This window comes from Pseudomonas sp. Marseille-Q5299, assembly GCF_943737035.1.
GTDB lineage: Bacteria > Pseudomonadota > Gammaproteobacteria > Pseudomonadales > Pseudomonadaceae > Aquipseudomonas > Aquipseudomonas putida_E.
In genome coordinates this window covers 509,679-621,871 of the sequence record NZ_CALSFR010000002.1, presented here as the reverse complement: position 1 = coordinate 621,871, position 112,193 = coordinate 509,679, and the positions used below count along the sequence as shown (strand labels likewise).

Annotated in this window: 102 protein-coding genes and 1 tRNA gene (2 of these 103 cut by a window edge); 39 read left to right on the top strand and 64 right to left on the bottom strand. The window is 62.5% G+C overall.

The genetic code is table 11. From position 1 onward, the window contains the following. Positions 1–397, top strand: the 3' portion of a protein-coding gene (locus NGJ21_RS07285; RefSeq protein WP_115273678.1) for an NAD(P)-dependent oxidoreductase. 218 nt of this gene lie to the left of the window's left edge; 397 of the gene's 615 nt are visible here — the last part of the coding sequence; its start codon lies beyond the left edge, outside the window; its stop codon occupies positions 395–397. Here the strand turns inward: NGJ21_RS07285 and NGJ21_RS07280 are convergent. Continuing rightward, complete coding sequence (locus NGJ21_RS07280; protein WP_119688340.1) at positions 391–1,269, bottom strand: LysR substrate-binding domain-containing protein; 879 nt, start codon at positions 1,267–1,269, stop codon at positions 391–393. The two genes, NGJ21_RS07285 and NGJ21_RS07280, sit on opposite strands and share 7 nt — an antisense overlap. A gap of 113 nt (positions 1,270–1,382) precedes the next feature. Here NGJ21_RS07280 and NGJ21_RS07275 point away from each other — a divergent pair, with 113 nt between their 5' ends. Then, positions 1,383–3,020: a 5-guanidino-2-oxopentanoate decarboxylase gene (locus NGJ21_RS07275; RefSeq protein WP_125924253.1), complete on the top strand. Its 1,638-nt coding sequence runs from the start codon at positions 1,383–1,385 to the stop codon at positions 3,018–3,020. Positions 3,021–3,032: 12 nt separating this feature from the next. On the opposite strand, the gene NGJ21_RS07270 is transcribed toward NGJ21_RS07275, so the two are convergent. Then, positions 3,033–3,953, bottom strand: coding sequence for an AraC family transcriptional regulator (locus NGJ21_RS07270; RefSeq protein WP_039604874.1), 921 nt, complete (start codon positions 3,951–3,953; stop codon positions 3,033–3,035). A 202-nt stretch (positions 3,954–4,155) separates the two neighbouring features. On the opposite strand from NGJ21_RS07270, the gene NGJ21_RS07265 reads away from it, so the two are divergent. Together NGJ21_RS07265 and NGJ21_RS07260 are read left to right on the top strand one after the other, a co-directional pair. After that, entirely contained in the window at positions 4,156–4,449 is a 294-nt protein-coding gene (locus NGJ21_RS07265; RefSeq protein ID WP_012312958.1) for a putative quinol monooxygenase, read from the top strand. A gap of 56 nt (positions 4,450–4,505) precedes the next feature. Further along, complete coding sequence (locus tag NGJ21_RS07260; protein WP_115275480.1) at positions 4,506–4,739, top strand: hypothetical protein; 234 nt, start codon at positions 4,506–4,508, stop codon at positions 4,737–4,739. On the opposite strand, the gene NGJ21_RS07255 is transcribed toward NGJ21_RS07260, so the two are convergent. From NGJ21_RS07255 to bglX, 6 genes are all read right to left on the bottom strand, one after another. Then, entirely contained in the window at positions 4,740–5,345 is a 606-nt protein-coding gene (locus NGJ21_RS07255; protein WP_125924252.1) for a flavin reductase family protein, read from the bottom strand. A 116-nt stretch (positions 5,346–5,461) separates the two neighbouring features. After that, positions 5,462–5,749 carry a hypothetical protein gene (locus tag NGJ21_RS07250; RefSeq protein WP_115273681.1) on the bottom strand — a complete coding sequence of 96 codons (288 nt, stop codon included), beginning with the start codon at positions 5,747–5,749 and terminating at the stop codon, positions 5,462–5,464. A gap of 388 nt (positions 5,750–6,137) precedes the next feature. Then, entirely contained in the window at positions 6,138–7,457 is a 1,320-nt protein-coding gene (locus tag NGJ21_RS07245) for an MFS transporter (protein WP_046784965.1), read from the bottom strand. Between the two features lie 277 nt (positions 7,458–7,734). Then, a complete protein-coding gene (gene mifR / locus NGJ21_RS07240; RefSeq protein ID WP_046784929.1) occupies positions 7,735–9,069 on the bottom strand; it encodes a two-component system response regulator MifR in 1,335 nt (444 codons plus the stop codon). After that, positions 9,063–10,820 (bottom strand): ATP-binding protein, encoded by a 1,758-nt coding sequence (locus NGJ21_RS07235; protein ID WP_251961974.1) that lies wholly within the window; start codon positions 10,818–10,820, stop codon positions 9,063–9,065. The genes mifR and NGJ21_RS07235 overlap by 7 nt, the downstream gene beginning before the upstream one ends. An 82-nt stretch (positions 10,821–10,902) precedes the next feature. Then, positions 10,903–13,194: a beta-glucosidase BglX gene (bglX, locus tag NGJ21_RS07230; protein WP_125924249.1), complete on the bottom strand. Its 2,292-nt coding sequence runs from the start codon at positions 13,192–13,194 to the stop codon at positions 10,903–10,905. 186 nt (positions 13,195–13,380) lie between these two features. On the opposite strand from bglX, the gene NGJ21_RS07225 reads away from it, so the two are divergent. Further along, positions 13,381–13,998: a TPM domain-containing protein gene (locus tag NGJ21_RS07225; RefSeq protein ID WP_046784931.1), complete on the top strand. Its 618-nt coding sequence runs from the start codon at positions 13,381–13,383 to the stop codon at positions 13,996–13,998. Positions 13,999–14,097: 99 nt separating this feature from the next. After that, positions 14,098–15,327 (top strand): class I SAM-dependent methyltransferase, encoded by a 1,230-nt coding sequence (locus NGJ21_RS07220; RefSeq protein ID WP_119689123.1) that lies wholly within the window; start codon positions 14,098–14,100, stop codon positions 15,325–15,327. 31 nt (positions 15,328–15,358) lie between these two features. Here the strand turns inward: NGJ21_RS07220 and NGJ21_RS07215 are convergent, their stop codons facing one another. Beyond that, positions 15,359–16,372, bottom strand: coding sequence for a DUF4917 family protein (locus NGJ21_RS07215; RefSeq protein WP_046784932.1), 1,014 nt, complete (start codon positions 16,370–16,372; stop codon positions 15,359–15,361). Positions 16,373–16,485: 113 nt separating this feature from the next. On the opposite strand from NGJ21_RS07215, the gene NGJ21_RS07210 reads away from it, so the two are divergent. Next, on the top strand, positions 16,486–17,553 hold the full coding sequence (locus NGJ21_RS07210; RefSeq protein ID WP_502943493.1) for a glycerophosphodiester phosphodiesterase: 1,068 nt from the start codon (positions 16,486–16,488) through the stop codon (positions 17,551–17,553). A 92-nt stretch (positions 17,554–17,645) separates the two neighbouring features. On the opposite strand, the gene NGJ21_RS07205 is transcribed toward NGJ21_RS07210, so the two are convergent. From NGJ21_RS07205 to NGJ21_RS07190, 4 genes are all read right to left on the bottom strand, one after another. After that, positions 17,646–17,719: transfer RNA gene (locus NGJ21_RS07205), tRNA-Gly, on the bottom strand. A 119-nt stretch (positions 17,720–17,838) separates the two neighbouring features. Then, positions 17,839–18,729 (bottom strand): alpha/beta fold hydrolase, encoded by an 891-nt coding sequence (locus NGJ21_RS07200; protein ID WP_046784933.1) that lies wholly within the window; start codon positions 18,727–18,729, stop codon positions 17,839–17,841. A 344-nt stretch (positions 18,730–19,073) separates the two neighbouring features. Beyond that, positions 19,074–19,766, bottom strand: coding sequence for a pseudouridine synthase (locus NGJ21_RS07195; protein ID WP_115273685.1), 693 nt, complete (start codon positions 19,764–19,766; stop codon positions 19,074–19,076). A gap of 34 nt (positions 19,767–19,800) precedes the next feature. After that, positions 19,801–20,031, bottom strand: a complete 231-nt coding sequence (locus NGJ21_RS07190) for a cysteine-rich CWC family protein (protein ID WP_046784935.1) — start codon at positions 20,029–20,031, stop codon at positions 19,801–19,803. A gap of 246 nt (positions 20,032–20,277) precedes the next feature. Between NGJ21_RS07190 and NGJ21_RS07185 the strand changes: the two genes are divergently transcribed. Further along, positions 20,278–20,718, top strand: coding sequence for a hypothetical protein (locus tag NGJ21_RS07185; RefSeq protein ID WP_115275482.1), 441 nt, complete (start codon positions 20,278–20,280; stop codon positions 20,716–20,718). 31 nt (positions 20,719–20,749) lie between these two features. On the opposite strand, the gene dspII is transcribed toward NGJ21_RS07185, so the two are convergent. Continuing rightward, on the bottom strand, positions 20,750–21,856 hold the full coding sequence (gene dspII, locus NGJ21_RS07180; RefSeq protein ID WP_115273686.1) for an enoyl-CoA hydratase/isomerase DspII: 1,107 nt from the start codon (positions 21,854–21,856) through the stop codon (positions 20,750–20,752). 126 nt (positions 21,857–21,982) lie between these two features. Here dspII and ung point away from each other — a divergent pair, with 126 nt between their 5' ends. Beyond that, a complete protein-coding gene (gene ung / locus NGJ21_RS07175; protein WP_046784937.1) occupies positions 21,983–22,675 on the top strand; it encodes a uracil-DNA glycosylase in 693 nt (230 codons plus the stop codon). A 52-nt stretch (positions 22,676–22,727) separates the two neighbouring features. On the opposite strand, the gene NGJ21_RS07170 is transcribed toward ung, so the two are convergent. The 5 genes from NGJ21_RS07170 to NGJ21_RS07150 all read right to left on the bottom strand — a co-directional run bounded on the left by NGJ21_RS07170 (position 22,728) and on the right by NGJ21_RS07150 (position 28,160). Then, entirely contained in the window at positions 22,728–23,759 is a 1,032-nt protein-coding gene (locus NGJ21_RS07170; protein WP_115273688.1) for an AbrB family transcriptional regulator, read from the bottom strand. Next, the gene (locus tag NGJ21_RS07165) at positions 23,752–25,266 is read right to left on the bottom strand and encodes a tripartite tricarboxylate transporter permease (RefSeq protein WP_115273689.1); all 1,515 of its coding nucleotides are present in this window, start codon (positions 25,264–25,266) and stop codon (positions 23,752–23,754) included. Before NGJ21_RS07165 ends, NGJ21_RS07170 begins: the two co-directional genes overlap by 8 nt. Before the next feature lie 3 nt (positions 25,267–25,269). Further along, positions 25,270–25,728, bottom strand: coding sequence for a tripartite tricarboxylate transporter TctB family protein (locus tag NGJ21_RS07160; protein ID WP_251961973.1), 459 nt, complete (start codon positions 25,726–25,728; stop codon positions 25,270–25,272). Positions 25,729–25,858: 130 nt separating this feature from the next. After that, the gene (locus NGJ21_RS07155) at positions 25,859–26,839 is read right to left on the bottom strand and encodes a Bug family tripartite tricarboxylate transporter substrate binding protein (RefSeq protein WP_012312979.1); all 981 of its coding nucleotides are present in this window, start codon (positions 26,837–26,839) and stop codon (positions 25,859–25,861) included. 31 nt (positions 26,840–26,870) lie between these two features. Next, positions 26,871–28,160, bottom strand: coding sequence for an OprD family porin (locus NGJ21_RS07150; protein ID WP_161872334.1), 1,290 nt, complete (start codon positions 28,158–28,160; stop codon positions 26,871–26,873). 200 nt (positions 28,161–28,360) lie between these two features. On the opposite strand from NGJ21_RS07150, the gene tctD reads away from it, so the two are divergent. Both tctD and tctE read left to right on the top strand, forming a co-directional pair. Beyond that, complete coding sequence (gene tctD / locus NGJ21_RS07145) at positions 28,361–29,032, top strand: two-component system response regulator TctD (RefSeq protein WP_012312981.1); 672 nt, start codon at positions 28,361–28,363, stop codon at positions 29,030–29,032. Beyond that, the gene (gene tctE, locus NGJ21_RS07140) at positions 29,025–30,404 is read left to right on the top strand and encodes a two-component system sensor histidine kinase TctE (protein ID WP_046784942.1); all 1,380 of its coding nucleotides are present in this window, start codon (positions 29,025–29,027) and stop codon (positions 30,402–30,404) included. Before tctD ends, tctE begins: the two co-directional genes overlap by 8 nt. Positions 30,405–30,444: 40 nt before the next feature. Here the strand turns inward: tctE and NGJ21_RS07135 are convergent, their stop codons facing one another. Beyond that, positions 30,445–31,251 carry an HDOD domain-containing protein gene (locus NGJ21_RS07135; RefSeq protein WP_046784943.1) on the bottom strand — a complete coding sequence of 269 codons (807 nt, stop codon included), beginning with the start codon at positions 31,249–31,251 and terminating at the stop codon, positions 30,445–30,447. Between the two features lie 31 nt (positions 31,252–31,282). Then, complete coding sequence (gene ygfZ, locus NGJ21_RS07130) at positions 31,283–32,224, bottom strand: CAF17-like 4Fe-4S cluster assembly/insertion protein YgfZ (protein WP_046784944.1); 942 nt, start codon at positions 32,222–32,224, stop codon at positions 31,283–31,285. A gap of 133 nt (positions 32,225–32,357) precedes the next feature. Between ygfZ and NGJ21_RS07125 the strand changes: the two genes are divergently transcribed. Both NGJ21_RS07125 and NGJ21_RS07120 read left to right on the top strand, forming a co-directional pair. Then, positions 32,358–32,612 carry an FAD assembly factor SdhE gene (locus NGJ21_RS07125; RefSeq protein WP_008094993.1) on the top strand — a complete coding sequence of 85 codons (255 nt, stop codon included), beginning with the start codon at positions 32,358–32,360 and terminating at the stop codon, positions 32,610–32,612. Continuing rightward, complete coding sequence (locus NGJ21_RS07120; RefSeq protein ID WP_046784945.1) at positions 32,596–33,054, top strand: protein YgfX; 459 nt, start codon at positions 32,596–32,598, stop codon at positions 33,052–33,054. The genes NGJ21_RS07125 and NGJ21_RS07120 overlap by 17 nt, the downstream gene beginning before the upstream one ends. Positions 33,055–33,106: 52 nt before the next feature. Here the strand turns inward: NGJ21_RS07120 and nadB are convergent, their stop codons facing one another. Beyond that, positions 33,107–34,711, bottom strand: a complete 1,605-nt coding sequence (gene nadB, locus NGJ21_RS07115; RefSeq protein WP_125924242.1) for an L-aspartate oxidase — start codon at positions 34,709–34,711, stop codon at positions 33,107–33,109. Between the two features lie 435 nt (positions 34,712–35,146). Here nadB and rpoE point away from each other — a divergent pair, with 435 nt between their 5' ends. From rpoE to pdxJ, 10 genes are all read left to right on the top strand, one after another. Then, entirely contained in the window at positions 35,147–35,728 is a 582-nt protein-coding gene (gene rpoE, locus NGJ21_RS07110; protein WP_003252049.1) for an RNA polymerase sigma factor RpoE/AlgU, read from the top strand. Between the two features lie 31 nt (positions 35,729–35,759). Continuing rightward, positions 35,760–36,350, top strand: coding sequence for a sigma-E factor negative regulatory protein (locus NGJ21_RS07105; RefSeq protein WP_115273695.1), 591 nt, complete (start codon positions 35,760–35,762; stop codon positions 36,348–36,350). A 12-nt stretch (positions 36,351–36,362) separates the two neighbouring features. Beyond that, on the top strand, positions 36,363–37,328 hold the full coding sequence (locus NGJ21_RS07100; RefSeq protein ID WP_115273696.1) for a MucB/RseB C-terminal domain-containing protein: 966 nt from the start codon (positions 36,363–36,365) through the stop codon (positions 37,326–37,328). Between the two features lie 209 nt (positions 37,329–37,537). Then, positions 37,538–38,944, top strand: coding sequence for a DegQ family serine endoprotease (locus NGJ21_RS07095; RefSeq protein WP_196998204.1), 1,407 nt, complete (start codon positions 37,538–37,540; stop codon positions 38,942–38,944). Between the two features lie 182 nt (positions 38,945–39,126). Further along, complete coding sequence (gene lepA / locus NGJ21_RS07090) at positions 39,127–40,926, top strand: translation elongation factor 4 (RefSeq protein ID WP_046787795.1); 1,800 nt, start codon at positions 39,127–39,129, stop codon at positions 40,924–40,926. A gap of 5 nt (positions 40,927–40,931) precedes the next feature. After that, the gene (gene lepB, locus NGJ21_RS07085; protein WP_115273697.1) at positions 40,932–41,786 is read left to right on the top strand and encodes a signal peptidase I; all 855 of its coding nucleotides are present in this window, start codon (positions 40,932–40,934) and stop codon (positions 41,784–41,786) included. A gap of 161 nt (positions 41,787–41,947) precedes the next feature. Continuing rightward, positions 41,948–42,637 (top strand): ribonuclease III, encoded by a 690-nt coding sequence (rnc, locus tag NGJ21_RS07080; RefSeq protein WP_012312992.1) that lies wholly within the window; start codon positions 41,948–41,950, stop codon positions 42,635–42,637. Then, entirely contained in the window at positions 42,630–43,532 is a 903-nt protein-coding gene (gene era / locus NGJ21_RS07075; RefSeq protein WP_046787792.1) for a GTPase Era, read from the top strand. The genes rnc and era overlap by 8 nt, the downstream gene beginning before the upstream one ends. 53 nt (positions 43,533–43,585) lie before the next feature. Next, on the top strand, positions 43,586–44,269 hold the full coding sequence (gene recO, locus NGJ21_RS07070) for a DNA repair protein RecO (RefSeq protein WP_012312994.1): 684 nt from the start codon (positions 43,586–43,588) through the stop codon (positions 44,267–44,269). A gap of 61 nt (positions 44,270–44,330) precedes the next feature. Continuing rightward, a complete protein-coding gene (gene pdxJ / locus NGJ21_RS07065; protein ID WP_218176392.1) occupies positions 44,331–45,053 on the top strand; it encodes a pyridoxine 5'-phosphate synthase in 723 nt (240 codons plus the stop codon). 99 nt (positions 45,054–45,152) lie between these two features. Here pdxJ and cmoB read toward each other — a convergent pair whose 3' ends face one another. The 7 genes from cmoB to NGJ21_RS07030 all read right to left on the bottom strand — a co-directional run bounded on the left by cmoB (position 45,153) and on the right by NGJ21_RS07030 (position 56,048). Beyond that, positions 45,153–46,109, bottom strand: coding sequence for a tRNA 5-methoxyuridine(34)/uridine 5-oxyacetic acid(34) synthase CmoB (gene cmoB / locus NGJ21_RS07060; RefSeq protein WP_237860593.1), 957 nt, complete (start codon positions 46,107–46,109; stop codon positions 45,153–45,155). Next, entirely contained in the window at positions 46,106–46,849 is a 744-nt protein-coding gene (cmoA, locus tag NGJ21_RS07055; protein ID WP_046787789.1) for a carboxy-S-adenosyl-L-methionine synthase CmoA, read from the bottom strand. The genes cmoB and cmoA overlap by 4 nt, the downstream gene beginning before the upstream one ends. A gap of 89 nt (positions 46,850–46,938) precedes the next feature. Beyond that, the gene (locus NGJ21_RS07050; protein WP_046787788.1) at positions 46,939–47,331 is read right to left on the bottom strand and encodes a protease inhibitor I42 family protein; all 393 of its coding nucleotides are present in this window, start codon (positions 47,329–47,331) and stop codon (positions 46,939–46,941) included. 108 nt (positions 47,332–47,439) lie between these two features. Then, a complete protein-coding gene (lon, locus tag NGJ21_RS07045) occupies positions 47,440–49,860 on the bottom strand; it encodes an endopeptidase La (protein ID WP_046787787.1) in 2,421 nt (806 codons plus the stop codon). A 134-nt stretch (positions 49,861–49,994) separates the two neighbouring features. Beyond that, complete coding sequence (locus NGJ21_RS07040) at positions 49,995–52,406, bottom strand: glucose/quinate/shikimate family membrane-bound PQQ-dependent dehydrogenase (protein WP_174142060.1); 2,412 nt, start codon at positions 52,404–52,406, stop codon at positions 49,995–49,997. 28 nt (positions 52,407–52,434) lie between these two features. Then, the gene (locus NGJ21_RS07035) at positions 52,435–53,781 is read right to left on the bottom strand and encodes a carbohydrate porin (RefSeq protein WP_119688354.1); all 1,347 of its coding nucleotides are present in this window, start codon (positions 53,779–53,781) and stop codon (positions 52,435–52,437) included. Between the two features lie 215 nt (positions 53,782–53,996). After that, positions 53,997–56,048, bottom strand: coding sequence for a TonB-dependent receptor (locus tag NGJ21_RS07030; protein WP_251961972.1), 2,052 nt, complete (start codon positions 56,046–56,048; stop codon positions 53,997–53,999). A 169-nt stretch (positions 56,049–56,217) separates the two neighbouring features. Here NGJ21_RS07030 and NGJ21_RS07025 point away from each other — a divergent pair, with 169 nt between their 5' ends. Both NGJ21_RS07025 and NGJ21_RS07020 read left to right on the top strand, forming a co-directional pair. Continuing rightward, positions 56,218–56,439 carry a VF530 family protein gene (locus NGJ21_RS07025; protein WP_237860586.1) on the top strand — a complete coding sequence of 74 codons (222 nt, stop codon included), beginning with the start codon at positions 56,218–56,220 and terminating at the stop codon, positions 56,437–56,439. Position 56,440: 1 nt separating this feature from the next. Next, positions 56,441–57,121 (top strand): Pr6Pr family membrane protein, encoded by a 681-nt coding sequence (locus NGJ21_RS07020; protein ID WP_115273704.1) that lies wholly within the window; start codon positions 56,441–56,443, stop codon positions 57,119–57,121. A gap of 9 nt (positions 57,122–57,130) precedes the next feature. On the opposite strand, the gene NGJ21_RS07015 is transcribed toward NGJ21_RS07020, so the two are convergent. The 3 genes from NGJ21_RS07015 to NGJ21_RS07005 all read right to left on the bottom strand — a co-directional run bounded on the left by NGJ21_RS07015 (position 57,131) and on the right by NGJ21_RS07005 (position 61,654). Beyond that, positions 57,131–57,889: a siderophore-interacting protein gene (locus tag NGJ21_RS07015; protein ID WP_115273705.1), complete on the bottom strand. Its 759-nt coding sequence runs from the start codon at positions 57,887–57,889 to the stop codon at positions 57,131–57,133. Next, positions 57,882–58,427, bottom strand: a complete 546-nt coding sequence (locus NGJ21_RS07010; RefSeq protein ID WP_039603315.1) for a PadR family transcriptional regulator — start codon at positions 58,425–58,427, stop codon at positions 57,882–57,884. Before NGJ21_RS07010 ends, NGJ21_RS07015 begins: the two co-directional genes overlap by 8 nt. Before the next feature lie 89 nt (positions 58,428–58,516). Next, a complete protein-coding gene (locus NGJ21_RS07005) occupies positions 58,517–61,654 on the bottom strand; it encodes a transglycosylase domain-containing protein (protein WP_251961971.1) in 3,138 nt (1,045 codons plus the stop codon). A gap of 393 nt (positions 61,655–62,047) precedes the next feature. Between NGJ21_RS07005 and NGJ21_RS07000 the strand changes: the two genes are divergently transcribed. After that, the gene (locus tag NGJ21_RS07000; protein WP_115273707.1) at positions 62,048–63,466 is read left to right on the top strand and encodes an amino acid permease; all 1,419 of its coding nucleotides are present in this window, start codon (positions 62,048–62,050) and stop codon (positions 63,464–63,466) included. 114 nt (positions 63,467–63,580) lie between these two features. Here the strand turns inward: NGJ21_RS07000 and NGJ21_RS06995 are convergent, their stop codons facing one another. Together NGJ21_RS06995 and NGJ21_RS06990 are read right to left on the bottom strand one after the other, a co-directional pair. Further along, the gene (locus NGJ21_RS06995) at positions 63,581–65,200 is read right to left on the bottom strand and encodes an FMN-binding glutamate synthase family protein (protein WP_046787779.1); all 1,620 of its coding nucleotides are present in this window, start codon (positions 65,198–65,200) and stop codon (positions 63,581–63,583) included. 101 nt (positions 65,201–65,301) lie between these two features. Next, positions 65,302–69,576, bottom strand: coding sequence for a DEAD/DEAH box helicase (locus NGJ21_RS06990; protein ID WP_251961970.1), 4,275 nt, complete (start codon positions 69,574–69,576; stop codon positions 65,302–65,304). A 116-nt stretch (positions 69,577–69,692) separates the two neighbouring features. On the opposite strand from NGJ21_RS06990, the gene NGJ21_RS06985 reads away from it, so the two are divergent. Further along, on the top strand, positions 69,693–70,106 hold the full coding sequence (locus tag NGJ21_RS06985) for an NUDIX hydrolase (RefSeq protein ID WP_115273710.1): 414 nt from the start codon (positions 69,693–69,695) through the stop codon (positions 70,104–70,106). Here the strand turns inward: NGJ21_RS06985 and metR are convergent. After that, positions 70,090–71,007 carry a transcriptional regulator MetR gene (gene metR, locus NGJ21_RS06980; RefSeq protein ID WP_251961969.1) on the bottom strand — a complete coding sequence of 306 codons (918 nt, stop codon included), beginning with the start codon at positions 71,005–71,007 and terminating at the stop codon, positions 70,090–70,092. The genes NGJ21_RS06985 and metR overlap by 17 nt on opposite strands. Positions 71,008–71,203: 196 nt before the next feature. Here metR and NGJ21_RS06975 point away from each other — a divergent pair, with 196 nt between their 5' ends. Next, entirely contained in the window at positions 71,204–72,199 is a 996-nt protein-coding gene (locus tag NGJ21_RS06975; RefSeq protein WP_119688358.1) for an alpha/beta fold hydrolase, read from the top strand. A gap of 30 nt (positions 72,200–72,229) precedes the next feature. Here the strand turns inward: NGJ21_RS06975 and aauR are convergent, their stop codons facing one another. The 6 genes from aauR to NGJ21_RS06945 all read right to left on the bottom strand — a co-directional run bounded on the left by aauR (position 72,230) and on the right by NGJ21_RS06945 (position 78,738). Then, complete coding sequence (gene aauR, locus NGJ21_RS06970) at positions 72,230–73,558, bottom strand: two-component response regulator AauR (protein WP_046787775.1); 1,329 nt, start codon at positions 73,556–73,558, stop codon at positions 72,230–72,232. Continuing rightward, on the bottom strand, positions 73,555–75,459 hold the full coding sequence (gene aauS, locus NGJ21_RS06965) for a two-component sensor histidine kinase AauS (RefSeq protein WP_046787774.1): 1,905 nt from the start codon (positions 75,457–75,459) through the stop codon (positions 73,555–73,557). Before aauS ends, aauR begins: the two co-directional genes overlap by 4 nt. Before the next feature lie 69 nt (positions 75,460–75,528). After that, on the bottom strand, positions 75,529–76,263 hold the full coding sequence (locus NGJ21_RS06960) for an amino acid ABC transporter ATP-binding protein (RefSeq protein ID WP_046787773.1): 735 nt from the start codon (positions 76,261–76,263) through the stop codon (positions 75,529–75,531). Then, complete coding sequence (locus NGJ21_RS06955; protein WP_012313017.1) at positions 76,260–76,931, bottom strand: amino acid ABC transporter permease; 672 nt, start codon at positions 76,929–76,931, stop codon at positions 76,260–76,262. The genes NGJ21_RS06960 and NGJ21_RS06955 overlap by 4 nt, the downstream gene beginning before the upstream one ends. Continuing rightward, positions 76,932–77,678, bottom strand: coding sequence for an amino acid ABC transporter permease (locus tag NGJ21_RS06950; RefSeq protein ID WP_046787772.1), 747 nt, complete (start codon positions 77,676–77,678; stop codon positions 76,932–76,934). It lies immediately after the preceding gene. Between the two features lie 142 nt (positions 77,679–77,820). Beyond that, positions 77,821–78,738: a glutamate/aspartate ABC transporter substrate-binding protein gene (locus NGJ21_RS06945; RefSeq protein ID WP_115273713.1), complete on the bottom strand. Its 918-nt coding sequence runs from the start codon at positions 78,736–78,738 to the stop codon at positions 77,821–77,823. A 303-nt stretch (positions 78,739–79,041) separates the two neighbouring features. Between NGJ21_RS06945 and NGJ21_RS06940 the strand changes: the two genes are divergently transcribed. Continuing rightward, positions 79,042–79,377, top strand: a complete 336-nt coding sequence (locus NGJ21_RS06940) for a hypothetical protein (RefSeq protein ID WP_251961968.1) — start codon at positions 79,042–79,044, stop codon at positions 79,375–79,377. A 36-nt stretch (positions 79,378–79,413) separates the two neighbouring features. Here NGJ21_RS06940 and glpD read toward each other — a convergent pair whose 3' ends face one another. From glpD to NGJ21_RS06920, 4 genes are all read right to left on the bottom strand, one after another. Then, positions 79,414–80,943 carry a glycerol-3-phosphate dehydrogenase gene (gene glpD, locus NGJ21_RS06935; RefSeq protein ID WP_115273714.1) on the bottom strand — a complete coding sequence of 510 codons (1,530 nt, stop codon included), beginning with the start codon at positions 80,941–80,943 and terminating at the stop codon, positions 79,414–79,416. Between the two features lie 173 nt (positions 80,944–81,116). Next, entirely contained in the window at positions 81,117–81,872 is a 756-nt protein-coding gene (gene glpR, locus NGJ21_RS06930; RefSeq protein WP_115273715.1) for a DNA-binding transcriptional repressor GlpR, read from the bottom strand. Positions 81,873–81,985: 113 nt separating this feature from the next. Beyond that, positions 81,986–83,485, bottom strand: coding sequence for a glycerol kinase GlpK (gene glpK, locus NGJ21_RS06925; RefSeq protein WP_046787768.1), 1,500 nt, complete (start codon positions 83,483–83,485; stop codon positions 81,986–81,988). A 41-nt stretch (positions 83,486–83,526) separates the two neighbouring features. After that, entirely contained in the window at positions 83,527–84,378 is an 852-nt protein-coding gene (locus NGJ21_RS06920) for an MIP/aquaporin family protein (protein WP_046787767.1), read from the bottom strand. Positions 84,379–84,678: 300 nt separating this feature from the next. Here NGJ21_RS06920 and ybaK point away from each other — a divergent pair, with 300 nt between their 5' ends. Next, a complete protein-coding gene (gene ybaK / locus NGJ21_RS06915; RefSeq protein ID WP_046787766.1) occupies positions 84,679–85,149 on the top strand; it encodes a Cys-tRNA(Pro) deacylase in 471 nt (156 codons plus the stop codon). Positions 85,150–85,187: 38 nt separating this feature from the next. Here the strand turns inward: ybaK and NGJ21_RS06910 are convergent, their stop codons facing one another. Further along, positions 85,188–86,297 carry an ABC transporter ATP-binding protein gene (locus NGJ21_RS06910; protein ID WP_237860580.1) on the bottom strand — a complete coding sequence of 370 codons (1,110 nt, stop codon included), beginning with the start codon at positions 86,295–86,297 and terminating at the stop codon, positions 85,188–85,190. Beyond that, complete coding sequence (gene argF / locus NGJ21_RS06905; RefSeq protein ID WP_046787764.1) at positions 86,294–87,214, bottom strand: ornithine carbamoyltransferase; 921 nt, start codon at positions 87,212–87,214, stop codon at positions 86,294–86,296. The genes NGJ21_RS06910 and argF overlap by 4 nt, the downstream gene beginning before the upstream one ends. A gap of 362 nt (positions 87,215–87,576) precedes the next feature. Here argF and NGJ21_RS06900 point away from each other — a divergent pair, with 362 nt between their 5' ends. Together NGJ21_RS06900 and grxD are read left to right on the top strand one after the other, a co-directional pair. After that, positions 87,577–89,685, top strand: a complete 2,109-nt coding sequence (locus NGJ21_RS06900) for a molybdopterin oxidoreductase family protein (RefSeq protein ID WP_204919889.1) — start codon at positions 87,577–87,579, stop codon at positions 89,683–89,685. A gap of 91 nt (positions 89,686–89,776) precedes the next feature. Continuing rightward, entirely contained in the window at positions 89,777–90,112 is a 336-nt protein-coding gene (gene grxD, locus NGJ21_RS06895) for a Grx4 family monothiol glutaredoxin (protein ID WP_012313029.1), read from the top strand. Positions 90,113–90,169: 57 nt separating this feature from the next. On the opposite strand, the gene bfr is transcribed toward grxD, so the two are convergent. After that, positions 90,170–90,643 carry a bacterioferritin gene (bfr, locus tag NGJ21_RS06890; RefSeq protein ID WP_046787762.1) on the bottom strand — a complete coding sequence of 158 codons (474 nt, stop codon included), beginning with the start codon at positions 90,641–90,643 and terminating at the stop codon, positions 90,170–90,172. Between the two features lie 200 nt (positions 90,644–90,843). Further along, entirely contained in the window at positions 90,844–91,065 is a 222-nt protein-coding gene (locus NGJ21_RS06885; protein WP_039601808.1) for a bacterioferritin-associated ferredoxin, read from the bottom strand. Between the two features lie 213 nt (positions 91,066–91,278). Here NGJ21_RS06885 and NGJ21_RS06880 point away from each other — a divergent pair, with 213 nt between their 5' ends. Continuing rightward, on the top strand, positions 91,279–91,881 hold the full coding sequence (locus NGJ21_RS06880; RefSeq protein WP_012273884.1) for a peroxiredoxin: 603 nt from the start codon (positions 91,279–91,281) through the stop codon (positions 91,879–91,881). Positions 91,882–91,952: 71 nt separating this feature from the next. Here NGJ21_RS06880 and rnt read toward each other — a convergent pair whose 3' ends face one another. Next, positions 91,953–92,627 carry a ribonuclease T gene (rnt, locus tag NGJ21_RS06875; RefSeq protein ID WP_046787761.1) on the bottom strand — a complete coding sequence of 225 codons (675 nt, stop codon included), beginning with the start codon at positions 92,625–92,627 and terminating at the stop codon, positions 91,953–91,955. Continuing rightward, complete coding sequence (gene pyrC / locus NGJ21_RS06870; RefSeq protein ID WP_046787760.1) at positions 92,624–93,670, bottom strand: dihydroorotase; 1,047 nt, start codon at positions 93,668–93,670, stop codon at positions 92,624–92,626. The genes rnt and pyrC overlap by 4 nt, the downstream gene beginning before the upstream one ends. A 130-nt stretch (positions 93,671–93,800) precedes the next feature. On the opposite strand from pyrC, the gene NGJ21_RS06865 reads away from it, so the two are divergent. Both NGJ21_RS06865 and NGJ21_RS06860 read left to right on the top strand, forming a co-directional pair. Continuing rightward, entirely contained in the window at positions 93,801–94,775 is a 975-nt protein-coding gene (locus tag NGJ21_RS06865; RefSeq protein WP_196997581.1) for a flagellar protein MotY, read from the top strand. A gap of 127 nt (positions 94,776–94,902) precedes the next feature. Beyond that, a complete protein-coding gene (locus NGJ21_RS06860; RefSeq protein WP_046787758.1) occupies positions 94,903–96,120 on the top strand; it encodes an argininosuccinate synthase in 1,218 nt (405 codons plus the stop codon). Positions 96,121–96,415: 295 nt separating this feature from the next. Here NGJ21_RS06860 and NGJ21_RS06855 read toward each other — a convergent pair whose 3' ends face one another. Then, a complete protein-coding gene (locus tag NGJ21_RS06855) occupies positions 96,416–96,874 on the bottom strand; it encodes a hypothetical protein (RefSeq protein ID WP_115273718.1) in 459 nt (152 codons plus the stop codon). A 362-nt stretch (positions 96,875–97,236) separates the two neighbouring features. Between NGJ21_RS06855 and NGJ21_RS06850 the strand changes: the two genes are divergently transcribed. Continuing rightward, positions 97,237–97,863: a response regulator transcription factor gene (locus NGJ21_RS06850; RefSeq protein ID WP_046787756.1), complete on the top strand. Its 627-nt coding sequence runs from the start codon at positions 97,237–97,239 to the stop codon at positions 97,861–97,863. A 45-nt stretch (positions 97,864–97,908) separates the two neighbouring features. On the opposite strand, the gene NGJ21_RS06845 is transcribed toward NGJ21_RS06850, so the two are convergent. From NGJ21_RS06845 to metG, 7 genes are all read right to left on the bottom strand, one after another. Continuing rightward, the gene (locus NGJ21_RS06845; RefSeq protein ID WP_046787755.1) at positions 97,909–98,085 is read right to left on the bottom strand and encodes a PA3496 family putative envelope integrity protein; all 177 of its coding nucleotides are present in this window, start codon (positions 98,083–98,085) and stop codon (positions 97,909–97,911) included. A 104-nt stretch (positions 98,086–98,189) separates the two neighbouring features. Next, the gene (nth, locus tag NGJ21_RS06840) at positions 98,190–98,828 is read right to left on the bottom strand and encodes an endonuclease III (RefSeq protein WP_046787754.1); all 639 of its coding nucleotides are present in this window, start codon (positions 98,826–98,828) and stop codon (positions 98,190–98,192) included. A gap of 4 nt (positions 98,829–98,832) precedes the next feature. Further along, the gene (locus NGJ21_RS06835) at positions 98,833–99,357 is read right to left on the bottom strand and encodes an Rnf-Nqr domain containing protein (RefSeq protein ID WP_046787753.1); all 525 of its coding nucleotides are present in this window, start codon (positions 99,355–99,357) and stop codon (positions 98,833–98,835) included. Continuing rightward, positions 99,350–99,952 carry an RnfABCDGE type electron transport complex subunit G gene (locus NGJ21_RS06830; RefSeq protein ID WP_046787752.1) on the bottom strand — a complete coding sequence of 201 codons (603 nt, stop codon included), beginning with the start codon at positions 99,950–99,952 and terminating at the stop codon, positions 99,350–99,352. The genes NGJ21_RS06835 and NGJ21_RS06830 overlap by 8 nt, the downstream gene beginning before the upstream one ends. Next, the gene (locus tag NGJ21_RS06825; RefSeq protein WP_115273720.1) at positions 99,949–100,920 is read right to left on the bottom strand and encodes an RnfABCDGE type electron transport complex subunit D; all 972 of its coding nucleotides are present in this window, start codon (positions 100,918–100,920) and stop codon (positions 99,949–99,951) included. Before NGJ21_RS06825 ends, NGJ21_RS06830 begins: the two co-directional genes overlap by 4 nt. A gap of 8 nt (positions 100,921–100,928) precedes the next feature. Continuing rightward, complete coding sequence (locus tag NGJ21_RS06820; RefSeq protein WP_115273721.1) at positions 100,929–101,477, bottom strand: Rnf-Nqr domain containing protein; 549 nt, start codon at positions 101,475–101,477, stop codon at positions 100,929–100,931. Between the two features lie 92 nt (positions 101,478–101,569). Further along, positions 101,570–103,615, bottom strand: a complete 2,046-nt coding sequence (metG, locus tag NGJ21_RS06815) for a methionine--tRNA ligase (protein WP_115273722.1) — start codon at positions 103,613–103,615, stop codon at positions 101,570–101,572. A gap of 156 nt (positions 103,616–103,771) precedes the next feature. On the opposite strand from metG, the gene apbC reads away from it, so the two are divergent. Continuing rightward, positions 103,772–104,866, top strand: coding sequence for an iron-sulfur cluster carrier protein ApbC (apbC, locus tag NGJ21_RS06810; protein ID WP_115273723.1), 1,095 nt, complete (start codon positions 103,772–103,774; stop codon positions 104,864–104,866). A gap of 200 nt (positions 104,867–105,066) precedes the next feature. On the opposite strand, the gene NGJ21_RS06805 is transcribed toward apbC, so the two are convergent. Continuing rightward, a complete protein-coding gene (locus tag NGJ21_RS06805) occupies positions 105,067–105,276 on the bottom strand; it encodes a cold-shock protein (protein ID WP_012273869.1) in 210 nt (69 codons plus the stop codon). A 330-nt stretch (positions 105,277–105,606) separates the two neighbouring features. On the opposite strand from NGJ21_RS06805, the gene dcd reads away from it, so the two are divergent. Together dcd and NGJ21_RS06795 are read left to right on the top strand one after the other, a co-directional pair. Continuing rightward, complete coding sequence (dcd, locus tag NGJ21_RS06800; RefSeq protein ID WP_012313046.1) at positions 105,607–106,173, top strand: dCTP deaminase; 567 nt, start codon at positions 105,607–105,609, stop codon at positions 106,171–106,173. Positions 106,174–106,271: 98 nt separating this feature from the next. Next, positions 106,272–106,499 carry a hypothetical protein gene (locus NGJ21_RS06795; protein ID WP_046787747.1) on the top strand — a complete coding sequence of 76 codons (228 nt, stop codon included), beginning with the start codon at positions 106,272–106,274 and terminating at the stop codon, positions 106,497–106,499. Positions 106,500–106,512: 13 nt separating this feature from the next. Here the strand turns inward: NGJ21_RS06795 and pdeM are convergent, their stop codons facing one another. The 4 genes from pdeM to NGJ21_RS06775 form a co-directional block, all read right to left on the bottom strand. Further along, entirely contained in the window at positions 106,513–107,172 is a 660-nt protein-coding gene (gene pdeM / locus NGJ21_RS06790; protein ID WP_115273724.1) for a ligase-associated DNA damage response endonuclease PdeM, read from the bottom strand. Next, on the bottom strand, positions 107,169–109,622 hold the full coding sequence (locus NGJ21_RS06785) for a ligase-associated DNA damage response DEXH box helicase (protein WP_174142049.1): 2,454 nt from the start codon (positions 109,620–109,622) through the stop codon (positions 107,169–107,171). The genes pdeM and NGJ21_RS06785 overlap by 4 nt, the downstream gene beginning before the upstream one ends. A 68-nt stretch (positions 109,623–109,690) precedes the next feature. Continuing rightward, positions 109,691–110,806 carry a succinylglutamate desuccinylase/aspartoacylase family protein gene (locus NGJ21_RS06780; RefSeq protein ID WP_046787744.1) on the bottom strand — a complete coding sequence of 372 codons (1,116 nt, stop codon included), beginning with the start codon at positions 110,804–110,806 and terminating at the stop codon, positions 109,691–109,693. Between the two features lie 97 nt (positions 110,807–110,903). Next, positions 110,904–112,193, bottom strand: partial view of an ATP-dependent DNA ligase gene (locus NGJ21_RS06775; RefSeq protein ID WP_174142048.1) — the 3' portion only. It continues 372 nt past the right edge of the window; the window shows 1,290 of its 1,662 coding nt (coding positions 373–1,662); its start codon lies beyond the right edge, outside the window — the gene reads right to left on this strand; the stop codon is at positions 110,904–110,906.

The following is a 112,193-nucleotide window of genomic DNA, read 5'->3' as shown; positions in this document are numbered from 1 at the left end:
TTCGACCATCGAGCCGCATGCGATCATCGAGCCGGTCAAGCGTGCGGGCGTCAAACGCCTGTTGGTGGTCGGGGGCGCCGGCAGCCTGCTGTTGCCTTCCGGGCATCGGGTCATCGACAGCCCGGACTTTCCCGAGGCTTACAAGGCCGAGGCCAGCGCCGGTGTACGCTTTCTTGAGGTGCTGCGCCAGGAACAGAACCTGGACTGGACCTTCCTGTCGCCGTCGGCTGAGTTCGTCGAAGGGGAGCGGACAGGGCATTACACCTTGGGCAAGGACCACCTGCTGATCGGCGCCGATGGCAAGAGCTGGATTACCTTTGCCGACTACGCCATTGCCATGCTCGATGAACTGGAGAAACCGGCGCATTCGCGGCAGCGTTTTACCGTCGGTTACTGAGCCTCGGCACGGCCCTCCAGCCAGTCCATCAGCTCGGCCAACCCTGCTGGCAAGCTTTTGGACTGGCAGGCCAGGTAATAGGCTTTGCCGGTGGTCACCTTCAACCCGAAGGGCATGCACAAACGCCCGCCGCGCAGGTCATCGCCAATCAATGCCCAATCGCCAATGGCAACCCCAGTGCCCTGGGATGCCATGGCCATGGCCATGTCCAGCGTCTCGAAGTGCTGCTTCGGCCCGTGCAGGTCGAGTGACGCACCGGCCGCTTGCAGCCACAGGCGCCAGTCATGCTCATCCCGCGATGGGTGCAGCAGCATATGGCGCGCCAGGTCCTCGACCTGCTTCAGTGGCAAAGGCCCAGCCAGTAACGATGGCGCGCAGACGGGCGTGAGTTGCTCATCGAACAGCTTGCGCACCCGCAGCCCATGATTGGGCAAGCTGCCATAGACCACCGCCGCATCGAACCCTTCGCGCCGAAAATCCACGCCATGTTGCACCGTGGTGGTCAGCTCTACCGGCACATCCGGGCGCAGTGCCTGCCATTCCATCAGGCGCGGCAACAGCCAGCGCATCACGCAGGTCGGCGCCTTGAGCTGCAAGGTCGTGCTGCGCCCGCCCACCTCGCGCACACCCTGTTCGATCAAGGCGAACACCTGTTGCACGCGCGGCAGCCAGTCCTGGCCTTCACGCGTCAGGCTCAGGCCGCGGGCCTGGCGTTGGAACAGGGCATACCCCAGGTGCTCTTCGAGCCCGGCGATCTGCCGGCTGACGGCGCCCTGGGTGATATGCAACTGCTGTGCGGCACGGGTGAAGTTGCAGTGCTGAGCGGTGATCAGGAAGGTGTGCAGAGCGGAAAGCGGTGGAAGGCGTTTCATCGCGCAAGCCATGATTACAGGACATGGCTAGTATGTGTTTTTTTGCCTTGTGGCGATAGCTGTGCGTTGGGTCCAATGAGCGCAGATTCCAACAAGATCCAAGGTGAAACGCGATGGCTACCTGCGGCGAAGTACTGGTCAAACTCCTCGAAGGCTATGGCGTAGACCATGTCTTCGGCATCCCCGGCGTACATACAGTGGAGCTCTACCGAGGGTTGGCGGGCTCGTCCATCCGCCATATCACACCGCGTCATGAGCAAGGCGCCGGGTTCATGGCTGACGGCTATGCGCGTACGCGTGGCAAGCCGGGTGTATGTTTCATCATCACCGGCCCTGGGATGACCAACATCACCACCGCGATGGGCCAGGCCTACGCCGATTCGATCCCGATGCTGGTGATTTCCAGCGTGCAATCGCGCAGCCAGCTGGGTGGTGGCCGTGGCAAGCTGCACGAGCTGCCCAACCAAAGCGCCCTGGTGGCTGGGGTGGCCGCCTTCTCGCAAACCTTGATGAGCGCTGATGACTTGCCACAGGTACTGGCGCGCGCGTTTGCCGTGTTCGATGGCGCCCGGCCGCGTCCGGTGCATATCGAGATTCCGCTGGACGTGCTGGTCGAGCCTGCTGACCATCTGCTACCGGGCCGCCCTGTACGCAGTAGCCGCGCGGGCGCCGCGCCGCAGGCTGTGGCACTGATGGCCGAACGCCTGGCCAAGGCGCGCAAGCCTTTGATCCTGGCAGGCGGCGGTGCTTTGGCTGCTGGCCCTGCGCTTGCGCGCATGGCCGAGTACCTGCAGGCCCCTGTGGCTCTGACCATCAATGCAAAGGGCCTGCTGCCCTCTGACCATCCGTTGCAGATCGGGTCGACCCAGTCGCTGGTCGCCACCCGCGCGCTGGTGGCTGAGGCTGATGTAGTGCTGGCGATTGGTACCGAACTGGCTGAAACCGACTACGACGTGACGTTCAAGGGCGGCTTTGAAATCCCCGGCGCACTGCTGCGCATCGACATCGATCCGGACCAGACCGTGCGCAATTACCTGCCGGAGCTGGCGCTGGTCGCCGATGCCGAGCTGGCAGCACAGGCATTGCTCGATGCCTTGCACGACCTGCCCCAGCCTGCCCGCGATGGCACGTGGGGGGCGGCACGCGCGCAGCGCCTGCGCACGTCACTGAACGCTACCTGGGACCAGCCAACCCTGAGCCAGACCCGCCTGCTGACCAGCATTCTGGAACGCTTGCCCAACGCCATCCTGGTGGGCGATTCGACTCAACCTGTGTACACCGGCAACCTGACCCTGGATATGGATCAGCCACGCCGCTGGTTCAATGCCTCGACCGGTTACGGCACCTTGGGTTATGCACTGCCGGCGGCGATGGGGGCGTGGCTGGGCAGCGCCGAGCAACCGGCCACGCGTGCCCCGGCAGTGTGCCTGATCGGGGACGGTGGGCTGCAGTTCACCCTGCCGGAGCTGGCCAGTGCGGTGGAGGCGCAGGTGCCGTTGATCGTGCTGCTGTGGAATAACCAGGGCTATGAAGAGATCAAGAAATACATGGTCAATCGTGCCATCGAGCCGGTAGGGGTCGATATCCATACCCCGGATTTCATCGGCGTGGCACGTGCGTTGGGGGCTGAAGCGGAACAGGTTGGCGATGTGCAGCAGTTGCAGGCGGCCCTGGGGCGGGCGGTGGAGCGTAAGGGGCCGACGTTGATCCAGGTCGATCAGAACCAGTGGCAGGCGGTGGTAGAAGGCTGATTGTGCACTCTATTACCCGGCACTGGCCCGCAAGCGCGCCACATCCCGGATCGGCGGCGCGCCATACAGCCGGCTGTACTCGCGGCTGAACTGTGATGGGCTTTCATAACCCACCCGATAACCCGCCACCGCTGCCTCGAGGCCATCGTTGAGCATTAGCCGGCGGGCCTCCTGCAGGCGCAACTGCTTCTGGTACTGCAAGGGGCTCATGGAGGTCACGGCTTTGAACCTGTGGTGCAAGGTTGACGTGCTGAGGTTGACCTCCCGAGCCAGGTCCTCGATGCGCAGCGGTTGCTGGTAATTCTGATTGAGCCAGGTGATGGCTTGGCACACCCGGTGCGTCTGGCTGTTGGCCAGGGCAATTTCATACAGGCGGTAACCCTGAGGGCCGCGCAACAGGCGATAGAGGATTTCCCGCCGGATCAGCGGCGCCAGCATGGCAATGTCCCGCGGGGCGTCCAGCAGGCGAATCAGGCGCAGCAGTGCGTCGAGCAGTTGCGGATCTGTCCTTTCCACATAGAGGCCGCGACCTGAGGGCAGATTGGGCACCAGCATCGGCCCGCTTTCGGCAATCAACTGGCTGATCTCGGCCGGGTCAAGGTCCAGACGCAGGCCCAGGCTGGGGTTTTCCGGGCTGGCATCGAGCTTGGCACCGCTGAGCGGCAGGGTCACCGACACCACCATGTAATGCAGCGGGTCGTAGGCATACTGCTCGTCGCCCAGAAACAGGCTTTTGCTGCCTTGGGCGAGGACGCACAGGGCAGGCTGGGCCAGGGTTGGCACCGAGCGCACGTTCTCGGTGTAGCGCACCAGGTACAGATCATCGATGGCCGACGCGGGGCCGTGGGCTTCGCCGGCATGGCGCCCGATCAGCTCGGCCAGTTCCTGGCGCTGCACTTCCAGGGTCGGATCAATGGACGGGGCGGTGGTCATGATGGCTTTCCTCTGCTGACCGACGCAGCATAGGTTTGGGCAATGGCGGGCGCTAGTCCAAAGCTGCACGTCGATTGCCTGATCCTGCCGTGCGGCAGGATCAGGCAATCGACGTGCAGTAATGGCCTAACGCGCCGCGCGAGCGCGCCACTAACCTTGGCAGCCTGGTTTTCCCGTCCGTCTGCTCCAAGGAGATCGTGCAATGGCCCTTCTACAACCGGTCACCCATTTGGCTTTCATCCGTGCCAGCAGCGGTCGTTCGGCGGAGCTCGGCGCGCGCCTGCGGGACCTGCTTGAGCCTTCGCTGAGCGCGCCTGGCTGCCTGAGCTTTACCGTACAGCGTTCGCAGGCCGATGCCGATCTTTGGCTGCTCAGTGGGAGCTGGCGTGACCAACAGGCGATGACAGGTTATTTCGAGTCGCCGACCTTGCAGGTGTTTGGCGAACTGGTGCAGGCCCAGGTGGTCAGCAGCCTGGATCTGCATACCTTCGGTTGAATGCCATGCCGCGCAGGGTAAAATGCCGCCCCTCGATCAACGACGCGGATTGCAACATGGCACGTAAAGAATTCCCGCATTTCGAAGCGGTTTCGGCGATGGTCCCGGTGGAAGGCGGCGGCTACAACGCCGCTATCGCGGTCAAGGCGCTGGGCATGGGCGGTGCGCCGCGCTTTCACAAGGTGCTCGATGGCCAGGTGTTCAAGAGCGCCATGGCGGCCGATGAGGCCGCCTGCGCCGAACTCGAACGCCTCAAGGGCGTTGGTGAAGAAGGCGAGTTGGTCTGGTGATCAGGCCTGCGGCCTTCTCATCTTGAACAGGTTGCCCAGCTCGAAGTAGTCCGCCGGGCCACCGCCTCGCAAGATCGGCTCGGCGGCCGCGGTATCGTAGATACCGTCCTTGAGCAGGTGCTCAGCGATATGCACCGCCACCACCTCGCCGAGGATCAGCCAGCTCGGCACATGTTCCTGGTCGGCCCGCTTGAGCTGGACGATCTGGCTCACCTTGCATTCGAAAGCCACCGGGGTTTCGCCCACGCGGGGCACCTTCACCAGGCTCGACGGGGTTGCCGTCAACCCGCTCAAGTCGAACTCGTTCACCTCTGCCGGTACGGCTGCGCAGCTCTGGTTCATGGCTTCGGCCAGCGGGCGGGTGGCCAGGTTCCAGACGAACTCACCGGTCTGCTCGATATTGTTCAGGCTGTCTTTGCGCCCGACGCTGCAGAAACCGATGATCGGTGGGATGTAGTTGAAGGCGTTGAAGAAACTGTAGGGGGCGAGGTTCAAACGGCCTTCGCGGTCCTGGGATGAGATCCAGCCGATCGGGCGTGGGCCTACGATGGCATTGAACGGGTCGTGGGGCAGGCCGTGGCCTTTGGCGGGTTCGTAGTAGTACATCTGTCGGGCCTGTGGCCCTACCTCCAGAGGGGACGAGGCGCCTAGTGTGCCAAGCTTGTGCCCGCCTGGAAATGATCAAGCCCGACCGAGGCCGGGCTGGTTGCACGCATCAGGGATCAGCTGATGCGGTGGGCGTTGGTGCGGTCGAAGCCGTCTTCGGCGAAGCGTTGTGCGCCAGTGCGGTCGAAACCGTCTTCGGCGAAGCGTTGTGCGCCAGTGCGGTCGAAGCCGTCTTCGGCGAAGCGTTGTGCACCAGTGCGGTCGAAACCGTCTTCAGCGTAAGTGGCCGCTTGGCTCTGGGCCGCTGCGAAGCTGTGGGCGTTGGTGCGCTCGAAGCCATCTTCGGCGAAGGCGCCAGTGGCGAAAACCGAGAGGGCCAGGGTGAGGATCAGTTTGTTTTTCATGGTCGTTGCTCCGTTGGGTTCAAGAGGTTGTTTGTTTCTATGGGTCCAATGCTACGCCGATTAATTTGATTAAAAAGCGCAAAAATTGGCGTTAAATAATCGAATTATCAGATCATTTTGGGCGCACCGATTGTCACTTCGCACTGGGTACGGCCCGGCAACGCCAGGGATGCGTTGCGCAGTGCAATTGGGCTCTCCAGCCTACGCAGGATGCAGCAGCGGTATTAATTCGGGGTTAAGGCGGGGATTTGGTGGGCTGTCGGGTGAGTGTCAAGGGCGCCAGAACCCTCAAACCATGCAACCAGCGACATCACAAAGGCTTTGCGAGCAACCAAAAAAAGGGGCGCCCAGTTACTGGGGCGCCCCTTTTCAAACCGCAGGGTCACTGTCAGTCAGTCGTAATCCGCGAATGCTGCTTGGTGTCCTTCATGGTCGCGTACACCAACAGCGAACAAGCGATGCACGCCGTGACGTACCAGTAGAAACCGCTCTCCATCCCGGCGCTCTTGAACCACAGGGCTACGTATTCTGCGGTGCCGCCGAAGATCGAGACGGTCAGGGCGTAAGGCAGGCCAACACCCAGGGCGCGGATCTCGGTCGGGAACAGTTCGGCTTTGACCACGGCATTGATCGAGGTGTAACCGCTGACGATGATCAACGCAGCCATGATCAGGAAGAACGCGCCCCACCAGGACTCAATGGTGTGCAGAGTGCTGAGGATCGGTACGGTGAACAGGGTGCCCAGTACGCCGAAGGCGATCAGGATCGGGCGACGGCCGATCTTGTCCGAGAGGCCGCCGATGATCGGCTGCAGGCACATGAACAGGAACAGTGTGGCCGCCGAAATGGTGGTCGAGTCACTGATGCTCATGCCAACGGTGTTGACCAGGTATTTCTGCATGTAGGTGGTGTAGGTGTAGAAGGCCAAAGTACCGCCCATGGTCAGGCCGACCACGGTCATCAGTTCCTTGGGGTGGCGCATCAGGGTGCGCATCAGGCTTTCCTTGGCCTTTTCCTTCTTGGTGAATGAGGCGGTTTCTTCCATGCCGCGGCGCAGGTACAGCGCGACCACCGCGCAGAGCGCGCCAATCACGAACGGTACGCGCCAGCCCCAGGCATACAGTTGCTCGGTGGTCAGCGTCTGCTGCAGAACGATCAGCACCGCCAGGGCGATGAGCTGACCGGAGATCAGGGTCACGTACTGGAAGCTGGAGAAGAAACCACGGCGCTCCTTGCTGGCCATTTCGCTGAGGTAGGTGGCCGAGGTGCCGTATTCACCCCCTACCGACAGGCCTTGCAGCAGGCGGGCGATGACCAGCAGGACCGGGGCGGCGACGCCGATGGTTTCGTAACCCGGGGTCAGGGCGATGACCAGAGAGCCGGCGCACATGAGCAGAACCGAGGCCATCAGCGCGGCCTTGCGCCCCTTGCGGTCGGCGTACAGGCCCATCAGCCAGCCACCGATCGGGCGCATGAGGAAGCCCACGGCGAAAATCGCGGCGGTGTTGAGCAGTTGTGCGGTGGAATCGCCGGCCGGGAAGAAGGCCTTGGCGAAATACAGCGAGAATGCGGCGTAGACGTACCAGTCGTACCATTCGACCATGTTGCCGATGGAACCGCTGAAAATCGACTTGAGGCGGCTGGCGGTGGTTCTTTCTGCGGCGGGCGCGACGGCTGCCCCGGTTGGCAGGGAGGTGGCGTTATCCATCAGGGATACCTTCTCGTTGTTTTTGTGGAGCGCGCCGAAGCGCAGCTTGCCAGCGAGATTGCAGAAGGTGTGCCAAACGGGTGCGTGGTGATTCATTTGAGGGCGCGTGGCGCCGTTCACGGAGCTGCAGCTTGCATGGAAGCCGCGCTGCCGCTGGCCGGCCGCGGTTTGCATCGGCCTGCGCCTGCACGTGATGAACTGCAGGGCAGGCTTAGGAAAAAGAGTAAAAGTAAGCGGATTTTTGCTTATTGAGATTAACCAATAGGCGGATTTCCGCTCATTCCCGCACGACGAAATCCTCGCGTACCAGCCCATGGCGCTGCATTTTTTCGTTGAGGGTGCGCCTGGGCAGTTGCAAGTCTTGCATCACGCCCTTGATCTCACCCTTGTGCAAGCGCAACGCCACACGCAGACATTGCGCCTCGAACGCCTCCATCTGCTCTACCAGGGATTGGCCTGCAGGCAAGCTGTCAAGGCTCGGCGAACCCAAGCCCAGCGCGTGGCGTTCGGCGGCATTGGCCAGTTCCCGCACGTTGCCCGGCCAGTCATGTGACAGCAGCTGCGCCAGTTGCGTACCCGACAACGGCGGGGCTGAGCGGCCGAGCTTCTGGGCTGCAGCGTGGGCGAAGTGTTCGAACAGCAGCGGGATGTCCTCGCGCCGCTCGCGCAACGGTGCCAGGCGCAGTTCGGCGACATTCAGGCGATAGGCCAGGTCTTCGCGAAAACGCCCGGCGCGTGCCTCTTCGAGCAGGTCGGGCTTGGTTGCGGCGATAATTCGCAGGTCGACGCTGATGCTCTGATTGGCCCCCAGCCTTTCCAGCTTCTGCTCCTGGATCACCCGCAGCAGCTTGGCCTGCTGGGCCAATGGCATGCTCTCGATTTCATCGAGAAACACCGTGCCGCCGTTGGCATATTCGAGCTTGCCGATGCGCTTGCCTTGGGCGCCGGTAAAGGCACCGCTTTCGTGGCCGAACAGTTCGGCTTCGAACAGCGACTCAGGGATGGCTGCACAGTTGAGCGCCACGAAGGGCTTGCCTGCACGCGGGCCGAAGTCGTGCAGGCAGCGCGCCACGCGCTCCTTGCCACTCCCGGTTTCGCCGCGAATCAGCACATTGACCGGCAGGCTGGCCAGGTCCAGCACCTGCCGACGCAATTGCTGCAGGCCTTGGGACATACCCAGAAGCGTGGATTCCAGGCGCGACTTGAGGTCTGCCTGCTCATGCAGGCGGCGGTTCTCCAGCACCAGCTGGCGCTTCTCCAGCGCGCGGCGCAGGCTCCCGAGCAGGTGCTGTGGCGTGAAGGGTTTTTCCAGGAAATCGTAGGCGCCGTTGCGCATGGCCTCGACCGCCATCGGCACATCGCCATGCCCGGTCAGAAGAATGACCGGCAGGTCCGGATCATCGGCCTGCAGGCGCTCGAGCAGCTGCAAGCCGCCCATGCCCGGCATGCGCACGTCACTGATGACAACCCCTGGAAAATGACAGGGCAACTGAGCCAGGCAGTCCTCGGCGCGGGCGAACAACTGCACGTTGAAACCGGACAGGTTCAACCATTGCTCGACGGCGCTGCGAATACTGGCTTCATCATCGACAACGATCACTGAATTCAACATGCAGGCTCCAGGTCGCGGGGCAGGGTAAGGCTCAGGCGCGCACCGCCTGGCAGGTTTTCGGCCTGCAACTGGCCGCCGGCTTCATGGATGATGCCATAGGAAATCGCCAGGCCCAGGCCAAGCCCTTCACCCACCGGTTTGGTGGTGAAGAAGGGGTCAAACACCCTGGCCAGGTCGGTCTCGGCAATCCCGCCGCCAGAGTCGAGCACGCTCAATCGCCATTGATCGTGCTCGGGTTCGATGCGGATTTCCAGGCGTTTGTAACGTTTGTCGGCCATGGCGTCGAGGGCGTTGCGCAGCAGGTTGATCAACACTTGCTCCAGGCGGATCGCATCACCGCGCACCCATGCCGGGCGCGCCAGGTAGAGGGCCACTTCGACCTCGTCGCTGCGGATGCGTGTGTCCAGCAGGTGCAGGGCCTGATCGACAACGGTCGCCAGGTCCAGCCGCTCGCGCAGGCCGACCGGGCTGTTACGGGCGAAGGTTTTCAGGTGGCTGGTGAGCGCGGCCATGCGCGTGAGCATCTGCTCCAGCGGCTCCAGGGCCTGGCGTGCCTCGTCGTAGCGGCCGTGATCGAGCAGCAGGCGCAGGGTTTCCAGTTGCATGCGCTGGGTCGTCAGCGGCTGGTTGATCTCGTGGGCCATGGCGGCTGACATCTGCCCCAGTGCGGCCAGTTTGGCCGACTGCACCAGGCCCTCCTGGGCGGTACGCAGCTCGCGGGTGCGCTCTTCGACCTGGCGCTTGAGCTCTTCACGGCTGCGCCGGCGCAAGCGGGCCAGGCGCAGGCGCTGGCTGACGAACAGTGCAGCGAACACCAGGCTCAGCCACGCGGCAGCTGCGCCCAGGGCTGCATTACGGCCATCAGCGGCCAGTTGTGGTTTGCGCAACAGGTGCAAGGTCCAGTCTTCACTTTCCAGCGGCAAGCTTTCCCACAGGTACTCGGCAGGCCCATCAGGCCCCTGCACGCGGCTGAGGGTGCTGTTGCTGGCGAAGCGGGTCAGCACCTGATGCTGCAGCGGTACCAGCGGTTGCTTGTCGTACTGGCGGGTCTCGGCCAGCTCTGCCCGATCGGGCCCGCTGAGCGGTTGCAGCTCGCGGTAACGCCAGCCGTCCTGGTTGGCGATGAAGGTGATGCCGCGTGCATCGCTGACCAGCAGGATGTCGCTGCCCTGGCGCCACTCGCGTTCAAGTTCGGGAAACTCCAGTTTCACCACCATGGCCCCGAGAAAGCGCCCTTGTTCGTCGGTGACTGCACTGGACAGGAAATACCCCGGCACGCCGCTGGTCACGCCCACGGCATAGAAGCGGCCGCTGCCCTGGCTGCGGGTTTGCTTGAAATACGGACGAAAGCCGTAGTTGGAACCTACGTAGGTGGTGGGCAAGCGCCAGTTGCTGGCCGCCACGGCCAGCCCGGTGTGGTCGAGCAGCTCCAGGGTGGAGGAATTGGCTGCACCATTTATTCGTTCGAGCTTGCGGTTGAGTGCGTCCTGTACCTGCTCGCTGATCGGGCCGCGCAGTGCCTGGATCAGTTCCGGGTCCAGCGCCAGGACGGCGGGCAGGGCGCGATAGCGTTCGATCAGGGTATGCAGCGACGTGGCGTACAGCCCCAACTGTTGGCTGGCGCGGCGGGCGTCATCCTCCATGGCTTGACGCTTGGCCTGCTGCATGGCCCAGCCCGCACTGAGCGCGGTGCCGGCCAGGATCAGCAGGGTGATCAGCCCCAAACGCAGGGCGCGAAAGGAAAATGGCATGGGGCGGGTCCGGATGAAGGAGTTGTCAGTACCGTCCTATCGCCGTCAAACCGGCGACAGGACGGTAATGCTTGCAGACCGGTTACAGCAGTTCGAAGCTCTTCTGCTGCACGGCCTCTGAGTCCAGCCCGACCTGGACATTGAAAGCGCCAGGTTCAGCCACCCGCTGCAGCTGCCCATTGAAGAACTTCAGGTCTTCTTCGCTTATGCGGAAGGCCAAGGTCCGCGACTCACCGGCCTTGAGCATCACTTTCTGGAAGTTTTTAAGCTCCTTCACCGGGCGGCTCATGGATGCTGCTACGTCCTGCAGGTACAACTGGACCACGGTCTCGCCATCCACCTTGCCGGTGTTCTTCACCGTCACCTTGGCCTCCAGCGTGTCGCCACGCTTGAGGTCCTTGTGCGACAGGTTCAGCCCCGACAGCTCGAAGGTGCTGTAGCTCAAGCCGTAACCGAACGGGTACAGCGGGCCGTTTGGCTCTTCGAAGTACTGTGAGGTGTAGTTGCCCGGCTTGCCTGGGGTGAACGGGCGGCCAATGCGCGTGTGGTTGTAGTACATCGGGATCTGCCCGACCGAACGCGGGAAGGTGATGGCCAGCTTGCCCGAAGGGTTGTAGTCACCGAACAGCACGTCGGCGATGGCATTGCCGCCCTCGGTGCCAGCGAACCAGGTTTCCAGGATGGCATCGGCCTGTTCGCGTTCCCAGGCGATCGACAGCGGCCGGCCGTTCATCAGCACCAGTACCAGCGGCTTGCCAGTGGCTTTCAGGGCCTTGATCAGCTCGCGCTGGCTGGCCGGGATCTCCAGGGTGGTGCGGCTGGACGACTCGTGGGACATGCCGCGGGACTCGCCCACCACCGCCACCACCACATCGGATTGCTTCGCTGCTTTGACCGCTTCATCGATCAGCACAGCGGCCGGGCGCGGATCGTCAACGATTTCCGGGGCATCGAAGTTGAGAAAGTTCAAGTAATCGACGATCGCCTTGTCGCCGGTAACGTTGGAACCTTTGGCATAGACCAGCTTGGCCTTGCCCTCGACGGCGCGGCGCAGGCCTTCGCGCACGGTGACCGAGTGCATCGGTTTGCCGTCGGCAGCCCAGCTGCCCATCATGTCGATCGGCGCATCGGCCAGCGGGCCGACCAAGGCAATGGTGCCGGCTTTTTTCAGCGGCAGGGTCTGCTTGCGGTTTTCCAGCAGCACCAGGCTGCGGCGCGCCACGTCGCGCGCGGCGTCACGGTGCAGGCGGTCTTCGCCGTAGTAATCCTTCAGGTCGGTTTCGGCCTTGCCGATCCGCACGTATGGGTCTTTGAACAGGCCCATTTCATACTTGGCGCCCAGTACTTCGCGCACGGCCTGGTCCAGTTCGGCCTGGGTCACCTCGCCTGACTTGAGCAGCCCTGGCAGCTCTTCGCCATACAGGGTGTCGTTCATGCTCATGTCGATGCCAGCCTTGATCGCCAGCTTGGCCGCTTCGCGACCATCGTGGGCGACGCCGTGGCGGATCAGTTCCTGGATGGCACCGTGGTCACTGATGGTCACGCCCTTGAAGCCCCACTCCTTGCGCAGCAGGTCGTTCATCAGCCAGGTATTGGAGGTGGCCGGCACGCCGTTGATCGAGTTCAGCGCCACCATTACCCCGCCGGCACCGGCGTCGAGCGCGGCGCGGTAGGGCGGCAGGTAGTCGTTGTACATCTTCGGCAGGCTCATATCGACCGTGTTGTAGTCGCGCCCGCCTTCCACCGCGCCATACAGGGCGAAGTGCTTGACGATGGCCATGATGCTGTCCGGGTTGGCCGGGCTGCTGCCCTGGAACGAGCGGACCATCGCCTGGCCGATCCTCGAGGTCAGGTAGGTGTCCTCACCGAAACCCTCGCTGGTGCGGCCCCAGCGAGGGTCGCGGGCGATGTCGACCATGGGTGCAAAGGTCATGTCCAGGGCGTCGGCGGCGGCTTCGATGGCCGAGGTGCGGCCGACCTTGGCGATGGCGTCCATGTCCCAGGTGGCAGCCAGCCCCAGGCCGATCGGGAAAATGGTGCGCTCGCCGTGGATGGTGTCGTAGGCGAAGAACATCGGAATCTTCAGGCGGCTGCGCATGGCGGCGTCCTGCATGGGCCGGTTCTCGGGGGCAGTGCGCGAGTTGAAGGTACCGCCGATACGGCCTGCGGCGATTTCTTCGCGGATCTTGTCGCGTGGCATCTCCGGGCCGATGCTGATCAGGCGCAGCTGGCCGATCTTTTCAGCCTCGGTCATCTGGCTGATCAGATGCTCGATGAATGCCTGCTTGTCCTGCAGGGGCGGGGCGGTGGGGGCGGCAAGGGCCGCCTGGCTGGCAAGGCCCAAGGCCAGGCCCAGCAAAGACAGTTTCATCATGAATTCCGTTGTCGAGGCCTGTGCCGTATCCACGGTGATACGCGCGCGGCCGAAGTTTTCAGGCGGCTATTGTTGTACGATTCACCGGCATTAATTCCAGCGGCGGATTATGCCTGATTATGGCGCTCGCTGAGGATCACCCGAGTGCCGGGACAACAACTATAAAAACGATCAGAGACCGAAGGCATGACTTCCCTCGACGAATACGAGCAGCGCCAGATCGCTGAGGCCATCGCGCGCGTGGAACGGCGCACCGATGCCGAGCTGGTGACCGTGCTGGCCCGGCGTGCCGATGATTACGCCTACCTTCCACTGTTTTGGGCCGCCGTGCTGGCGCTGGTGGTGCCTGGCCTTTTGCAGCTGCTGCTGGGCTGGCCCGTTGGGCACGGGCTGCTGGTGGCCAACCTGCTGCTGTTCATCGGCCTTTGTGCGCTGCTACGTACCCCACGCCTGAACGCCTGGTTGGTCCCCCCTGCGCTGCGCCGCTGGCAGGCATCGCGCCTGGCCCGGCAACAGTTTCGCGAGCAGAAACTGCATTGCACGGCCAAGGGGGCCGGGGTGCTGATCTTCGTGGCCGAGGCGGAGCTGCATGTGGAGATCCTGGTCGATCAAGGTATCGATTGCCACCTCGATGCACACTCGCGTGCGGTGATCGGTGCCCGCTTCGCCGAACAGGTGCGCCAGGGCCGTACCTTGCAGGGGTTTGTCGAGTGCATCGAGGCCTGCGGTGAACGGCTGTGCGAGCACGTGCCACGCACCCACGCACGCAACGAGCTGCCGAACCGTCTGGTGATTCTAGAGTGAACCACGCCCATCGCGAAAACCTTCGCCTGAGCCAGGCATCAACGTAGAATGCGCGGCATTGCGCAACGCGCTCACCGCTATCCGAGGCACCTGTTTTCCATGTCTGCCAGTACTTCCGCTTCTATCGCGCCGGACGCGCGCGCCCAGTTTCTCGACCTGCTGAGCGCTGCCTTGCACGGCAATACCCTGGTCAAACTGGTGCTGGCGCGCCATGTCGGCGCCGACCAGACCCTACAGCGGATCATCGCCAAGCCGGTGCAGGTAAAAGGGCAGTCCAACCTTTCGTTGGTCTACCGCCACCAGACCCGCGACATCACCCGCAACGTGCCGCTGGACCAGGCCCAGGCACTGATCGCCGACCTGCTGGGGCAGAGCTTTCGCAACGCCCACCTGTTCGACGCCGACGGCGAAGTGCAACTGACCTTCAGCAAAAAGGGCAAGCCGATGCTCCAGCGCCACGGTGCCCAGGCGCCGCGCGAGGCTGCTGCCAGCACGGGCCACGACCGCGAGAAGAAGCGTTACCTGGAACTGTCGCGGCCCTTCCTGCGCGATCTGGGCGTGACCGACGCACAGGGTGCGCTGATCCCGTCCATGTCGCGCAAGTGGAAGCAGATCAACAAGTTCGTTGAAGTGTTCGATCACGCACTGGCCAATGCGCCGGTGCCGGCTGACCAGGTGCTGCGGGTGGCCGACTTTGGCTCAGGCAAGGGCTACCTGACCTTCGCCATGCACGACTACCTGAGCAACAGCCTGGGCCGCGCAGCCCAGGTGACTGGGGTGGAGCTGCGTCAGGACATGGTCGATTTGTGCAATGCAGCGGCTTCGCGTCTGGAGCATCCGGGCCTGGAGTTTCAATGCGGTGACGTGCGCAGCGTAGTACCCGAGGCCATCGAGGTGATGATCGCCCTGCATGCCTGCGACATTGCCACCGATTACGCGATCCACACCGGAATCCGTTGCAACGCCGCGATCATCATGTGCTCGCCGTGCTGTCACAAGCAGATTCGCCCGCAACTGCACAGCCCGGGCTTGCTGCAGCCGATGCTGCAATACGGCCTGCATCTGGGGCAGCAGGCCGAGATGCTCACCGACAGCTTGCGCGCGCTGTATCTGGAAGCCTGTGGTTACGAGACCAAGGTGTTCGAGTTCATCTCGCTTGAGCACACCAACAAGAACAAGATGATTCTTGCGGTGAAGCGCAAGCAGCCCGTAGCGGCGCAAGCGCTGCTGGAAAAGATTGCGCAACTGAAAGCGTTTTATGGGGTGCAGGAGCATTGCCTGGAGACGTTGTTGCGCAACGACGGGTTGATTCCCCCCATCTCAGCGTAAGTCGGCTGTGGCGCTCGTCCCCGAGCGCCTGTCAGTGTTCTGCATGCACTGGCATCTTTATCGCGTACTCCGCCAACCCCAACGGATGCGTACCCGCATCAAAGAAATGCAGCGCTGTCCCCGCCAGATCACCAAAGCGGTCCACAAAGTGCTGCTTCTGATTGACCACCGAAGCCTCGCTCAATGGCCGTATGGCAATCGAAAGATGGCGCGGCCGCGCCTGGCGAATCGCTTCGAGCAAGTGCTGGTCACTGCTGTCCAGGTGCTGCCCGAACAGGCATAGCCCCTGGTTTTCCTGGGCCAACTGGCCCAGGCACCAGGCCAGGTAATCCGAGTTGCGGATGGCGCGCAGTTTTTCGTCACTGCGGTCTTCGTTGACGAACAGCGGTACTTCACCCGGAATGTTCACGGCAAAGCCGTCCAGCAGCTCGGCGCTTTCGGCGCTGCGCTGACGGGTGGTACCGTCGGGCAGCTTGAGCAGGTGCAGGCCGCCGTGCAAATGCAGCACGCGCGTCCCTTCGCTGCGGGTGCGGCGTACGTCGAAGAAGCCTTGCTCATCGAACAGCGTGGCGAAGCCCTGGGGTGCGTGCTGCACTGCCCAAGGCAGGATCAGGTCGTAGTTGCTGGTATAGACACTGCGGTAGCCGCGCAAGGCTTGGTTGATCGATGCCAGGGTTGTCGCTGGCATCTTTGGCCATGGCAGGTGCACGGTACGCACGGCGTGGATCAGCGCTTCCTTGATCGAGTAGTAGCGGTTCAGCGGCGCGGTGGAGTTGATCGCCAGGGCGGCGTTGGCGCGCACAGTCTGGTTCAGCGTGCTCAGCACCGGCTCGAACAATTCAGTGCCCAGGGACTTGAACAAGGCCTGGTCGCTGATTGCCAGGCCTTTCTTGCGGCCGGCGCGCTGGGCCTCCTCGAACAGTGAGAAATAGCCGAATGATTTCCACAGCACGCGGCTGGCGCCGTTGCCCAGTAGCAGGGCATCGCAGGGGTGGCGTTGGGCGAGTTCCTGCCAAGTGGCGAGGTGGGCGTCTAGTGCGGGCATGATGGGTCCATTCGCTGGAGCGGGAAACGGGGGCGACTTTAGCATGTCATGCAATGTGTGCGAGGGTTGCGCTACAGCCACGACAAGGTTCGCAGAATGAAAGAGGACTTCACATGCGCAAGTGTTTGATCGGGATGCTGGCCTTGGCAGCACTGGGGCCGGCCTCAGTGGCCTTGGCAACGGACGGCAAAGCCCTCGCCGCAGCCCACGGCATACCATACCCGGCCGTGATCGCTCACCGCGGCGCCTCTTACGACGCACCGGAATCCACCAGGCCTGCCTACCTGTTGGCCCGCGAGTTGGGCGCCGACTACCTGGAACTGGACCTGCAGCGCACGCGCGACGGCGTGCTGGTCGTGGTCCACGACGATGAGCTGTCACGTACCAGCGATGTAGCCGAGCGTTTCCCCGAGCGCAAACACAGCCCGGTCAGTGCCTTCAGCCTCGCCGAGCTCAGGTCGCTGAACGCCGGCAGCTGGTTCAACATCGCCTACCCGGCACGTGCCAGGGCATCGTTCGCCAAACTGTCGATCCTTACCCTTGACGAAGTCATCGATATTGCCGAAGGCAACCCGCAGCGCCAGCCCGGTTTGTATATCGAGACCAAGGTTCCCAGCCAGTTTCCAGGCATTGAACGGCAGCTCAAAGAGCGCTTGGAGGCCCGTGGCTGGCTCGATCGGCCTGGGCGCGTGGTGCTGCAGACATTCGATCGCAACAGCCTGGCGTTGCTGCACGAGGCGATGCCGCAGGTACCGAAGATTCTGCTGCTGTGGGTGGGTACCAAGGCCATAGCACCGGCCTCGGGGCAAGATTTGGCGGATTCAGGCGAAAGCGACAAGGCCGCTTTTTATGCACGCCAGCAACCGAAGAGCCGGGCTGAGTTCCTGCGCTGGCTGGACTTCGCCAAGCAGGGCGGTGCGATCGGTACCGGGCCTTCTGCCAAGCGCAGCAAGCTGGGCGAACAGAGCTATGCCGATCTCATTCAGCCATGGATGAACCAGGCCAGCCATGAGCGCGGGCTGCTGGTGCACGTCTATACGCTCGATGACGCGCAGGACTTCGCCGCAAGCATGAAGGCAGGGGTGGATGGGATCTTTACCAACAGGGCGGGTGCGCTACTGCGCTTTTATGATCGCCCGGCTGAAAGTGAGCCAGGTTTGCTGAAAAGGCTGGGGTACTGAGCTGTTGAAGGCGGCAAGCAGATCGACTTGCGGATGATCTTCGCCTCAGGGGCAGCGATGACGCTGGTTGAACGCCATGCGGTAATGCGGTGTGGAGCGGGTAGAGGGAATCGAACCCTCGTCGGAAGCTTGGGAAGCTACTGTTCTACCATTAAACTATACCCGCGTCTGCGCCCGACTTTTTACCAGAACCTGCCTGGAATTAGAAGCCCTCGTTATAAACCGGTGAAAAAAAGCTGTCGGCGCCCATAGCCTGCAGGCCATGGCTACAGGGCGCCGATGCACTCAGATGGCCCATGCATGCTGCTCTTGGCTGGCGTTGTACGGGGTGCGTGCCCGGGCCTGGCGCACGGTCGGCTTGAGGAAGCCGAGCAACGCGCTGCGTGTGGCTTCGCAGGCCGTCTTGTTCTCCATGTCCAGGAAGTGCCCGGCATCACGGATCACCGTGAAGTGGCTCTTGCCGACATGGTTGCCGAACTGGCGAGCGTCTTCTGCGGTGGTGTACTCGTCACGGTCGCCGTTGATGAACAGCACCGGGATGTCGATGTTGCGCGCGCCTCGCAGTGCCCGTTCCAGGTCATGCTGCAGCACCTGGTTGATGTGGAAGTGCATCTGCGCATACTCGTGGCTGTCCAGGCTGCTGACGTGCCGGTAGTTGAAGCGCTTGAACAGCGATGGCAGGTGCTTGCCAATGGTGTCGTTGACCAGGTTGCCGACCTGGTAGCGATCGCAGGCAGCCAGGTACTGGCAACCACGGTTCAGGTAGTCGCGCATCGGTTCGTTGATCACCGGTGAGAACGAGCTGACCACCGCCTTTTTCACCATGCGAGGCTGGTGCGCCAGCGCCAGCAGGGTGCAGGCACCGCCCCAGGAGAACGACATCACGTGGTCGGCCTGGAAGTGCTCGATCAGCTCAAGCAGGATATGCGCCTCGTCTTCCTTGCTGATCAGGCGTTCCTGGCGGTTATGTGCCTTGGACTTGCCGGAGTAGGGCTGGTCGTACAGCACGACGTTGAATTGTGGGTGCAGGTTACGCACCGTCTGGGCGAACGAAGCCGTGGTGGCCAGTGAGCCATTGATCAGGATGATCGTCTTCTCGGCTGCATCCGCGCGATGGAACTCCGTGTAAACCCGATACTGACCTTGGATATCAAGTACAGCGATTTCTGGCCTCATGTCATCGACTCCTGGCGCAAAAAGGGTGTTCGCGTCACCTAGGGTGCACGTTCTTTATGACAGGTAGGCATTTGCCTGAAGGAATTACCGGGGCCCTGTGTCGATCCTTGGCACACGTGTCGACGGTATTGTTTTTGGCGGGCAATTTGCCGTGCTCCAAGGCATCGTGGCCTTGGGTAGCCGGCAAAAAGGTGTCTGGCGCGCGGTGTGACTGGCGAGTCACGCACGGACCGACAAGTTAGGAGTCAAGCAGTGGGTTGAGGATCACGCAAGTGCCGGCTGGGTGAAATTGTGACTTTTGTCGCCGGGCGGTCGTATGACGTCCGGACAGTGCCTGAAGCGGCCTAGACCGAGGCGATTTCCGTAGCCGTGAGTGCCCGGAATTCACCCGGCGCCAACCCTGGATCGAGCTGGATCGCGCCCATGGTTTCCCGGTGCAACCCTACAACCTTGTTGTCGAAGTAGCCGAACATGCGCTTGACCTGGTGATAACGCCCTTCAATGATGGCCAGCCTCGCCGTGCGCGGGCCAAGGATGTCCAGTTGCGCGGGGAGGGTGGTCAGGTCTTCGAAGGCGAAGTAGAAGCCTGTGCGAAACTTGTCGACGTAATGCGCGCCGATTTCATCTTCCGTTTCCACCAGGTAGTGCTTGGGCAGCTTGGTCGCCGGCTGGGTCAGGCGCCGCGACCATTGGCCGTCGTTGGTCAGGATCATCAGCCCGGTGGTGTTGTAGTCGAGCCGCCCGGCAATGTGCAGGTCCTCGCGCAACGGCGCAGGCAGCAAATCGAGTACGGTGCGGTGCTGTGGGTCGTGCGTGGCGCTGACGCAGCCGGCCGGTTTGTGCAGCATCAGGTAGCGCGCCGGGCGCCCCGTCTGGAGTAGTTGATCATCCACCTCGATACGGCTGAATTCGCGGACTTCAGCCCGTGGGTCGGCTACCGTTTCGCCATCCACCCGCACGCGGCGCTGTACCAGCAGCAGGCGTACTTGCTGGCGGCTATAGCTGGGCAGGTTGGCGAGGAAGCGGTCAAGGCGCATGGCATCAAGGACGTCGAGGGGAGTGGCGCGCAGTCTAGCGCTTTTCTGCCTCGACCTGGGCGGGCGCGTTCTCGGGCAGACCTGCCCCTGCGGCGCAGCGCGGGCAGAGGCAGGATTTGTCGCGCAGCTCGGTTGGCAGGGCCTTCAGAACTGCGGGGTCGATGTTCACGGCGTAGCACCAGCAGGCTGCTGGCGCAGTGCGCGGGTCGGCCAGGGTGCATTGGTTGAGGGCGCCGCAGGCAGGGCAGTGCTGGCTGTCATTCATACACTAGTCCGGGGTGTTCAATGCAGGCACGGTTGCGGCCGGCCTGCTTGCATCGTCGAGGTGCTCATTCTAGTGATATGGCCGGAAAAAGACTGCAGGTTTATTGGGGTATCCAAGCTATTTCAAATTATTGCGCAAATGGCACTGCACGATGGCGACAATGTCTCAATCATTGTCGATGTTCGCTTTGGCTTCGACGCTCGGCAGCGCCGCTGTACGGGCACCCCAGCGGTCCAGGAGGCCGCCATGTCCTATCGAATTCTGTTGATCGCCCTGTTGGGCCTGATGACAACCGCCTGCGTGCCTTACCACGAGGGAGGCCGTTATTATCGTACGGATTACTACACCGCTGACCGGTATGCCTCGCCGGGTTATTACCGCCATGACCGCTATTACGTAGCCCCCCAACCGCGCTATTACTACCAGCCGGCACCGCGTTACTACCGGCCTGCGCCCGTGCCGCAATACCGTCCGCACCCGCAGCCGGGGATGAAGCAGTGGCATGGCAACCCGCGTCACGACTACGGCAACCGCCAGCGTTATGACTACGGCCGTGATCGTGACCGGCATGATTACCGCAACGACAGCCGGCGGTACCAGAACGACCGTTGGCACTCCAATGGACGGGGTGATGGTGACCGCCGTCCCGGTGGTGGGCGCAGTGGTGATCGCAACTGGCGACGGTGAAGGTTGACGGGGGTGCGCGGAACGGCCCAGGTCAGGCAAGATCGGCCAACGGGTGGCGCCCCTCCCATACCTTCACAAAATGGGCTTCGACCACGGCCGCCGGCACTTGCGCAACATCCGGCCAGTGCCAGCGTGGGTGGTTGTCCTTGTCCAGCAGGCGGGCGCGCACGCCTTCGCTGAATTCGGGGTGACGGCAGCAATTGAGGCTCATGCTGTATTCCATCTGGAATACCTGGGCCAATGACAGGTGTCGGGCCCGACGGATCTGTTCCCAGACCAGGTGCGCCGTGAGCGGGCAGCCCTCCTGCAGGCGTTGGCCTGCATCAGCCAACAATGGGTCGTTATGCTGCTTGAGCCCCTCCAGTGCACGCCACGCGGCCGCCGGGTCGGCAACATCGAGCAGCGCATCGATCACCTGGCGCCGGGGCAGCCATTGCGCCTCCGGCAGTTCGGCATAGGCGCGGTGCTGTTCGGCCTTGAGCAGGCTGTTCAGCTGCAGGTCGGTCTGCTCTTGCCAGTTCAGTTGCAACAATTCTTCGATAAGCCCTTCCTGTTGATGCTCGCCAAAGAATCGGTCCGCCAGGCCCAGGTCGATGGCGTCCCGGGCATTGATGGGGGCGCCGGTGAGCCCCAGAAACAGCCCGAGCTTGCCCGGCAGGCGCGCAAGAAACCAGCTGGCGCCCACGTCGGGGTAGAGGCCAATGCTGATTTCTGGCATTGCCAGGCGGCTGCTAGGCGTGACTATGCGTATCCCCGCCCCCTGCAACAGCCCCATGCCGCCCCCCAGCACATGGCCGTGGCCCCAGCACAGCACCGGCTTGGGGTAGGTGTGCAGGAGATAGTCGAGGCGGTATTCGGCGGCAAAGAACGTGGCAGCCAGCGGTGGCACGCTGCCGGGGTGGTCGCGGCAGGCCTGGGCCAGAGCCCGTACATCGCCGCCGGCGCAGAATGCCTTGGCGCCGTTGCCACGCAGCAATACACAGACAACGCCCGGGTCGCGGGCCCAGTCTTGCAGGTATTCGCCGAGCACTTCGATCATCGGCAGGTTCAGGGCATTGAGCGCCTTGGGCGCATCCAGTGTGGCAATGCCGATGCGGGCGCCATCGGCGCCGGTGAGTACCTCGCAATGAATGGCCATGGACTACCTCGTTCAAGTCATCGCTCAAGTATGGCCTGCCTGGGCGATCATGCAGGCCATAGGTCAGACCGATTGACAAGGGGGGATGGCTTACCTAGTGTCGCGCCATTGTTTACGGATGGCCTCATGACTGACGACGATCGCATCAAACTTGAACCCGGCTGGAAAAACGCCCTGCGTGCCGAGTTCGATCAGCCCTACATGCACCAACTGCGTGAGTTTCTGCGCCAGGAGTACGCCGCCGGCAAGGAAATCTACCCGCCAGGCCCGATGATCTTCAATGCGCTCAACTCCACCCCGCTGGAGCAGGTGAAAGTCGTCATTCTCGGCCAGGACCCGTATCACGGCCCGGGCCAGGCACACGGCCTGTGCTTCTCGGTGCAGCCGGGTGTGCCGACGCCGCCGTCGCTGGTCAACATCTACAAGGAGCTGCAGCGCGACCTGAACATTCCCATCGCCAGCCATGGTTACCTGCAGAGCTGGGCGGAGCAGGGTGTGCTGCTGCTCAATACCACCATGACCGTCGAACGCGCCAATGCCGCTTCGCATGCCAAGAAAGGCTGGGAATTCTTTACCGACCGGGTCATCCAGGTGGTCAGCGAGCAGTGCCCGAATGTGGTGTTCCTGCTGTGGGGCGCGCATGCCCAGAGCAAGCAGAAACTGATCGATGGCACCAAGCACCTGGTGCTCAAATCGGTGCACCCGTCGCCACTGTCTGCGTACCGCGGGTTCTTGGGTTGTGGGCATTTCAGCCGGACCAACGGCTTCCTCGAACAGCGTGGCCTGGCGCCGATCAACTGGGCGTTACCGCCGCTTTAAGGGGCGAGCCGGTGCTCAGTGGCCGGCTTGCCGGCGATCACCTGCAAAGCTTTCAGTGCTGGCCTTTCACCCAGCATCTGAACAGCGGTTCGGCCAGAAACAGCACGAACAGCAAGCGCATCACCTGCAACGCCGTCACCAACGGCACCGACAGCTGCAATGTCTCTGCGGTCAGGCTCATCTCGGCAATGCCGCCCGGCATCATGCCCAGCGTCAGCGAGCGCAGATCCAGCGCAGTCATCACGCTCAACCCCCAGGCGGCAGTGCCCGCGATCAGCATGCACAGCGCCGTGGCGAGCAACGTGCGCAGCAAGAACGATGGAGCACGGCGGAAGAATGCGCGATTGAAGTGGCAGGCCAGGCCACTCCCGATCAGCCATTGGCCGATCTGGCTGGCACCGTCGGGCAGGGCGATCTGCAAGTTGCCCGCCAGGCTTAGCGTGGCGGCCACCAGCAGTGGCCCGAACAGCCAGGGGTTAGGCTGGCGCAAGCGCTGCCAGGCGAAACCGACCGCTACACCCAGCGGTGCGATCAGCGCCAGCCAGCCCCAGCTCACGCTGCCGGCATGATTGAGCGGTACACCGTCACCGATCAGGAACTTGAACAGCGCCGGTACGCACAGCACCACCACCAGCACACGCAGGCTTTGCGCCGCCGCCACCTGGCTGAGCACCGCGCCGTTACGCGCGCCGAGGTTGACCATCTCACCGGAACCACCGGGCATGCTGGCAAAAAATGCCGTGGCACGGTCTTCGCCGGTACGCCGCAGCAGCCACACGCCAACCACGCTGGAAACGGTGGTCAGCAGTGCGGCAAAGAAGATCAGCACGAAATGGCTGGCGACCTGCTCGATCACCGCTGGGGTGAAGTGCAGGCCAATACCCAGGCCGATGATGCATTGGCCGCACTTGCGGCCATTGGGGATTTCCGAAAGCTGCCAGGGCGTCAGGCAGCGCACCAGGATGATCGCCAGCAATGAGCCGACCATCCAGGGCAAGGGCCAGCCGACCTGGCTGGCGAGATACCCGCCCGCCAGGCCGACCAGCCCTGTCGCCCAGTACAGCGGCAACGACCGATCAGGCATCGGCCATCGCCCGACGCTGCAGGCTACGTTTGCGCCAGATACGCAGCAGCGGCAGGCAGAGCATGCACACCACCAGTACCCAGATGCCCATGCTGATCGAGCTCGACCACAGAATGCCCAGCTCGCCATTGGAAATCGACAGCGCACGGCGCAGGTTCTGCTCCATCAGGCCGCCCAGGATGAAGCCGAGCAGGATAGGCGACAGCGGGAAGTCCAGCTTGCGCAGGATGTAGCCCATGATGCCGATGCCGACCATCAGGAACAGGTCGAAGGTGGTGGCGTGCACCGCGTATACACCGATCGCGGTGATGATCGCGATTACCGGCACCAGCGCCCAGTTCGGCACGGCGAGGATGCGGGTGAAGATGCGGATCATCGGGATGTTCAGGATCACCAGCATGATGTTGGCGACGAACAGCGAAGCGATCAGCCCCCAGACAATGTCAGGTTGCTGTTCGAACAGCAGGGGGCCGGGGGTGATGTTGTACAGGGTCAGTGCACCGATCATCACCGCCGTGGTGCCCGACCCGGGAACACCCAAGGTCAGCATCGGTACCAGCGCGCCGCAGCAGGATGCGCCGATGGCTGTTTCCGGGGCAGCCAGGCCACGGGCATCGCCCTTGCCGAACTTGCCGCTTTCCCCAGCGATGCGCTTCTCGCTCATGTAGGCCACGGCGCTGGCCAAGGTCGCTCCCGCACCTGGCAGCACGCCCATGATGAACCCAAGCAGGCCGCAGCGGATGTTGACGACGAACACCGAGGCCGCTTCCTTGAAGTTGAACAGCATGCGCCCTGTGGCCTTGACCGCTTGATGCCCATGATGAGTCTTCTCCAGCAGCAGCAGGATTTCGCTGATCGAGAACAGGCCCAGCACCAGCACAACGAACTGGATACCGTCGGCCAGATGCACGCTATCACCGGTGAAGCGGTATACGCCGCTGTTGGCGTCGATACCGACCGCTGACAGGAACAGGCCGATCAGTGCGGCGATGAAGGTCTTCAGCGGTTTGTCCCCGGCCATGCCGCCCAAAGCAACGATTGCGAACACCATCAGCACGAAGTACTCCGCCGGCCCGAAGGCAATCGCCCATTTCGCCAGCAGCGGGGCGAACAGCACCATGCCGCAGGTGGCGATGAGTGCGCCAATGAACGAACTCCACGCCGACAGCGACAGGGCAACGCCAGCCAGGCCGTTGCGGGCCATCGGGTAGCCGTCGAGGGTGGTCATCACGGTCGAGGCCTCGCCCGGGATATTCAGCAGGATCGAACTGATCCGCCCGCCGTATTCACAGCCCAGGTACACCGCTGCCAACAGGATCAGTGCCGACTCTGGGGGCAGGCCAAGGGCGAAGGCGATCGGGATCAGCAGCGCCACGCCGTTGATCGGGCCCAGCCCCGGCAGCAGGCCGACCACGGTGCCGATGAGGGTGCCCGAAAGGGCGGTAACCAGGTTGTAGGGGCTCAGGGCGACGCCGAAGCCCTGGCCCAGGTAGCTCAAGGTATCCATCTGTCAGTTCTCCAGTACGCTCAGCAGGCCGAGGGGCAGGGGCACATCCATCACGCGGTCGAACAGCCAGTAGAGGAACAGGCTCATGCCCACCACCACCAGGGTGCTGCGTAACCAGCGGCCGCCGTACAAGCGGGCCATAGGGATGCCAACCAAGATGGCGCTGAGGATGAAGCCCAAGGCTTCAAAGGTGCTGGCGAAGAGCAGCAGCAGGCCGACGCAGGCGGCAATCTTGGTCAGGGTTGCGCGGTCCAGCGCAGGCTCGTCGTCCTTGTGCACGATGGGCGTGGGGCGTATGGCGAGATAGAGCAGGCCCAGGCTCATCAGGCCAAGCATCAACAGCGGGTAGGCACGTGGGCCGACCGGTTCGTAGGAAAAGGCCGCCTGGTAGGGCCAGGCCATCACGGCCAGGGCGGCGCACAGCGCCAGCAGAGCCAGGGCGAAGATACGTTGCAGGATCATTGGGAATCCTCATTGAGGTTGCAGTGGCCGTAAAGGCCTATTCGCCGGCAAGCCGGCTCCCACGGTGTGAGCAACGCTGTAACTGTGGGAGCCGGCTTGCCGGCGATGGGGCCAGTATCGGCACCCAGGCTTACTGAACCAGGCCGAATTCCTTGGCCAGTGCCTTGTAGTCCGCCACTTGCTTCTTCACATAGCCGTCCAGTTCGTCACCTGTCATGGCGAACGGGAACAGCTCGCGCTGGTCACGCAGCTTGGCGAAGTCTTCAGAAGCAAGCATCTTGTCGAAGGAGTCCTTCCACCAGGCGTACTCTTCATCGCTCACTTTCGGCCCAAGGTAGAAACCGCGCACCACCGGCCAGACGATGTCGTAACCCTGTTCCTTGGCGGTGGGGATGTCTTTCATCTCCGGCTCGTCCAGGCGGTTTTCCGAGAACACGGCGAGGATGCGCATGTTGCCGCTCTGGATGTGTGGCATGGAGTCGGAGATGTCGGTGGAGCCGACCTGGATGTGGCCACCTAGCAGCGCGGTGGCGATTTCACCGCCCCCTTCCAGGGCCACGTAGCGCAGGTCGCGGGGGTTGATGCCGGCGGCCTTGGCGATCAGGGCAGTCTGCATCCAGTCCTGACTGCCGACGGTGCCACCGGAGCCGATCACCACCTTGCTCGGGTCTTTCTTCAGCGCCGCGACCAGGTCATCGAGGGTCTTGTAGGGCGAATCGCTTTTCACGGCGATGGCGCCGTAGCTGGTGCCGACCGCCGCCAGCCATTTCACGGCATTTTCGTCGAAGCGGCCGAACTTGCCCTGGGCCAGGTTGAGCAAGGAGCCGCTGGACCACGCCACCAGCGTGCCGGCATCGCCCGGGCGCTGCGCTACCACGGCGTTGTAGGCCACTGCGCCGACACCGCCTGGCATGTAGGTGACGCGCATTGGTTTGCTGAGGATCTTTTCCTGCACAAGGGCGCTTTGCACCAGTTTGCAGGTCAGGTCGAAACCGCCGCCGGGCGAGGCCGGGGCGATGCATTCGGGGCGTTTGGGTTCGGCGGCGAGGGCATTGCCGGCCAGCAGCAGGCAGCCGGTAGCCAGGGCGAGGCGGCGCAGTGAAAAGGTCATCGTCTATCTCCGTGAGCGTTGTTGTTATGGGTTACCACAGGGCGACGCTGTAGCTCACCAGCAGCCGCACTTCGTCGGCATCGCGGGCGAAATTCGAACGGAAGGTGGCGTTGCGCAAGCGCACGGCGACGTTTTTCAACGGGCCGCTTTGTACCACGTACTTGAACTCGGTATTGCGCTCCCACTCCTTGCCCTCGCTGCCATCGGCGCGGCTGACGTTGTCGCCGTTGATGTAGCGGGTCATGAAGGTCAGGCCAGGGACGCCCAGCGCTGCGAAGTTGTAGTCGTAGCGCACTTGCCAGGAGCGCTCGTCGGCGCCGGCGAAGTCGTTGATCTGCACGAAGTTGACCAGGTACGGGTTGGCACCATCGACATAAGGGAAGGCGCTGTCACCTGACAGGTGCTGGTAGGCGGCGCTCACCTTGTGCCCGCCCAAGGCATAGCTGAACATGCCGTTGACGGTGGTGTTGTCGATGTTGCCGGCCTTGGCCTGGCCCTGATCATCGCTCACTGCCAGGCGCAGGTCTGCCCCGAAGGTGCCCGGGCCCCAAGGCTGGGTGGCGACCATGCCGAGGAAGTGCTGGCGGTAGATGTCGTCGAGCTGGCCGAAGTGGTAGCTGCCGGTGATGCGATCGGTGAATTGGTAGTCGACGCCCGCCAGGTCGAGGTTGTCTGCCGCGAACGTGCCGCCGAAGCGACCGTTCTTGTTGTTCAGGGTCAGGTCTTCCCAGTTGGTGTCATTGCGATCCTTGACCTTTTCCAGGCGCCCGCCGGTGAAGGTGAGGTTCTGGATTTCTTTCGAGGTGACCAGGCCGCCCTCGAAGGTCTGCGGCAGGATGCGCCCGTCGTTGGGCTGCAGGGTCGGCAGTTCGGGGATCAGTGAGCCGATTTTCAGTTCGGTCTCGGACACTTTCACTTTGCCGGTCAGGCCGAGTTTGGAGTACTCATCGGCGGCCTTGCCATCATCGTGGGTCGGCAACAGGCCAGAGCCTGCGCGGTCGGGGCTTGAGTCGAGCTTGATGCCGAGCATGCCCAGGGCGTCCAGGCCAAAGCCCACGGGGCCGTCGGTGTAGCCGGACTCGAAGTTGAGCATCAGGCCCTGGGCCCACTCTTCGCGCTTGGATTGCTGTGCACTGGTGCCGTCGCGGAAGTCGCGGTTGAAGTACATGTTGCGGGTTTCGAAGGTTGCCGTGCTGTCTTCGAAGAAGGCGGCCTGGCTCATCGGGGCGACGCCGGCAAGCGCAAGGGCGCAGGCATAGGCGTATGGGCGTGCGGATGGGGAACGGGTAGGCGCGAACGCCTGCGGCTGCGATGACAGCATCGGGGATGACTCCGTTATTGTTCTTATTCGTTGCACCTTGCTGGTGCTTTATTTCGGCGCGTGGGGCGACCGTGGTGCGATGCTAGGTAACGAACCTTTCGCTAACCTTTCAGCCTGAAAGGTTTGTTACAAGGGGCTTCACAGACCGGGCTACAGCGGTACACTCCGCGCCACCGCCCCACCCGAGCAGGGAGAATCCGATGCGTGTGCTGCTGGTCGAAGACCACGTACAACTGGCCGAAAGCGTGGCCCAGGCCCTGAAGAGCCATGGTTTGACCGTGGATGTGCTGCATGACGGCGTGGCCGCCGATCTGGCTCTGGCCAGCGAGGAGTACGCCGTTGCCGTGCTCGATGTGGGCCTGCCGCGCATGGACGGCTTTGAGGTGCTGGCCCGCCTGCGCGGGCGCGGCAAGACCCTGCCGGTGCTGATGCTGACGGCGCGCAGCGATGTGAAGGACCGGGTGCATGGCCTGAACCTGGGCGCCGACGATTACCTGGCCAAGCCCTTTGAGCTGACCGAACTGGAAGCACGGGTCAAGGCCCTGCTGCGCCGCAGCGTGCTCGGCGGCGAGCGCCAGCAGCGCTGCGGCCCGCTGGTGTATGACCTTGATACCCGGCGGTTCGCCCTGGGCGAGGACAACCTGACGCTGACCTCCCGTGAGCAGAGCGTACTTGAGGCGCTGATCGCACGCCCCGGCCGGGTGATGAGCAAGGAGCAATTGGCCGCCCAGGTCTTCGGCCTGGACGAAGAGGCCAGCCCCGACGCCATCGAAATCTACATCCACCGCCTGCGCAAGAAGCTCGACGGCCAGTCGGTGGCCATTGTCACGTTCCGTGGCCTCGGCTACCTGCTCGAGCACCGCGATGCGTGACAATGGCAGCCTGCGCGGGCGCTTGCTGGGCAACCTGGCGCTGTTGCTGGTAGTGCTGATGCTGGCCAGCGGCCTGAGCGCCTACTGGAATGGCCGCGAGGCGGCCGATACCGCCTACGACCGTACTTTGCTGGCATCGGCGCGGACCATCGCTGCCGGCCTGTCCCAGCGCGACGGCACGCTCAGCGCGGACGTGCCCTACGTGGCGCTGGACACGTTTGCCTACGACAGCGCCGGGCGCATTTACTACCAGGTGCTGGACATCAACCAGAAACTGATCTCGGGCTACGAGAACCTGCCGCCACCCCCGCCGGGCACACCGCGTACCGACGATTACCCGGCGCTGGCGCGCTTCTACAACGCCACCTACCTCGGGCAGGACGTGCGTGTGGTCAGTCTGCTCAAGGCGGTCAGCGAGCCGAACATGAACGGCATGGCTGAAATCCGTGTGGCCGAGACGGAGGAGGCGCGGGTGAGGATGGCGCGCGGGCTGATGGCCGATACCCTGCTGCGCCTGGGCATGCTGGCGCTGGGGGCATTGGGGATGGTCTGGTTCGCCGTGAGTGCGGCGCTGCGCCCGCTGGAGCGTCTGCGCAAAGCCGTGGAAGAGCGCCAGCCGGATGACCTGCGCGCGCTGCCGCGGGTGCAGGTGCAGCGTGAGCTTGACCCGCTGGTGCGTGCCTTGAATCACTTCACCGAACGCTTGCGAGGGCAGTTCGAGCGCCAGGCGCAGTTCATTGCCGAGGCCGCCCACGAACTGCGCACGCCATTGGCAGCGCTCAAGGCGCGGGTCGAGTTGGGCTTGCGCTCGAAGCAGCCCGAACAGTGGCACCAGACGCTGGAGTCTGCCGCCCAAGGCACTGACAGGCTGACCCATCTGGCCAACCAGCTTTTATCGTTGGCACGGGTGGAAAATGGCGCTCGGGCAATCGCCGAAGGTGGCGCTCAGCGCCTGGACCTGAGTCAGCTGGCACGCGAGCTGGGCATGGCGATGGCACCGCTGGCGCATAAACGGGGCGTGGCCCTGGCGCTGGAGGCCGCGGCGCCGGTGTGGCTCAAGGGGGAGCCGACGCTGCTCAACGAGTTGCTCAGCAACCTGGTGGACAACGCGCTGGCACATACCCCGGCGGGCGGTAATGTGATCTTGCGGGTTCTGGCGCCAGCGGTACTGGAGGTCGAAGATGATGGCCCGGGTATCCCCGAGGATGAGCGCGAGCGGGTATTCGAGCGCTTCTATCGCCGCAGTGCCCAGGGAACTGGCTTGGGGTTGGCGATTGTGGGTGAGATCTGTCGCGCGCACCTGGCGCAGATCAGTCTGCATGACGGCGAGAATGGGGGGTTGAAAGTGCGAGTGAGTTTTATCGCTGACTGATGGCTTGCCTGTGCAGAACCTTTGGCGGGCAAGACGCTGGCTAGCGCAGCATGCTCCGCGCTTCCAGCAGTTCGCCAATCTCCAGCTCCGTGCCAAACGGCAACCCCAGGTGCCGATAGGCCGGCAACGCCGCCAGCGGCCGGCTGCGTCCGCGCTGGCTGAGGCAGCGGGCAATCTGCACCACGTCGATGTAGTCCACTTTGTCGGTGCGCCGGTCCAGGTCTTGAACCTGGCTTGGCAGGTTGACCAGTTGCTCGGGGAACTCCCATGACGAAAGTATCTTGTCGCCCAGCACAGGCTGGATCTGCTCGATCACGTAGTGCAGGCATACCGGGTCGGAGAGCAGTTCGTTGTGCTCTTCGGCGTAGATCAGCACCGGCAGCGCGCCGATCTGGTTGACCAGGCCGCCGAGGGTGGCCTGGTCAGGCTTGAGGTGGGTAAAGCGGCGGCATATTTCGTAGCTGATGCCCGCGACTTCGAGGCTGTTTGCCCAGATATCCCTCAATTTTTGCTCAACTGCCGATGAGCGTGCATGGAAGATCTGCTCGATCACCAGGCCGATGGCCAGGTTGCAGCTGTAGTTGATACCCAGGCGGGTGATGGCCGTGTGCAGGTCGGTGACCTCGATCGCCGCCCGCAGCAGCGGGCTGTTCACCACCTTGATCAGGCGGGCGGAGAGGGCAGCATCGCGGCCAATCACCTTGCTCAGGGCAGCAACGCTGATTTCCGTGTCCTCGGCAGCCTCGCGGATGCTCAGGGCAACTTCCGGAAGGGTCGGCAGAACCAGGTCATCGTTGGCGATGGCAGCCAGCAACTGTGCTTGAACCATCTCGGCCAGCTTGTTCATGTACTTCTCTACAGCAGGGGTGGCGGGCTGGTCAGCGCTGGATTTCCCGGTCGCGATCCAGTTCGTAAGGCAGGCTCGAGACCTGCAGGCGTGGGCCTTGCAGGCTGCCCAGGTGCAGGTTGTCGTCTTCCACGGCCTCGGCACTGAGTACCGCAAGCAGCTCGCAGCCTTGGCCCGTGCTGGCCGCGATGACCACTTCCCCGACCGATGAGCCATGGGTCGGCGAGAAGATTTGCGCACCCGGGGCAGGAATATCCTGCTGGTCCAGCAGCAAGCGGTACTGACGTCGCTTGAGCTTGCCCAGGTACTGCATGCGGGCGACGATTTCCTGGCCGGTGTAGCAGCCCTTCTTGAAACTCACGCCATCGACCGCCTGCAAATTGATCATTTGCGGGATGAACAGCTCACGGGTCGGGCCCATGACCTGGCCTATGCCGGCACGGACCTGCCCCAGCAGCCAGTCGTTGAGAGGCCCTTGCGGCAATGCGCTTGCCAGTTGTTCACGCACGCTGGCGGCGGCGTCCGCCGGTACCCAAAGTTCCACGCGACCTTCGGAGACGGCCACGGCGATCAGGCCTTCATGGCGTTCGGTGGCGCCGGCGCTGGTCGGCACCTTCAAACCCAGAGTCCGCAGCGCCGCATCACCGCCCTGCAGGCCGAAACGCGCCCAGGCGGCGCTTTCGTCGCTGAGCGTGGCTTTGGAAAACACGGCGTATTTTTTCAGGTCGGCCAGCTGCGCCTCGAGCAGTTCGCTGGCCATGGCCAGCAGGTAGCCGTTGCCTTCGGGCAGGATGCGGAAGCTCGACTGCATGCGCCCCTTGACCATGCAGCGGGCGCCAAGGCTTGCGTGCTCGGGGCTGAGGTAGTTGATGTTGCAGGTCAACTGGCCCTGCAGGAACTTGCCGGCGTCGGAGCCGCGGACGGCGAGGATGCCCTCGTGGGACAGGGGGCTGTAGAAAGCGGAATCGGCCATGGGGGATCGCGGTGGCTAAAGACTGGCGGCCATCATAGAACGCCAGTAACAAAATAGGTAGGTGACTAGACCAACGCCTCGTGCCGCTTCGTGCGCCTGGCTGTATACTGGCCGCCCATTTGAGGAGGGCCCCATGGTCGAACAAACTGAACTCAACCGGCTTTTCTGGCACAGCCGCCGCGGCATGCTGGAACTCGACGTACTGCTGGTGCCTTTCACCCAGGAGGTCTACCCGACCCTGAGCGAAGCCGATCGCGAACTCTACGTTCGCCTGTTGAGCTGTGAGGATCAGGACATGTTCGGCTGGTTCATGGAGCGCACCGAGTCCGAAGACCCGGAGCTGCAGCGCATGGTCCGCATCATTCTGGACCGTGTCCAGCCCAAGTGAGTGTTTCGAGTGCCGTTGGCAGGGCTCGCGCCTGCTGCTGACGGCCTACCTGATCTGCCAGGTGCTGGCGTTGCTTGCCTTGTGGCTGAGTGCGCTGCCCTGGTGGCTTTCCCTTCCTGCCTCCGTCGCTTGTCTGGCCCATGCCTGCTGGGTGATCCCCCGACGCATACTGCTGACCCATGCTCAAGCCGTCACTGGCCTGCGCCGGGATGCTTGCGGCTGGCAGCTTTTCAGCCGTGCCGGGGGCTGGCAGGCGGTGCGTCTGTGTCGCGACAGCGTGGCGCTGCCGGGCCTGGTGGTATTGCGGTTCGCAAGGCCTGGGCGCTGGTTGGGCGAGAGTCAATGTGTTGTCGGCGATGCGCTGGCGGCGGATCAGCATCGGCGCCTGCGGGTACGGCTGAAATTCAGTCGGCGCAGGTGGGCTGAGGTCGCGGCACGCTAGTCAGGTGCCGCGTCGCCCCTTTGCGGTTTTACCCGCGAAGGGGCATCGATCTTCAGGCTGGGCTCAGTATGGTGTCCTTGGCCTCAGCCAGCATCCCGGGGTAATCCAGGGTGTAGTGCAACCCGCGGCTTTCCTTGCGCTGCATGGCCGAGCGGATCATCAGCTCCGCCACCTGTGCCAGGTTGCGCAACTCGATCAGGTCGCGGCTGACCTTGTAGTTGCTGTAGAACTCGTCGATCTCGTCCAGCAGCAGGCGCACGCGGTGCTCGGCACGCTGCAGGCGCTTGCTGGTGCGCACGATGCCCACGTAGTCCCACATGAACCGCCGCAGTTCGTCCCAGTTGTGCGCGATGATCACATCCTCATCCGAGTCGGTGACCTGGCTGGCATCCCAGCAGGGCAGGGCTTTGGGCATGGCAATCTGCGCCAGACGGGCCTCGATGTCCGCGGCAGCGGAACGGCCGTAGACGAAACACTCGAGCAGCGAGTTGCTGGCCATGCGGTTGGCGCCGTGCAGGCCGGTGAAGCTGGTCTCGCCGATGGCGTACAGGCCCGGGACGTCGGTATGGCCGCGATCGTCGACCACCACCCCGCCACAGGTGTAGTGGGCGGCGGGCACTACCGGGATCGGCTGCCGGGTGATGTCGATACCGAAGGCCAGGCAACGCTCATAGACCGTTGGGAAATGGCTTTTGATGAAGTCGGCCGGCTTGTGCGTGATGTCCAGGTAGACGCAGTCCACGCCCAGGCGCTTCATCTCATGGTCGATGGCCCGGGCCACGATGTCGCGCGGAGCCAGTTCTTCGCGTGGGTCGAAGCGCGGCATGAAGCGTTCACCATTGGGCAGGCGCAGCAGGGCGCCTTCGCCGCGCAGGGCTTCGGTGATCAGGAAGCTCTTGGCCTGCGGATGGTAGAGGCAGGTGGGATGGAACTGGTTGAATTCCAGATTCGCAACCCGACAGCCGGCGCGCCAGGCCATGGCGATGCCATCGCCGCAGGCACCATCGGGGTTGCTGGTATACAGGTAGACCTTGGCGGCGCCGCCGGTGGCAAGCACGGTAAAGCGCGCCCCGAAGGTGTCCACCTCACCACTGTTGCGGTTCAGCACGTAGGCGCCCAGGCACCGCGCGCCGGGCAAGCCCAGGCGCCGCTCGGTAATCAGGTCGACCGCCACTCGTTGCTCAAGCAGTTCGATGTTGGGGCGTTTGCGGGCTTGCTCCAGCAACGTGGTGAAAATGGCTGCGCCCGTGGCATCGGCGGCATGGATGATGCGCCGGTGGCTGTGCCCGCCTTCGCGGGTCAGGTGAAATTCGAAGCCGCCATCGTCAACGCTGGAGTGCTCATCGCGGGTAAAGGGCACGCCCTGTTCGATCAGCCACTCAATGGCTTCGCGGCTGTGCTCGACGGTGAATCGCACGGCATCTTCGTGGCACAGCCCGCCGCCGGCATTGAGAGTGTCCTCGACATGGGACTGCACGGTATCGGTGTCGTCCAGTACCGCGGCCACGCCACCTTGGGCCCAGAAAGTCGAGCCATTGGCCAGGTCGCCCTTGCTCAGTACGGCGATGCGCAGGTGGGCGGGAAGGTTGAGTGCCAGGCTGAGACCGGCTGCGCCGCTGCCGATCACCAGGACATCATGTTGGAATTGTTGGCTCATGTCGGGACACTAGTAATCTTCGGAGGGGGCACGGCACAATAGACACGCGTAGATGGCATTGTGAAACTATCGTGAATAGAGGCCGGGTTGCCTTTATAGCAGCCTGCGGTGGCCAATTTCCATGCCACTTGCGACGTTAGGGCAATCTTCGTGGGAACTTTCCTACATGGCTGGAAATCCTATGAAGGCTGCCCGTGCGCCATCATTTCGCGCGGCGACGCGTGGCGGCGGCTCTATCCGGGCTGACACCTGCGTATCCGAAACCTGATTATCGACGCTGCCGGCCGTGCCCGCGCCGCGTCTTCCGTGCGAGCCAGTCAAGGGCCGCAGGAAACTTGCTTGGAGGAGAGAACTTTTGCGAAAAGCCCGAGTCTATGTTTGCAAGCCCGAACGATGGCTGATGCAACGCTCCTTCGAGTTCACTGAGGAGTGTTCATGCTAACCCAGGAAGAGGATCAGCAGCTTGTCGAGCGCGTGCAGCGCGGTGACAGGCGAGCGTTCGATCTGTTGGTGCTGAAGTATCAGCACAAGATTCTCGGGTTGATCGTGCGGTTCGTTCACGATACCCACGAGGCCCAGGATGTAGCGCAGGAAGCCTTTATCAAGGCCTACCGTGCGCTTGGCAATTTCCGCGGTGACAGTGCGTTTTATACCTGGCTGTACCGCATCGCCATCAACACGGCGAAGAACTATCTGGTGTCCCGTGGAAGACGGCCGCCAGACAGCGATGTGAGCTCCGAGGATGCGGAGTTTTACGACGGCGATCATGGCCTCAAGGATCTCGAGTCCCCAGAACGCTCCCTGTTGCGGGATGAAATCGAAGGCACAGTCCATCGCACCATCCAGCAACTGCCTGAAGATTTGCGCACGGCTCTGACCCTGCGTGAGTTCGACGGGTTGAGTTACGAAGACATTGCCAGTGTCATGCAATGTCCGGTGGGTACCGTGCGCTCTCGAATCTTCCGCGCTCGGGAGGCCATAGACAAAGCCCTGCAGCCCTTGTTGCAGGAAACCTGAGACAGCGGCGACAGCCAAGAGAGGAACCGCCATGAGTCGTGAAGCTTTGCAGGAATCGCTGTCCGCGGTAATGGATAACGAAGCGGACGAACTGGAATTGCGACGGGTGCTGAGCGCCGTCGACGATGCCGAAACCCGTGCCACCTGGTCGCGTTACCAGGTAGCCCGCGCAGCGATGCACAAGGAGCTGTTGCTGCCGAAACTGGATATCGCCTCGGCGGTGTCTGCCGCCCTGGCTGACGAAGCCGTACCGGCCAAAGTCAAGCAAAGCCCATGGCGCAGCATTGGCCGCCTGGCCGTTGCCGCCTCGGTTACCGTTGCTGTGCTGGCTGGCGTACGCATGTACAACCAGGACGAGATCACCGGCGCCGAGCTGGCTTCGCAGCAACCTGCCCAGCAAGGCCTGAGCATGCCACAAACTCAGGGCCCGGCTGTTTTGGCAGGCTATAGTGAAGGCAGTGAGCAACCGACCGGGCCGATGGCCAATGGCGTGCTGCAGAACCAGGCCGGCTGGGATCAGCGTCTGCCGGGGTATCTGCGCCAGCACGCGCAGGAATCCGCGCTCAAGGGTACTGAAACTGCCCTGCCGTATGCCCGCGCCGCCAGCCTGGAAAACCGCTAAGTAAGGAGGATCATGCGCGCGCTACCTCTCCTGTCACTGCTTGTAGGCAGTTGCATGACGGTGCCGGCGTTGGCAGCCAATTCGTCGCCCCAGGCAAGCGAATGGTTGAACAAGCTGGCACAGGCCGAACAAAGGCAGAGTTATCAGGGCTCCTTCGTTTACGAACGAAACGGCAGCTTCTCATCCCACGACATCTGGCATCGGGTTCAGGACGGCAAGGTCAGCGAGCGATTGCTCCAGCTTGACGGTGCCGCCCAGGAAATCGTGCGGGTGGACGGCAAGGTGCAATGCGTCAGTGGTGCATTGGCCAGTGGCGTGAGCAACTTGCCCGATGCCGCGCCGCGCATGCTCGACCCCCTCAAACTGATGAGCTGGTACGATTTGGCTGTAGCAGGCAAGGCACGGGTCGCCGGGCGCGATGCGGTCATTGTCACGCTTACTCCGCGCGACCAGCACCGCTACGCATTTGAAATGCACCTGGACAGCAAAACCGGCCTGCCGCTACGCTCGTTGATGCTCAACGACAAGGGGCAGTTGCTCGAGCGCTTCCAGATGACGCGCCTTGATACCGATGACCTGCCTACCGATGCCGATTTGAAGGCCAGTGCCGCCTGCAAACCGGTAGAGCGTGTGGCCCGCCCCAAGACCGAAGCCGTTGCAGGCTGGCGCTCGGACTGGCTGCCACCGGGTTTCGAGCTGATCAACAGTACCGTACGGCGTGACCCTTCTGGCGATAGCACCATCAGCAGCCTCATGTATGACGATGGCCTGGCACGCTTCTCGGTGTTTCTGGAGCTGGTCACGGAAGATGCCAGCGCTGATGTGCGTACTCAGCTAGGCCCTACTTCGGCCGTTTCACGTCGCCTTAACACGCCCAAGGGTAAGGTGATGGTCACTGTGGTCGGCGAAATTCCATTAGGTACTGCAGAACGCGTCGCATTGTCGATGCGCCCACAGGATGCTCAGGCGCGTCAGTGATGGCGCCCTTTTTCGGCTCATGCCAAGGCGCACGGACATGCGGCTGAAATGAAATTAAAGCATTGTCATTTGCAATCCATCTGTAAATTTTCTATAGGTCAGGCTTCTTGGAGTCTGGCCTTTCCTGCTTTTGCAGGCGGTCTTACGCTAACTACGCTCGTTGTGACGGGAGCCGTATGTCAATACCACGCTTGAAATCCTACCTATCGATGTTCGCCGCCGTGCTGATGCTTGGCCAGGTGCTGACCGCCCAGGCCGAGGAGGCCCTGCCGGACTTCACCACCTTGGTCGAGCAGGCCTCGCCGGCCGTCGTCAACATCAGTACCAAGCAAAAGCTGCCTGACCGCCGTGTCGCTGCCGGTCAGATGCCGGACCTCGAAGGCTTGCCGCCGATGTTCCGCGAGTTCTTCGAGCGCAACATGCCGCAACAGCCGCGTTCGCCCCGCGGTGACCGCCAGCGCGAGGCCCAGTCGCTGGGCTCAGGCTTCATCATTTCCAGTGACGGTTATGTGCTGACCAACAATCACGTGGTTGCCGATGCCGACGAGATCATCGTCCGTCTGTCCGATCGCAGCGAGCTGCAGGCCAAACTGGTCGGCACCGACCCGCGCACCGATGTGGCCCTGCTCAAGGTCGACGGCAAGAACCTGCCCACCGTCAAACTGGGCGACTCCGAGAAGCTCAAGGTAGGTGAGTGGGTGCTGGCCATCGGTTCGCCGTTCGGTTTCGATCATTCGGTGACCAAAGGGATCGTCAGCGCCAAAGGCCGCACCCTGCCCAATGACACCTACGTGCCCTTCATTCAGACCGACGTGGCCATCAACCCAGGCAACTCCGGCGGGCCGCTGTTCAACATGAATGGCGAAGTAGTGGGTATCAACTCGCAGATCTTCACCCGTTCGGGCGGTTTCATGGGCCTGTCGTTCGCCATCCCGATCGATGTCGCGATCGATGTCTCCAACCAGTTGAAGAAGGACGGCAAGGTCAGCCGCGGCTGGCTGGGCGTGGTCATTCAGGAAGTCAACAAGGACCTGGCTGAATCCTTCGGCCTCGACAAGCCGGCCGGTGCCCTGGTGGCGCAGGTGCTTGAAGATGGCCCGGCAGCCAAGAGCGGCCTGCAGGTGGGCGACGTGATCCTGAGCATGAACGGCCAGCCGATCGTCATGTCGGCCGACCTGCCGCATCTGGTAGGCACCCTGAAGGCTGGCGCCAAGGCCAAGCTTGAGATCATCCGTAATGGCAAGCGCCAGAACCTGGATGTGACCATTGGTGCGATGCCTGATGACGATGCCGATATCGGTACTGGTACGGGTGCCGATGGCAGTGCAGAGCGCAGCAGCAACCGCCTGGGTGTTTCCGTCTCTGACCTGACCGCCGAGCAGAAGAAATCGCTGGAGCTCAAGGGTGGCGTCGTCATCAAAGAAGTCCAGGATGGCCCGGCAGCCATGATTGGCCTGCGTCCGGGTGACGTTATCAGCCACTTGAACAACCAGGCGATCGCCTCGGCCAAGCAGTTCACCGAAATTGCCAAGGACCTGCCGAAGAACCGTTCGGTATCCATGCGCGTGCTGCGCCAGGGCCGGGCGAGCTTCATCACCTTCAAGCTTGCCGAATAAGCCGGCTTGCCAGTGGCAAAGGGCAGCTTCGGCTGCCCTTTTTCATGAGAGTTCACAATTCTTGGCGGGAGTCAGCCTGTATCGTGCGTCAGAGGAATCTCCCATATCCCTGCTGGTTGAGGTACAATTCCCGGCTATTTTTCGGCGGGCGTCCGGCTCGCAGCCTTTTCGAGTGTTGACCCGTGAGTGATTTGAGTCATATCCGCAATTTCTCCATCATCGCCCACATCGACCATGGCAAGTCGACGCTGGCCGACCGTTTCATCCAGATGTGCGGTGGCCTGTCGGCACGCGAAATGGAAGCTCAGGTTCTGGATTCCATGGACCTGGAGCGCGAACGCGGGATCACCATCAAGGCCCACAGCGTCACGCTTCACTACAAGGCGCAGGACGGCAAGACCTACCAGCTGAACTTCATCGATACGCCCGGCCACGTCGACTTCACCTATGAAGTCTCGCGTTCGCTGGCGGCCTGTGAAGGTGCGCTGCTGGTGGTGGACGCCGGCCAGGGTGTCGAAGCCCAGTCGGTGGCCAACTGCTACACCGCCATCGAGCAGGGCCTTGAGGTCATGCCGGTCCTGAACAAGATGGACCTGCCCCAGGCCGACCCTGATCGGGTCAAGGACGAGATCGAGAAGATCATCGGCATCGACGCTACCGACGCGGTGGCGTGCAGTGCCAAGAGCGGCATGGGCGTCGACGAGGTGCTCGAGCGCCTGGTCCACACCATTCCCGCGCCTGTGGGCGAGATCGATGCCCCGCTGCAGGCGTTGATCATCGACTCCTGGTTCGACAACTACCTGGGCGTGGTTTCGTTGGTGCGCGTGCGTCAGGGCCGCGTCAAGAAGGGCGACAAGATCCTGGTCAAGTCCACCGGCAAGGTGCACCTGGTCGACAGCGTGGGTGTCTTCACCCCGAAACATACCCAGACCGCTGATCTGAAAGCCGGTGAAGTAGGCTTCATCATTGCCAGCATCAAGGACATCCATGGTGCGCCGGTCGGTGACACCCTGACCTTGTCCTCGACTCCCGAGGTCGAAATGCTGGCCGGTTTCAAGAAGATCCAGCCGCAGGTTTATGCCGGCCTGTTCCCGGTCAGCTCCGACGATTTCGAGGACTTCCGCGACGCCCTGCAGAAGCTGACCCTGAACGACTCGTCGCTGCAATACATGCCCGAAAGCTCCGATGCACTGGGCTTCGGCTTCCGTTGCGGCTTCCTGGGCATGCTGCACATGGAGATCATCCAGGAGCGCCTGGAGCGCGAATACGACCTGGACCTGATCACCACGGCTCCGAGCGTGATCTACGAGCTGGAACTCAAGACCGGCGAAACCATCGTTGTCGACAACCCGTCGAAGCTGCCTGATGTTTCGGCTGTCACGGACTTCCGCGAGCCGATCGTCACCGCGACCATCCTGGTGCCGCAGGAGCATCTGGGCAACGTCATCACCCTGTGCATCGAGAAGCGTGGCGTACAGCGCGACATGCAGTTCCTCGGCAGCCAGGTGCAGGTGCGTTATGACATGCCGATGAACGAAGTGGTGCTGGACTTCTTCGACCGCCTGAAGTCGACCAGCCGCGGCTATGCTTCGCTGGACTATCATTTCGATCGCTACCAGTCGGCCAACCTGGTCAAGCTGGATGTACTGATCAACGGCGACAAGGTCGATGCCCTGGCATTGATCGTGCACCGCGACAACGCGGCCTATAAAGGCCGTGCGTTGACCGAGAAGATGAAGGAACTGATCCCTCGGCAGATGTTCGATGTGGCGATCCAGGCAGCCATTGGCGGCCAGATCATCGCGCGGACAACCGTCAAGGCGCTCAGAAAGAACGTACTGGCCAAGTGCTACGGTGGTGACGTCAGCCGTAAGAAAAAGCTGCTGGAGAAGCAGAAGGCCGGTAAGAAACGCATGAAACAGGTGGGCAACGTGGAGATTCCACAAGAAGCCTTCCTCGCCGTGCTCAGGTTGGATAGCTAGGTCCTATGTCGCTAAATTTCCCGCTGTTGCTAGTCATCGCCGTAGCCGTTTGCGGTCTGTTGGGCTTGATCGACCTGCTGTTCCTGGCCCCGCGCCGGCGGGCGGCTGTCGCCAACTACCAGGGTAGCGTCACCCAGCCAGAAATGGCCGTGGTCGAGCGCCTGAACAAGGAACCGCTGCTGGTCGAGTACGGCAAGTCGTTCTTCCCGGTGCTGTTCATCGTACTGGTGCTGCGCTCGTTCCTGGTAGAGCCGTTCCAGATCCCCTCGGGGTCGATGAAACCGACCCTGGAAGTGGGCGACTTCATCCTGGTGAACAAGTTCTCGTACGGCATTCGCCTGCCGGTGATCGACAAGAAGGTCATCGAGGTGGGTGACCCGCAACGCGGTGATGTGATGGTGTTCCGCTACCCAAGCGACCCGAACGTCAACTACATCAAGCGTGTGGTGGGCCTGCCAGGTGACCAGATCCGCTACACCAGCGACAAGCGGTTGTTCGTCAATGGCCAGCCCATTGCCGAGCAATTGGTCGGCGCCGAGCCCGGCACCCTGGGCAGCGCCGAGCTGTACAAGGAAAAGCTGGGCGAAGCCGAGCACCTGATCCGCAAGGAAATGACCCGTTATCGCATGCCGCCGGACCAGCAGTGGACCGTGCCGGCCGGCCATTACTTCATGATGGGCGACAACCGCGACAACTCCAACGACAGCCGTTACTGGGATGACCCGAACATTCCCAAGGAACTGCACGGCATGGTTCCGGACCGGAACATCGTCGGCAAGGCCTTCGCGGTCTGGATGAGCTGGCCAGAGCCCAAGCTCAGCCACTTGCCCAACCTGTCGCGGGTCGGCCTGATCCATTGATACCCTTCGGCGCTGTCCAGCAGACAGCGCCGAATGCATTTCTGACATAGGCTGTGTTCTCAGGGATCGAGAGATTCGTCGCTCGCCGCGACGGGCCACAGCCAAACAGTCTTTCAGGATGTTGATTTGAACAACGCGTTGAACAACCAACGGGTGGCTGCATGAGTGCTTCCCTTGCCCGTCTCGAGCGCAAGCTCGGTTACACCTTCAAAGACCAGGACCAGATGGTGCTGGCCCTGACCCATCGCAGCTACGCCGGGCGCAACAATGAGCGCCTGGAGTTTCTCGGCGATGCCATTCTGAACTTCGTGGCCGGCGAGGCGCTGTTCGAGCGCTTCCCGCAGGCCCGCGAAGGCCAGCTGTCGCGCTTGCGTGCTCGCTTGGTCAAGGGCGAGACCCTGGCCCGGCTGGCCCGCGGTTTCGACCTGGGTGAGTACCTGCGCCTGGGCTCCGGTGAGCTCAAGAGCGGCGGTTTCCGCCGCGAGTCGATCCTGGCCGATGCCCTCGAAGCCCTGATCGGCGCCATCTACCTTGATGCCGACATGCAGACCGCCCGCGAGCGCGTGCTGGCCTGGCTGACCGACGAGTTCGAAAGCCTGACCCTTGTCGACACCAACAAAGACCCGAAAACCCGCCTGCAGGAGTTTCTGCAGTCGCGTAGCTGTGAGCTGCCTCGCTACGAGGTGGTGGACATCCAGGGCGAACCGCACTGCCGTACCTTCTTCGTCGAATGCGAAGTGGTGCTGCTGAACAACAAGAGCCGTGGCCAGGGCGTGAGCCGGCGTATTGCCGAGCAAGTCGCCGCCGCCGCCGCATTGATCGCCCTGGGCGTGGAGAATGGCAATGACTGAGAACAATCCGACCCGCTGCGGTTACGTGGCCATCGTCGGCCGCCCCAACGTGGGCAAGTCGACCTTGCTCAACCATATCCTCGGCCAGAAGCTGGCGATCACCTCGCGCAAGCCACAGACTACCCGCCACAACATGCTCGGCATCAAGACCGAGGGTGATGTGCAGGCCATCTACGTCGACACCCCCGGCATGCACAAGGCCAACGACAAGGCCTTGAACCGCTACATGAACCGCAATGCCTCGGCGGCCCTGAAGGACGTCGATGTGGTGATTTTCGTGGTCGACCGTACGCGCTGGACCGATGAGGACCAACTGGTGCTCGAACGCGTTCAGTACGTGACCGGCCCGCTGATCATTGCAGTCAACAAAACCGACCGCATGGACGAAAAAGCCGAGCTGATCCCGCACCTGCAGTGGCTGCAGGAGCAACTGCCCAATGCCGAGGTCGTACCCATCTCTGCCCAGCAGGGGCACAATCTGGACGCGCTCGAGGCGCTGATTGCCAAGCACCTGCCGGAGAATGATCACTTCTTCCCGGAAGACCAGATCACCGACCGCAGCAGCCGCTTCCTGGCCGCTGAACTGGTGCGCGAGAAAATCATGCGCCAGCTGGGTGCGGAATTGCCGTACCAGATCACCGTGGAGATCGAGGAGTTCAAGCAGCAGGGCCATGTGCTGCACATCCATGCGTTGATCCTGGTGGAGCGTGACGGCCAGAAGAAGATCATCATTGGCGACAAGGGCGAGCGCATCAAGCGCATTGGCTCCGACGCGCGCAAGGACATGGAAACCCTGTTCGACGCCAAGGTCATGCTCAACCTCTGGGTCAAGGTCAAAGGCGGCTGGTCCGATGACGAGCGTGCACTGCGCTCGCTGGGCTACGGCGACCTGTAACCCCTCCAGCGGCCCGGATCTCTCCGGGCCGCTCTGCTTTCAGGCCACACTTCATGGAACAACCTGTCGGCCAGCCGGCCTACGTGCTGCACAGCCGTGCCTACAAGGAAACCAGCGCGCTGGTGGACTTCTTCACGCCGCAGGGGCGCGTGCGCGCGGTGTTGCGCCGTGCAAGGGGCAAGGGTGGCAGCCTGGTGCGGCCGTTCGTGCCGCTGGAAGTGGAACTGCGCGGCCGCAGTGAGCTAAAAAACGTCGGGCGCCTGGACAGCATGGGCATCGCGGCCTGGCTGCACGGCGATGCACTGTTCAGCGGCCTCTACCTCAATGAACTGCTGATGCGCCTGCTACCTGCCGAAGCACCACAACCGGAACTGTTCGAGCACTACGCTCTGACCTTGCAGGCCCTGGCCGCCGGGCGCCCGCTGGAGCCACTGCTGCGTTCCTTCGAATGGCGGCTGCTGGAAGACCTGGGTTACGCCTTTGCGCTTGACCACGACGTCAGCGACGAGCCGATCGAAGCCGACGGGCTGTACCGCTTGCAGGTCGATGCCGGCCTTGAACGCGTTTACCTGGTTCAGCCTGGCTTGTTCAATGGCGCCGAGCTGTTGGCCCTCGCCCAAGCCGACTGGGATGCACCTGGTGCGCTGCTCGCGGCCAAGCGCCTGATGCGTCAGGCGTTGGCGGTCCATCTGGGGCCAAAACCGCTGGTCAGCCGGGAACTGTTTCGCAAGCGCTGAGCTCGTCGTATGCTGTGGGGCTAAATCTTCAGGAGAGCCTTTCGTGACTCACAGCAACCGCATGCTTCTCGGCGTCAACATCGACCACGTGGCTACCTTGCGCCAGGCCCGCGGCACACGCTATCCGGACCCGGTCAAGGCTGCGCTGGATGCCGAGGAAGCAGGCGCCGATGGCATCACCGTGCACTTGCGCGAAGACCGCCGGCACATCCAGGAGCGCGATGTGGTGCTGCTCAAGGACGTGCTGCAAACCCGCATGAACTTCGAGATGGGCGTCACTGAAGAGATGATGGTGTTCGCCGAAAAGATTCGCCCGGCGCATATCTGTCTGGTACCTGAAACACGCCAGGAACTGACCACCGAGGGCGGCCTCGATGTGGCTGGGCAGGAGGCACGCATCAAGGCTGCGGTAGAGCGCCTGTCGCGCACTGGCGCCGAAGTGTCGCTGTTCATCGACGCCGACGAGCGGCAGATCGAAGCCTCGCGCCGTGTGGGTGCCCCGGCCATCGAGCTGCATACCGGTCGTTATGCCGATGCCCAGACGCCGACTGAGGTGGCTGAGGAGCTCAAACGGATCGTCGACGGCGTCGCTTTTGGCGTCGGTCAGGGGCTGATCGTCAATGCCGGGCATGGCCTGCATTACCACAATGTCGAGGCGGTGGCGGCAATCAAGGGCATCAATGAATTGAACATTGGCCACGCTTTGGTGGCCCATGCACTTTTCGTAGGTTTCAAGGCAGCGGTGGCAGAGATGAAGGCGCTGATCGTCGCAGCTTCGCGCTGATCATCTGCGCTGCGTTATGCAGGCGGCCCATCGCCGGCAAGCCGGCTCCCACAGGTACAGCGCAGGCCTCAAGAGCTGCGCAGTCCCGGTGGGGGCTTTTCATTTGCGCGCCAACAGCGTGGCGCGGCGTGGGGCGGGCAACCCCTCGATGGTCTTGCTATGGTCGTTCGGGTCGAGGAAGTCCCCCAGCGACTGGTAGCGCATCCATTCGGTGCTGCGCTGCTCCTCGACGCTGGTCACACTGACATCCACGCAGCGCACATCGCTGAAACCCGCACGGCGCAACCAGCGCTCCAGCGCCGTGACCGACGGCAGATACCAGACATTGCGCATCTGCGCGTAGCGGTCTTCAGGCACCAGTACCTGCTGCTCGTCGCCCTCGACCACTAGCGTCTCCAGTACCAGCTCACCCCCTTTGACCAGGCAGTCCTTGAGCGCCAGCAGGTGCTCGATGGGGGAGCGGCGATGGTAGAACACCCCCATGGAAAACACCGTGTCGAAACCTTCCAGGCTGGCTGGCAGTTCCTCCAGCGCAAACGGCAGGTGCCAGGCCGGCAAGCCGGGCAGGTACCGCTGCACGGCCTGGAACTGGCAGAAGAACAGCCAGTTGGGGTCAACCCCGATGACCATGTCGGCGCCTGCACCGAGCATGCGCCATTGGTAATAGCCGTTGCCGCAACCGACATCGAGCACACGCTTGCCCTGCAGGTCCAGGTGCGGTGCCACGCGCGACCACTTCCAGTCCGAGCGCCACTCAGTGTCGACATGCACGCCGAACAGGTCGAACGGCCCTTTGCGCCAGGGCGACAGGCCCATCAGGGCCTGGCGCATCTGCGCGCGGGTGGCGTCGTCGCAGTCACAGTCCAGACGCAGGCCGTCGGCCAGGTCGATTTCGCTTGGCTGCAGTGCCGGCAAGGCGTCCAGCGCACCGCGCCAGCGCTCGAGATCGCCGTGGCCTTTCTCCAGCTTGGCTTGAAGTTGTGCTTGCAGGCCTTGCGACCATAAAGCCAGTGGGGTGCCCGCCAGGCGGCGGACGAGGGGGGACAGATCGATCATGGCAGGGCTATCAGCGAGGCGAAATTAAGGCATTGGAACCAAGGCACCACCTTGCTGAAACCCGCCGCGCGCAGGCGCTCGGTGTGGGTGTGCAGGGTGTCGGGTTTCATCACGTTCTCGATGGCGCTGCGCTTCTGGGCGATTTCCAGTTCGCTGTAGCCATTGGCACGCTTGAAGTCCAGGTGCAGTTCATTGAGCAGGGTCTGCTCCTGGTCATCGGCGAAATGCAGTTTCTCCGAGAGGATCAGCGCGCCACCGGGCAGCAATGCCTGACGGATGCGGCCGAGCAACGCCAGGCGCTGTTCAGGGGCGATGAACTGCAGGGTGAAGTTCATCGCCACCACCGAGGCAGGCTCGAAGGGCAGGGCCAGGATGTCGGCGTCCAGTACCTGAACCGGCAGCAGTTCCTGGAACATCGAGTCCTGCGCGGTGAGGTACTGGCGGCAACGTTCGACCATGGCCGCGGAGTTGTCCACCGCGATCACCCGGCAGCCCTCGCTGCGCACATGGCGGCGCAGCGACTGGGTAACGGCGCCAAGGGACGCGCCGAGGTCATACAGGGCGGTATCGGGCTGGGCGAAGCGCGCCGCGAGCACACCAAGGTTCTCGACGATGGTCGGGTAACCGGGCACCGAGCGCTTGATCATGTCCGGGAACACGCGCACCACGTCTTCGTTGAACACGAAGTCGGGAACTTGCTCCAGAGGCTGGGCGAAAAGGCGGTCGGGTTGTTTGCTCACGGTGAATCCAGGCGGCTGACAATTGGCAGGGCCGGCATTCTAGCCAAACCGCGCCAAGGATGCATGGTCGGCTGACCAGCGCTGTACGTTCAGTTGACCTGCACCGCGCAGTCGAAGGTCTGTACAGGCCGAACTTCCGGGGCCCAGGGCTGCTGATAGACCAGCACCAGATGGCCTTCGCCTGCGGCACGGGCTTCGAAGCGCCAGGTGGAAATGCCCGCGCTGCCGACGATGCCGGCTTCCTCGGGGGCGCTGTAGACCTCGGGGCCGAGGCTGCGCAAGATGTTCGAGGCCGGGTTCTGCACCAGCCAGCGGTAGCCGGTGGAGGGGTTGCTGGGCAGGGTCAGGGTGAGCGCCTGGCCGACCTGCATGCGCTTGGGGCATTCGCTTTCAGCGTCCAGTTCGACGGTTTGCCTGGGCTGCTGGGCGCAGGCGGTAAGCAGGACGAGGCTCAGGGGAACGAGCAGACGAGGGACAGTCATGGTAGCTCCAGAGGCTGGCGAAGGCCTGAGGATAACCGATGATAGATGGGTTTTGTGCTATCAGTGCCGCCCTCATCGCCGGCTTGCCGGCGATGAGGGCGTTGCGGGTCAGAACAGCACTTTAGCCACGTCGGCAAAGCGCTTGGCAAAGTGCACGGTCAGCCCTTCACGCAAGTACTCAGGCAATTCTTCGAAGTCCCCGCGGTTGGGCTCGGGCAGGATCAGTTCGAAAATCTTCTGCCGCCGCGCTGCGATGACCTTCTCGCGCACACCACCAATCGGCAGTACCTGGCCGGTGAGGGTCAGCTCGCCGGTCATGGCCACCCCTTTTTTCGGTGCCTGGTCACGGGCCAGCGACAGCAGTGCGCTGGCCATGGTGATACCGGCGCTCGGCCCATCCTTGGGCGTGGCGCCTTCTGGCACGTGCAGGTGAATGAAGGCTTCGTTGAAGAAAGCCGGATCACCACCAAATTGCTTGAGGTTGGAGCTGACGTAGCTGTAGGCGATCTCGGCAGATTCCTTCATCACGTCACCCAGCTTGCCGGTGAGCTTGAAGCCGCGATTGAGCGTGTGGATGCGGGTTGCCTCGATCGGCAATGTCGCGCCACCCATGCTGGTCCAGGCAAGGCCGGTAATCACGCCTTTGCCTGCCAGCACCTGTTCACTGCGGAACACGGGTATGCCGAGTGCGGCCTCCAGGTCCTTGGTGCCGATCTTGAGCTTGGCATCCGGGGCTTCGAGCAGCTTGACCACGGCCTTGCGCACCAGTTTGCCCAGCTGTTTTTCCAGCTGGCGTACACCGGCTTCGCGGGCATAGCCCTCGATCACGGCGCGCAGGGCGCTATCGCTGATGGCCAGGCTGGTCTTGGCCACGCCGGCCTTTGCCAGCTGTTTGGGCCACAGGTGACGCTTGGCGATGGCCAGTTTCTCTTCGGTGATGTAGCCGGAGAGGCGGATCACTTCCATACGGTCGAGCAGAGGGCCGGGGATCGAGTCCAGCGTGTTGGCGGTACACACGAACAGCACCTTGGACAGGTCCAGGCGCAGGTCCAGGTAATGGTCGAGGAAGTCGACGTTCTGTTCAGGGTCCAGGGTTTCCAGCAGCGCCGAGGCCGGGTCGCCCTGGTAGCTCTGGCCCATCTTGTCGATTTCGTCGAGCATGATCACCGGGTTCATCACCTCGACATCCTTCAGCGCCTGCACCAGCTTGCCTGGTTGGGCGCCGATGTAGGTGCGCCGGTGCCCCTTGATCTCGGCCTCGTCGCGCATGCCGCCGACGCTGAACCGGTAGAACGGGCGCCCAAGCGATTCGGCGATGGACTTGCCGATGCTGGTCTTGCCCACGCCTGGCGGGCCCACCAGCAGCACGATCGAACCACTGATCTCGCCCTTCCAGGCGCCCACGGCGAGGAACTCCAGGATGCGTTCCTTGATGTCATCGAGGCCCGCGTGATGCTGGTCGAGCACCTTGCGCGCATGCTTGAGGTCGAGCTTGTCCTTGCCATATACACCCCAGGGCAGCGCACTGGCCCAATCCAGGTAGTTGCGGGTGACGGCGTATTCGGGGGAGCCGGTTTCAAGAATGGCCAGCTTGGCCATTTCTTCATCGATGCGCTTTTTTGCCTGCTCCGGCAGGGTCTTGCCTTGCAGGCGCTGTTGGAACTGTTCGAGGTCGGCACTGCGGTCGTCCTTGGTCAGGCCAAGCTCCTGCTGGATGACCTTGAGCTGTTCCTTGAGGAAGAATTCGCGCTGGTGCTCGCCGATCTGCCGGTTGACCTCGGCGGAAATCTCATTCTGCAGGCGCGCAACTTCGACCTCTTTGCGCAGCATCGGCAGGACCTTTTCCATACGCTTGAGCATGGGCACGCAATCGAGCACTTCCTGCAACTGGTTGCCGGTGGCCGAGGTAAGTGCGGCGGCAAAGTCGGTCAGTGGCGATGGGTCGTTGGGACTGAAGCGGTTGAGGTAGTTCTTCAGCTCCTCGCTGTACAGCGGGTTGAGCGGCAGTAGTTCCTTGATCGCATTGATCAGGGCCATGCCGTAGGCCTTGACCTCGTCGGTCGGCTCGCTTGGCTGGCGTGGGTATTCGACTTCGACCAGATAGGGCGGGCGATGGTGCTTGAGCCAGGTGCGGATGCGTACACGGGTCAGGCCCTGGGCGACGAACTGCAGCTTGCCGTTTTCGCGGCTGGCATGGTGCACCTTGACCAGGGTGCCGTACTCCGGCAAGGCCGCAGTGTCGAAATGGCGGTGGTCTTCGGGAGGGGTGTCCATGAAGAACAGGGCCAGGCAGTGGTCCGGTGTCTTGGCCACCAGGTCGAGGGTTTCGGCCCAAGGCTCTTCGTTGACGATGACCGGCAGTACTTGTGCTGGGAAGAACGGGCGGTTGTGGATCGGAATCACGTAGACCTTGTCCGGCAATTGCTGGCCGGGCAGGGCGAGGGCGTGGCCGGTTTGGGCCTGACCATCAAGGTGTTCGATTTCGCTGTTTTCGTCGGGTTGTTCCGGAAAATCCTGCTGGTCGCTCATGGGGCACCTGCGTGAATGGCTATGGTGCTTAGATGGGGCGCGGGGGAATGGGTTTCAAGCTTCAAGCTGCAAGCTTCAAGCCGCAAGAAAAAAGCGGGACCTCGCAGGCCCCGCTTTCGCTTGTAGCTTGCCGCTTAGTCGGCGAGTTTGTAAGCGATGATGTAATCGCCCATTTTGGTGCCCAGCGAACCGTGGCCGCCGGCGACGATCAGCACGTACTGCTTGCCGTCCTTGCCGGTGTAGGTCATCGGCGTGGCTTGGCCGCCCGCTGGCAGGCGGGCTTTCCACAGCTCCTTGCCATTGTTCACGTCATAAGCACGCAGGTACTGGTCCAGAGTGCCGCTGAGGAAGCCGACACCACCGGCAGTGACGATCGAGCCGCCCATGCTCGGCACGCCTACCGGCATACCGATCGGTATCGGCGTGCTGTCACGGGTGGTGCCGTTCTTGCGCTTCCACACCACTTTGTTGGTGAACAGGTCGATGGCCGCCACGTAACCCCAGGCCGGTGCCTGGCACGGCACGCCCAGCGGCGACATGAACGGGTGCATGATCACGGCGTAAGGCGCGCCGGTGTTGGGCTGCACGCCGCTGGTTTCGCTTTCGCGCTTGCTGCCGGCGGCAACCTGTTCGCGCGGCACCATCTTCGACACGAAGGCCATGTAGTTGGGCGAGGTGAACAGCAGTTGGCGCACCGGGTCGACCGAGACGCCGCCCCAGTTGAACACACCCACGTTGCCTGGGTAGACCAGCGAGCCTTGCTCGGACGGCGGGGTGTACTGGCCCTCATAGCGCAGTTCGCGGAACTGGATGCGGCACAGCATCTGGTCGAACGGTGTGGCACCCCACATGGCCTGTTCGGTCAGGTCCGGGCCGAGCAGATTGAGGTCGGAGCGGGCCTGGGTCGGTGCAGTGTGGTCACCCTTGACCGCACCTTGCGGTACCGGGATCTCGCGGATCGGCACGATGGGGGTACCGTCGCGGCGGTCGAGCACGTACAGGCTGCCCTGCTTGGTCGGTACGATGATCGCAGGCTTGACGCCTTCCTTGGTCTTCAGATGAACCAGGGTGGGCTGGCTGCCAACGTCCATGTCCCACAGGTCGTGGTGGGTGAACTGGTAGTTCCAGCGCGCCTTGCCGGTAGCAAGGTCCAGGGCGACCACGCCTGCGCTGTACTTCTCCGCACCCGGGGTACGGTTGGCGCCATACTGGTCGGGTGTCTGGTTGCCCAGCGGCAGGTAGACCATGCCCAGGTCTTCATCGACGCTGGCCAGCGACCACATGTTGGCCGAGTTGCGGCTGTAGGTCTTGCCAGGGGCCAGTGGCTGGGTATCTTCGGGGTTGTTGCTGTCCCAGTTCCAGACCAGGCGGCCATCGTGCACGTCATAGGCGCGGATCACGCCGGAAGGCTCGTTGGTCGACTCGTTGTCGGTGACATGGCCGCCGATGATCACCAGGCTGCGGGTGACCGCCACCGGCGAGGTGGAGTAATAACCGCCGGCGGTGAACGGGCCGATACCGGTGGTCAGGTCGATCGCGCCCTGGTTGGCGAAGCCTTCGCAGACCTTGCCGTTGTCGGCATTGATGGCGATCAGGCGGGCGTCGGCAGTCGGCAGGTAGAGGCGGCGCGGGCAGGCTTGGGCCACGGCTTGGCCTGCGTCGGAGACTTTCGGTGCCGGGCTGCCGTCGCGGCTGACGTAGTTGTTCTCGTCATAGTACGAAACGCCGCGGCAGGTCATGTGGGCGAAGCCCTTGAACGTACCCACCGGGGTCTTGATCTGCGGGTCGTAGCGCCAGATCTCGGCACCGGTGTCCGGGTCCAGGGCCAGCACCTTGCTGTGGGCGGTGCAGGCATAGAGCATGCCGTTGGCCTTCAGCGGGGTGTTTTCGTTGGTCAACTCGACCGGGTCGTTGTCCGTTGGCAGGTCACCGGTGCGGATGCGCCAGGCTTCTTCCAGGCGGTAGGCATTCTGCGGGGTGATCTGGCGCAGCGGCGAATAACGGTCACCATGCTCGGTGCGGCCATAGGCTTGCCAGTCGCCGTCGGGCATGGCCGGTGCGGCACTGCCCATTTCGCTGTTGTCGCGGCCCAGTTCGCCAAACACTTCGCCCGGGTGGGTGAACTGGCTGCCCAGCGCGCAAGCGCCAGAGGCGATCACGGCAATGCTGAGCAGGGCGGTATTGGCCTTGTTGCCCGGGCCGGTCAGCGGGCGGCGTGCCCAAGGCAGCAGCAGCACAACGCCGATGGCGAACCAGATGGCCAGGCGCGGTACCAGTTGCCACCAGTCCAGGCCCACTTCCAGCAGTGCCCATGCCGTGCTGCCCAGCAGCACCAGGCCGTACAGGCCCAGGGCAAGTCGGCGCTGAGCCAGCAGCAGTGCGCCCGAAGCGGCAAAGCCGATACCGGCGATCAGGTAATACAGCGACCCGCCGAGCTGGCTGAGCTTGATGCCGCCCGCCAGCAAGGCCAGGCCCATCAATAGCAGCAGTACGCCCATCAGGCGCGGTAGCCAGCGGCTTCCATTCTTGGCACCGTCAGTGCTCATCGTATGTTCTCCGTTAGGTGAAGGGTTGTCAGAAAGTGCTTTGGATCTTCAGGCCGCCGATCAGGGCGTCGTCCACCTGCGACACCCCGCCCGGATGGCGGATGTACTGCAGGTTCGGGCGCACCGTGAGCCAGTCGGCCAGGTGAATGCCGTAATAGAGTTCAGCGCTGTACTCGGTGTCCTGCACGGGCAGGAAACCCGGATTGTCGTAGTCGTCGAGGCCGGCCGCCTGGTTGGCCAGGCGGGCGTTCTTGCGGTAGGCGGGGTTGACGTGCACGCGGGCGAGGGCGAAACCGATGTCGTCCTTGGCGCGGGCATCGAAGGGGCCCTTGTATACCAGTCCTGCCTGCACATAGTTGTCGATGGCATTGGTCTTCTTGTCGTGCATTGTGGCGTTGGCGAACAGGCTCAGGCCGCGCGACTGGTCAGTGGCCAGCGAGGTAACCTGCTGCTGGGCGCCGATCCACAGGCCGTGCTTGCTCGAACTGCTACGGTAGGTGGCGCCACTGATGGCGGCCGGCTGGCCGTTGCTGTCCTTCAGAACATCCTGTGCCTTGGCATTACTGTAGTAGTACCCGGCGCGATATTCCCCTTTCAGGCCATTGACCCGCGGGCTCCACACCAGTTCGATCGGCATTACCGCACCCTGGGTACCGCTGCCGCTGAGTTTGAAACCGTTGCCGGATTCGAGGTTGGAGGGGTTCTGCTCGAACACCCCGACCTGAGCATAGAGGGCGTCGTTTATGTTGTAGCGCACACGTAGCGCCCACTGGCTGACCGGCCAGTTGTACCAGATGCCCCCGACCCAGTTGCCCACCTGCGAGCCGCAGAAGGCCAGGTTCTGGAAGTCGCAGGGGAAACTGTTGAAGTCCTCGCCTTCACCGAAGCGGCCGAATTTCACGTCCAGGGCGCCATCGAAGTATTTCTGCCTGATCCACATCTGGGTCAGCCGCCAGGTTTCACCTCGGCCCCAGACTTCCTGGGCCGAAGTGAAGCCGCCGACCCGCGGGTCGTTGATGCGGTCGTTGCTGATGTTGTCCCCGTGGCGTTCGGTGATGGTCAGCTGCAGTTCGGTGTCTTGCCAGCCCAGGATCTTTTCCAGGTCCAGGTGGCTGCCAAAGGTGAACTGGTCGCTGTAACGCGCGGTGCGGTCGTGGTCGTAACCGCCGTGTAGGTTGCTGCCCATCTCGCCGGTGTAGCCAAGGGTGAAGTCGTAGCCTTTTTCCAGCAGCTCGCTGCGGGTGCCGCCCCAGTCACCAAGCATCCACGGTGAGTCGCTGGCGAACATTTCACTGGCGCTGGTGGTGGACGAAAAACAGGCGGCCAAGGCAATCAGGGCGGTGCCGGTGTAGCGAATGTTGGGCAGTAAGAACATGAGATAGCGCTATCTTTTGATTGTCGAAAAAACGGCAAGCGCACCGATGAGCGAGCTCTTCGATGGAAATGGCGACAGGAAAGGTGAGTGAAGCGATTCAGCTTGCGGCGGGGAGGATATAGGGGAAGTTGTAAGAAAAAAAGACAAATTGTCGCAGTTGATTGTTACGCCCACGGTAACAGTGCGGGAATGGGGCGCACAGCGCCCCTTGAAGATCAGAAGGTCGTGCGCAGGCCTACTTCCACACTACGCCCCGGCGCCGGTGCGATATCGCGCAGAATCGAGCTGGCGTAACGCACGGTCTGATCCGTCAGGTTCTCACCGCGCACGAACGCCAGCCACTGGCTCTGGCCGATATCGAAGCGATAACCCACACTTGCTCCCAGGGTGGTGTAACCATCGGTGCTGGTCTCATTCGCCGGCTTGCGATGCTGCGACGCGGCATGCTGCACATCAACGCGTGCCTGCCAACGGTCCAGCTCCCAGACCAGTCCGCTGTTCAGCCGCAAAGGCGCAATGCGCGGCAGCGGCTCGCCACTGTCGAGGTTCTTGGCCCGGGTGTAGTCGCCCGAAAGCTCGAGGGCGAAACTGCCGTAGCGGTTCTCGACCAACTGCCAGCGATCCTGGGCCTCGATGCCGTAGAAACGCGCCCGCACGCCCTGGTACTGGTACTCAGGGAACCCGCCGTCGTCGTGATCGTGATCGTGGCCATGATCATCGTCGCCATGGTCGTGGTCATGGCCCTCTCGCATGTTGCCCGTGCCGATCAGGCCGATGTAGTTGCGAAAATGGCTGTAGAACACCCCGACGCTGCCCTTGTGGGTGCCATTGTCGAAGCGCAGGGCCAGGTCGGCGGAGATGGCTTTCTCCTTGTTCAGGCTGGCATCACCGACTTCATAAGCCCCGGTGGCGACGTGGGCGCCGTTGGCGTACAGCTCGTAGAAGGTCGGGGCACGTTCGGTGTAACCGACGTTGGCAGCGAGCGCCCAGACCGGGTCGAGTTGGTACACCGCCCCCGAAGACAGGCTCAAGGCATTGAAGCTGCTGGCGCTGTCGGCAGCGACGAAGTTTTCGTTGCCTTTGGCATCCGGGTCGACGCGGGTGTGTTCCAGGCGCGCACCCAGGCTCAGGTCGAGGCGCTCGGTGGCCTGCCATTGCTCAAGCATGAACAACGCCAGGCTATCGGTATCGGTGTGCGGCACGAAGGCTTCTTCACCCAGTGCCGAGAATTCATTGCGGCTAACCTGGGCGCCGATCACGCCTTCCAGCGGGCCGATCGGTTGGTGCCTGGCCTCGATACGCGCCTCATAGCCCTTGTTCTTGAAGGTGGTGTGCACTTCGCCTTCTTCGATTTCGCTGTGCTGGTAATCGGTGTAACCGGCATCGACCTTGACCGAGCTGAAGGGACCCTCGAGGTCACGCAGTTCGGAGGCGAAGCCGTAGTGATCCTGCTTCATGTCCAGGCGCACGCCGGACTCGGCCACCGAGCCGTAGTTACTGTCGTAGCGGCTGTAGGACAGGCCCGCATAGCCGTGATCCCAGTGGTAGGACCCGCCCACTGCGCCGCCATCCTGGCGCCCGTCGCTGTTTTCCAGGCGGTGCTTGCTGCCGGGCTCATCAGCGTCGCGCACCTTCGAGCTGCGGGCGTAGCCTGGGATGCGCAGGTCGTTGAACTGGCGGCTGTTGGCATCCAGGTGCAGGGCGAAGGTGCCGTCACCGGCTTCCAGCTTGCCGGCACCGCTGCGCGTGGTATCGGCACCGCCGTAACGCAGTTCGCCGGCACCGTGAATGCCCTCGATGGGCGCGTCGGGGATGCGGTTGTCGAAGGTATTGACCACCCCGCCGATGGCGTTGCCGCCGTAGAGCAAGGCGGCGGGGCCACGGACGATTTCGACGCGCTCGACGGTGACCGGGTCCAGTGGCACGGCATGGTCGTATGACAGCGCCGAGGCGTCGAGAGCGCCGACGCCGTTACGCAGGATGCGGATACGGTCACCGTCCAGGCCGCGAATCACCGGGCGGCTGGCGCCGGGGCCAAACCAGGTGGAGGCGACGCCAGGCTGTTTGTTGAGGGTTTCGCCCAGGCTGCCGTGCTGTTGCTGCAGCAGGTCGTCGCCTTCGAGCACGGTGCTGGGGGCAGCCAGCTCGCGGTTGCCCAGTGGGTTGGCGGTGATGACCTGGGGTTCGAGTTCCACGGCCTGGCTGGGTGATGAAGCGAGCCAGAGGGCGACGGCGAGGGGAGAGAGGCGTAGGGGAGAGTACAACATGGAAAGTGACGGTCCTCGGCAGAGTCTTTTATATTGTTACTGTATAACATCACTATTTCAGCACAGAGGTTTCAGCGTTTGCCAGCGGTTTTTGTATTGACGGTGCCGCGCCCCCTTCATCACTACACTCGTGTAATGTGCGCATCTTTTTATCCGCGGGAGTACTGGCATGAGCACGGCCAACCACAACGCGCTGCACGGCAAGACCCTCGAGCAGATCCTCACCGAGCTGGTGGCGCACTACCAATGGCAGGGCCTGGCCGAGCGCGTGGATGTGCGCTGCTTCAAGAGCAACCCGACCATCAAGTCGAGCCTGACCTTCCTGCGCAAGACGCCCTGGGCCCGGGAGAAAGTCGAGCAGCTGTACGTGAAACTGCAGCGCACCGCCTGAGATGCCGCGTCATCCCTGGCTGACCCTGGCCGCAGTGCTTGGCTGGCTGGGCCTGGCTGTGCAGGTGTACCTGGTGCTGCTGGCGCGCTGGCAGGAAGCGGCGAGCCTGATCGGCGGGCTGATCAATGTGTTCGGCTATTTCACGGTGTTGACCAATACCTTGGTGGCGACGGTGCTCAGCTATGCGGCGTTCGGCAGGGAATCAGGCGCCAAGCGCTTCTTCCTGTCGCCCTCGGTAAGTTCCGCCGTGGCCGCCAGCATCGTGCTGGTGGCGCTGGCCTACAGCGTGTTGCTGCGGCATCTGTGGCAACCCGAGGGGTGGCAATGGCTGGCGGACGAACTGCTGCACGACGTGATGCCGGCACTGTACATTGCGTACTGGTGGTTCGCCGTGCCCAAGGGGCATTTGCGGCTCTGGCACCTGGGGCCGTGGGCGCTGTACCCGGCGGTGTATTTCGGCTACGCACTGTGGCGGGGGAGTGAGATCGGGGTCTACCCGTATCCGTTCATCGACGTTGCAAGCCTTGGCTACGGGCAGGTCATGCTCAATGCCTTGGGCGTACTGGCGGGGTTCTGGGCAATTGCGCTGGTACTGCTTGGGCTCGATCGCTGGCGCGGGCGGCGGCTTGCTCGGCCTGTGCAGGCCCCTTCGCGGGTGAAACCGCGAAAGGACCGGGCCTGACGACGCACATCACTCGTCGTCCGCTGTCCCTTCTGCCCGCCAGTAGGCAGCCGCTTTGAGGGCATCTTCCGGCGCACCTTTCTCCAGCAGCAGCGCCTTGGCCTGCCGGGTCAGCGATTTCTCCAGTGCCACCCAGCTGTACAGCTTGCCCTCAGGCAAGTTCAACCCCTGCACCAGCGCCAGTAAATCCTCATCCCGCTTCACCCAGATGACTTCCACTTCAGCCTTGCTCGGCAGAGGTTGGCGCTCCTGCTCATCCTCGATCTGGATGACCGCCAGCACCCGCCGGCCTGCTGGCAGTTCTTCAAGGCGTCGCCCGATGGCCGGAATGGCTGTTTCGTCACCAATGAGCAGGTAGCTGTCGAAGATATCCGGGACCACCATCGAAGCCCGTGGCCCGGCAATGTTCAGCGTCTGCCCCGGTGCAGCCTGTGCAGCCCAGGTTGATGCAGGGCCATCGCCATGCAGGACGAAATCGATGTCCAGTTCATGATTGACCAGGTCGATGCGCCGCGGCGTGTATTCGCGCATGGTAGGCCGCGCGCCGCCGTCGCGGCCCATATTGCGGGCGTCGATGGCCTGTTGTTGTTCGGCGGTTTCGGCGAACAGCAGCTTGATGTGGTCGTCACTGCCCAGGCTGGTGAAGCCTTCCAGCTCGGCGCCTTTGAGGGTGATGCGGCGCATGCGTGGGGTGAGGTCGGTAACCCGCAGTACCTGCAGGCGGCGCTGGCGGATTTCGTGATTGACGCGGTGGATGGTGTCACTCATGGAGGTTCTCCGTGGCAGGGGCGGCCGGCCCGGCGGCGATGGCCTTGGCAGTGTCGTTGAGCAGGGTCCGGACCCGTTCGATTTCTTCCGCTGTCCAGCGGCCGCTGTGCATGTGCAGGGCATGGCGCAGGTTGCCGACCGCTTCGTGAATTTCTGGCGGGCGGTCGTGGCCACGCAGGGCGCGCTTGCTGACTTCAATGCGCATGCGCACGCCGTCCAGGGCCACGGCTTGATCAGCCAGGGCGGTGCGGCCGGCCTGGGTAATGGCGTAGAGGCGTTTGCTGCCTTGCACCTGGCCGCTGATCAGCTCTGCTTCCTCGAGAAAGTTGAGGGTGGGGTAGATAACCCCGGGGCTGGGCGTGTAGCTGCCATCGAACAAGTTCTCGATCTGGCGGATCAGGTCATAGCCGTGGCCAGGTTGCTCGGCCAGCAGCGACAGCATCAACAGCTTGAGGTCGCCGGGGGCGAATACCCTTGGACCGCGTTCACCCCGGCCGGGGCGGCGTTCGAAGGGGTCGTGGGCGGAATGTTCACGCATGGCAGCGAGGCTCCGTGTGTTTAGATATATCGCAAGATATTACTCAAGATATATCTAAATACAAGCGGTCAAATGCCGATGGTTATCATTTAAATTTTAGATGGGTCACTCGCAAGCATCGCAACCTGCGGCGGTTTGCACGCGTTCGGATTGCCAGGCTCAAGGTACGGCATGAGGATGGGCGCCATCCCCTTGAGCACCTGCACAGGCAGCGCCGAGGTGAACTTGAACGCCTCCGCGGAGCGCCCTGGCACGAAGGCGGTCAGCGTGCCGAAGTGGTTGTCGCCGAGGAAAAACACGAAGGTGGCGGTGCGGTTCAGCGAACGCGAGCCGATCAACCGGCCCCCGGCGCCGAAGCTTTCGATGCGGTTGTCGCCTGTACCGGTCTTGCCGCCCATCACCAGCGGGGTGCCGTCCTGCAGCTTGAAGCTGCCGGAAATACGCCGCGCCGTACCTGCGTCGACCACTTGCGACATGGCGCCTTTGAGTGCCCGGGCCACTTCCACCGGGAGAATTCGCTGGCCACGGTCGGGGTCGCTGTTCAGCCTGGTTTCGTAGGGCGTATCGGCGGCGAAGTGCAGCGTATCGATGCGCAGTGTGGGCAGGCGCACACCGTCGTTCTGAATGATGCCGACCAGCTCGGACAGAGCCGCAGGACGGTCGCCGGAGCTGCCGATGGCGGTGGCCAGTGACGGCACCAGGTGATCGAAGGGGTAACCCACGCTCTTCCAGCGCTGGTGAATATCGAGGAAGGCTTCGATTTCCACCATGGTGCGGATACGGCTGTCCCGGGCACCCTGATGGCGGCTCTTGAACAGCCAGCCATAGACTTCCTGACGCTCGAAGCGGCTGGCATTGACCATCTCGGTCAGCGAGGCGCTCGGGTTCCTCAGCAGGTAGCTGAGCAGCCACAGGTCCAGCGGGTGAACCTTGGCGATGTAGCCTTGGTCAGGCAGGTCATATTTGCCGGGGCCGTAGGCCTCGTACATCTCTGCCAGACGGCCATCGGTGAGCCTGTTCAGGGCGACCTTGTTTTCCTTGATGTGCGCGCGAACAAATGCATTGAAGGTTTCCTGGCCAGCCGCCGGGAACAGATAGCGGTGTACTGCGGCCAGGCGCTGCGGCGTGACGCGCATGCTGTCGAGGAACGTATCCAGGCGTTGCTGCGAGGTTTTGCGCTGGTACTTCCTCCAGAAGCGCATCAGGTAGCTGGTGCCTTCCTTGTCGGCAAAGCGTGCCAGGTATTCCTGGCGGCGCGGGTCCGAATCGTCCTTGAGCAGCGGCACGCGGTTGAATGGCTGCTGGTAGGTCACGTAGCGCACCAGGTCGCGCATCAGGCGAATGAAGGGCAGGTTGATCGACTCGCGCAGGGCTTCTTTGAGGGTCGGGTTGCGCCTGTTGTCCTCCTTGCGGAAGTTGTTGAACACGTGCATGCCGCCGCCGGTGAAGAACGCTTCGCCGGTGTTGGCCGAGTACTTGCGCTCCAGGGCTGCGTCGAGCATGGCATCCAGGCTCTGGTTCTTGCTGTTCAGCGCCAGCCATTCCAGTGACCATTGGGTGATGCGATCGAGCTCGGCGACCTCGACCTTCTTCAGCTCGGCGGCGGGCATGCCAGCATACTTGTCGTGCAGTTCGGCGATGATCTGCAGATAGGTGGTGAGCACCCGCAGCTTGGCCGTCGAGCCCAGTTCAAGCTTGCTGCCTTCGTTGATGTCGAAGGGCTGGTCGGTGCTGTCAGTCTGTACCCGCACCCGTGAGCCATCGACGGTGCGTTCGAACAAGGTGAAGCTGTAGCGCACCTGGTCGGTGGTCTTGCTGGTCAGCAGGCGCTCACCGATCAGGCCGATCTGCGCAGCGAATTCAGGGTCGGAGAGGTTCTTCAGGTACTGGCTGACCTGGAGCTGAAGGTCGGCCTGCAAGGTGCTCGTTGCCGAGAGGTCAAGGCGGTCCAGGTCATACAGCGGGCGGTTGAGCATGCCTGACAGGCGGTTGCGAGCCAGGCTGATGCCTTTGTTGGTGATGATCGGAACGATGGTCGGTTGTGCCACCCAGTCGCGGTACAGCGCCTTGCTGGCCAGCGCTGCGTCGGCCAGGGCGCGCTCGATGATGCCGTTGCCAGCGAGCACGCGGATGTGCGAATCAGTGAGTTCGGCCAGTTCGACGCGGCCCTTGGTCAGGTAATGCGAGGGGCGGCGCTGGGCGATCATCAACGACAGCACCTGACGCAATGCCAAGCCACGTGCGGCCATGCTTTCGGGGTCTGTCGCGGTCGAGGTGAGGGCCTGGTTGACCTGGTCGAAATCGGCGCCGTACCACACACGCAGGCCTTCGGCCATGCCATGCACTTCACCATGGCCGGGCACCGCCGACAGCGGCACGCTGTTGAGGTAGTCGCGCACGATGCGCTGGCGTGCCTCGGTGGTATCAGGCCCGCCCTGGTAGGCGCGCACGCTGGCGGAAATCATCTGGCGGATCTTCTCGGCACCGGAGACCGTCAGGCCGTCCGGTGAATGGCGGTATTTTTCCAGCTGCGTGGCCAGCGTGCTGCCACCGGCGGACTGGCCGGGCAAGGCCAGGTATTTGGCCACCTGGCTGTAGGCGGCCTTGGCGAAGCGCGGCCAGTCGACTGCCGGGTTGTTTTTCGGGTCCTTCGGGTCCAGCAGGTCGCGGTTTTCGATGAACAGCAGGCTGTTGACCATCACCGGTGGGATTGCGGCGAAGTTCGGATACAGGTATTGCGGGTAGTTGTACTGGTACAGCGTGTCGCCGCGGCAATCGATGATCGACAATCCGGCCTGGATTTTCTCGATGTAGGGCGCGAACAGGCCGTGGTCCACGTAGTTCATCAAGGCAGGCGAAAACCGTACCTGCTCGCTGATCAGGTAGTCGCGCTTGAGCAGGCGCGGCAGGAACTCGCCCAGCGCGCTATAGCCCAGACGTTTGTCGAACGGCCCCTCGCCGGGGTAGACGATGGCGTCACTGGGCCCCGGCTGCAGTGAATAGGTAAGGGTGCTGGCCAGCTTGCTGAACTCGCGGGACTGCAGGTCGGACGTACGGAACTCGTCATAGGCGGCAAAGCCGATGGCGGTGATCGCCACCAGCAGGATCAGCAGGATCAGCCGCCACCAAAGCCGACGCTGACGTGGGGACTTTGGCTGCGGCGTGTCGGCCAGAGGTGTTTCGGGTGCTTCCGTTCTGGATGGTTCCGATTGCCACAGTGCGCCCATAGTCTTCAATCCGGCCAGGTATTTTCGTCTTGCTTGTCTGAAGCTTAGACGTTGAAGGCAGTAGGTGAAAAATTTGTAGAAAGTGCAGAAACCCCATGTGGGATATGCGCCTTTGGTGTGGGTTTCTTCTTACAACCAAGTTGCTAGGGTAGTGGGGGTGAGCCAGGAGGCAGCGGTAGGTCTGCGGGTTTCTCTCCAAATTTTGAGTTATTTATAGTGAAAAGCCCTACAGCGAGCTTCCTATACTGCTCGGCCCCTTCGCCCTGCCGGGCCGCTCTACACCGGCACACGGGCCGGCCCACAAGGCCAGCCTGGCAAGCCAACGCCACGCCTATCGGCATGGCCGGCGCTGCACGAAGGTCAAATCCAATAACAAAATGAGGTTGTATTGCTATGCCCGTCGGCAACCACCCTGCCCATGGCGAGACCGCACAAGGCGGCCCGCTCAAGCGTGAACTGGGCGAACGGCACATCCGTCTGATGGCGCTGGGCGCCTGTATCGGCGTCGGTCTTTTCCTCGGTTCGGCCAAAGCCATTGAGATGGCCGGCCCCGCGATCATGCTTTCCTACATCATCGGTGGCCTGGCGATCCTGGTGATCATGCGTGCCCTCGGCGAGATGGCCGTGCACAACCCTGTCGCCGGTTCGTTCAGCCGCTATGCCCAGGACTACCTTGGCCCGTTGGCGGGCTTTCTGACCGGTTGGAACTACTGGTTCCTGTGGCTGGTGACCTGCGTCGCGGAAATCACCGCCGTGGCCATCTACATGGGCATCTGGTTCCCGGACGTGCCACGCTGGATCTGGGCCCTGGCGGCGCTGGGCAGCATGGGCGCGGTGAACCTGATCGCGGTCAAGGCTTTCGGCGAGTTCGAATTCTGGTTTGCCTTGATCAAGATCGTCACCATCATCGCCATGGTCCTGGGCGGCATCGGCATCATCGCCTTCGGCCTGGGCAACGACGGTGTGGCAGTCGGTATCTCCAACCTGTGGAGCAATGGCGGGTTCATGCCCAATGGCGTGACCGGTGTGCTGATGTCGCTGCAGATGGTGATGTTCGCCTACCTGGGCGTGGAAATGATCGGCCTGACTGCCGGCGAAGCCCGCAACCCGCAAAAAACCATCCCGCAGGCCATTGGCTCGGTGTTCTGGCGCATTCTGCTGTTCTACGTCGGTGCCTTGTTCGTGATCCTGTCGATCTACCCGTGGAATGAAATCGGCAGCCAGGGCAGCCCGTTCGTCATGACCTTCGAGCGCCTGGGTATCAAGACAGCAGCCGGCATCATCAATTTCGTGGTGATCACTGCCGCGCTGTCGTCCTGCAACGGCGGTATCTTCAGCACCGGGCGCATGCTCTACAGCCTGGCGCAAAATGGCCAGGCGCCAGCCGTCTTTGCCCGTACTTCGAAAAACGGCGTGCCACGTAACGCGCTGCTGCTGTCCATCGGTGCCTTGCTGCTGGGGGTGCTGGCCAACTACCTGGTGCCAGAGAAGGTGTTCGTCTGGGTGACGTCGATCGCCACCTTCGGCGCGATCTGGACCTGGGTGATGATCCTGCTGGCGCAGCTCAAGTTCCGCGCCGGGCTGTCGGCCGCCGAGCGCAAGGGCTTGAAGTACCGCATGTGGCTGTGGCCGCTCAGTTCCTACCTGGCGCTGGGCTTCCTGGTGCTGGTGGTTGGCTTGATGGCGTACTTCGAGGATACCCGTGTGGCGCTGTACATTGGCCCGGCGTTCCTGGTGCTGCTGACGGTGCTGTACTACGCGTTCCGCCTGGCGCCGAAAGAACTACAGGGTGTAGCCGGTAACGCTTCCTGATGTGAGATAGCCGGGGCCGCTTTGCGGCCCTTTCGCGACACAACAGCAGATAGCGTATCCCGGTAGGAGCGGCCTTGTGTCGCGAAAGGGCTGCGCAGCAGCCCCAGGGGTCTATCAGGCCGCCACCTCACTGTGCGGCTCGAAGCTGTCCGCCCGCGCCAGCTGCCACATCCGCGAATAGAACTGCCCGTCCACCTCGCCAGTCAGCAACTCCCCCGGCTTCAAGAACACATGCATCTGCGAGAACAGCTTGATTTCGGTAGCCGACACGCGCCGCACCAAGTGCTTGGCTTCCAGTTGCGCGGGGTGTTCCAGGCCGGCCGCTGCGAGCATTTCTGCCAGGGCGCGCAAGGTGTTGTGGTGGAAGTTCACGACCCGCTGGGCTTTGTCCGGGACCACCAGCGCACGCTGGCGCAACGGGTCTTGTGTGGCCACGCCCGTGGGGCATTTGTTGGTATGGCAACTCTGCGACTGGATGCAGCCGATGGCGAACATGAAGCCGCGAGCAGAGTTGGCCCAGTCGGCACCGATGGCCAGCACGCTGGCGATGTCGAAGGCGCTGACGATCTTGCCGCTGGCGCCAAGCTTGATCTTGTCGCGCAGGTTCAGGCCGACCAGGGTGTTGTGCACGAACAGCAGCCCTTCGCGCAGCGGCACACCGATATGGTCGGTGAACTCCACCGGTGCGGCACCGGTACCACCTTCCTTGCCATCGACCACGATGAAGTCGGGCAGGATGCCTGTTTCCAGCATGGCCTTGGCGATGCCCATGAATTCCCACGGGTGGCCCAGGCAGAACTTGAAGCCCACCGGCTTGCCGCCGGACAGCTCACGGAGACGGGCGATGAACTGCATCATCTCGATGGGTGTGGAGAACGCGCTGTGGCGGGATGGCGAGATGCAGTCCTCACCCATGAGAATGCCGCGGGTCTCGGCGATTTCCCGGGTGACCTTGTGCTTGGGCAGGATGCCGCCGTGGCCGGGCTTGGCGCCCTGGCTCATCTTGATCTCGATCATCCGCACCTGCGGGCTGCGCGCCTGGGCGGCAAAACGCTCGGGGTCGAAGCGCCCGTCCGCTGTGCGGCAGCCGAAGTAGCCGCTGCCCAGTTCCCACACCAGGTCGCCGCCGTGTTCGCGGTGGTAGGGGCTGATGCTGCCTTCGCCGGTGTCATGGTGGAAGTTGCCCAGCTTGGCCCCTTGGTTGAGCGCGCGGATGGCATTGGCACTCAGCGAGCCAAAGCTCATGGCGGAAATGTTGAAGATCGATGCCGAATAGGGCTGGCTGCACTGCGGTCCGCCAATGATGATCCGGAAGCTTGAGGGGTCGGCCAGCGGGGCCGGGCGCATGGAGTGGCCGATGAACTCGAAGCCAGACTCGTACACGTCGATCAGCGTACCGAAGGGCTTGTCCGACGCTTCGTTCTTGGCCCGCGCGTACACCAGCGAGCGCTGGGCGCGGGAGAAGGGCAGGGCATCGCTGTCGGCTTCCAGCAGGTACTGGCGGATCTCCGGGCGAATGCCCTCGACCAGGTAGCGGATGTTGCCCAGTATCGGGTAGTTGCGGCGTACCGCGTGGCGTTGCTGCAGCAGGTCGAACAAACCGATCAGGCTGAGCACGGCCGTAATCAGGGTGAACGGCCACAGCCATTCATGGTTCAGGAACGGCAGGCTCGCCACGGTGAACAGAACACAGGCGGCAAACACGGCATAGCGACTGAGAAGTGACAGGCTCATACGGGGTCCTTACGATGGCGCGGTCAGGCTCAGGGCCTGGGGCAAACCCCGACCATAGCCCGGTTGCGCAGCGCTGAACATGAAAATCGGGGTATCGAAAATCATTCGCGCAGCAGTTTCTGCCGCCACCGTTGCTGCTCTTCATTCGTCGCTTGCACCAGGTAGGCGTAGCGGTTGGCAACTCGCACTGCCACCGGCACGCCATCGCGGTACAACACACGATTGCCACCGGCCGCCGGCACCTTCGCTCCGGGCAGCAGCGACCCGATCAGGTTCAGTGGGTCACTGGCACTGACCACCACCAGCGCGCCCTCCATCTCGCGCCGGCGTACCTGGCGCAGCAGCCCGACCGCTTCGGGCAGGGCGAACTGCTCCCCGGCCAAGCCGGCGATGAAGCGCCCGCCGCGAATCTCGCCGCGCGCCTCAAGCCGGTGGCAGCAGCGCAGCAGCTCACGCCAGGGTGGCAGCACATCACTCTCGCGCTCCAGCAGCCGCCAGCAGATCACGCCATAGCGTCTTAACAGGGTGCGGGCGAGGTGTTCCAACCGTTGCCCGTCGTCCACTTCGGCATTGCCCCTGCGTAACAGCGCCCAGCGCCCGGCGTGCGCCATGCTGGTGGAAATCGGCGCATGGCCGCGCCGGCTGTTGCGCGATGAGCGTTTCGCCGCCGGGGTGATAAGGCTACGCAGCCCGGTAAAGCTGTCGGCACTTGCAAGGCCAGAACCGACCAATTCCTGTAACGCCGTTTCCAGCTCGCTGGGCAACAAGTGGGCTTGCTGGGTCAGTTCGTCGAAGAACAGAGCGCCATGCGCCTGCAATACCTGATGCACACGTTGCGCACGCGGGCTTAGCTCGTCCAGAGCCGGCGCAGGTACAAGGCTGCGCCACAAGCCCAGGTGTTGACGTGGCAACAGCACCAGCGGCGTACTCGCCAGCGTACTGCTCGACACTTTGCCCGCCAGGCGGCTCCAGGCGAACTGCCCGCTACGGCACGCCTCGTCGAGCCAGTGAATGCTGTAGTCCTTGATCCGTGCCGGCAGCAGCTCTGCCTCCCAGGCGCCGGCCGCGGCTGGGAAACCCTGCAACTGCTCAAGCACCTCGGCCACAGCGTGCGGCCCACGCAATTTTTCGTCGGCCGCAAGGTGCTGCCAGTCAAACACAAAGCGCATGAAGTCCTGCAGGCTTACCGGCTCGATCTCCCGGCGCAGGCGTTTGACTGTGTAGCGATGGATACGCGCCAACAGGTGGCGTTCGCACCATTGCCGTTGCACCTCACCTGGGCTGAACTGGCCGCGCAGTACGTAGCCCTCTGCTTCCAGGCGGGCCAGTGCCTGTTCGATGGCTGCCTGCGGCTTGCCCAGTGGTGCCGCGATCTGCGCCAGGGTCAGCGGGCCGTGGCCGCTCAGGCGGGCGCGCAGCAGCTCGCTCAGTGCACTGTCCGGGTCCAGGGCCTGGTCGAAGCCGGGGAGCACGTGGAGGGCGGGCTCCAGACGTGCATCCGGATACAGCGCTTGGAGCAGGCTCAGGCGCTCGCGGGCCAGCCACAGGTGTTCGTCGGGCAAGCGTAACGCCCGGCCCGCCTTGGCCAGTTGCCTGAGCAGCAAGCCCCAGGTCGGGTTGGCCTGGACTTCGTGCTGGCTGATGGCGCCCAGGGTCATCAAGGCTTCGTGCATTTCGTCGGCGCTGCCGGGTTGCGGCCAGGCCTCTGCCTGGACAGCGCTGATGGCATCGGCGTCCAGCGCGCCCAGGTCGTCGCCACTGTGCACCTCGTTCCAGCGTCGGTTGAGTACCGCCTGGGTTCGGCGCTCCTCCAGCGGTGCATCATCAAGGAACGCATATGGCCTGGCGTTGAGGATGGCCGAGGCCAGCGGCGAGGGGGCCGGCAGGTCGCGGCTCAGCAAGCGCACCTGGCCGCTTTCCATGCGCCTCAACAGTGCCATCCAGCCCTCGCTGTCCATGGCTTCGTGCAGGCAGTCGTCGAGGGTCTGCTCGATCAGCGGGTGATCCGGGATTTGCCGTTCACCGACGATGTTTTCCAGGCAGGCGATCTGGTCGGGGAACACGGCGGCAATCAGGTCTTCGCTTTTCATTCGCTGGATCTGCGGCGCCACCTTGCGTCCGCCGACGTAGCGCGGCAAGGCCATTGCCACTGCCGCGTTCCAACGCCAGCGCACCCCGAACAAGGGCGCATCGAGCAGGGCCTGGATGAGAATGTGCTCGGCGTTGCGGCTGGACAGGTAGCGCCAGACTTCGTCCAGCTCGAAACTGTGGCTGGTCGACAGTGACAGTACGATGGCGTCCTCGCTGGCTGCCGCCTGCAATTCGAAATTGAACGTGCGGCAGAAGCGTTTGCGCAGCGCCAGGCCCCAGGCGCGGTTGATGCGGCTGCCGTAGGGCGAATGGATGATCAACTGGGTGCCACCGGACTCGTCGAAGAAGCGCTCCATCACCAGCGTGTGTTGCGAGGGCAGGGCGCCCAGCACTTCACGGGTACGCCCCAGGTAATCGAGCAGTTGGCTGGCGCAGGCCTCGTCCAGTGCATAAGTACTTTGCAGCCATGACAGCACTGGGGCGAAAGCGCCGTTACTCAGCCCCAGTTGCTCATCGATACGTGCCTGCAGGCGGGCAACGGCGGCGGACAATTCGTCACTGCGTCCCGGCGCCTCTCCTAGCCAGAACGGAATGGTCGGCGGCAGGCCGTGGGCGTCTTCGACCCTGACCCGGCCGGGTTCCACCCGCAGGATCCGATAGGACGCATTGCCCAACTGAAAGATGTCGCCAGCAATGCTCTCCACGGCAAAGTCTTCGTTGACGCTGCCGATGTTCAGCGCCTGCGGCTCCAGCAGCACAGCGTAGTCGGCGGTTTCGGGGATGGTGCCGCCGCTGGTGAGCGCGGTCAGCTGGCTACCGCGGCGCCCGCGCAAGGTGCCGCTCACCGCGTCGCGGTGCAGGTAGGCGCTGCGAATGCCTTGGCGTCCGTTGTAGCCTTCGGCGAGCATGCTTAGCAGCGCTTGGTAATGCTTGGTGTCCAGCTCGGTGTAGGGCGTTGCCTTGCGCAGGCAGTCGAACAATGCCTGTTCCTGCCACGGCTGGTTGCTGGTTTCGGCGACGATCTGCTGGGCCAGTACGTCCAGTGGCGCATGGGGTATGTGCAACTGCTCGAGCTCGCCCTGTTGCACACAGTCGAGCAGGGCCGTGCACTCGATCAGGTCATCCCGCGAGGTGGCGAACAGGCGCCCTTTGGGGATGCCTTCGACCTGGTGCCCGGAGCGGCCGACCCGCTGCAAGAACGCGGCGATGGAGCCTGGCGAGGCGATCTGGCAAACCAGGTCGACATCACCGATATCGATACCCAGCTCCAGGGAAGCCGTGGCGACCAGCACCTGCAACTGGCCGTTTTTCAGGCGCTGCTCCGCATCCAGGCGCAGCTCCTTGGCCAGGCTGCCGTGGTGTGCGGCCACGGCCTCTTTGCCAAGGCGGTCGCTGAGGTGGCGGGTGAGGCGTTCGGCCAGGCGCCGAGTGTTGACGAATACCAACGTGGTGCGGTGTTCACGGGCCAGAGCTGCCAGGCGATCGTAGACCAGGTTCCACACATCCGTGGCCATGACCGCGCCCAAGGGCACGGGGGGCACTTCAAGGGCAAGGTCGCGCTGGCGGGCGTGGCCGATATCGACGATTGCGCAAGGTCGTTGGTGGCCGGCCAGGAACGCGGCCACGCGCTCCACCGGGCGCTGGGTGGCAGACAACCCGATGCGCCGCAGCCCCCGCCCGGTGAGCGCTTGGAGGCGCTCCAGCGTCAGTGCCAAGTGAGCGCCGCGCTTGTTGCCGGCCAAGGCGTGAATCTCATCGACGATCACCGTGTGCACGCCGCTCAAGCCAGCGCGGCCCGAGGCAGAGCCCATCAGCACGTAGAGCGACTCAGGCGTGGTCACGAGGATGTGCGGGGCCAGTTTGCGCATGGCCGCGCGTTCTTTTTGCGGTGTGTCGCCGGTGCGTACGGCAGTGGTGATGCGCGGCGGCGTCAGCCCCTGGTCTAGCAGTGCCTGGCTGATGCCTTCGAGCGGCGCCTGCAGGTTCAGGCGAATGTCATTGGACAGTGCCTTGAGCGGCGAAACGTACACTACCTGGGTTTGCGCGGGCAGTTCGCCGTTGTGTTCAAGGCCCTCACGGAACAGCTCGTCGAGCACCGCGAGAAAGGCGCTCAAGGTTTTGCCCGAGCCGGTCGGCGCGGCCAGCAGCATCGATTGGCGGGCGTGAATCAACGGCCAGGCGCGGGCCTGGGCGTCGGTGACCGTGGCGAAATGGCGACGGAACCAGGTGCCGATGGCGGGGAGGAACAGCTCAAGCACCGGGTGCTGTTGGGCAGGCAGGTTCATGAGAAGGTTATGGAGGGTCGCTGGCAGATTGGCAAGGGACCGTTCGTCTGTGAAGCCGGCTTGCCGGCGACAGGGCTCCATGGGATCCTCACGGGCTTTTCTGAGTGAGCCTGACCATGCCCAATGTTATCCGCATCGCCGCTGCCCTGTTGATCGACCCACTGGGTCGAACCCTGCTGGTACGCAAACGTGGTACTCAGGCGTTCATGCAGCCTGGGGGCAAGATCGATGCGGGTGAAACGCCGCTGGACGCACTGGTGCGCGAACTGCATGAGGAATTAGGGTTGCGCATTGACCCTGCTCGGGCCATCCCGCTGGGCCGTTTCAGCGCACCGGCCGCCAACGAGCCCGGCTTTGAGGTGCAGGCCGAGCTGTTCCGGGTCGACAGCGCCGAGGCCGTGGTCCCGGCGGCGGAAATCGAGGAAGTGATCTGGCTGGCCGCTGACCAGGCACCGATGCCTGAGCTGGCGCCGCTGACCCGCGACCTGATACTGCCGCTCTACCGCAAGGCCCTCAGCGTACCGCGCTGACCCCATCGAGCGTGGCGAACGAGGTGTCCTTGGCGGTGAGCAGGAAGTCGCGCATGTAGGGAGCGTCGAGCATGTCGGTGCGTACTCCCGCATAGAGTGTGGCGAACAGGCCTTTCTCGCCCAGGCGCTTGCCCTTCACATACCCGCGCGAACTGTACTCATGCAGCGCCCAGTGCGGCATGCCACACACTCCGCGGCCGCTGGCCACCAGTTGCATCATCATCACCGTCAGCTCCGAGGTGCGTACGCCCGCCGGCTCGATGTCGGCTGGTTCCAGGAAGCGGGTGAAGATGTCCAGCCGGTCGCGCTCCACCGGGTAGGTGATCAGCGTCTGGTCGAGCAGGTCCTGGGGCACGATGTAAGGCTTGCTGGCCAGCGGGTGCTGGTTGGCCACGGCGAGCATGGCTTCATAGGTGAACAGCGGCACGTAAGTGATGCCGGCAAGGTCCAGTGGGTCGGAGGTCACTACCAGGTCCAGGTCGCCACGGGCGAGGGCGGGCAGCGGCGCGAATGCGAAGCCCGAAGCCAGGTCCAGCTCCACTTCCGGCCAAGCATCACGGAACTGGTCGATGGTGGGCATCAGCCATTGGAAGCAGCTGTGGCATTCGATGGCCATGTGCAGGCGCCCGGCAGTACCCCCGGCCAGGCGGGCGATGTCACGTTCCGCACCACGCAGCAGCGGCAGGGTGGCATCTGCCAGTTGCAGCAAGCGCAGGCCGGCGCTGGTGAAGCGGATAGGTTTGGTCTTGCGTGCGAACAGCGGCAGGCCCAGGCGTTCTTCAAGCTCCTTGAACTGATGCGACAGCGCCGACTGGGTCAGGTGCAGACGCTCGGCAGCCTCCACCAGGCTATCGGCCTCGCGCAGGGCATGAAGGGTTTTCAGGTGGCGGATCTCCAGCACGGCTGACTCCGAGAGCATAATTTGAGTGAACAGAGAATGAGTTGAGTTTCCCTCATGTTGGTCCCGCTGTCGACTGGACCTTGCGCCGCACCACTGGGCGGGCTTCATCAAACTGTCACGGAACTGTGGCAGCGCGCCCGAACGATTTTCATCAGACTCGCGCTCTACTGGGGATCTGCATTCTGGTGTTTCTTTCATGCGGGCTTTTTTGCTTTTTTTCTTGTTCCTTGTCAGCGTGCCGGCGAGCTTCGCCGATCAGCGTTGTGACACTCAAGTACCGGTCCAACGGGCCGAAGCAGGCGATCTGAGCCTGGTTTACCAAAGTGTCGGCGCGCCACGGGACCCGGCTTTGCTGCTGGTCATGGGCTTGGGTGGGCAACTGATCCACTGGCCGGATGATGTGGTCGAGGCCTTGTGTCGACAAGGCTTTCGGGTCATTCGCTACGACAACCGTGACGTTGGCCTGTCGCGCTGGAACCAACAGCCTCCCTCGGCCAATCTCACGGTCGAGCTGTTGCGCTACAAGTTCGGCCTGCCGGTTGCCGCGCCCTATACGCTGACCGACATGGCGGGTGACGGGCTGCGCCTGATGGACACATTGGGGATTGGTCAATTCCATGTTCTGGGTGTCAGCATGGGTGGGATGATCGCCCAGCACATGGCTGCAATGGCGCCGGAGCGGGTGCGCAGCCTGACACTGGTCATGTCCAGTTCTGGCGCTGCAGGCCTGCCGGCGCCAGCCCCAGCGCTGGTGCAGTTGCTGGCCCGGCGCAGTGCGCCGACTCGGGAAGTGGCCATCGAGCAGCAGGCCGACCTGCTGGCGGCGTTGGGCAGCCCCCAGGTGCATGATGACCGGGCCGCTTTGGTACAGCAGGCCGCGCAGGCCTATGACCGGGCGTTCAACCCTGAAGGTGCCAAGCGTCAGATCATGGCGATCCTGGCCGAGCCAAGCCGGGTAGCGCTGCTCAACCAGCTGCGCGTACCGACATTGGTGGTGCATGGGACGGCTGACCCTTTGTTGCCGGTGATGCATGGGGTGCACCTGGCGGCGCATATCCGCGGTAGCCAGCTGCGGCTGATCCCGGGGTTGGCACATCGGTTCCAGGAGCCCTTCAAGGCACCGTTGCTGGGGGCCGTGCTGCCTTACCTGCAGTCACATCGCGAGGACGTGACACATATTGCCGGGTTATGAAAGTGGCGTAGGCCTTCCTCTCGCAGACGTTCAGCCCAGCCCGTACTTTTTCACTTTGTCGAACAGCGTGGTCTTGGCCATGCCCAGCTCCTGGCTGGCCTGGCTGAGGTTGCCGCCGGTGCGTTGCAGGGCATCGCTGAGCAGATTGCGCTCGAACGCCTCTACCGCTTCGGCAAAGCCCAACCCTTGGCTGGCGCCACCGCTCGGGCCTTTCTTGAACGCTGGCAGGCCCAGGGCATAGCGCTCGGCAACGTTGCGCAGTTCCCGCACATTGCCGGGCCAGTCATGGGCCATCAGGCGCGACAGGGTCTGGCTGTCCAGTGTCGGCATGTCCCGGTCGAAGCGCAGCGCCGACTGCTGCAGGAAGTGTTCGAACAGTTGCAGGATATCTTCACGGCGCTCGCGCAGTGGCGGCAACTCCAGGGTTACCACGTTGAGGCGGTAGTACAGGTCGCTGCGGAACTGCCCACTCTGGCCGAGCTGGTCGAGGTCGGCCTTGGTTGCGGCGATCACCCGGCAGTCCACCGCAATGCTCTGGTTCGAGCCCAGGCGCTCCAGGGTGCGCTCCTGCAGTACCCGCAGCAGTTTGATCTGCAGGTTGATCGGCATGCTCTCGACTTCATCGAGGAACAAGGTACCGCCATTGGCGTGCTCGATCTTGCCGATACGGCGCTTGCCTGCGCCGGTGAAAGCGTTGGCCTCGTGGCCAAAGATTTCGCTCTCGAACAGGTTTTCCGGCAGGCCGCCACAATTGAGCGCCACAAACGGTTGGTTCTGGCGCCGGCTGAAATCGTGCAGGCAACGGGCGACCAGCTCTTTGCCGGTACCGGTCTCGCCTTCGATCAGCACGTTGGCCGAGGTGTCGGCAACGTTAGCGATCAGCTCACGCAATTGCTCCATGGCGGGCGAGCGGCCGATGATGCGGCCTTCCAGGCTGCTCTGTTCGGCCAGTTGGCGGCGCAGGGCCAGCACTTCGCGCGATAGCCCGCGCTGTTCGAGCGCGCGGCGCACCACGTCGACCAGGCGTTCCGGCGAAAAGGGCTTCTCCATGAAGTCGTAGGCACCATTGCGCATGGCGCCGACGGCCATGTCGATATCGCCATGGCCGGTGATCAGTACCACCGGCAGGCTGCGGTCGCGCGCCTTGAGGCGGTTGAGCAGTTCCAGGCCGTCGATGCCCGGCAGGCGGATGTCACTGACGACGATGCCGGCGAAGTCATCACCGATCCGTTCCAGCGCCTGTTCGGCGCTACCGACACCCTCGCAGGCGATGTCTTCCAGGGCCAGCGCCTGCTGGCAGCCGAGCAGCACATGCGGGTCGTCTTCAACGATCAGGACGGTAAGAGGCGCTTGGTTCATGGGAGCTCTGCCGATTCATTAGGGGGGGACACCAGCGGCAGGGCGAGAACGAAGGCCGTTCCGCCACTGACAGGGTGCTCGACGTTGAGGCTGCCCTTGGCGGCGGCGGCAAGGCTCGCCGACAGGGTCAGGCCCAGGCCCAGGCCGTGTTCGCCCGGTTTGGTGGTGAAGAAGGGTTCGAACAGGTGCTTGCGCGCCTCGTCATCGATGCCGTGGCCATTGTCGCGTACCCGCAGGCGGTACTTGTCGCCTTGCAACTCGCCTTCCAGCCAAAGCTCAGGTGCCGGCTGGGCAGCCATGGCGTCCAGGGCATTGCCGATCAGGTTGACCAGAATCTGCTCCAGGCGGGTCTGGTCAATGGCCAGTTGCAGGTCGTCGAACTGGCTGTGCAGCTTCAGGTGGCAGCCACTGATGCGACTGGCCAGCACCTGCAAGGTGGCCTCCACGGCCTTGGCCAGCGATGCCTGGCCGCGGTCGTCACCACGCCGGGCGAACGAACGCAGGCTGGCGGTGATGCGGCCCATGCGGTCGATCAGTTCGTTCATGGTGCGCAGGTTGGTACTGGCGGTGTCCAGCGCGCCGCGTTCGAGAAAGCGCACGGTGTTGCCGGACAGTGTCCGCAGCGCCGCCAGCGGCTGGTTGAGCTCGTGGGCGATGCTGGTGGACATCTGCCCGATGGCTGCCAATTTGCCGGCCTGAACCAGTTCGTCCTGGGCGTGGCGCAGGGTTTGCTCGGCGTGACGGCGTTCACGGATCTGCCCCTTGAGCCTTTCGTTGCTGGCGCGCAGGTCGGCGGTGCGCTCGGCAATGCGCCGCTCCAGCTGGCTGTTGGCTTCTTCGAGCGCTTCGCGTGCAGCCAGGCGGGTGGCGATCACCTTGCGCCGCTCGTTCCAGGCGATACCCAGGATCGCCAGCAGGGCGAACGCCACGCCTACCAGAATGCCTTGCACCATCGATTCGCGGCGCAGGTCCTGCAGGGGAGTGAGCAGGGTGAAATGCCAAGGGGTATCCACCAGGCGCCGGGTTTGCGCCAGGTAGGCCACCTCCTGCGCTTTGCCGTGGGCGGTTTCACTGTTGGCCGGGAAGGTCAGCTTCTCTACGCCATCGGCCAGCGTCTCGCGGGCCAGCGGCTGCAGCTCGTTCAGCGGCCACCAGTAATATTGCAGGCTGCGCGCCAGGCGCTCCTTGATCTGCGGGGTCATGGGGCGCACCGACTTCAGGCGCCGCGCCGGGTCGCTGGAGAGGATGATGATGCCGTTTTCGTCGCTGACGAACGCTTCCAGGCGGGCGCGTTGCCAGCGTTCTTCCAAGGTGTCCAGGCGCACCTTGATCACCGCCACGCCGATGATCTTGCCGTGTTCTTCCAGGCCATGGGCCAGGTAATAGCCGGCCTCGCCGGTGGTGCTGCCAATGCCGTAGAAACGGCCCGGCTCGCCGCGCACGGCGGTCTGGAAATAGGCGCGGAAGGACAGGTCTTCACCGAGGAACGAGTCGGCATCGCGCCAGTTGCTGGTGGCCTGTACCCGGCCATTGGTATCGAGCACGAAGATAGCCCGGCTGCGGCTGCGGCGGTTGAGGCCTTCGAGGTATTCGTTGACGGCCTGGCGTGAGCCGCCGTCTGGGTCGGTGAGCAGGTGCGAGACGCTGTCTTCCAGCTCCAGCAGGCTCGGCAGGTAGGTGTACTTGCTGATTTCGCTCTCGACCGTACGCGCGTGCAACTCCAGCTGGCGCTCGCCATTTTCACTCAGGGCGCGTATGCCATTGCTTTCGCTGATCAGGTAGCCAGCCAGGCCCAGCCCGACCATCAGCAGGATGATCAGGGGCGGCAGCAGCAATTGGCGGATCAGGCGGGATTTCACGGCAGGCTTGGCAGGGAGAAGTAGCGAGGGGTCGCATTTCATCACAGTGGCCTTGTCACGACCAGCATCCGCTGCCCGGTGGGGCCCGGGGCAGCAGATACTGTGGCCGGCTTAGTGTTGCAGGATCTTGCTGAGGAAGTGCTGGGTGCGTTGGTCGCGGATACCCTGGTCACCGAAGAACTCTTCCTTGGTGCAGTCTTCGATGATGCAGCCCTTGTCCATGAAGATGACCCGGTTGGCGACCTTGCGGGCGAAGCCCATCTCGTGGGTCACGCACATCATGGTCATGCCTTCGTTGGCCAGCTGCACCATCACATCCAGCACCTCGCTGACCATTTCCGGGTCCAGCGCCGAGGTCGGCTCGTCGAACAGCATGACGATCGGGTCCATGGCCAGGGCGCGGGCGATCGCCACACGTTGCTGCTGGCCACCAGAGAGCTGGCCGGGGTGCTTCTTGGCATGGGCGCTGAGGCCGACCCGTTCGAGCAGGGCCAGGCCCTTCTTGGTGGCCTCCGCTTCGCTGCGGCCCAGTACCTTGCGCTGGGCGATGGTCAGGTTCTCGGTGATGGTCAGGTGCGGGAACAGCTCGAAGTGCTGGAACACCATGCCTACCCGCGAGCGCAATTTGGGCAGGTTGGTCTTGGGGTCGGCAATCGAGGTGCCATCGACCACGATGTCGCCCTTCTGGAACGGCTCCAGGGCGTTGACGCACTTGATCAGCGTGGATTTACCAGAGCCCGAAGGGCCGCACACCACCACCACTTCACCTTTCTTGACCTCGGTGCTGCAGTCGGTCAGTACCTGGAAGTCGCCGTACCACTTGTTGACGTTCTTGATGGAAATCATACGGTGATCCTTTTTTGCAGGCGCTTGACCAGCCACGAAGCGGAGAAGCTGATGAGGAAGTAGACGACCCCGGCAAAGATCAGGAACTCATGGGAGCGCCCGATGATGTCGCCGTTGGAACGTGCCGAGTTGAGGAAGTCCACCAGGCCCACGGTGTAGACCAGCGAGGTGTCCTGGAACAGGATGATGCTCTGCTGCAGCAGCAGCGGGGTCATCTTGCGGAAGGCCTGGGGCAGGATGATCAGGCGCATGGTCTGGGCGTAGTTCATGCCCAGTGCCTGTGCCGCGCCCATCTGGCCTTTGGAGATCGACTGCACGCCGGCGCGGACGATTTCGCAGAAGTACGCGGCCTCGAACATCATGAAGGCGACCACGCAGGAGGTGAAGGCACCCACCGGGGTGTCCTCGCCGGTGATCCAGCGCAGCACGAACGGCACCGCCAGATAGAACCAGGTGATCACCAGCAGCAGCGGGATCGAGCGGAAGTAGTTGACGTAGGCACCGGCGATGTTCGAGAGCAGCTTGTTCGACGACAAGCGCATCAATGCCAGGAGTGTGCCCAGCACGATACCGCCGATCACGCCCATGACCATCAGCTTGAGGGTCATGACCATACCTTCCCAGAGGGCAGGCAGGGCCGGGATGATTTCGCTGAAATCCATTTCCATTTACTTGCCCCCCACGGAAATCAGGCCAGGCACGGCGACTTTCTTCTCGACCAGGCGCATCAGCAGCATCAGGCCCATGTTCAGGGTGAAGTAGATCAGCGTAGCCAGGGTGAACGCCTCGAACAGGTTGGCGGAAAACTCAGCGGTCTGCTTGGTCTGTGCCAGCAGCTCCATCAGGCCGATCAGCGAGGCTACCGAAGAGTTCTTGAACACGTTGAGGAACTCGGAGGTGAGCGGCGGAATGATGATCCGGTACGCTTGAGGCAACAGCACGTTGTTGTAGATCTGCGGCAGGCTGAAGCCCATGGCGCGGGCGGCAGCTTCCTGACCGCGCGGCAGTGCCTGGATGCCGGTGCGTACCTGTTCGCAGACGCGGGCAGCGGTGAACAGGCCCAGGCAGATGACCACGCTGATCAATGCCGAGGTGGTCGGGTTGAGGTCCTGCTTGAACCATACCTGCAGGCCCTCAGGCAGCAGGTCTGGCACCAGGAAGTACCAGATGAACAGTTGCACCAGCAGCGGCACGTTGCGGAACAGCTCCACGTAGGCGGTTGCGATACCCGATACCAGGCGGTTCGGCACGGTACGCATGACGCCAAGGAGCGAGCCCAGCAGCAGCGCGATGATCCAGGCGGAAATGGCGATGGCGATGGTCCAGCCCAGGCCGGTGATGTACCAGTCCAGATAGGTTTCGCTGCCCACGCCGGTGGACTTGAAGAACACGCCCCAGTCCCAGTTGTAATTCATCGGGATTTCCCCTCAGACGGTTGTTTCACGGGCACCTTCGAGCATCCGGGGGCGCTTGGCGCCCTCGGATGAAAGGTTAGACACTAATGAGTGGCTTGCAGCGTTGATTCGTGCGCTTGCGCACCAGGCCACTAACTGAGGATCAGGATTTCTTCTCGTCTGCGGCCTTGTCGGTCGGCTCGGCGATCAGCTTTTTCAGTTCGTCGCTCATCGGGAACTGAAGGTTCAGGCCTTTTGGCGGAATCGGCTGCTGGAACCACTTGTCGTAGCTCTTGTTGACTTCGCCCGACTTGAAATAGCCCACGATGGCATCGTCGACGGCTTTCTTGAAGGTCTCGTCACCCTTGCGCATCATGCAGCCATAGATCTCGTAAGACTGTGGCGTTCCGGTGATGACCCAGTCCGCAGGCTTGCGCGCTTTGGCCATTTCACCGGCCAGCAGGGCGTCGTCCATCATGAAGGCCACGGCACGGTTGCTTTCAAGCATGTTGAAGGCTTCACCGTGGTCCTTGGCGGAAATCACGTTCATCTTCATCTGCTTGTCGGCGTTCATCGCCTTGAGGATGCGCTCGGAGGTGGTGCCGGCGGTGGTCACCACGTTCTTGCCGGCCAGATCCGGGAAGTCTTTATAGGACGGCTGACCATCCTTGACCTTGGTCAGCAGGCGCGTGCCGACTTCGAAGATACCCACCGAGAAGGCGACCTGCTGCTGGCGCTCGACGTTGTTGGTGGTGGAGCCGCATTCCAGGTCGACGGTGCCGTTCTGCACCAGCGGGATACGGGTTTGCGAAGTGACCAGGTTGTAACGGACCTTGATGTCAGTACCCAGTTGTTTCTTCAGGGCTTCGACCACTGCCAGCTGGATGTCATGGGAGTAACCCACGGGTTGCGGCTTGCCAGCCAGGTAGGAAAACGGAATGGAGGAGTCACGGTGCCCCAGGGTGATGGTGCCCGACTCCTTGATCTTCTTCAGGGTGCCGGTCAGCTCCTCGGCCATGGCGGGCGAAGCGATGACTGCAGCCGCGATGGCGGCCCCCAGCAATTGACGAACGATACGCATCAAATTTTCCTCGACGTGTTTGTTTTTTTTATGGAGCCGTTGGCGGACTCTTTCGTTCAACGCATGCAGCATGAAGCGTTGTGCATTCGGCTTCCAAGTGTAGAGCATGACTCGTGCCAAGCTCTCACAATGATCATAACCCCGCGAAAAGCCTGGGCATGAACCCTATATGAAGGTTTTTGCGCAAAGCTCCGTGGTCGGAACGCCGAATGAGTGCCTCTATTGCGTTCGGCAATCCGAACGGTGGGCGCCTCGCAGAGTCCGTGGCGTCAGCTTTAAATAACACCCCTGCATGAAAAGCACATGTTGAGCTTGCTGCCTCTTTATCAGGAGCTCACGCGCACACGGATCATGCGGGCGCGCAATACCGTCATCGCCGGTGAAAACATCGACGTGTTAAGCAATGCACTGGCGCAACGAGAGTTTTGGCAAGGGTTTGTGCGCAATCTCAATCCCGAGCGCTTCGAAGCCCTGGCCGCGCCGTATCATGAACAGCTGGAAGCCTATGAGCGTCAGGCTGGCGAGTCGGGTGAGCAGCAGTACCTTGAGCACGCTGCGGCATTGATGGAAGCGCTCAATAGCGAGGAACGGGCCCTTTACCTGGCATTGGCAAAAGAGGCGTATGGGCGGGAAGCCTGAGCGTAGGGCGACCGCCATGCGGTCGCCCTGCAAGGTTCAGGCGGCGTTGCTGCGTGCGTTGCCCTGTGCCAGGTAGTCAGCCAGTGCGCGCTGTTCACTCTCGCTGGTGAACAGGCCCAGCTTGGTCCTGCGCCAGAGAATATCCTGACTGCTGACGGCCCATTCGGTTTGGCGCAGGTAATCGACTTCACGGGTGAAGAGGCCACCCCCAATCGCTTGGCCCAGATCCTGCGGGCCGCTCACACCTTCCAGCAATTGCCAGGTGCGGCTGCCGTAGGTTACCGCCCAGCGCTTGGCGATGTCCGGCGCGAGCCATTGATGGCGCGCAAGCAGGTCGTCGACCAGTGCCTGAGGTGTACTCATGTCTTCACCACCTGGCAGTGTGGCGCTGGCTGTCCAGCTTTTGCCCATCTGGGTGAAGAACGGCTTGAGTTCTGCCATGGCCGATTCTGCAAGCTTGCGGTATGTGGTCAGCTTGCCGCCAAACACGGACAGCAACGGCGCCTCGCCTTGGGTCGTGGACAGCGCGAGGGTGTAGTCACGCGTGACTGCGGACGGGTTGTCCGATTCGTCGTTGCACAGCGGCCGCACGCCAGAGTAGGTGTGCAGGATATCGCTGGGGCTCAACTGATGATTGAAGTGTGCGTTGACCACTTTGAGCAGATAGTCGGTTTCCTGCCCGGTGATCGCCACCTTGGCCGGATCGCCGCTGTATTCGCGATCGGTGGTGCCGATCAGGGTGAAGCGGTCCAGGTAGGGGATGCAGAAGACAATGCGTTGGTCCTCGTTCTGCAGGATGTAGGCGTGATCCCCCTCGTACAGGCGCGGCACGATGAGGTGGCTGCCCTGGATCAAGCGTATGCCGTACGGTGCATCGAGTTTGAGGTCATCCTTGATGAACCGGGCGACCCACGGACCGGCGGCGTTGACCAAGGCACGCGCGCGAATCGTCTGCAGGCTGCCGTCGGCATGCTGCAGCTCTACCTGCCACAGGCCATCGACACGTTCTGCGCGCAGGCAGCGGGTGCGGGTATGAATGTGCGCACCTTGCTCGCGTGCAGCCATGGCATTGAGTACTACCAGGCGGGCGTCGTCTACCGCGCAGTCTGCATATTCGAAACCGCGGGTGATGGCCGGCTTGAGCGGGTAGCCCGGGCCAAAGCGCAGGCTGCGCGAGGCGCCCAGGCGCTTGCGCTTGCCCAGGTGATCGTAGAGGAACAGGCCGGCACGGATCATCCAGGCCGGGCGCAGGTGCGGGCGGTGCGGCAGCACGAAGCGCATTGGTTTGACGATGTGCGGTGCCTTGGCCAGTAGCACTTCGCGCTCGGCCAGTGCCTCGCGGACCAGGCGGAATTCATAGTGTTCCAGGTAGCGCAGGCCGCCATGGATCAGCTTGCTGCTGGCCGAGGAGGTGTGCTGGGCCAAGTCGTCCTTTTCGCAGAGGAAGACCTTGAGGCCACGCCCGGCGGCGTCGGCAGCAATGCCCACGCCGTTGATGCCACCGCCGATCACGGCAAGATCATAGCAATCGGCAAGTAGGGGCTGGGACGAAACGGGCTGGGACACGGGCAAGGCCTCCTGGGGCTGTTCACATCGAATATGAACATTAATGTTCGTTTCCGAAAATACTAGCGCAACAGAACGGCCATCGCCAGTCAGTGTTTATAGAAAAAACTGATGAGATGACAATAAAATGAACAATATCGAAAATCGCGGGCCCTTCTGGACCCGCTTGCGGTTTAAACCACCTCGAGCCGGATCTTGTACTGGTTGAGCAACTCACCCAGTGCAGGGGATGGCTGCTGGTCGGTCACCAGGCAATCGACCAGGCTGATCGAGCCCAGGCGTACCATGGCGTTACGCCCGAATTTGCTGGAGTCGGCAGCCAGGATGACCTGACGGGCGTTGGCGATGATTGCTTGGGAAACCCGTACTTCCTGGTAGTCGAAGTCCAGCAGGCTACCGTCTTCATCGATACCGCTGATGCCGACCAAGGCGAAGTCGACCTTGAACTGGCTGATGAAATCGACGCTCGCCTGGCCAACCACGCCCCCGTCACGGCGTACTGTGCCGCCTGCGACCAATACTTCGAAATCATCCTTGGCGGCAAGGATCGCAGCAACGTGCAGGTTGTTAGTGATGACCTTCAGGTGGTTGTGGTTGAGCAGCGCCCGGGCAATCGATTCGGTGGTGGTGCCGATGTTGATGAACAGCGAGGCATGGTCAGGAATTTGCCGGGCCACGGCGTCGGCAATACGCTGTTTTTCGTCGCGCATCTGATCGGCGCGCATGGCGTAAGCAGTGTTCTCGATACTCGAATCATAGGCGGCGCCACCGTGGTAGCGGCGCAGCAGATTGAGCTCGGCGAGCTGGTTGATGTCGCGACGGATGGTTTGCGGGGTGACGACGAACAGCTGCGCCATTTCTTCGATGCTGACGTAGCCGCGTTCGCGCACCAGCTCGAGGATTTGTTGTTGGCGTGGGGGCAGATTCATGGGCGGTCCTTATGGGCTGCCGGACAAATTCTGCAATGATGCCGTAGGAAAGGGACTACGGCCAGTAGGCCGTGGGGTGACGGGGGCCGCGAAGCAGCCCCTGCCCAGGGCGATCAGGCCTCGTGATCTTCCCAGTCGCGGGTACGCTCGACGGCTTTGCGCCAGCCGGCGTACAGTTTTTCCTTCTTCGCTTCATCGAGTTGCGGGCTGAACTCGCGCTCGATGATCGCCTTGTCACGCAACTCGTCCAGGCCACTCCAGAAACCACAGGCCAGGCCCGCCAGGTAAGCGGCGCCAAGGGCAGTGGTTTCGCGCATTTTCGGGCGTTCCACACAGGTGCCGAGAATGTCGGCCTGGAATTGCATGAGGAAATTGTTGGCCACCGCGCCACCGTCGACACGCAACTCGGACAGGCGTTGGCCGCAGTCCTGCTGCATGGCGTCCAGTACGTCGCGGGTCTGGTAGGCGATCGACTCCAGCGCAGCACGGATGATGTGGTCGACTTTCACCCCGCGCGTCAGGCCGAACAGCGCGCCGCGGGCGTAAGGGTCCCAGTACGGTGCGCCCAGGCCGGTGAAGGCGGGCACAAGGTAAACCCCGTTGCTGTCCTTGACCTTGCTGGCGAAGTACTCGGTGTCCAGGGCATCGTTGACGATCTTGAGTTCGTCGCGCAGCCATTGCACGGTGGAACCACCGTTGAACACTGCGCCTTCCAGGGCATAGGCCACTTCGCCACGTGGCCCGCAGGCAATGGTGGTCAGCAGGCCGTGGGAGGAGGTTACGGCTTTGTCGCCCGTGTTCATCAGCAGGAAACAACCCGTGCCATAGGTGTTCTTGGCCTGACCGGGTTCCACGCACATCTGGCCGAACAGCGCGGACTGCTGGTCACCGGCGATACCGGCAATGGCTATGCCGCTCTTGGTGTGGCCGTAGACTTCGGAAGACGGGCGCACCTGGGGCAGCATCTGGCGCGGGATGCCGAGAATGTCGAGCATCGTTTCATCCCACTGCAGGCTGTGGATGTTGAACATCAACGTGCGCGAGGCATTGGTGTAGTCGGTGACATGCACCTTGCCGCCGGAAAACTTCCAGATAAGCCAGGTATCCACGGTACCGAACAACAGTTCGCCGCGTTCGGCCCGCTCACGTACGCCCTCTACATTGTCGAGGATCCACTTGAGCTTGGTGCCGGAGAAGTACGGATCGGTGACCAGGCCGGTGGTTTCGCGAATGTATTGTTCATGCCCGTCGCGCTTGAGTTGTGCGCAGATCTCTGTACTGCGCCGGCACTGCCAGACGATGGCGTTGTACACCGGGCGGCCGGTTTCCTTGTCCCATACCACTGTGGTTTCACGCTGGTTGGTGATGCCCAGTGCGGCGACCTGCGCATGGCTGATGCCGGCCTGTGCCAAGGCTTCGACCATGGTCGCGCTCTGTGTGGCGAAGATCTCCATCGGGTCGTGTTCGACCCAGCCGGCTTGCGGATAATGCTGGGCGAACTCGCGCTGGGAGGTGCCGACCACATTGGCGTCGCGGTCAAAGATGATGGCCCGCGAGCTGGTGGTGCCCTGGTCCAGGGCGATGATGTAGTTCTTGTCCTGGGTATCTGTCATGGTCATAGGCCTTGCAAAATGAGGAAGTCAGGGCGCCAGCATCAGTTGGCTTGAGTATCGCCCTGGCGATTGCCGTTTGTCTCTGGGTTCGCGCTCGGTGCCGTCGGCAGGTTGCGGGCGATCAAGCCACGATAGGTCGCAGCACCCAGGCAAGCGCCGAAGATCGGCGCGAACACCGGAACCAGGAAATAAGGGATATCCCGACCGCCAGTGAAGGCGATTTCGCCCCAGCCGGCCAGGAAGGTCATCAGTTTGGGCCCGAAATCGCGGGCCGGGTTCATCGCAAAGCCGGTCAGCGGGCCCATGGCGCTACCGATCACGGCGATCAACAGGCCGATCAGCAGCGGTGCCATCGCACCACGGGGCAGGCCGTTGTTGTCGTCGGTCAGGGCCATGATGACCGCCATCAGGATTGCAGTGATCACCACTTCGACCAGGAACGCCTGTGCGGTGGAAAGCGAAGGGTGTGGGTAGGTGGAGAACACCGCCGCCAGTTCCAGGCTTTCGCTACTGCCGCGCAGCATGGCATGGGTTTGTTCGAAATCGAAGAACAGGTTGCTGTACAGGGTGTAGACCAGCGCCGCGCCGCAGAAGGCGCCGCAAACCTGGGCCAGCATGTAGAACGGCAGTTTGCGTTTGTCGAAGCTTGCGAACAGGGTAAGGGCGATGCTGACGGCCGGGTTCAGGTGCGCACCTGATATACCGGCGGTGAAGTAGATCGCCATGCTCACGCCGACGCCCCAGATGATGCTGATTTCCCACAGTCCAAAGCTGGCGCCCGCGACCTTGAGGGCGGCGACGCATCCTGTGCCGAAAAAGATGAGCAGCGCCGTGCCGAGGAATTCGGCCAGGCATTGGCTGGACAGCGTAGGTTCGCGTAGAGCAGTCGTCATGTATGACCTCTTTTTTTTTGTTGTGAGGCGCTAAGCGCTCGACAGCAAAGCCCGGCGTCCATCCCCATTGACCCCGGGCGCATGTAGGAATGCACTTAAAAAGTGCACCATTTATTCAGAAACGAAAAAATATAGACAAGAAACGCTTATGTCAAAGGTCGAAAGTGAACGATCGGTCACGATATGAGCGTTGAATGCGGGCGCGAATCCCACGCTAGAGCGGCGTGTCAGCTGTGAACTGGCTGGAGTGTAGGATTTGTCCTAAAGTAGCCGCCGAATTGTCTCGGAGCGGAGCACTGCATGACCCCGGCCCTCGATCTTTTGAAAAAGGCGCGCGCGCAACACCGCGTGCACAGTTATGAACACGATCCAAAGTCGGCGTCTTATGGGCTGGAGGCGGCTGAAAAACTGGGGCTGGAACCGCAGCAGGTGTTCAAGACCTTGTTGGCCTGCAGTGAGAAGGGCGAGTTGCTGGTGGCCGTGGTGCCTGTTGTGGGCACGCTGGACCTCAAGGCGCTTGCCCATGCCGCAGGCGTGAAGAAATGCGAGATGGCCGACCCCGCGGCAGCTCAGCGTGCCACAGGTTACCTGGTGGGCGGAATCAGTCCGCTGGGGCAGAAAAAGCGTCTGCGCACCTTCATCGACGATTCGGCGCAGAACTTTGCCACCATCCATGTCAGTGCCGGGCGACGGGGGTTGGAAGTGGAACTGGCTGCTGCTGTACTGGCCGAGCAGACCCAGGGCACCTTCGCCGGTATCGGTCGGGGTTGAGCTGCGCAGGGGTCGCCTGGCAGCCCCACGTTGCTGAATCAGGTCGCCGAGCTGTAGCGACGCACTCCGTTTTCCTGCCGTGGCAACTGCGCCGCGACACTGCCGGGTACCGGGAACAGCACCAGGTGGTCAGCTTTGACGGTAATGCCGACCTGCTCGCCAATTTGGTGATCGATATGGCTCGGGAAGATCGCTTCCAGCTGGCTGCCTGTCGGCAATTGCAGGCGGTACAGTGTCGATGCGCCCAGGAAACTCTTGCCGACGATGCTTGCGCGCAGTGCGCTGTCGGCGTCAGGGACGATATCGTCAGGGCGCAGCAGCACGTCTACCGAGCTGCCGGAGGCCATGATGTAGGCGCGGTTACCCCGCAGCTCACCGAGCTCGGTGTTGACTGACTCATGGCTGCTCATCTGGCCACGGATGAAATAACCCTGGCCGATGAAACTGGCGACGAATGGCGTCTGCGGCTCATGGTAGAGGTTGTAGGGCGTGTCCCACTGCTCCAGGCGGCCTTCCTTGAACACGCCCACATGGTCGCTGACCGCGAAGGCTTCTTCTTGGTCATGGGTAACCAGAATCGCGCTGGTACCACGGCTTTTGAGGATGTCACGGACTTCGTGGCTCAGGCGTCGGCGCAATTCGACGTCCAGGTTGGAAAACGGCTCGTCCAGCAGCAGCAATTGCGGCTCTGGGGCCAGCGCCCGGGCCAGGGCCACGCGCTGTTGCTGGCCGCCTGAGAGCTCATGCGGGTACCGCCCGCCGAGGCCACCGAGCTTGACCAGCTCGAGCATTTCTTCGACCACCTGCCCCTGGGATGGGTGCTTGGCGATGCCGAAGGCGATGTTTTGCGCCACGGTCAGGTGCGGGAACAGCGCATAGTCCTGGAACACCATGCCTATGCGGCGCTTCTCCGGGGACAGGGTAAAACCGGCGCGGGAAATGACTTCGCCCGCGAGCTGGATCTCACCTTCGTGTACCGGCTCGAAGCCGGCGATGGCGCGCAGGGTGGTGGTCTTGCCGCAACCCGACGAACCCAGCAGGCAACCGATGTCGCCTGCGTTCAGGTGCAGGTTGAGGTTCTGGACGATGCGCTGGTCGCCGTAGCCGCAGGCGAGGTTGCGCAGGTTGAGCAGTAGGGGTTGACTCATGCGTGGTGGTAAGCCGGTTCGACAAGGAATTCGAGAAGGGCCTTCTGTGCATGCAGGCGGTTTTCAGCCTGGTCCCACGCGACCGAACGGGGGTCGTCGAGCAGGTCATGGCTGATTTCCTCGCCGCGGTGGGCGGGCAGGCAGTGCATGAACAGGGCATCGGGTGCCGCCAGGTCAAGCAGTTCGCGGGTGACCTGGTAAGGCGCGAAATGCGCCAGGCGCCGTGCAGTTTCCTCTTCTTGGCCCATGGAAGTCCAGACATCGGTGGTCACCAGATGCGCGCCACGTACGGCTTCACGTGGATCGCGGATGATCTGCACGCGGTCTGCGCCCAGTGCCATGAAGCGTGGGTCAGGGTCATAACCTTCCGGGCAGGCGATGCGCAGCTGGAAATCGAACTGCCGGGCAGCCTCGATGTACGAGTTGCACATATTGAAACCATCGCCGATCCAGGCCACGGTCTTGCCCTGGATAGCGCCACGGTGCTCGTGGAACGTCTGCATGTCGGCCAGCAATTGGCAGGGGTGCGACTCATCGGAAAGGCCATTGATCAGCGGTACGCGTGAATTGGCGGCGAACTCGGTGAGGGTGCTGTGCGCGTGGGTGCGGATCATCACCGCATCGACCATGCTCGACAGCACGATGGCGCTGTCGCTGATCGGTTCGCCCCGGCCCAGCTGTGTGTCGCGTGGCGACAGGAAGATAGCCTGGCCACCGAGCTGGATCATGCCGGCTTCGAACGACACCCGGGTCCGGGTGGAGGATTTTTCGAAGATCATGCCCAGGACACGGTTTTTCAGCGGTTCGAACAGCACGCCGCGCTTGCGCAGGTCCTTCAGCTCGATGCCTCGGCGGATCACACCGAGCAATTCGTCGGTGGTGAAATCCAGCAGGGAGAGAAAGTGCCTTGCGCTCATGATTGACTACCTTATCTGCAACGGTATGCAGGTCGACCGTATGGTTTTTTTGACAACGGGAGTGACCTGCGGCGTAAGCCGCACGGGGCGGACGAAATAGGGAAAGGCGCAATACTATAATTAAATGTCGCCTAAAACCAAGAGGGGGAACAGCGGCTCTGTTGCAAAGGGTGTCATTACCCCTTGAGCCTGCGCTGTTTTTTATTTGCTACAGAGGTTGTACACGGCTTGCTGGCAATTTGGCAAATGGCTGTCGCAAATCGTGCGCCTGATGTCGGGAGATTCACGCTGCGAAGCGCGCTGGCAGGGTGCAAGGGCAGGGGGCATAGTCGGTTTTCAACAATTGCAAGGCAGAGGCAGCCATGACCAAGACCCTGCATCACCGTGCCTGCCACCTGTGTGAGGCGATCTGCGGGCTGAACATCGAAGTCAGCCATGAAAGCGACGGGGAGGCGCGCATCAGTGCAATCAAGGGCGACCCCCAGGACCCGTTCAGCCGTGGCCACATCTGCCCCAAGGCCGTGGCTTTGCAGGATATCCAGGATGACCCGGACCGCCTGCGCCAACCGCATCGACGGGTGGGTGAGCGATGGCAGGCCATCAGCTGGGAGGAGGCTTTTGCCTTGGCCGCCGATAAGCTGTGGTCGATACAGCAGGCACATGGGCGTAACGCGGTGGCGGTTTACCAGGGTAACCCGAGCGTGCACAACTACGGCTTGATGACCCACAGCAATTACTTCCTGGGGCTGCTCAAGACACGTAACCGTTTTTCCGCCACCTCTGTGGACCAGTTGCCTCAGCACCTGACCAGCTACCTGATGTATGGCCACGGCCTGCTGTTGCCGATCCCGGACATCGATCACACCGATTTCATGCTGATCCTCGGTGGCAATCCTTTGGCCTCCAATGGCAGCATCATGACCGTGCCGGATGTGGAAAAGCGCCTCAAGGCCTTGAAAGCGAGAGGCGGGCAACTGGTTGTGGTGGACCCGCGACGCAGTGAAACTGCCGCCATGGCCGACCGGCACCTGTTCGTGCGCCCCGGCGGCGATGCGGCGCTGCTGTGCGGTTTGCTCAATACCCTCTTCGATGAAGGCCTGGCGCGTGGTTCGCATCTGCCGGTCAATGGCCTGGAGCAGGTGCGCACGGCGATCAAGCCGTTCACCGCCGAGGCCATGAGCGCCCAGTGCGGCATCGATGCTGCCAGCATTCGCCAGTTGGCACGGGATTTCGCCGCTGCCGACAAGGCGGTCTGCTATGGCCGCATGGGCGTGTCGACACAGGCTTTCGGCACCTTGTGCCACTGGCTGGTGCAAGTCATCAATCTGGTAACCGGCAACCTGGATCGTCGAGGCGGTGCGCTGTGCACCGAGCCTGCCGTGGACCTGGTGGCGAGCACCTCGGGCGGGCATTTCAATGCCTGGCAGAGCCGCGTGTCGGGGTTGCCCGAATACGCTGGTGAGCTGCCCGTGGCGGCCCTGGCCGAGGAAATGCTCACGCCCGGCGAGGGGCAGGTGCGGGCCCTGGTGACCGTCGCCGGTAACCCGGTGCTGTCCACCCCCAATGGCAGGCAGTTGGATGCGGCGCTGCAGGGGCTGGAGTTCATGCTCAGCATCGACCTTTACATCAACGAGACGACCCGCCACGCCGACCTGATCCTGCCGTCTACTTCGGCACTGGAAAACGACCATTACGACAGCACCTTCAACCTGCTGGCTGTGCGTAATGTCACCCGCTTCAACCGGGCCATACTGGCCAAGCCTGCAGGCGCCTTGCACGACTGGGAAATTTTCGTTGGCCTGGCGCAAGCCTTTGCCAAGCGTGCAGAACTGGAACTGAAACCGACCATGGCACCTGCGCAGATGATCGACCTGGCGTTGCGCAAGGGCCGCTATGGCGACGAAAGTCCCCGCAAGCTTTCGCTTGAAACGCTTGATCAATACCCTCATGGCCTCGATCTGGGCCCCTTGGGCGCTAATCTGCGAGGGCGCCTGGCGACTGCCAGCAACGCCGTGGAGGCGGCGCCCCAGATTGTGCTGGAGGACTTGCGCCGGTTGGCCGAATGCGTACCGGCAGTAGCGGGTGATTTGCTGCTTATCGGGCGTCGCCATGTACGCAGCAACAACTCGTGGATGCACAACTACCATCGCCTGGTCAAAGGCAAGCCACGCCATCAGTTGTTGATGCATCCGCAGGACATGCGCCAGCGGCAGTTGGAGGATGGCCAGCGGGTACGCATCCGTTCGCGCACCGGTGACCTGGAAGTCGAGGTGCAGGCCTGTGAGGACATCATGCCTGGTGTGGTCAGCCTGCCGCATGGCTTTGGTCATGGCCGCCAGGGCGTCAACCTGCAGATCGCCCAGGCGCAACCCGGCATCAGTGCCAATGACCTGACCGATGAGCGTCTGCGTGACGCTGTTTCCGGGAATGCGGCGCTCAATGGCGTACCCGTGCACGTGAGCGCCGCCTGAGCACCGGCAATGCCGAGCATTAGGCTCAGGTTTCCGATACAATGCGTCACCGTGCCGACCATCGAGTCGGAAAGTTCAGACGAGGTGTTCCATGGATATCATCGAAACGATCAAAGAGCAGATTGCCAACAACACCATTCTGCTTTACATGAAGGGCTCGCCGAATGCCCCGCAATGCGGGTTCTCGGCCAAGGCATCGCAAGCTGTGATGGGTTGTGGCGAAAAGTTTGCTTACGTGGATATCCTGCAGAACCCGGAAATCCGCGCCAACCTGCCTAAATACGCCAACTGGCCGACCTTCCCGCAACTGTGGGTAGCTGGCGAGCTGGTCGGCGGTAGCGACATCATGCTGGAGATGTTCGAGAACGGTGAGCTGCAGACACTGATCAAGGACGCCGCTGCCAAGGCCAAGGCTTCCGAAGCCTGATCTTTCGGCAAGCATGAAAAAACCCGCTCATGGCGGGTTTTTTTATGGGGCCGGAATTTACTCTTCGCCCATCTGCGACTGCAGGTAGTTCTCGATGGTGATCTTGTCGATCAGGCTCAATTGAGTTTCCAGCCAGTCAATGTGTTCTTCCTCGGATTCGAGGATGTCTTCAAGCAGTTCACGCGAGCCGAAGTCACCGACGGTTTCGCAGTGGGCGATGGCGGCTTTGAGATCGACCAGGCCTTTCTGCTCGATCTTCAGATCGCATTCGAGCATTTCCTTGGTGTGCTCGCCGATCAGCAGCTTGCCCAGGTCCTGTACGTTCGGGATGCCTTCTAGGAAGAGAATACGCTTGATCAACTTGTCAGCGTGTTTCATCTCATCGATGGATTCCTTGTACTCGTGCTTGCCGAGCTTGTTCAGGCCCCAATCTTCGTACATGCGTGCGTGCAGGAAGTACTGGTTGATCGCGACCAGCTCGTTTCCGAGGATCTTGTTGAGATGCTGGATGACGCTTACGTCGCCTTTCATTGCGGGTTCCTGCCCTGAGAAGTGTGCCGATACAGGGAAGTTTGAGCCTGATACTTAGGGCTGTCAAACCTAAGTTCTTGAATAATAAGTGAAAATTAATAGGAATAAGAATGTTTGTGAACCGCGTTGGGACGCTAACTTATTGAATTGTAGGCATAAAAAAACCGGACACGAGGTCCGGTTCTTCGAATTGGGCGATATCAGGCGGCAGTAAATTCCACCGGATAGGGCAGGGCGGCTTGCTGGCTCACCTGAAGCTCGGTCAGGGTCTCGCGGACTACCTGCTTGGCCAGGCACGCGCATTTGCCACATTGGCTGGCGACATTGGTCGCGGCTCTGACGTCCTTGTAGCTGCAGCATCCTTCATAGATCGCATCGCGGATCTGTCCGTCGGTCACGCCGACACAAAGACACACATACATAAAGTCGGACCATCGCTGGTTGAGTCGATGGGTGGAGAGTAATGGTAATGAGAATGCTTGTCAAAACACTTTCTGTAAGTGCCGTGCTTGAGCGACCGGCGGTTGGATTCGGCCTGTCACCGGAAGCCGTGTATGATGGTCGGCCTTTGTTGGATGTCGGGCAAGCCCGCCTTGGCCTGGCAAACGGTTCTTCACCCTCATCAGGAGATTGCAATGAGCGTACTCGTTGGCAAAAAAGCCCCCGACTTCACCGTCCCGGCTGTACTGGGCAATGGCGAAATCGTCGACAGCTTCAACCTGGCCTCGGCCATCAAGGGCAAGTACGGCCTGGTGTTCTTCTACCCACTGGACTTCACCTTCGTATGCCCGTCCGAGCTGATCGCCCTGGACAACCGCATTCCGGACTTCCAGGCCCGCAACGTTGAAGTGATCGGCGTTTCGATCGACTCGCACTTCACCCACAACGCCTGGCGTAACACCCCGGTCAACAATGGCGGTATCGGCCAGGTCAAATACACCCTGGCAGCCGACATGACCCACGAAATCTGCAAGGCCTACGACGTCGAGTCCGAAGGCGGCGTGGCTTTCCGTGGTGCCTTCCTGATCGACACCAACGGCGTTGTCCGTTCGCAGATAATCAATGACCTGCCACTGGGCCGTAACATGGACGAGCTGCTGCGCCTGGTCGATGCCCTGCAATTCCACGAAGAGCACGGTGAAGTCTGCCCGGCCAACTGGAAGAAAGGCGACAAGGGCATGAACGCTTCGCCAGAAGGCGTTGCTGCTTACCTGAGCGAGAACGCTGGCAAGCTGTAATTGCCGAGCGCATAAAAAAACCGGCCTTCGTGGCCGGTTTTTTTTAGCTTGAAGCTTGAAGCTGCGGCGCCTCAATCGTTGAAATCGCGCCAGCCGCCCATCTCTTTCCAGCGGTTGACGATGCCGCAGAAGAGTTCGGCTGTCTTCTCGGTGTCGTAACGTGCCGAGTGCGCCTCACGGCCGTCGAAGTCGATGTCTGCGCTCTGGCAGGCCCTGGCGAGCACGGTCTGGCCGTACGCCAGGCCAGCCAGGGTGGCGGTGTCGAAGCTGGAGAACGGGTGGAACGGGTTGCGCTTGAGATCGTTGCGCGTCACCGCCGCATTCAGGAAGCCCAGGTCGAAGCTGCTGTTGTGGCCGACCAGGATCGCCCGCTTGCAGCCGTTGGCCTTCAATGCCTTGCGCACGCCGCGGAAGATGTCGGTCAGCGCGCTTTCCTCGCTCACCGCCATGCGCAGCGGGTGGTCCAGCTTGATGCCGGTGAACTCCAGCGCGGCAGCCTCGATATTGGCCCCCTCGAACGGCTCCACACGGTAGAAGTAGGTGTGCTCCGGGAACAGGAAGCCCTTCTCGTCCATACCGATGGTCACCGCGGCGATTTCCAGCAGGGCATCGGTGGCGCTGTTGAAACCGCCGGTTTCGACATCCACCACTACCGGCAGGTAGCCACGGAAGCGCTCGGCCATCGGGTGGCGCGAGCCGCTGCTGGCCTGGCCGTCCTGCTCGTCTTCGTAGAGGTCTTCGCTCACGCGTTGTCCTCCAGCAGGCGCCAACGCAGTTTTTCACCGGCGCGCAGCGGGATCACGGTCTGCTCGCCAAACGGCAGGCTGTCCGGGGCAGTCCATTCTTCACGGACCAGGGTAATCGTGTCGGTATTTGCCGGCAGGCCGTAGAAGGCCGGACCATGCAGGCTGGCGAAACCTTCCAGTTTGTCCAGCGCATTGCGCTGTTCGAAGGCTTCGGCGTACATCTCGATGGCCGCATAGGCGGTGTAGCAACCGGCACAACCGCAGGCAGCTTCCTTGGCGTGGCGGGCGTGGGGTGCCGAGTCGGTGCCGAGGAAGAACTTCGGGTTGCCACTGGTGGCCGCGTCCAGCAGCGCCACCTGGTGGGTGTTGCGCTTGAGAATCGGCAGGCAGTAGAAATGTGGCCGAATGCCGCCGACCAGCATGTGGTTGCGGTTGTACAAAAGATGCTGTGCGGTGATGGTCGCACCGACGTTGGCAGGCGCCTCGGTGACGAATTGCGCTGCATCGGCGGTGGTGATGTGTTCGAACACCACTTTCAGCGTGGGGAAGCGCTCGACCAGGCGACGCATGTGTTCGTCGATGAAGCGTTTTTCGCGGTCGAACACGTCGATCTCGCTGCGGGTCACTTCACCATGCACCAGCAACGGCATGCCGACTTCAGCCAGCGCTTCGATGGCCGGGAAGATATTGTCGATGCTGGTCACCCCGGAATCGGAGTTGGTGGTGGCGCCGGCCGGATACAGCTTGGCGGCGTACACGATGCCGCTGGCCTTGGCCGCGCGGATGTCCTCGGGGCTGGTGCGGTCGGTGAGGTACAGCACCATCAACGGCTCGAAGCGGCTACCGGCCGGACGGGCACTGAGGATGCGCTCACGGTAGGCCCCGGCTTCGTCGGCATTGCGTACCGGAGGAACCAGGTTGGGCATGATGATGGCACGGGCGAAAGTACGCGCCACATCGCCAACGGTATGGGGCAGGACGGCACCATCGCGCAGATGGATGTGCCAGTCGTCGGGACGCAGGAGGGTCAGGCGATCGGACATTGGGGATTCCAGGCGGGTCGAACTCAGGCGCCAATGCTACCGGAAAACCCTCGCCCGAGCACGGCTATCAAGTTTTCCGGCAAGCGTCCGATAGCCTGCCTGTAAGCCGTCAGAATTAGTGGAGCCTCCCGTGCGCCAGCGTTACCTAGCCCTGTTGACCCTGTTCGCCAGCCTGCCGGCCGGTGCATTGACCTTCCAGACCCGCATGGAAAACATCGCCTGGAAAGTCGAGGGTGATCAGTTCGAATGCCGCCTGATTCAGCCGATCGATGGTTTCGGCAGTGGTGAGTTCGTGCGCCGGGCGGGGGAGCAGCCGGTGTTCCAGCTGCGTTCTGGCAGTAATGTGCTGGGGGCCGGTTCCGCTACGCTGCTGGCGGCTGCGGCCCCTTGGCAGCCGGGCCGTGGCGATATCAACCTGGGAGCGGTGCGGCTGGCGCGCACTGGGGTGCTGTTCAGTTCATCCCAAGGCCAGGCCAGCCGCTTGATCAATGGCCTGCTCGATGGCCGCAGTACGGTGGTGCGAAGCTATACCGGGGAGGCGGGGCGGCCGATCGAAGTGCGTGTGCTGCCGGTGAGCTTTGCCAAGGCGTGGAGTGATTATCAGGCGTGTGCCGGCAAGATGTTGGCGATGAACTATGACCAGGTGCGCCAGACGCAGGTGGGGTTCCCTGGAGGGGGCATCGACCTGGATGCCGCGGCGCGGGCGCGACTGGATGTGGTCCTGGATTACTTGAAGGCCGATCCGACGGTCAACCATATCGAGCTCAATGGCCACTCCGACAACAGCGGCAATCGCTTGACCAACCGTGATACCTCACGGCGCCGTGCGTTGGCGGTTGCTGATTACTTCAAGGCCCATGGGGTACCGGAGGAGCAGATCACCGTGCGCTTCCATGGCGAACGTTATCCGTTGGTGAAGAACAACAGCGCCGCAAACCGCGCACGCAACCGGCGCGTCAATATCGAACTGGATCGTGTCACGCCGGCCGAGAAACCTGCGGCCCAACCTGTCCAGCATCCGGCCCCAGCGACGGCCCCCGCTACGGCGCCTGCGCCAGGCCCCGCCAGCGCTGCTCCTGTGCCGCCTGCTGCGAAACCTTCCTGACGCTGCAGGGCGTCGCCCCTTTGACAGTTCCTGTCGCTTTGTCGTCAGAAGCTGTCGCCCCACTGTAAATTTATCCGCAACGCCGGTAGAATCGACCCCTTTCCGTACAACCCCGTGGAGTGATGGCATGGCGGACGTAAAAAAGGTCGTACTGGCGTATTCCGGCGGCCTTGATACTTCGGTGATTCTCAAGTGGCTGCAGGATACCTACGACTGCGAAGTGGTGACGTTCACCGCTGACCTGGGTCAGGGCGAAGAAGTCGAGCCGGCTCGCGCCAAAGCCCAGGCAATGGGCGTCAAAGAGATCTATATCGACGACCTGCGCGAAGAGTTCGTGCGTGACTTCGTCTTCCCCATGTTCCGCGCCAACACCGTCTACGAAGGCGAGTACCTGCTGGGTACTTCCATCGCACGTCCGCTGATCGCCAAGCGCCTGATCGAAATCGCCAACGAAACCGGCGCTGACGCCATTTCCCACGGCGCCACCGGCAAAGGCAACGACCAGGTCCGTTTCGAGCTGGGTGCCTATGCACTCAAGCCGGGCGTCAAGGTCATCGCCCCATGGCGCGAGTGGGACCTGCTGTCCCGCGAGAAGCTGATGGACTACGCCGAGAAGCACGGTATCCCGATCGAGCGCCACGGCAAGAAGAAGTCGCCGTACTCGATGGACGCCAACCTGCTGCATATCTCCTACGAAGGCGGTGTTCTGGAAGATACCTGGACCGAGCACGAAGAAGACATGTGGCGCTGGAGCGTCTCGCCGGAGAATGCTCCGGACCAGGCGACCTACCTCGAACTGACCTACCGCAATGGTGACATCGTCGCCATCGATGGCGTCGAGAAGAGCCCGGCCACTGTCCTGGCCGACCTGAACCGCATTGGCGGTGCCAATGGTATCGGCCGTCTGGACATCGTCGAAAACCGTTACGTGGGCATGAAGTCGCGCGGCTGCTACGAGACTCCGGGCGGTACCATCATGCTCAAGGCTCACCGTGCAATCGAGTCGATCACTCTCGACCGCGAAGTCGCTCACCTGAAAGACGAGCTGATGCCCAAGTACGCCAGCCTGATCTACACCGGTTACTGGTGGAGCCCGGAGCGTCTGATGCTTCAGCAGATGATCGATGCTTCGCAGGTCAACGTGAACGGTGTTGTGCGCCTGAAGCTGTACAAGGGCAATGTCACCGTGGTCGGCCGCAAGTCCGACGACTCGCTGTTCGATGCCAACATCGCGACTTTCGAAGAAGATGGCGGCGCCTACAACCAGGCCGATGCTGCGGGCTTCATCAAGCTCAATGCACTGCGCATGCGTATCGCTGCCAACAAAGGCCGCGCGTTGCTCTAAGGCTTCAAGCGTATTGCATGAACCCCGGCTTGGGGCTAATGCCAGTCAGTTAGCGTCATTAGGGCTGCTACGCAGCCCATCGCCGGCAAGCCAGCTCCTACAGGTACAGCGCAGACCTCAAGTACTGCGCGGCCCCTGTGGGAGCTGGCTTGCCGGCGATGGGCCGCAAAGCGGCCCCATATGGCTTAACTGACTGGCATTCGGCCCCGGCCGGGGTTTTTGTATGCACTTCCCAATACCCACCTGCCCGACAATCCGTGAAGAAGTTTTCCTCGGCTGCAAGATCGTGTACCGCTCAATTTCTCAGGTGTGTCGCGTTTTCCGGTAACTCACAGACCGACACGCGAAAACACTGCTGCTTGTCCAGATTGCAGTATATCCAGGTGCCCCCTGTAACTTGAGGTTGTGCAAGCGTCCTCAGTACATGTTGCTCGATCATTCTTTGCGCATCAGGGCCCGAGAGCATGACCGTTACAGGTTCTGCTTCGAAAGTTGTCGGTTGCGGCGTACTGGTTGCACCGTCAACGGAAGTACTTTCGGGCTTGTAAAGTGATTTGTAATTGAAGTTGAGTGTCAGGAAAAATAGCCCCGTCAGAAAAAATGGAAAGCCCACTAAAAACCAGGTATAGAGACTCTGACTTTTTTCGCTGAGAAACGGAAGTGTTGCCAGTGCAGAGGCCTCGATGATGCCTGCAAAGATGGCGATGATCGTCATTGGGGCGGTGGGTTGGGCGGTGGGTTGGTTTGCAGCCATGATGTTGGCCTCCTGCGTTTTTGCAATCAATACCCTACCGAGCCGCTCAACCAAATTATGCACCGTTTCCGGGGGGGGAAATTGATCCCGGCATTTCGGAATGTCTGAAACAGGTTTTTATTTTGATGTTGGATTGATTGTTGAATTATGCAGGTTTTCATCTCTGTTTCGAGGAAGAATGCGCTTCTGCGGCTAAACAGGTATTCCTATTGGATGATTAGTTGTGCTTTGTAGGAAAATTCCTAAACCGACGTAAGGTTCATCTATTCATGTGTTTGCGCGGAGAATTGGCGCGCCATAATGCGTGCTGCTCGGTTATGGTGGCGCGTCGTCAAAGCAAATAATGAATGAATGGATATCGCATGAATAAAGTCCTTATCGTGGATGATCATCCTGTCATACGCTTGGCAGTGCGCATGCTGATGGAGCGGCATGGATACGATGTGGTCGCGGAAACCGACAACGGCGTGGCAGCTTTGCAGCTAACCAGGAAGCACCTGCCCGATATCGTGGTGCTGGATATCGGCATTCCCAAGCTCGACGGGTTGGAGGTCATTGCCCGCATGGCCTCGGCAAGCCCGGGCAGCCGGGTGCTGGTGCTTACCTCGCAGGCGCCCGGGCATTTCTCGATGCGTTGCATGCAGGCGGGGGCTTCAGGGTATGTGTGCAAGCAACAGGAGCTCACCGAACTGCTCAGTGCGATCAAGGCCGTGCTGTCTGGTTACAGCTATTTTCCCAACCAGGCATTGCACAAGTCGCGCGGCCGGGTTGGGGGAGCCAGCGAGACGGAGATGGTCGATCGCCTGTCGGCACGGGAAATGATGGTGCTTCAGCAACTTGCCCGGGGCAGGTCCAACAAGGAGATAGCCGACAGCATGTTCCTCAGCAACAAGACGGTCAGTACCTACAAGACCCGTTTGCTGCTCAAGCTCAATGCTCACTCGCTGGTGGACTTGATCGAATTGGCCCGGCGCCATGGCCTGACGTGACCCTGAATACAGATAGCCTCCTTGAGGGAGGCTTTCTCGGTGTCGTTACAGGTCGTAGTCGAAATCGGCGAGTTGCCGTTGCAGGCGCCGCTCTTCGAGGAGGTTGTCAATGGTGCGACGCTTGCTCAGGTTGGTCTTTGCGGTTTCAACCAGAGGTTCGGCGTCGTCTTCAGCTGTGACAAAGTCTTCTTCGATCGACAGTTCGTCTTTATCGGTACTCATGAGTCGCTCCAAGCCAAGGGGCCATTGGCCGTCCTTATAGCGAGAAAGCGAAGTTTGGTAAAAAAGATTTTTTCAATCGGGACGTGCATGAAGTCGCTATCGAATCAATCGTCCGACGTCTTCTGCTTGAACTCGCACAGGTCTTCGATCCGGCAACTGCCGCAACGTGGCTTGCGTGCCTGGCACACGTAACGCCCGTGCAGGATGAGCCAGTGATGGGCATCGAGCAGATAATCCTTGGGTACGAACTTGAGCAGTTTCTTCTCGACTTCCAGCACGGTCTTGCCCGGCGCGATACCGGTGCGATTGCTGACCCTGAAAATATGCGTGTCGACCGCCATGGTGGGCTGGCGGAAGGCTGTATTGAGTACCACGTTGGCGGTCTTGCGGCCAACACCGGGCAGCGCCTCTAGCGCTTCACGGCTTTGCGGAACTTCGCCTCCATGCCGTTCGATCAGCAAGCGGCAGGCTTCGATCACATTCCTGGCCTTGCTGTTATACAGCCCAATGGTCTTGATGTACTCGCTCAGGCCTTCGACCCCCAGTGCGTAGATGGCGTGGGGGGTGTTGGCGACCGGGAACAGGCGGGCAGTGGCCTTGTTGACGCCGACGTCGGTGGACTGTGCAGACAGTGTCACGGCCACGAGTAGTTCGAAAGGGGTGGTGTAAGCCAGCTCTGTCTTGGGGTCGGGATTGTCTTCGTGCAGCCTGCGAAAGATCTCCAGGCGTTTTGCGGCATTCATGGGGTCAACGCTTTCCTTGACGACGTGAGAGGGCGGGGCCCGGGCGTAGACGATTGTACAAGGCCAGCAGCATGCCGAGCAGTATCAGTGCGCCGGGAGCAAGACTGGCCAAGGGTATGCCCAGCCCCTCGGTCAGCCACTGACGGATAACGCCAAGCGACAGGCAGAGGCCCATCAGGCCGGTCATCTGCAGGCAAAGTTGACGCCAGCGGTCCTTGTCTACCAACAGGTGGTCCGTAACCAGGCACTGCAGGCAGATCAGCGCCGGGAAGTAACCCAGCGCCAGGGCAAGCGGCAACGCCCAGGCGCGCAATGCCATCTGCAGGCAACTGACAAGGGCCGCTAGCAGTAGCAGGCTTGCCAGCGTGTACAGCGCACCGCCAAGCCTTGAGCGCACAAGAGTCAGCAGGGCCTGGTGAAGCACCGTCAGCACCAGCATGCTGGTGCCGATGACGGCGGCTTGAGTGAGCGTGCGTGTGGCGCCGAGTACAGGCGCAAGGCCTGCCACCAAAAGCCAGAACCTAGTCATGGGCGAGCGTCCCGAGCAGAAGTGCACGATGCTGGTCGAAGTAGCGCAGGGCATCCTGCTGTGCCTCGATCACCGCACGCGAAGTGACCGTCGCGCCGGCCAGCTGGTCGAAATCACCTTGGTCGCGCTTGAGTGCCCAGCGATCCTCCAGGCGACGGTCGGCAAATTGCGCGAGCCAGTTCACTTGCGGGTCGCTGATGCGTCCTCCGAGCCCCGGGCTTTCCTGATGGTCGATCACTTGTGTGCCGATCAGTCGACCTTGCACGTTTATGGCAATGGTCAAACGGATTGGTGCGGCGTAACCCTGTACCTGGCTAACCAGGACGACGGCTACGGGGGTCGTGCCGCGGTCAGCACGGTAGGCGGCCATTATGCGGCTATGCGGCGGTTGTTCTGCAGGGAGTGGCACCGGGGTGCTCAGTGGCTGATTGTCATAGCTGTGGGGGGGCAGCACCGAGAGAAACCGGCGTGCGTAAAACTGTTGCTCGGCCTCGGCGATGGGGGCGCGGGTCCAGCGCTGCCAGGCCAACGTGCTCGCCAGTGCCAGGCTGCCCACTGCCAGCAGTATCAATGCGCTGCGCACGTGGCGCCTCATGGCCTCACCTGCCGGTACCGCAAGGCAAGGCGGTCCAGCGAGGGTACCGCAAGGTTCATCAGCAGGATGGCGAAAGCGGTACCATCGGGGTAACTGCCCCACGTCCTGATCAGGTAGATCAAAGCCCCTGCGCTCAGCCCGAACAGCAGCCTGGCAACGTCGGTCTTGGGGCCGGAAACAGGTTCCGTGGCAATGAAAAACGCTGCCAGCATGGTCGAGCCGCTGAGCAGGTGTAGCAGTGGTGAGCCGTTGGAGTCCGAGCCGGAGCCATTCCAGGCCAGCAGGCTGAACAGAAACAATCCTGCCAGCAAACCTGCAGGCGCATGCCAACTGAACACCTTGCGCTGCAACAGAAAAAGCCCACCCGACAGGAACGCCAGATTGACCCATTCGATGCCATGGCCGCCAACGTTGCCGAAGCCTGGGTGGCTGGCGAACAGCTCATCGATGGTCAGGCTACGGTTGTGCCTGAGGCCGTCGAGTGCGGTGGGCCCAGCCCACGCATCGATCTGCTCGCCATGGGCAAAGACCAACTGCAGACTATCGCTCAAGCCTGGCGCTTGTGCCGGCCAGTGGTTCATCTGCAATGGGAAGCTCAGCAGCACGAAGGCGTACCCAACCATCGCCGGGTTGAACACGTTACGGCCGGCCCCGCCGAAAGCTTGCTTGCCCAGGCCTATGGCAACCCCCGCTGCAATCACCGGCAACCACCACGGCGCCCCGGTGGGCAGGGCGAGGGCCAGGAGCACTGCAGTGACCAAGGCGCTACCATCGCTCAGTGCCGATGTGACCGGTTGGTTACGCAACGCCAGCGCTGCCGCCTCGCAGCAAACAGCGGTGATCGCGCACAGCCCCAGGCTCCAGAGCAGGCCCCACCCCAGTAGCCAGAACGAAGCCAGCAGGCCAGGCAGGCAGGCCAACAAGACCAGGCCCATGGCTTTGCGCAGGCGTGGGTCAGGTGGTGCCATGGTCGGGCTCATTGCGTGAATATGCCGTTGAGGCCAGAGAACGCCATACCCATCACACTGGCGCCAAGCAGGGCGATGGGTAGGCCGCGCAGTGCGCCTGGCACCTGTGCGTGTTCGCAGCGCTGACGGAGGTCGTCGAACAACGCCAGCGCCAGCCAGAAGCCAAGCCCCGCCAGAACCCCCCAGCTCAGCGTGGCCAGCCATTCGCCCTGTTCACCTATTGCCTGAAGTGTCATGCCCAGTGCCATGACATTCCCCAGTATCGGCCACATGAGGCTCTGCGTGGGCCACTGCGGGCGCAGCCTGGCAAGCGTCTGGGGGATGCCCCACGCGAGTAGCGCCTGCCAGGGCAGCAGCAAGAACATACGCAGGTCCTGCAGTTGCCAAGGCGCCACGATCCAGTGTTCAAGCAGTTGGCCGCCGGTGACTGCCAACATTATCGACAACGCGCAGGCCAGGCCGCACACATGTACGCGCAGCCGGGAGGCAGGCTGTCGGTGCAAAAGCAGGTGGCTGACCAGTGCGGCGCTGATCAGAACCAGGACATAGTCGTTCATGCAAATGACGATAGCCGTGAATCGCCTGCGCTGTCCGGCAATGCGCAAGGAGGATGAAAAAGCCCCGGCGGTGAGGCCGGGGCTGAGGGGGGTTACTTGATACGCTGGCCTGGCTTTGCGCCACTGTCAGGGCTGAGCAGGTAGATTTCTTCACCGCCAGGGCCTGCTGCCATGACCATGCCTTCGGAGACGCCAAAGCGCATTTTCCGTGGCTTGAGGTTGGCAACCATCATGGTCAGGCGGCCTTCGAGCCTGGATGGATCAGGGTAGGCCGACTTGATACCCGAGAACACATTGCGGCGTTCGTCACCGATGTCCAGGGTCAGTTGCAGCAGCTTGTCGGCACCCGGCACCGCTTCGGCCTTGACGATCAGCGCCACGCGCAGGTCGACGGCAGCGAAGGTGTCGAATTCGATCTCTGCCGACAGCGGGTCCTTGGCCAGTTCGCCATTGCCGGCCGGTGCCTGCGCCTGGCCTTCGGCTGCCAGCAGGTCTTCCTTGCTGGCGGCAATCATGGCTTCGACCTTGGCAGGTTCTATGCGGCTCATCAGGGGCTTGAACGGGTTGAGCTTGTGGCTTTCCAGGCGCGACAGGTGGTCGCTCCAGGCCAGTGGCGCGACATTCAGGAATGCCTCGGCGTCGGCAGCCAGCACCGGTAGTACCGGCTTGAGGAAGATCACCAGTTGGCGGAACAGGTTGATGCCCTGGGCACAGATCGCCTGCACTTCGTCCTGCTTGCCTTCCTGCTTGGCCAGCGACCAGGGGGCTTTGTCGGCGATCCAGGCATTGGCACGGTCAGCCAGGGCCATGATCTCGCGCATGGCGCGGCCAAAGTCGCGGGCCTCGTAGGCTTCGGCGATGCCCGGGGCAGCAGCCAGGAATGCCTCGGTCAGCTCCGGGGCTGCGTCGCCGGCAACCATCACGCCGTCATTGCCTTTGTGGATGAAGCCTGCGCAGCGGCTGGCGATGTTGACCACTTTGCCGACCAGGTCTGAGTTGACCTTTTGCACGAAGTCCTCAAGGTTCAGGTCGAGGTCATCGACGCCGCGCCCCAGCTTGGCTGCGTAGTAGTAACGCAGGTATTCGGGCTGCAGGTGATCCAGGTAGGTGCGGGCCTTGATGAAGGTGCCGCGCGATTTCGACATCTTCGCGCCGTTGACGGTCAGGTAGCCGTGCACGTTGACCGCTGTCGGCTTGCGCAGGCCCGCGCCTTCGAGCATGGCTGGCCAGAACAGGGCATGGAAGTTGACGATGTCCTTGCCGATGAAATGGTACAGCTCGGCCTTGGAGTCTTTGTTCCAGAACGCATCGAAGTCCAACTCTGGGCGGCGCGCGCACAGGTTCTTGAAGCTGGCCATGTAGCCGATCGGCGCATCCAGCCAGACGTAGAAGTACTTGCCAGGCTCGCCCGGGATCTCGAAACCGAAGTACGGCGCATCACGCGAGATGTCCCACTCTTGCAGCCCGGAGTCCAGCCATTCGGCGAGCTTGTTGGCCACCGCATCCTGCAAGGTGCCGCTGCGGGTCCACTGCTGCAGCATGGCCTGGAAGTCCGGCAGCTTGAAGAAGAAATGCTGCGAGTCGCGCAGCACCGGGGTGGCACCGGAGATGGCCGACTTGGGGTTTTTCAGTTCGGTCGGCGCGTAGGTGGCGCCGCATTTTTCACAGTTGTCGCCGTACTGGTCGTCAGCCGCACACTTTGGGCAGGTGCCCTTGATGAAACGGTCGGCCAGGAACATGCCCTTTTCAGGGTCGAAGTACTGGGTGACCGAACGGGTGGCAATGTGACCGGCGTCGCGCAGGCGCGAGTAGATCAGGCTGGACAGCTCGCGGTTTTCTTCACTGTGGGTGGAGTGGAAGTTGTCGAAATCCACCAGGAAGTCGGCAAAATCGCTGCTGTGCTCGGCCTGTACATTGGCAATCAGTTGCTCCGGCGTGATGCCTTCCTTTTCGGCGCGCAGCATGATGGCCGAACCGTGGGCGTCATCGGCGCAGACGTAGATGCACTGGTTGCCGCGCATCTTCTGAAAGCGAACCCACATATCCGTCTGGATGTACTCGAGCATATGGCCAAGGTGGATGGACCCATTGGCATAGGGCAGGGCGCTGGTGACGAGAATCTGACGTGGCTCGGACATGGTGGCTCGGCTACTTATCTGGCTCGGGGTAAATTGAAGGTGATCGGCCACTATAAAGGGCTGGCGAATATATTTCACCCCATGGACGCAACGGCTGACGATTGACGGGTTAGGATAGGCGCCTGTTCGATCAATCGTATGCCAATGGGAGCCTCCATGAGTGCCGTCACCCGTGCCGCCGTCGAAGGCGTGCTTCGTCAGTACACCGACCCTTATCTGAACCAGGACCCGGTCAGCGCCGGCTGTGTGCGTGCCATCGACATCCAGGGCGGGCAGGTCGCTGTGCAGCTGCAACTGGGGTATGCCGCCGGCTTGTTCAAAAATGGCTGGGCGCAGGTGCTGCAGACCGCAATCGAGAACCTAGACGGTGTCAGCTCGGCCCAGGTAACGATCGACTGCGTGGTCGCCGCGCACAAGGCGCAGGCCCAGGTGCCGGCCATGGCCAACGTCAAGAACGTCATTGCCGTGGCTTCGGGCAAAGGGGGCGTCGGCAAATCGACCACAGCCGCCAACCTGGCGCTGGCCCTGGCTCGCGAAGGTGCGAGGGTAGGCATTCTCGATGCGGATATCTATGGCCCCAGCCAAGGGGTGATGTTCGGCATCGCCGAAGGTACCCGCCCGCAGATCCGCGAGCAGAAATGGTTTGTACCGATCAAGGCGCACGGCGTGGAGGTCATGTCGATGGCGTTCCTCACCGATGACAACACGCCGATGGTCTGGCGTGGCCCGATGGTTTCCGGCGCGTTGCTGCAGCTGGTGACCCAGACAGCCTGGGATGGCCTCGATTACCTGGTGATCGACATGCCCCCGGGAACCGGTGATATCCAGCTGACCCTGGCGCAGAAGGTGCCGGTGGCAGGTTCAGTGATCGTCACCACGCCGCAGGACCTGGCGCTGCTGGATGCCAAGAAAGGTGTGGAGATGTTCCGCAAGGTCAACATCCCGGTGCTTGGCGTGGTGGAGAACATGGCGGTGCACATCTGCTCGAACTGCGGCCATGCCGAACACTTGTTCGGTGAAGGTGGCGGCGAGAAGCTGGCCGCGCAGTATGGTGTCGAGCTATTGGCTTCGCTGCCCTTGTCGATGCTGATCCGTGAGCAGGCTGACAGCGGCAAGCCGACGGCGATTGCCGAGCCGGAAAGCCAGATCGCCATGGTCTACCAGGAGCTCGCCCGTCAGGTGGGTGCGCGGATCGTGCTGCAGGAAGCGGCAGCACCGGCGATGCCGAGCATTACCATCAGCGAGGATTGAATAAGCGGGGGAGCCTGCGCAGCCTGCATGTTGGCGATGATGCAGCTCCACGGGCGACATGGCCCGCCGCATGAAATGCCGGGGCCGCTTTGCGGCCCTTTACGACCGGTCCGGCGCCCCGGCAAGGCAGCCCTTGCAAACGGCCATAAAAAAACCCGCCAGAAGGCGGGTTTTTTTGAAAGCGAGGAAGCTAAATCGACTTAGGCGATTTGAACTTCTTCAGCCTGCATGCCTTTCTGGCCGCGGGTAGCGACGAAAGTAACAGCCTGGCCTTCTTTCAGGGTTTTGAAGCCGTCAGCTTGGATGGCTTTGAAGTGTACGAACAGATCGTCACCCGACTGAGGGGTGATGAAGCCGTAGCCTTTCTCGTCGTTGAACCACTTAACAGTACCGTTTTGACGGTTGGACATTTTTCTGTCTCCTTGGACAAAGTTGATAACGGTCAGGAAAAACCCTGCCCGGGACTGAGCGCAAAGAGAGCAGAAAATTCAGCGTTGGGCCGATCAGGATCGTGCATCAAACTAGAGATTCTCGGTGTCACGTGCAGCACAGTGGTGTCACCTTAACCCACTTTCCGCAACCTGCCAATCACCAAGATGGCCTTTGATGAAATTCAGATCGGCGGCGGGCGCCAAGCCCCATCTGACGCGGGATGTGGTATGGAACTTTAACCTGAGCGCCGGGACCGGTAATATGCGCTTCTCGTTTTTTCACCTCGCAACTCTCAGGACACCCCCGCCATGAGCATCAAATCGGACAAGTGGATTCGCCGCATGGCGCAGGAACACGGCATGATCGAACCGTTCGTCGAGCGCCAGGTGCGCGGCGAGCACGACAGCCGGGTGATCTCGTTCGGCGTCTCCAGCTACGGTTACGACGTGCGTTGCGCCGACGAATTCAAGGTGTTCACCAACATCAATTCGGCCACCGTCGACCCGAAAAACTTTGACGCCGGCAGCTTCGTCGACGTCAAGAGCGATGTCTGCATCATCCCGCCGAACTCCTTTGCCCTGGCCCGCACCGTCGAATACTTCCGCATTCCGCGCAACGTCCTGACCATCTGCCTGGGCAAGAGCACCTATGCCCGTTGCGGCATCATCGTCAACGTCACCCCGCTCGAGCCAGAGTGGGAAGGCCACGTGACGCTGGAGTTCTCCAACACCACCACCTTGCCGGCCAAGATCTACGCCAACGAAGGCGTGGCGCAGATGCTTTTCCTCGAATCCGATGAAGAATGCGAAGTGTCGTACAAAGACCGTGGTGGCAAGTATCAGGGCCAGCGCGGCGTCACCCTGCCACGCACCTGAGCCGACGAGCGCGGGGAATTAGTTTTCGCTCGGGTACTCCAAGCTAATGAACAGTGCCGCCATGCATGATGCGTGGCGGCCCTCGTCAGGAGTTGCCCATGAAACTCGATCCCGTAATCAGTGCGAAGCTGGCTGTGCTGCAGCCCAACCAGATCGGCTTGCTGGCATGGTCCCTGCTGGCCCATCCTGCCCCGATGCATCTGGGCGGCGTACCCGGTCAGCCCGACCCGGATACCCCGCAACCGGCCCAACCTGGCGATACGCCGCCCATGGAGCCGGGTGAGCCAACCCTGCCCGACGAACCTCCACCTGCGCCGGTGGCATGAACGCTCGATGAGATCAGACTTGCAGGGCCCAGACTTGATCTGTGCCCGCAAGGTAGATGCGACTCCCTAGGCCGGGCTCGACAGTCCATCCCCCGGTGAATTCACCGAACGCCGGTAGCAGGCTGACCTGCTGGTCCATCAGGAAGCAGGGCAGCCTGAGCCGCTGACGAGCGCGCCCGCGCAAGACGAATACCGGATGCACATGGCCGCACAGCACCGGGTGATCAGGGTGTGCGACCGGTTCGTGCTGGAGCGCGAACGGTGCCAGCAGCCAAGGGTCTTCCTCCACTTCAATGTCCAGCTGGGCTGGTGGATCGCCGGCATGGCGGTCATGGTTGCCGCGTACCAGCACGATGCGCAAACCGCCGTGCTGTTCTCTCCAGGCCTGTAACTGAGCCATCGTTGCAGGCGCGTGCGCCGTTCGGGCGTGCAGGAAATCGCCAAGAATGATCAATTGTTCGCACTCACAGGCTGCCAGCAGAGCGTCCAGGCGCTTGAGCGTGGTTTGGGTGGTACCGCGCGGCACGGGTTGATGCAGCGCGCGGTAACTGGCGGCTTTGCCGATATGCACGTCAGCGACCAGCAACGCTCGCCGGGCAGGCCAATAGAGCGCGCGGTCCGGCATCAACCACAGTGTTTGCCCGCAATGCTCGATGACCAGGTGCGTACTCATGCCTTCCTGCTCGCTGCTTGTTCAAGGTCCGCGACCATGCGCGCAATGCGATCGGCCAGTTTCTCTGTGGTCAGGGTCTCACGCATGCCTTCGACCAGTAACGTGAAAGCCAGTGGCCCGGGCCGTTGCAATTCACGCACATCCAGGCGCAGCTTGCTCATCCTGGCCAATTGACCTTGCAAGCGTTCGATCTCCAGTTCCTCACGCAGCACCTCATCCCGCGCCTGGCCAAGCAGCAGGTTATCGGCGTCATGCTTGCGAAACACCTCGTAGAACAGCCCGCTGGAAGCCTGGATCTGCCGGGTGCTTTTCTGCGCGCCTGGGTATCCGCCGAACACCAGCCCGGAGATCTGGGCGATTTCGCGAAAACGCCGCAAGGCCATTTCACTGGCGTTCAGGCTAGCCAGTACATCGTCCAGCAAGTGCTCGGTGGACATCGCTGCGGGCAGGTGGCCTGCCCAGTCCACAGGGGCCGGGCTAAGCAGTTCGAAGCCGTAGTCGCTGACGGCAATGGATACCGATAGCGGTTGGTTGCGGCTGACTCGCCAGGCAATCAGGTTGGCCAGACCAAGGTTGGCCATGCGGCCGGCAAACGGGTAGACAAACAGGTGCGAGCCTTGGCGTGTGGCAAGGGTTTCGGCCAGCAGCGTCTGCGTGGTAGGCAAGGCCGACCACTGGCCTTGGAGTGCGAGCAAGGGCCGCACCGTGCGCATTTCTGGATCATCGAAATGGCCGCGGGCTGCGGCGTCGAGTTTCTCCACCAGGGCATCGGCCAGTTCGCTGGACAGCGGCATGCGCCCGCCATTCCAGCGGGCTACGGCGGCTTTACGGGCGGTGCTGCGGCGTACATAAGCGGTCATGTTCTCCACCCTCACAAGCTCGAGTATCCGCCCGGCGAACACCAGGGTATCGCCTGGACGCAGGCGGGCGATGAAGGCTTCCTCGACACTGCCCAGATGCTTTCCGCCGCCGCCTTTGCTCCAATACTTGAGCTGCAGGCTGGCGTCGCTGACGATGGTGCCGATGCCCATGCGGTGGCGCCGCGCCAGGCGCTCGCTGACGACCCGCCATACGCCATCGCTGTGGGCCTCGACGCGCTGGTAATCGGGGTAGGCACTGAGCGAGCTGCCGCCGTGGCAGACGAAGTCCAGTGCCCACTGCCACTGGCTGTCGCGCAGATCGCAAAAAGCCCAGGTGCTACGTACCTCGGCGAGTAGCTCAGCGGGGCGAAAGCCGCAGCCCAACGCCATGCTGACCAGGTGCTGAACCAGTACATCCATGCACAGGCGCGGGGAGCGACGGGCCTCGATATGGCCCGCCGCAAGTGCACTGCGAGCGGCTGCGGCCTCGACCAGCTCCAGGCTGTGAGTCGGCACCAGGGTGACCCGCGACTGGCGCCCCGGGGCGTGCCCGGAGCGCCCGGCCCGTTGCATCAGGCGGGCGACGCCTTTGGCCGAGCCAATTTGCAACACCCGTTCCACGGGCAGAAAGTCCACACCCAGGTCCAGGCTGGAGGTACAGATCACTGCCTTGAGCGTGCCCTGCTTGAGGCTCAGTTCCACCCAGTCGCGGGTAGCGCGGGCCAGCGAGGCGTGGTGCAGGGCAATTTGCCCGGCCCAGTCGGGACGGGCGTCAAGCAGGGCCTGGTACCACAGTTCGGCTTGGGCACGGGTGTTGGTGAAAACCAGGCTGCTGGCGCTGCTGTCGAGCTCCCGGGCAACCTGAGCGAGCATCTTCAGGCCCATGTGCCCGGCCCAGGGAAAGCGTTCGATGGCCTCGGGCAGGAGTGTGTCGACGACCAGGCGCTTGTCCTGGCGGCCCTTTATCAGCTGGCCACCCTTTGGCACCAGTACCTCGAGCGCATGCGGCAGGTTGCCCAGGGTGGCAGACAGCCCCCAGGTCACCAGTTGCGGATGCCAGCGACGCAAGCGTGCCAGGGCCAATTGCAGCTGTACGCCGCGTTTGTTCCCGAGCAGTTCGTGCCATTCATCCACCACCACCATGCGCAGGCTGGCGAAATCATCGCAGGCATTCGCACGCGTCAATAGCAGGGTCAGGCTCTCGGGTGTGGTGATCAATGTACTCGGCAGGCGTCGGGCCTGGCGGGCGCGCTCGGCGCTGCCAGTGTCGCCGCTGCGCACGCCGACACTCCAGTTCAGGCCAAGGTCGTCCAGCGGCGCTTGCAATGCGCGTGCGGTATCGGCCGCCAGCGCGCGCATCGGGGTAATCCACACGACCTGCAATGGCGCCGGCTGACGCCCTGCGCGCGGCTTGGCGAAGGTGCGCAGTGCCGCCAGCCAGAGGGCGTAGGTCTTGCCGGCGCCGGTACTGGCATGCAGCAGCCCCGACTCGCCACGGCCGACTGCGGCCCAGGCTTGGCGCTGGAAGGCGAAGGGCTTCCAGCCGCGCATGCGAAACCAGGCATTGGCAATGTCGGGAGGGCTTGGCATGGGGCCGTCGGGTCCTTCGAAGGTTGTGCTTCTACTGACCACCGGCCCGGCGGTTTGGTTTTACCGGGTCAGTTGGCCAGCAGGTAGCCGCTGCGACACACCTGTTCACCGGCGACATGTGCGATGACCATGCCCGTCGTGGCCATGCGCCGAACGCTGCGGGCATACAGCAGGCCAGGCTGGCGGTTGTGCACGGCAGTCACCCGGTCGCTGAGCGGGTCGATGACTTCAGCGACCAGTTGCCCGGCTTCCAGATACTGACCGGGGCGGGCGTGATACACCAGCAGCCCGCCCAGCGGGGCCGATATCGGCTCGACGGCGGCCAACGGGGTCGCAGCCCGGGGCAGGGGTGGCAAGGGCACTGCAGGGCCTTCGATGACTCCGGCGTGAATCAGGTAATCGAGGATCGCCTGGCAGTCATGGCTGGCCAGGTCATGGCTGACATCGGCCTGGCCGCGCAACTCGACAGTTACCGACACGCTACCCAAAGGGATCGGGAAACGCTTGCCGAAGCGTTGCTGCAACTGCCACCAGACCAGGCTGAAGCATTCGTCGAACGACTGCCCGCCGGAGTCGGTGGCCAGCAAACTGGCCTGCGCACCCAGGTAGCGAGCCAGCGGCTCGACCTGAGGCCAGGCTTCCGGGGTGGTGTAGAGATGTTCTACCGCCTCGAAGTCGCAGTGCAGGTCCAGGACCAGGTCGGCATCGCAGGCCAGCCGCTGCAGGGTCAGGCGCTGGGACTGCAGGGGGGTGTGTGCCGGGTGTGCATCCAGGCCACGGCGCAGGTACTCACGAATCAAGGCAAGGTTGTGGTCGGCGTCCTGGGTCAGATGGCCCTCCACCTGGTCGCCAATGCTGTCGGAAAGGTCGACGAAGTTGCGGTTGAAGTTCTCGCCGCTCTGTAATTCGAAACGACCCAGTGGTGCGTCCAGCATCACTTGCTCCAGGCCTACCGGGTTGGCCACCGGCACCAGGACGATTTCGCGGCGCAGGCGCCCTTGCTGCTCCAGTTCGGCCAGGCGACGCTTGAGGTGCCAGGCGACCAGCATGCCGGGCAACTCATCGGCATGCAGCGAGGCCTGTATGTACACCTTGGCGCCACCGCGCGGGCCGAAGTGGAAGCTGTGGAGTTGGCGAATGATGCCCGGTACGGGCGAGAGCAGGTCGTGTGTCGAATGGTGCATGGTGGTCCTGGCTGCGTGGCGAAAACGGTCTGCGACACGGGTCGGCACAAAGATAGAAGCATAATTTTAGCCAGTATGCTTCACCGTGCTGCCTTCTTCAGGCCAGCAGTGCCTGCAGGGTCGCCAGGTCATCGGCCTCCTCCACAGGTTTATCCAGGCGCCAGCGCAGCATGCGCGGAAAGCGCACGGCTATACCGCTCTTGTGCCGTTTTGACAGGGCGATGCCCTCGAACCCCAGTTCGAACACCAGGGTTGGCTTGACGCTGCGCACCGGTCCGAAGGTCTCTACCGTGGTCTTGCGAATGATTGCATCGACCTTGCGCATTTCTTCATCGCTCAGGCCCGAGTAGGCTTTGGCAAAAGGTACCAAGGCACGCTCGGGGTCGCCGGGTGGCCCGCTCCAGACCGCGAAGGTGTAGTCACTGTACAGGCTGGCACGCCGGCCGTGGCCGCGCTGGGCATAGATCAGCACGGCATCTACGCTGAACGGGTCGATCTTCCACTTCCACCACACCCCCATGTCCTTGGTCCGGCCCACCCCGTACAACGCATCGCGCTGTTTGAGCATCAGGCCCTCGACGCCCAGGCTGCGCGATCGTTCGCGCTGGATGGCAAGCGCGTGCCAAGTCTGCCCTTCGAGCAGAGGCGAAAGCAGTACCGGGGCCAAGGGATAGCTTTCCACGACACGCTGCAATTGCTGGCGGCGCTCATATTGGGGGCGGCTACGCCAGTCCTCGCCTTGCCATTCCAGCAAATCGTACGCCTGCAATACCACCGGCGCATCGGCCAGCAGCTTCTTGCCCAGCGTCTTGCGGCCAATGCGCTGCTGCAGTAGTGCGAAAGGTTGCACGGCCAGTGCCTGGTCGTTGCCCGAATCAGGCTTCCAGACCAGGATCTCACCGTCGAGCACGACGCCGTCGGGAAGGCTCTGCGCCAGGCTGTGCAGCTCCGGGAAGCGGTCGGTGACCAGTTCTTCGCCGCGTGACCACACCCACACCTGGCCATCGCGCTTGACCACTTGTGCGCGGATGCCATCCCACTTCCACTCGATCTGCCAGGCGCTGGGCGGGCCGAGCAGGGCGTCGAACTGTTCGATGGGGGCCTGCAGGGCATGCGCCAGGAAGAACGGGTATGGTTGGCCACCACGTTGGCTATGTTCGTCGGCCGATTCAGCGGCGATCAGCTTGTGGTAACTGTTGGCTGTCGGGCGATGGCTGATGTCGGTATAGCCCACCAGGCGCTGAGCTATGCGTTTGGCATCCAGCCCCGCCAGCTGCGCCAGTGCCCGGGTGACCAGCAGCTTGGACACGCCCACGCGAAAGCTGCCAGTGATCAGCTTCAGGCACAGCATCAGGCTGGGGCGATCCAACTGTGCCCACAGTGGCGG

What these genes read in the sequence shown, in the direction of transcription:
- NGJ21_RS07235 (WP_251961974.1), bottom strand. Translation starts at nt 10,820, where the DNA reads ATGCCATTTTCCTTTCGCGCCCTGCGTTTGGGGCTGATCACCCTGCTG.
- NGJ21_RS06860 (WP_046787758.1), top strand. Translation starts at nt 94,903, where the DNA reads ATGGCGGACGTAAAAAAGGTCGTACTGGCGTATTCCGGCGGCCTTGAT.
- NGJ21_RS07265 (WP_012312958.1), top strand. Translation starts at nt 4,156, where the DNA reads ATGGCCCTTCTACAACCGGTCACCCATTTGGCTTTCATCCGTGCCAGC.
- NGJ21_RS06900 (WP_204919889.1), top strand. Translation starts at nt 87,577, where the DNA reads ATGACCAAGACCCTGCATCACCGTGCCTGCCACCTGTGTGAGGCGATC.
- NGJ21_RS07275 (WP_125924253.1), top strand. Translation starts at nt 1,383, where the DNA reads ATGGCTACCTGCGGCGAAGTACTGGTCAAACTCCTCGAAGGCTATGGC.
- NGJ21_RS06795 (WP_046787747.1), top strand. Translation starts at nt 106,272, where the DNA reads ATGAAACTCGATCCCGTAATCAGTGCGAAGCTGGCTGTGCTGCAGCCC.
- NGJ21_RS07020 (WP_115273704.1), top strand. Translation starts at nt 56,441, where the DNA reads ATGCCGCGTCATCCCTGGCTGACCCTGGCCGCAGTGCTTGGCTGGCTG.
- NGJ21_RS07125 (WP_008094993.1), top strand. Translation starts at nt 32,358, where the DNA reads ATGGTCGAACAAACTGAACTCAACCGGCTTTTCTGGCACAGCCGCCGC.
- aauS (WP_046787774.1), bottom strand. Translation starts at nt 75,459, where the DNA reads ATGAAATGCGACCCCTCGCTACTTCTCCCTGCCAAGCCTGCCGTGAAA.
- aauR (WP_046787775.1), bottom strand. Translation starts at nt 73,558, where the DNA reads ATGAACCAAGCGCCTCTTACCGTCCTGATCGTTGAAGACGACCCGCAT.
- NGJ21_RS07150 (WP_161872334.1), bottom strand. Translation starts at nt 28,160, where the DNA reads ATGCTGTCATCGCAGCCGCAGGCGTTCGCGCCTACCCGTTCCCCATCC.
- dspII (WP_115273686.1), bottom strand. Translation starts at nt 21,856, where the DNA reads ATGGCCATTCATTGCGAGGTACTCACCGGCGCCGATGGCGCCCGCATC.
- NGJ21_RS07030 (WP_251961972.1), bottom strand. Translation starts at nt 56,048, where the DNA reads ATGTTGTACTCTCCCCTACGCCTCTCTCCCCTCGCCGTCGCCCTCTGG.
- lepB (WP_115273697.1), top strand. Translation starts at nt 40,932, where the DNA reads ATGTCGCTAAATTTCCCGCTGTTGCTAGTCATCGCCGTAGCCGTTTGC.
- NGJ21_RS06780 (WP_046787744.1), bottom strand. Translation starts at nt 110,806, where the DNA reads ATGCACCATTCGACACACGACCTGCTCTCGCCCGTACCGGGCATCATT.
- NGJ21_RS07170 (WP_115273688.1), bottom strand. Translation starts at nt 23,759, where the DNA reads ATGCCTGATCGGTCGTTGCCGCTGTACTGGGCGACAGGGCTGGTCGGC.
- NGJ21_RS06990 (WP_251961970.1), bottom strand. Translation starts at nt 69,576, where the DNA reads ATGAACCTGCCTGCCCAACAGCACCCGGTGCTTGAGCTGTTCCTCCCC.
- NGJ21_RS07135 (WP_046784943.1), bottom strand. Translation starts at nt 31,251, where the DNA reads ATGAACAAGCTGGCCGAGATGGTTCAAGCACAGTTGCTGGCTGCCATC.
- NGJ21_RS06845 (WP_046787755.1), bottom strand. Translation starts at nt 98,085, where the DNA reads ATGAGTACCGATAAAGACGAACTGTCGATCGAAGAAGACTTTGTCACA.
- ung (WP_046784937.1), top strand. Translation starts at nt 21,983, where the DNA reads ATGACTGACGACGATCGCATCAAACTTGAACCCGGCTGGAAAAACGCC.
- glpR (WP_115273715.1), bottom strand. Translation starts at nt 81,872, where the DNA reads ATGAATCTGCCCCCACGCCAACAACAAATCCTCGAGCTGGTGCGCGAA.
- NGJ21_RS07105 (WP_115273695.1), top strand. Translation starts at nt 35,760, where the DNA reads ATGAGTCGTGAAGCTTTGCAGGAATCGCTGTCCGCGGTAATGGATAAC.
- NGJ21_RS07190 (WP_046784935.1), bottom strand. Translation starts at nt 20,031, where the DNA reads ATGAATGACAGCCAGCACTGCCCTGCCTGCGGCGCCCTCAACCAATGC.
- grxD (WP_012313029.1), top strand. Translation starts at nt 89,777, where the DNA reads ATGGATATCATCGAAACGATCAAAGAGCAGATTGCCAACAACACCATT.
- NGJ21_RS06955 (WP_012313017.1), bottom strand. Translation starts at nt 76,931, where the DNA reads ATGGAAATGGATTTCAGCGAAATCATCCCGGCCCTGCCTGCCCTCTGG.
- pdeM (WP_115273724.1), bottom strand. Translation starts at nt 107,172, where the DNA reads ATGAGTACGCACCTGGTCATCGAGCATTGCGGGCAAACACTGTGGTTG.
- lon (WP_046787787.1), bottom strand. Translation starts at nt 49,860, where the DNA reads ATGAGCGACCAGCAGGATTTTCCGGAACAACCCGACGAAAACAGCGAA.
- mifR (WP_046784929.1), bottom strand. Translation starts at nt 9,069, where the DNA reads ATGTTGAATTCAGTGATCGTTGTCGATGATGAAGCCAGTATTCGCAGC.
- nth (WP_046787754.1), bottom strand. Translation starts at nt 98,828, where the DNA reads ATGAATGCCGCAAAACGCCTGGAGATCTTTCGCAGGCTGCACGAAGAC.
- pyrC (WP_046787760.1), bottom strand. Translation starts at nt 93,670, where the DNA reads ATGTCCGATCGCCTGACCCTCCTGCGTCCCGACGACTGGCACATCCAT.
- NGJ21_RS07010 (WP_039603315.1), bottom strand. Translation starts at nt 58,427, where the DNA reads ATGCGTGAACATTCCGCCCACGACCCCTTCGAACGCCGCCCCGGCCGG.
- NGJ21_RS07200 (WP_046784933.1), bottom strand. Translation starts at nt 18,729, where the DNA reads ATGAGGCCAGAAATCGCTGTACTTGATATCCAAGGTCAGTATCGGGTT.
- NGJ21_RS06805 (WP_012273869.1), bottom strand. Translation starts at nt 105,276, where the DNA reads ATGTCCAACCGTCAAAACGGTACTGTTAAGTGGTTCAACGACGAGAAA.
- metG (WP_115273722.1), bottom strand. Translation starts at nt 103,615, where the DNA reads ATGTCCGAGCCACGTCAGATTCTCGTCACCAGCGCCCTGCCCTATGCC.
- NGJ21_RS07255 (WP_125924252.1), bottom strand. Translation starts at nt 5,345, where the DNA reads ATGTACTACTACGAACCCGCCAAAGGCCACGGCCTGCCCCACGACCCG.
- NGJ21_RS06835 (WP_046787753.1), bottom strand. Translation starts at nt 99,357, where the DNA reads ATGACTAGGTTCTGGCTTTTGGTGGCAGGCCTTGCGCCTGTACTCGGC.
- NGJ21_RS06910 (WP_237860580.1), bottom strand. Translation starts at nt 86,297, where the DNA reads ATGAGTCAACCCCTACTGCTCAACCTGCGCAACCTCGCCTGCGGCTAC.
- NGJ21_RS07015 (WP_115273705.1), bottom strand. Translation starts at nt 57,889, where the DNA reads ATGAGTGACACCATCCACCGCGTCAATCACGAAATCCGCCAGCGCCGC.
- ybaK (WP_046787766.1), top strand. Translation starts at nt 84,679, where the DNA reads ATGACCCCGGCCCTCGATCTTTTGAAAAAGGCGCGCGCGCAACACCGC.
- era (WP_046787792.1), top strand. Translation starts at nt 42,630, where the DNA reads ATGACTGAGAACAATCCGACCCGCTGCGGTTACGTGGCCATCGTCGGC.
- bfr (WP_046787762.1), bottom strand. Translation starts at nt 90,643, where the DNA reads ATGAAAGGCGACGTAAGCGTCATCCAGCATCTCAACAAGATCCTCGGA.
- NGJ21_RS07225 (WP_046784931.1), top strand. Translation starts at nt 13,381, where the DNA reads ATGACTTCCCTCGACGAATACGAGCAGCGCCAGATCGCTGAGGCCATC.
- NGJ21_RS06945 (WP_115273713.1), bottom strand. Translation starts at nt 78,738, where the DNA reads ATGCGTATCGTTCGTCAATTGCTGGGGGCCGCCATCGCGGCTGCAGTC.
- cmoB (WP_237860593.1), bottom strand. Translation starts at nt 46,109, where the DNA reads ATGATCGATCTGTCCCCCCTCGTCCGCCGCCTGGCGGGCACCCCACTG.
- NGJ21_RS07025 (WP_237860586.1), top strand. Translation starts at nt 56,218, where the DNA reads ATGAGCACGGCCAACCACAACGCGCTGCACGGCAAGACCCTCGAGCAG.
- NGJ21_RS07220 (WP_119689123.1), top strand. Translation starts at nt 14,098, where the DNA reads ATGTCTGCCAGTACTTCCGCTTCTATCGCGCCGGACGCGCGCGCCCAG.
- NGJ21_RS06820 (WP_115273721.1), bottom strand. Translation starts at nt 101,477, where the DNA reads ATGAACGACTATGTCCTGGTTCTGATCAGCGCCGCACTGGTCAGCCAC.
- NGJ21_RS06850 (WP_046787756.1), top strand. Translation starts at nt 97,237, where the DNA reads ATGAATAAAGTCCTTATCGTGGATGATCATCCTGTCATACGCTTGGCA.
- nadB (WP_125924242.1), bottom strand. Translation starts at nt 34,711, where the DNA reads ATGAGCCAACAATTCCAACATGATGTCCTGGTGATCGGCAGCGGCGCA.
- argF (WP_046787764.1), bottom strand. Translation starts at nt 87,214, where the DNA reads ATGAGCGCAAGGCACTTTCTCTCCCTGCTGGATTTCACCACCGACGAA.
- NGJ21_RS06975 (WP_119688358.1), top strand. Translation starts at nt 71,204, where the DNA reads ATGCGGGCTTTTTTGCTTTTTTTCTTGTTCCTTGTCAGCGTGCCGGCG.
- NGJ21_RS07005 (WP_251961971.1), bottom strand. Translation starts at nt 61,654, where the DNA reads ATGGGCGCACTGTGGCAATCGGAACCATCCAGAACGGAAGCACCCGAA.
- NGJ21_RS07000 (WP_115273707.1), top strand. Translation starts at nt 62,048, where the DNA reads ATGCCCGTCGGCAACCACCCTGCCCATGGCGAGACCGCACAAGGCGGC.
- NGJ21_RS07250 (WP_115273681.1), bottom strand. Translation starts at nt 5,749, where the DNA reads ATGAAAAACAAACTGATCCTCACCCTGGCCCTCTCGGTTTTCGCCACT.
- tctD (WP_012312981.1), top strand. Translation starts at nt 28,361, where the DNA reads ATGCGTGTGCTGCTGGTCGAAGACCACGTACAACTGGCCGAAAGCGTG.
- NGJ21_RS06785 (WP_174142049.1), bottom strand. Translation starts at nt 109,622, where the DNA reads ATGCCAAGCCCTCCCGACATTGCCAATGCCTGGTTTCGCATGCGCGGC.
- NGJ21_RS07195 (WP_115273685.1), bottom strand. Translation starts at nt 19,766, where the DNA reads ATGCGCCTTGACCGCTTCCTCGCCAACCTGCCCAGCTATAGCCGCCAG.
- NGJ21_RS07035 (WP_119688354.1), bottom strand. Translation starts at nt 53,781, where the DNA reads ATGTTCTTACTGCCCAACATTCGCTACACCGGCACCGCCCTGATTGCC.
- NGJ21_RS06885 (WP_039601808.1), bottom strand. Translation starts at nt 91,065, where the DNA reads ATGTATGTGTGTCTTTGTGTCGGCGTGACCGACGGACAGATCCGCGAT.
- NGJ21_RS06940 (WP_251961968.1), top strand. Translation starts at nt 79,042, where the DNA reads ATGTTGAGCTTGCTGCCTCTTTATCAGGAGCTCACGCGCACACGGATC.
- NGJ21_RS06960 (WP_046787773.1), bottom strand. Translation starts at nt 76,263, where the DNA reads ATGATTTCCATCAAGAACGTCAACAAGTGGTACGGCGACTTCCAGGTA.
- bglX (WP_125924249.1), bottom strand. Translation starts at nt 13,194, where the DNA reads ATGATGAAACTGTCTTTGCTGGGCCTGGCCTTGGGCCTTGCCAGCCAG.
- NGJ21_RS07040 (WP_174142060.1), bottom strand. Translation starts at nt 52,406, where the DNA reads ATGAGCACTGACGGTGCCAAGAATGGAAGCCGCTGGCTACCGCGCCTG.
- NGJ21_RS07160 (WP_251961973.1), bottom strand. Translation starts at nt 25,728, where the DNA reads ATGATCCTGCAACGTATCTTCGCCCTGGCTCTGCTGGCGCTGTGCGCC.
- NGJ21_RS06995 (WP_046787779.1), bottom strand. Translation starts at nt 65,200, where the DNA reads ATGAGCCTGTCACTTCTCAGTCGCTATGCCGTGTTTGCCGCCTGTGTT.
- ygfZ (WP_046784944.1), bottom strand. Translation starts at nt 32,224, where the DNA reads ATGGCCGATTCCGCTTTCTACAGCCCCCTGTCCCACGAGGGCATCCTC.
- recO (WP_012312994.1), top strand. Translation starts at nt 43,586, where the DNA reads ATGGAACAACCTGTCGGCCAGCCGGCCTACGTGCTGCACAGCCGTGCC.
- NGJ21_RS06830 (WP_046787752.1), bottom strand. Translation starts at nt 99,952, where the DNA reads ATGAGGCGCCACGTGCGCAGCGCATTGATACTGCTGGCAGTGGGCAGC.
- NGJ21_RS07260 (WP_115275480.1), top strand. Translation starts at nt 4,506, where the DNA reads ATGGCACGTAAAGAATTCCCGCATTTCGAAGCGGTTTCGGCGATGGTC.
- NGJ21_RS06920 (WP_046787767.1), bottom strand. Translation starts at nt 84,378, where the DNA reads ATGACGACTGCTCTACGCGAACCTACGCTGTCCAGCCAATGCCTGGCC.
- NGJ21_RS07185 (WP_115275482.1), top strand. Translation starts at nt 20,278, where the DNA reads ATGTCCTATCGAATTCTGTTGATCGCCCTGTTGGGCCTGATGACAACC.
- dcd (WP_012313046.1), top strand. Translation starts at nt 105,607, where the DNA reads ATGAGCATCAAATCGGACAAGTGGATTCGCCGCATGGCGCAGGAACAC.
- NGJ21_RS07050 (WP_046787788.1), bottom strand. Translation starts at nt 47,331, where the DNA reads ATGACTGTCCCTCGTCTGCTCGTTCCCCTGAGCCTCGTCCTGCTTACC.
- rpoE (WP_003252049.1), top strand. Translation starts at nt 35,147, where the DNA reads ATGCTAACCCAGGAAGAGGATCAGCAGCTTGTCGAGCGCGTGCAGCGC.
- tctE (WP_046784942.1), top strand. Translation starts at nt 29,025, where the DNA reads ATGCGTGACAATGGCAGCCTGCGCGGGCGCTTGCTGGGCAACCTGGCG.
- NGJ21_RS07245 (WP_046784965.1), bottom strand. Translation starts at nt 7,457, where the DNA reads ATGGATAACGCCACCTCCCTGCCAACCGGGGCAGCCGTCGCGCCCGCC.
- NGJ21_RS07165 (WP_115273689.1), bottom strand. Translation starts at nt 25,266, where the DNA reads ATGGATACCTTGAGCTACCTGGGCCAGGGCTTCGGCGTCGCCCTGAGC.
- glpK (WP_046787768.1), bottom strand. Translation starts at nt 83,485, where the DNA reads ATGACAGATACCCAGGACAAGAACTACATCATCGCCCTGGACCAGGGC.
- NGJ21_RS07215 (WP_046784932.1), bottom strand. Translation starts at nt 16,372, where the DNA reads ATGCCCGCACTAGACGCCCACCTCGCCACTTGGCAGGAACTCGCCCAA.
- NGJ21_RS06880 (WP_012273884.1), top strand. Translation starts at nt 91,279, where the DNA reads ATGAGCGTACTCGTTGGCAAAAAAGCCCCCGACTTCACCGTCCCGGCT.
- NGJ21_RS07155 (WP_012312979.1), bottom strand. Translation starts at nt 26,839, where the DNA reads ATGACCTTTTCACTGCGCCGCCTCGCCCTGGCTACCGGCTGCCTGCTG.
- NGJ21_RS06985 (WP_115273710.1), top strand. Translation starts at nt 69,693, where the DNA reads ATGCCCAATGTTATCCGCATCGCCGCTGCCCTGTTGATCGACCCACTG.
- NGJ21_RS07100 (WP_115273696.1), top strand. Translation starts at nt 36,363, where the DNA reads ATGCGCGCGCTACCTCTCCTGTCACTGCTTGTAGGCAGTTGCATGACG.
- NGJ21_RS06950 (WP_046787772.1), bottom strand. Translation starts at nt 77,678, where the DNA reads ATGAATTACAACTGGGACTGGGGCGTGTTCTTCAAGTCCACCGGCGTG.
- rnc (WP_012312992.1), top strand. Translation starts at nt 41,948, where the DNA reads ATGAGTGCTTCCCTTGCCCGTCTCGAGCGCAAGCTCGGTTACACCTTC.
- apbC (WP_115273723.1), top strand. Translation starts at nt 103,772, where the DNA reads ATGAGTGCCGTCACCCGTGCCGCCGTCGAAGGCGTGCTTCGTCAGTAC.
- NGJ21_RS07210 (WP_502943493.1), top strand. Translation starts at nt 16,486, where the DNA reads ATGCGCAAGTGTTTGATCGGGATGCTGGCCTTGGCAGCACTGGGGCCG.
- NGJ21_RS07270 (WP_039604874.1), bottom strand. Translation starts at nt 3,953, where the DNA reads ATGACCACCGCCCCGTCCATTGATCCGACCCTGGAAGTGCAGCGCCAG.
- NGJ21_RS07095 (WP_196998204.1), top strand. Translation starts at nt 37,538, where the DNA reads ATGTTCGCCGCCGTGCTGATGCTTGGCCAGGTGCTGACCGCCCAGGCC.
- pdxJ (WP_218176392.1), top strand. Translation starts at nt 44,331, where the DNA reads ATGCTTCTCGGCGTCAACATCGACCACGTGGCTACCTTGCGCCAGGCC.
- NGJ21_RS06825 (WP_115273720.1), bottom strand. Translation starts at nt 100,920, where the DNA reads ATGGCACCACCTGACCCACGCCTGCGCAAAGCCATGGGCCTGGTCTTG.
- NGJ21_RS06855 (WP_115273718.1), bottom strand. Translation starts at nt 96,874, where the DNA reads ATGGCTGCAAACCAACCCACCGCCCAACCCACCGCCCCAATGACGATC.
- NGJ21_RS07280 (WP_119688340.1), bottom strand. Translation starts at nt 1,269, where the DNA reads ATGAAACGCCTTCCACCGCTTTCCGCTCTGCACACCTTCCTGATCACC.